Source organism: Acidiphilium sp. PA, from assembly GCF_026191915.1.
Lineage (GTDB): Bacteria > Pseudomonadota > Alphaproteobacteria > Acetobacterales > Acetobacteraceae > Acidiphilium.
On sequence record NZ_JAIMBY010000011.1, the window covers coordinates 1 to 111639 of the forward strand.

119 protein-coding genes, 1 tRNA gene, 1 other RNA gene, 4 pseudogenes and 1 riboswitch (1 of these 126 only partly in view) are annotated in these 111639 nt (G+C 62.1%); of the genes and pseudogenes, 46 read left to right on the forward strand and 79 right to left on the reverse strand.

The annotated features are described in order from the left end of the window. Window positions 1-138: 138 nt before the first annotated feature. Window positions 139-663 (reverse strand): annotated as a pseudogene (locus AruPA_RS13300) (IS5 family transposase); the annotation flags it as partial. 167 nt (window positions 664-830) lie between these two features. Here AruPA_RS13300 and AruPA_RS13305 point away from each other — a divergent pair. Beyond that, a pseudogene (locus AruPA_RS13305) lies at window positions 831-1394 on the forward strand (ISAs1 family transposase); the annotation flags it as partial. Here the strand turns inward: AruPA_RS13305 and AruPA_RS13310 are convergent. Further along, entirely contained in the window at window positions 1314-2096 is a 783-nt protein-coding gene (locus AruPA_RS13310) for a cation diffusion facilitator family transporter (protein ID WP_265637205.1), read from the reverse strand. The pseudogene AruPA_RS13305 and the gene AruPA_RS13310 sit on opposite strands and share 81 nt — an antisense overlap. An 82-nt stretch (window positions 2097-2178) precedes the next feature. On the opposite strand from AruPA_RS13310, the gene AruPA_RS13315 reads away from it, so the two are divergent. Together AruPA_RS13315 and AruPA_RS13320 are read left to right on the forward strand one after the other, a co-directional pair. Beyond that, window positions 2179-2526 carry a helix-turn-helix transcriptional regulator gene (locus AruPA_RS13315; protein WP_265637206.1) on the forward strand — a complete coding sequence of 116 codons (348 nt, stop codon included), beginning with the start codon at window positions 2179-2181 and terminating at the stop codon, window positions 2524-2526. 1 nt (window position 2527) lies between these two features. Beyond that, window positions 2528-3259 (forward strand): cation transporter, encoded by a 732-nt coding sequence (locus AruPA_RS13320; protein WP_265637207.1) that lies wholly within the window; start codon window positions 2528-2530, stop codon window positions 3257-3259. Window positions 3260-3392: 133 nt separating this feature from the next. Here the strand turns inward: AruPA_RS13320 and AruPA_RS13325 are convergent, their stop codons facing one another. After that, entirely contained in the window at window positions 3393-4202 is an 810-nt protein-coding gene (locus AruPA_RS13325; protein ID WP_265637338.1) for a transposase, read from the reverse strand. Next, on the reverse strand, window positions 4094-4834 hold the full coding sequence (locus AruPA_RS13330) for a transposase (protein ID WP_265637208.1): 741 nt from the start codon (window positions 4832-4834) through the stop codon (window positions 4094-4096). The genes AruPA_RS13325 and AruPA_RS13330 overlap by 109 nt, the downstream gene beginning before the upstream one ends. 1152 nt (window positions 4835-5986) lie before the next feature. Here AruPA_RS13330 and AruPA_RS21815 point away from each other — a divergent pair. After that, window positions 5987-6640: pseudogene (locus tag AruPA_RS21815) on the forward strand (transposase); the annotation flags it as partial. Between the two features lie 84 nt (window positions 6641-6724). On the opposite strand, the gene AruPA_RS13345 reads toward AruPA_RS21815, so the two are convergent. The 3 genes from AruPA_RS13345 to AruPA_RS13355 form a co-directional block, all read right to left on the reverse strand. Beyond that, window positions 6725-8794 carry a recombinase family protein gene (locus tag AruPA_RS13345; RefSeq protein ID WP_265637211.1) on the reverse strand — a complete coding sequence of 690 codons (2070 nt, stop codon included), beginning with the start codon at window positions 8792-8794 and terminating at the stop codon, window positions 6725-6727. Beyond that, entirely contained in the window at window positions 8781-8966 is a 186-nt protein-coding gene (locus tag AruPA_RS13350) for a hypothetical protein (protein ID WP_265637212.1), read from the reverse strand. The genes AruPA_RS13345 and AruPA_RS13350 overlap by 14 nt, the downstream gene beginning before the upstream one ends. A gap of 521 nt (window positions 8967-9487) precedes the next feature. Further along, a complete protein-coding gene (locus tag AruPA_RS13355; RefSeq protein WP_265637213.1) occupies window positions 9488-9892 on the reverse strand; it encodes a helix-turn-helix domain-containing protein in 405 nt (134 codons plus the stop codon). 135 nt (window positions 9893-10027) lie between these two features. Here AruPA_RS13355 and AruPA_RS13360 point away from each other — a divergent pair, with 135 nt between their 5' ends. Next, the gene (locus AruPA_RS13360) at window positions 10028-12415 is read left to right on the forward strand and encodes a TonB-dependent receptor (RefSeq protein ID WP_265637214.1); all 2388 of its coding nucleotides are present in this window, start codon (window positions 10028-10030) and stop codon (window positions 12413-12415) included. A gap of 56 nt (window positions 12416-12471) precedes the next feature. On the opposite strand, the pseudogene AruPA_RS13365 reads toward AruPA_RS13360, so the two are convergent. Beyond that, window positions 12472-13457 (reverse strand): annotated as a pseudogene (locus AruPA_RS13365) (cysteine synthase A). Between the two features lie 400 nt (window positions 13458-13857). Between AruPA_RS13365 and lgt the strand changes: the two are divergent. The 4 genes from lgt (at window position 13858) to AruPA_RS13385 (ending at window position 16768) form a co-directional block, all read left to right on the forward strand. After that, entirely contained in the window at window positions 13858-14685 is an 828-nt protein-coding gene (gene lgt / locus AruPA_RS13370; RefSeq protein WP_265637215.1) for a prolipoprotein diacylglyceryl transferase, read from the forward strand. A gap of 312 nt (window positions 14686-14997) precedes the next feature. Beyond that, window positions 14998-15465 (forward strand): Cu(I)-responsive transcriptional regulator, encoded by a 468-nt coding sequence (cueR, locus tag AruPA_RS13375; RefSeq protein ID WP_265637216.1) that lies wholly within the window; start codon window positions 14998-15000, stop codon window positions 15463-15465. 121 nt (window positions 15466-15586) lie between these two features. Beyond that, window positions 15587-16120, forward strand: a complete 534-nt coding sequence (locus AruPA_RS13380; protein ID WP_408858650.1) for a DsbE family thiol:disulfide interchange protein — start codon at window positions 15587-15589, stop codon at window positions 16118-16120. 87 nt (window positions 16121-16207) lie between these two features. Then, window positions 16208-16768 (forward strand): TlpA disulfide reductase family protein, encoded by a 561-nt coding sequence (locus AruPA_RS13385; RefSeq protein ID WP_265637218.1) that lies wholly within the window; start codon window positions 16208-16210, stop codon window positions 16766-16768. A 43-nt stretch (window positions 16769-16811) separates the two neighbouring features. Here AruPA_RS13385 and AruPA_RS13390 read toward each other — a convergent pair whose 3' ends face one another. The 20 genes from AruPA_RS13390 to merA all read right to left on the reverse strand — a co-directional run bounded on the left by AruPA_RS13390 (window position 16812) and on the right by merA (window position 32379). Beyond that, window positions 16812-17096: a hypothetical protein gene (locus tag AruPA_RS13390; protein WP_265637219.1), complete on the reverse strand. Its 285-nt coding sequence runs from the start codon at window positions 17094-17096 to the stop codon at window positions 16812-16814. Next, on the reverse strand, window positions 17096-18097 hold the full coding sequence (locus tag AruPA_RS13395) for a cytochrome c oxidase assembly protein (RefSeq protein ID WP_265637220.1): 1002 nt from the start codon (window positions 18095-18097) through the stop codon (window positions 17096-17098). Before AruPA_RS13395 ends, AruPA_RS13390 begins: the two co-directional genes overlap by 1 nt. Continuing rightward, window positions 18094-18684: an ISAs1 family transposase gene (locus AruPA_RS13400; RefSeq protein WP_322784404.1), complete on the reverse strand. Its 591-nt coding sequence runs from the start codon at window positions 18682-18684 to the stop codon at window positions 18094-18096. Before AruPA_RS13400 ends, AruPA_RS13395 begins: the two co-directional genes overlap by 4 nt. Next, on the reverse strand, window positions 18636-19265 hold the full coding sequence (locus tag AruPA_RS13405) for an ISAs1 family transposase (RefSeq protein WP_265637221.1): 630 nt from the start codon (window positions 19263-19265) through the stop codon (window positions 18636-18638). Before AruPA_RS13405 ends, AruPA_RS13400 begins: the two co-directional genes overlap by 49 nt. A 314-nt stretch (window positions 19266-19579) precedes the next feature. Further along, window positions 19580-20515, reverse strand: a complete 936-nt coding sequence (locus AruPA_RS13410; protein WP_265637222.1) for a copper resistance D family protein — start codon at window positions 20513-20515, stop codon at window positions 19580-19582. Continuing rightward, window positions 20512-20880: a copper resistance protein CopC gene (locus AruPA_RS13415; RefSeq protein WP_265637223.1), complete on the reverse strand. Its 369-nt coding sequence runs from the start codon at window positions 20878-20880 to the stop codon at window positions 20512-20514. Before AruPA_RS13415 ends, AruPA_RS13410 begins: the two co-directional genes overlap by 4 nt. Before the next feature lie 75 nt (window positions 20881-20955). Beyond that, window positions 20956-21603 (reverse strand): peroxiredoxin, encoded by a 648-nt coding sequence (locus AruPA_RS13420; protein ID WP_265637224.1) that lies wholly within the window; start codon window positions 21601-21603, stop codon window positions 20956-20958. A gap of 42 nt (window positions 21604-21645) precedes the next feature. Next, a complete protein-coding gene (locus AruPA_RS13425) occupies window positions 21646-22002 on the reverse strand; it encodes a hypothetical protein (RefSeq protein ID WP_265637225.1) in 357 nt (118 codons plus the stop codon). An 18-nt stretch (window positions 22003-22020) separates the two neighbouring features. Beyond that, window positions 22021-22617 (reverse strand): TlpA disulfide reductase family protein, encoded by a 597-nt coding sequence (locus AruPA_RS13430; protein ID WP_265637226.1) that lies wholly within the window; start codon window positions 22615-22617, stop codon window positions 22021-22023. A 22-nt stretch (window positions 22618-22639) separates the two neighbouring features. After that, complete coding sequence (locus AruPA_RS13435; RefSeq protein ID WP_265637227.1) at window positions 22640-23194, reverse strand: thioredoxin family protein; 555 nt, start codon at window positions 23192-23194, stop codon at window positions 22640-22642. Beyond that, window positions 23191-23883 (reverse strand): SCO family protein, encoded by a 693-nt coding sequence (locus AruPA_RS13440; protein ID WP_265637228.1) that lies wholly within the window; start codon window positions 23881-23883, stop codon window positions 23191-23193. Before AruPA_RS13440 ends, AruPA_RS13435 begins: the two co-directional genes overlap by 4 nt. Next, the gene (locus AruPA_RS13445; protein WP_265637229.1) at window positions 23880-26033 is read right to left on the reverse strand and encodes a protein-disulfide reductase DsbD; all 2154 of its coding nucleotides are present in this window, start codon (window positions 26031-26033) and stop codon (window positions 23880-23882) included. Before AruPA_RS13445 ends, AruPA_RS13440 begins: the two co-directional genes overlap by 4 nt. After that, window positions 26030-26533 (reverse strand): hypothetical protein, encoded by a 504-nt coding sequence (locus tag AruPA_RS13450; RefSeq protein ID WP_265637230.1) that lies wholly within the window; start codon window positions 26531-26533, stop codon window positions 26030-26032. Before AruPA_RS13450 ends, AruPA_RS13445 begins: the two co-directional genes overlap by 4 nt. Before the next feature lie 61 nt (window positions 26534-26594). Continuing rightward, the gene (locus AruPA_RS13455; RefSeq protein WP_265637231.1) at window positions 26595-26963 is read right to left on the reverse strand and encodes a hypothetical protein; all 369 of its coding nucleotides are present in this window, start codon (window positions 26961-26963) and stop codon (window positions 26595-26597) included. Then, window positions 26960-27409: a DUF411 domain-containing protein gene (locus AruPA_RS13460; protein WP_265637232.1), complete on the reverse strand. Its 450-nt coding sequence runs from the start codon at window positions 27407-27409 to the stop codon at window positions 26960-26962. Before AruPA_RS13460 ends, AruPA_RS13455 begins: the two co-directional genes overlap by 4 nt. 29 nt (window positions 27410-27438) lie before the next feature. Beyond that, window positions 27439-28854: a multicopper oxidase family protein gene (locus tag AruPA_RS13465; RefSeq protein WP_265637233.1), complete on the reverse strand. Its 1416-nt coding sequence runs from the start codon at window positions 28852-28854 to the stop codon at window positions 27439-27441. Between the two features lie 561 nt (window positions 28855-29415). Beyond that, complete coding sequence (locus tag AruPA_RS13470) at window positions 29416-29814, reverse strand: hypothetical protein (RefSeq protein ID WP_265637234.1); 399 nt, start codon at window positions 29812-29814, stop codon at window positions 29416-29418. Next, complete coding sequence (locus AruPA_RS13475) at window positions 29811-30338, reverse strand: hypothetical protein (protein WP_265637235.1); 528 nt, start codon at window positions 30336-30338, stop codon at window positions 29811-29813. Before AruPA_RS13475 ends, AruPA_RS13470 begins: the two co-directional genes overlap by 4 nt. Before the next feature lie 8 nt (window positions 30339-30346). Further along, on the reverse strand, window positions 30347-30910 hold the full coding sequence (locus AruPA_RS13480; RefSeq protein WP_265637236.1) for a redoxin family protein: 564 nt from the start codon (window positions 30908-30910) through the stop codon (window positions 30347-30349). Between the two features lie 29 nt (window positions 30911-30939). Next, complete coding sequence (gene merA / locus AruPA_RS13485) at window positions 30940-32379, reverse strand: mercury(II) reductase (RefSeq protein WP_265637237.1); 1440 nt, start codon at window positions 32377-32379, stop codon at window positions 30940-30942. Window positions 32380-32504: 125 nt separating this feature from the next. On the opposite strand from merA, the gene AruPA_RS13490 reads away from it, so the two are divergent. Then, window positions 32505-32906: a helix-turn-helix domain-containing protein gene (locus AruPA_RS13490; protein ID WP_265637238.1), complete on the forward strand. Its 402-nt coding sequence runs from the start codon at window positions 32505-32507 to the stop codon at window positions 32904-32906. A gap of 19 nt (window positions 32907-32925) precedes the next feature. On the opposite strand, the gene AruPA_RS13495 is transcribed toward AruPA_RS13490, so the two are convergent. The 8 genes from AruPA_RS13495 to AruPA_RS13525 all read right to left on the reverse strand — a co-directional run bounded on the left by AruPA_RS13495 (window position 32926) and on the right by AruPA_RS13525 (window position 39935). After that, window positions 32926-34722 (reverse strand): DUF3363 domain-containing protein, encoded by a 1797-nt coding sequence (locus tag AruPA_RS13495; RefSeq protein ID WP_265637239.1) that lies wholly within the window; start codon window positions 34720-34722, stop codon window positions 32926-32928. A 659-nt stretch (window positions 34723-35381) separates the two neighbouring features. Further along, on the reverse strand, window positions 35382-36026 hold the full coding sequence (locus AruPA_RS13500; protein WP_265637340.1) for a lytic transglycosylase domain-containing protein: 645 nt from the start codon (window positions 36024-36026) through the stop codon (window positions 35382-35384). A 274-nt stretch (window positions 36027-36300) separates the two neighbouring features. Then, window positions 36301-36840, reverse strand: a complete 540-nt coding sequence (locus AruPA_RS13505) for a S26 family signal peptidase (RefSeq protein ID WP_265637240.1) — start codon at window positions 36838-36840, stop codon at window positions 36301-36303. A 493-nt stretch (window positions 36841-37333) separates the two neighbouring features. Then, window positions 37334-38152, reverse strand: a complete 819-nt coding sequence (locus tag AruPA_RS13510; protein WP_265637241.1) for a replication initiator protein A — start codon at window positions 38150-38152, stop codon at window positions 37334-37336. Window positions 38153-38175: 23 nt separating this feature from the next. After that, window positions 38176-38442: an AlpA family transcriptional regulator gene (locus AruPA_RS13515; RefSeq protein WP_265637341.1), complete on the reverse strand. Its 267-nt coding sequence runs from the start codon at window positions 38440-38442 to the stop codon at window positions 38176-38178. Window positions 38443-38697: 255 nt separating this feature from the next. Then, entirely contained in the window at window positions 38698-39264 is a 567-nt protein-coding gene (locus AruPA_RS13520; RefSeq protein ID WP_265637242.1) for a DNA -binding domain-containing protein, read from the reverse strand. Between the two features lie 7 nt (window positions 39265-39271). Next, window positions 39272-39493 (reverse strand): transcriptional regulator domain-containing protein, encoded by a 222-nt coding sequence (locus tag AruPA_RS21820; protein ID WP_408858659.1) that lies wholly within the window; start codon window positions 39491-39493, stop codon window positions 39272-39274. A 154-nt stretch (window positions 39494-39647) separates the two neighbouring features. Further along, window positions 39648-39935: a DUF2285 domain-containing protein gene (locus AruPA_RS13525; RefSeq protein WP_265637243.1), complete on the reverse strand. Its 288-nt coding sequence runs from the start codon at window positions 39933-39935 to the stop codon at window positions 39648-39650. Between the two features lie 137 nt (window positions 39936-40072). Between AruPA_RS13525 and AruPA_RS13530 the strand changes: the two genes are divergently transcribed. Further along, window positions 40073-40399 (forward strand): helix-turn-helix domain-containing protein, encoded by a 327-nt coding sequence (locus AruPA_RS13530; protein ID WP_265637244.1) that lies wholly within the window; start codon window positions 40073-40075, stop codon window positions 40397-40399. A 52-nt stretch (window positions 40400-40451) separates the two neighbouring features. Here the strand turns inward: AruPA_RS13530 and AruPA_RS13535 are convergent, their stop codons facing one another. Further along, window positions 40452-40754 (reverse strand): DUF736 domain-containing protein, encoded by a 303-nt coding sequence (locus AruPA_RS13535; RefSeq protein WP_265637245.1) that lies wholly within the window; start codon window positions 40752-40754, stop codon window positions 40452-40454. Between the two features lie 616 nt (window positions 40755-41370). Here AruPA_RS13535 and AruPA_RS13540 point away from each other — a divergent pair. The 8 genes from AruPA_RS13540 to AruPA_RS13575 all read left to right on the forward strand — a co-directional run bounded on the left by AruPA_RS13540 (window position 41371) and on the right by AruPA_RS13575 (window position 47362). Further along, a complete protein-coding gene (locus AruPA_RS13540) occupies window positions 41371-41769 on the forward strand; it encodes an efflux RND transporter permease subunit (RefSeq protein WP_265637246.1) in 399 nt (132 codons plus the stop codon). Between the two features lie 50 nt (window positions 41770-41819). Next, window positions 41820-41987 (forward strand): hypothetical protein, encoded by a 168-nt coding sequence (locus AruPA_RS13545; protein WP_265637247.1) that lies wholly within the window; start codon window positions 41820-41822, stop codon window positions 41985-41987. A gap of 272 nt (window positions 41988-42259) precedes the next feature. After that, window positions 42260-42745 (forward strand): MerR family DNA-binding protein, encoded by a 486-nt coding sequence (locus tag AruPA_RS13550; RefSeq protein ID WP_265637248.1) that lies wholly within the window; start codon window positions 42260-42262, stop codon window positions 42743-42745. Then, on the forward strand, window positions 42742-42957 hold the full coding sequence (locus AruPA_RS13555; protein ID WP_265637249.1) for a heavy-metal-associated domain-containing protein: 216 nt from the start codon (window positions 42742-42744) through the stop codon (window positions 42955-42957). Before AruPA_RS13550 ends, AruPA_RS13555 begins: the two co-directional genes overlap by 4 nt. Continuing rightward, on the forward strand, window positions 42954-43643 hold the full coding sequence (locus AruPA_RS13560) for a cytochrome c biogenesis CcdA family protein (RefSeq protein WP_265637251.1): 690 nt from the start codon (window positions 42954-42956) through the stop codon (window positions 43641-43643). The genes AruPA_RS13555 and AruPA_RS13560 overlap by 4 nt, the downstream gene beginning before the upstream one ends. A 23-nt stretch (window positions 43644-43666) precedes the next feature. Next, window positions 43667-46117, forward strand: coding sequence for a cation-translocating P-type ATPase (locus AruPA_RS13565; RefSeq protein ID WP_265637252.1), 2451 nt, complete (start codon window positions 43667-43669; stop codon window positions 46115-46117). Window positions 46118-46127: 10 nt separating this feature from the next. Continuing rightward, on the forward strand, window positions 46128-47045 hold the full coding sequence (locus tag AruPA_RS13570; RefSeq protein WP_265637253.1) for an MFS transporter: 918 nt from the start codon (window positions 46128-46130) through the stop codon (window positions 47043-47045). A gap of 68 nt (window positions 47046-47113) precedes the next feature. Continuing rightward, window positions 47114-47362: a hypothetical protein gene (locus tag AruPA_RS13575; RefSeq protein WP_265637254.1), complete on the forward strand. Its 249-nt coding sequence runs from the start codon at window positions 47114-47116 to the stop codon at window positions 47360-47362. Between the two features lie 488 nt (window positions 47363-47850). Here the strand turns inward: AruPA_RS13575 and AruPA_RS13580 are convergent, their stop codons facing one another. Further along, window positions 47851-50436 (reverse strand): arsenate reductase (azurin) large subunit, encoded by a 2586-nt coding sequence (locus tag AruPA_RS13580; RefSeq protein ID WP_265637255.1) that lies wholly within the window; start codon window positions 50434-50436, stop codon window positions 47851-47853. 34 nt (window positions 50437-50470) lie between these two features. Continuing rightward, window positions 50471-50959 carry an arsenate reductase (azurin) small subunit gene (locus tag AruPA_RS13585; protein ID WP_408858663.1) on the reverse strand — a complete coding sequence of 163 codons (489 nt, stop codon included), beginning with the start codon at window positions 50957-50959 and terminating at the stop codon, window positions 50471-50473. A 144-nt stretch (window positions 50960-51103) separates the two neighbouring features. Between AruPA_RS13585 and AruPA_RS13590 the strand changes: the two genes are divergently transcribed. The 5 genes from AruPA_RS13590 to arsH are packed head-to-tail and all read left to right on the forward strand — an operon-like array spanning window position 51104 to window position 54475. After that, window positions 51104-51496 (forward strand): helix-turn-helix transcriptional regulator, encoded by a 393-nt coding sequence (locus AruPA_RS13590; protein ID WP_035231894.1) that lies wholly within the window; start codon window positions 51104-51106, stop codon window positions 51494-51496. After that, a complete protein-coding gene (locus AruPA_RS13595; protein ID WP_265637257.1) occupies window positions 51493-52017 on the forward strand; it encodes an arsenate reductase ArsC in 525 nt (174 codons plus the stop codon). Before AruPA_RS13590 ends, AruPA_RS13595 begins: the two co-directional genes overlap by 4 nt. Further along, entirely contained in the window at window positions 52014-52436 is a 423-nt protein-coding gene (arsC, locus tag AruPA_RS13600; RefSeq protein WP_265637259.1) for an arsenate reductase (glutaredoxin), read from the forward strand. Before AruPA_RS13595 ends, arsC begins: the two co-directional genes overlap by 4 nt. A gap of 22 nt (window positions 52437-52458) precedes the next feature. Further along, the gene (locus AruPA_RS13605) at window positions 52459-53778 is read left to right on the forward strand and encodes an arsenic transporter (protein WP_265637260.1); all 1320 of its coding nucleotides are present in this window, start codon (window positions 52459-52461) and stop codon (window positions 53776-53778) included. After that, window positions 53771-54475 (forward strand): arsenical resistance protein ArsH, encoded by a 705-nt coding sequence (arsH, locus tag AruPA_RS13610; protein WP_265637261.1) that lies wholly within the window; start codon window positions 53771-53773, stop codon window positions 54473-54475. Before AruPA_RS13605 ends, arsH begins: the two co-directional genes overlap by 8 nt. Before the next feature lie 116 nt (window positions 54476-54591). Here arsH and AruPA_RS13615 read toward each other — a convergent pair whose 3' ends face one another. From AruPA_RS13615 to AruPA_RS13630, 4 genes are all read right to left on the reverse strand, one after another. Further along, entirely contained in the window at window positions 54592-55539 is a 948-nt protein-coding gene (locus AruPA_RS13615) for a DUF2493 domain-containing protein (RefSeq protein WP_265637262.1), read from the reverse strand. Between the two features lie 335 nt (window positions 55540-55874). Next, window positions 55875-56942 carry a toprim domain-containing protein gene (locus tag AruPA_RS13620; RefSeq protein WP_265637263.1) on the reverse strand — a complete coding sequence of 356 codons (1068 nt, stop codon included), beginning with the start codon at window positions 56940-56942 and terminating at the stop codon, window positions 55875-55877. A 70-nt stretch (window positions 56943-57012) separates the two neighbouring features. Then, the gene (locus AruPA_RS13625) at window positions 57013-59202 is read right to left on the reverse strand and encodes a ParB/RepB/Spo0J family partition protein (protein WP_265637343.1); all 2190 of its coding nucleotides are present in this window, start codon (window positions 59200-59202) and stop codon (window positions 57013-57015) included. A gap of 107 nt (window positions 59203-59309) precedes the next feature. After that, entirely contained in the window at window positions 59310-59699 is a 390-nt protein-coding gene (locus tag AruPA_RS13630; protein WP_265637264.1) for a hypothetical protein, read from the reverse strand. Between the two features lie 133 nt (window positions 59700-59832). On the opposite strand from AruPA_RS13630, the gene AruPA_RS13635 reads away from it, so the two are divergent. Both AruPA_RS13635 and AruPA_RS13640 read left to right on the forward strand, forming a co-directional pair. Further along, a complete protein-coding gene (locus tag AruPA_RS13635) occupies window positions 59833-60231 on the forward strand; it encodes an AbrB/MazE/SpoVT family DNA-binding domain-containing protein (RefSeq protein WP_265637265.1) in 399 nt (132 codons plus the stop codon). After that, the gene (locus tag AruPA_RS13640; RefSeq protein ID WP_265637266.1) at window positions 60228-60641 is read left to right on the forward strand and encodes a type II toxin-antitoxin system VapC family toxin; all 414 of its coding nucleotides are present in this window, start codon (window positions 60228-60230) and stop codon (window positions 60639-60641) included. Before AruPA_RS13635 ends, AruPA_RS13640 begins: the two co-directional genes overlap by 4 nt. 79 nt (window positions 60642-60720) lie before the next feature. Here the strand turns inward: AruPA_RS13640 and AruPA_RS13645 are convergent, their stop codons facing one another. From AruPA_RS13645 to thyX, 4 genes are all read right to left on the reverse strand, one after another. After that, on the reverse strand, window positions 60721-61965 hold the full coding sequence (locus AruPA_RS13645) for a DUF932 domain-containing protein (RefSeq protein ID WP_265637267.1): 1245 nt from the start codon (window positions 61963-61965) through the stop codon (window positions 60721-60723). A gap of 406 nt (window positions 61966-62371) precedes the next feature. Then, a tRNA-Thr gene (locus AruPA_RS13650) sits at window positions 62372-62446 on the reverse strand. A 47-nt stretch (window positions 62447-62493) separates the two neighbouring features. Then, window positions 62494-63720 carry a 5-aminolevulinate synthase gene (gene hemA, locus AruPA_RS13655; RefSeq protein WP_265637268.1) on the reverse strand — a complete coding sequence of 409 codons (1227 nt, stop codon included), beginning with the start codon at window positions 63718-63720 and terminating at the stop codon, window positions 62494-62496. 167 nt (window positions 63721-63887) lie between these two features. Further along, complete coding sequence (thyX, locus tag AruPA_RS13660) at window positions 63888-64808, reverse strand: FAD-dependent thymidylate synthase (RefSeq protein ID WP_265637269.1); 921 nt, start codon at window positions 64806-64808, stop codon at window positions 63888-63890. 5 nt (window positions 64809-64813) lie between these two features. On the opposite strand from thyX, the gene ssrA reads away from it, so the two are divergent. After that, window positions 64814-65144: a transfer-messenger RNA gene (ssrA, locus tag AruPA_RS13665) on the forward strand. Window positions 65145-65438: 294 nt separating this feature from the next. Here the strand turns inward: ssrA and AruPA_RS13670 are convergent. Together AruPA_RS13670 and AruPA_RS13675 are read right to left on the reverse strand one after the other, a co-directional pair. Then, the gene (locus AruPA_RS13670) at window positions 65439-65855 is read right to left on the reverse strand and encodes a hypothetical protein (RefSeq protein WP_265637270.1); all 417 of its coding nucleotides are present in this window, start codon (window positions 65853-65855) and stop codon (window positions 65439-65441) included. Next, window positions 65852-66490, reverse strand: coding sequence for a ParA family protein (locus tag AruPA_RS13675; RefSeq protein ID WP_265637271.1), 639 nt, complete (start codon window positions 66488-66490; stop codon window positions 65852-65854). The genes AruPA_RS13670 and AruPA_RS13675 overlap by 4 nt, the downstream gene beginning before the upstream one ends. A 44-nt stretch (window positions 66491-66534) precedes the next feature. On the opposite strand from AruPA_RS13675, the gene AruPA_RS13680 reads away from it, so the two are divergent. From AruPA_RS13680 to gcvP, 5 genes are all read left to right on the forward strand, one after another. After that, window positions 66535-67959, forward strand: coding sequence for an NAD(P)H-hydrate dehydratase (locus AruPA_RS13680; protein WP_265637272.1), 1425 nt, complete (start codon window positions 66535-66537; stop codon window positions 67957-67959). A gap of 62 nt (window positions 67960-68021) precedes the next feature. Then, a complete protein-coding gene (locus AruPA_RS13685) occupies window positions 68022-68204 on the forward strand; it encodes a hypothetical protein (RefSeq protein WP_265637273.1) in 183 nt (60 codons plus the stop codon). A gap of 209 nt (window positions 68205-68413) precedes the next feature. Further along, a riboswitch (glycine riboswitch) is annotated at window positions 68414-68526 on the forward strand. A 150-nt stretch (window positions 68527-68676) separates the two neighbouring features. Further along, window positions 68677-69777 (forward strand): glycine cleavage system aminomethyltransferase GcvT, encoded by a 1101-nt coding sequence (gcvT, locus tag AruPA_RS13690; RefSeq protein ID WP_265637274.1) that lies wholly within the window; start codon window positions 68677-68679, stop codon window positions 69775-69777. Between the two features lie 11 nt (window positions 69778-69788). Further along, window positions 69789-70163, forward strand: a complete 375-nt coding sequence (gene gcvH, locus AruPA_RS13695) for a glycine cleavage system protein GcvH (protein ID WP_265637344.1) — start codon at window positions 69789-69791, stop codon at window positions 70161-70163. 13 nt (window positions 70164-70176) lie between these two features. Next, window positions 70177-73047 carry an aminomethyl-transferring glycine dehydrogenase gene (gene gcvP / locus AruPA_RS13700; protein WP_265637275.1) on the forward strand — a complete coding sequence of 957 codons (2871 nt, stop codon included), beginning with the start codon at window positions 70177-70179 and terminating at the stop codon, window positions 73045-73047. 93 nt (window positions 73048-73140) lie between these two features. Here the strand turns inward: gcvP and AruPA_RS13705 are convergent, their stop codons facing one another. The 8 genes from AruPA_RS13705 to AruPA_RS13740 all read right to left on the reverse strand — a co-directional run bounded on the left by AruPA_RS13705 (window position 73141) and on the right by AruPA_RS13740 (window position 77884). Further along, window positions 73141-73467 (reverse strand): hypothetical protein, encoded by a 327-nt coding sequence (locus AruPA_RS13705; RefSeq protein ID WP_265637276.1) that lies wholly within the window; start codon window positions 73465-73467, stop codon window positions 73141-73143. Window positions 73468-73554: 87 nt separating this feature from the next. Beyond that, the gene (locus AruPA_RS13710) at window positions 73555-73878 is read right to left on the reverse strand and encodes a hypothetical protein (RefSeq protein WP_265637277.1); all 324 of its coding nucleotides are present in this window, start codon (window positions 73876-73878) and stop codon (window positions 73555-73557) included. Between the two features lie 166 nt (window positions 73879-74044). Continuing rightward, window positions 74045-74659 (reverse strand): class I SAM-dependent methyltransferase, encoded by a 615-nt coding sequence (locus AruPA_RS13715; RefSeq protein WP_265637278.1) that lies wholly within the window; start codon window positions 74657-74659, stop codon window positions 74045-74047. After that, window positions 74656-75171, reverse strand: a complete 516-nt coding sequence (locus AruPA_RS13720; RefSeq protein ID WP_265637279.1) for a GNAT family N-acetyltransferase — start codon at window positions 75169-75171, stop codon at window positions 74656-74658. Before AruPA_RS13720 ends, AruPA_RS13715 begins: the two co-directional genes overlap by 4 nt. Further along, complete coding sequence (locus tag AruPA_RS13725) at window positions 75168-76493, reverse strand: ATP-binding protein (RefSeq protein ID WP_265637280.1); 1326 nt, start codon at window positions 76491-76493, stop codon at window positions 75168-75170. The genes AruPA_RS13720 and AruPA_RS13725 overlap by 4 nt, the downstream gene beginning before the upstream one ends. Further along, complete coding sequence (locus AruPA_RS13730; RefSeq protein WP_265637281.1) at window positions 76490-76660, reverse strand: hypothetical protein; 171 nt, start codon at window positions 76658-76660, stop codon at window positions 76490-76492. Before AruPA_RS13730 ends, AruPA_RS13725 begins: the two co-directional genes overlap by 4 nt. Further along, complete coding sequence (locus AruPA_RS13735) at window positions 76657-77352, reverse strand: response regulator (RefSeq protein ID WP_265637282.1); 696 nt, start codon at window positions 77350-77352, stop codon at window positions 76657-76659. Before AruPA_RS13735 ends, AruPA_RS13730 begins: the two co-directional genes overlap by 4 nt. 13 nt (window positions 77353-77365) lie before the next feature. Next, window positions 77366-77884 (reverse strand): MarR family winged helix-turn-helix transcriptional regulator, encoded by a 519-nt coding sequence (locus AruPA_RS13740; RefSeq protein WP_265637283.1) that lies wholly within the window; start codon window positions 77882-77884, stop codon window positions 77366-77368. Window positions 77885-78100: 216 nt separating this feature from the next. Between AruPA_RS13740 and AruPA_RS13745 the strand changes: the two genes are divergently transcribed. Both AruPA_RS13745 and AruPA_RS13750 read left to right on the forward strand, forming a co-directional pair. After that, on the forward strand, window positions 78101-79000 hold the full coding sequence (locus AruPA_RS13745; RefSeq protein ID WP_265637284.1) for a branched-chain amino acid aminotransferase: 900 nt from the start codon (window positions 78101-78103) through the stop codon (window positions 78998-79000). Continuing rightward, the gene (locus AruPA_RS13750; protein WP_265637285.1) at window positions 78997-79386 is read left to right on the forward strand and encodes a YidH family protein; all 390 of its coding nucleotides are present in this window, start codon (window positions 78997-78999) and stop codon (window positions 79384-79386) included. Before AruPA_RS13745 ends, AruPA_RS13750 begins: the two co-directional genes overlap by 4 nt. A 618-nt stretch (window positions 79387-80004) precedes the next feature. Here the strand turns inward: AruPA_RS13750 and AruPA_RS13755 are convergent. Together AruPA_RS13755 and AruPA_RS13760 are read right to left on the reverse strand one after the other, a co-directional pair. Then, window positions 80005-81021, reverse strand: coding sequence for a DUF2806 domain-containing protein (locus tag AruPA_RS13755; RefSeq protein WP_265637286.1), 1017 nt, complete (start codon window positions 81019-81021; stop codon window positions 80005-80007). An 802-nt stretch (window positions 81022-81823) separates the two neighbouring features. After that, window positions 81824-82693, reverse strand: a complete 870-nt coding sequence (locus tag AruPA_RS13760) for an aldo/keto reductase family oxidoreductase (RefSeq protein ID WP_265637287.1) — start codon at window positions 82691-82693, stop codon at window positions 81824-81826. A gap of 91 nt (window positions 82694-82784) precedes the next feature. Here AruPA_RS13760 and AruPA_RS13765 point away from each other — a divergent pair, with 91 nt between their 5' ends. Further along, complete coding sequence (locus AruPA_RS13765; protein WP_265637288.1) at window positions 82785-83690, forward strand: LysR substrate-binding domain-containing protein; 906 nt, start codon at window positions 82785-82787, stop codon at window positions 83688-83690. A gap of 52 nt (window positions 83691-83742) precedes the next feature. Here AruPA_RS13765 and AruPA_RS13770 read toward each other — a convergent pair whose 3' ends face one another. Then, a complete protein-coding gene (locus AruPA_RS13770; protein ID WP_265637289.1) occupies window positions 83743-84633 on the reverse strand; it encodes an SDR family oxidoreductase in 891 nt (296 codons plus the stop codon). A 119-nt stretch (window positions 84634-84752) separates the two neighbouring features. On the opposite strand from AruPA_RS13770, the gene AruPA_RS13775 reads away from it, so the two are divergent. Both AruPA_RS13775 and AruPA_RS13780 read left to right on the forward strand, forming a co-directional pair. After that, window positions 84753-85778 carry an AraC family transcriptional regulator gene (locus AruPA_RS13775; protein WP_265637290.1) on the forward strand — a complete coding sequence of 342 codons (1026 nt, stop codon included), beginning with the start codon at window positions 84753-84755 and terminating at the stop codon, window positions 85776-85778. A 45-nt stretch (window positions 85779-85823) separates the two neighbouring features. After that, window positions 85824-86555, forward strand: a complete 732-nt coding sequence (locus AruPA_RS13780; protein WP_265637291.1) for a hypothetical protein — start codon at window positions 85824-85826, stop codon at window positions 86553-86555. Between the two features lie 29 nt (window positions 86556-86584). Here the strand turns inward: AruPA_RS13780 and AruPA_RS13785 are convergent, their stop codons facing one another. The 8 genes from AruPA_RS13785 to phaR form a co-directional block, all read right to left on the reverse strand. Then, window positions 86585-86764 carry a hypothetical protein gene (locus AruPA_RS13785; protein WP_265637292.1) on the reverse strand — a complete coding sequence of 60 codons (180 nt, stop codon included), beginning with the start codon at window positions 86762-86764 and terminating at the stop codon, window positions 86585-86587. A gap of 29 nt (window positions 86765-86793) precedes the next feature. Continuing rightward, the gene (locus AruPA_RS13790; RefSeq protein WP_265637293.1) at window positions 86794-87480 is read right to left on the reverse strand and encodes a glutathione S-transferase family protein; all 687 of its coding nucleotides are present in this window, start codon (window positions 87478-87480) and stop codon (window positions 86794-86796) included. 236 nt (window positions 87481-87716) lie between these two features. Then, window positions 87717-88172 (reverse strand): MarR family winged helix-turn-helix transcriptional regulator, encoded by a 456-nt coding sequence (locus AruPA_RS13795; protein ID WP_408858676.1) that lies wholly within the window; start codon window positions 88170-88172, stop codon window positions 87717-87719. 197 nt (window positions 88173-88369) lie between these two features. Next, window positions 88370-88861 (reverse strand): 30S ribosomal protein S9, encoded by a 492-nt coding sequence (gene rpsI, locus AruPA_RS13800; RefSeq protein WP_265637295.1) that lies wholly within the window; start codon window positions 88859-88861, stop codon window positions 88370-88372. Between the two features lie 2 nt (window positions 88862-88863). Next, window positions 88864-89328 carry a 50S ribosomal protein L13 gene (gene rplM, locus AruPA_RS13805; RefSeq protein WP_265637296.1) on the reverse strand — a complete coding sequence of 155 codons (465 nt, stop codon included), beginning with the start codon at window positions 89326-89328 and terminating at the stop codon, window positions 88864-88866. Between the two features lie 73 nt (window positions 89329-89401). Then, a complete protein-coding gene (locus tag AruPA_RS13810; protein WP_265637297.1) occupies window positions 89402-90352 on the reverse strand; it encodes an NAD-dependent epimerase/dehydratase family protein in 951 nt (316 codons plus the stop codon). 14 nt (window positions 90353-90366) lie between these two features. Further along, a complete protein-coding gene (locus tag AruPA_RS13815) occupies window positions 90367-92754 on the reverse strand; it encodes a glucan 1,4-alpha-glucosidase (protein ID WP_265637298.1) in 2388 nt (795 codons plus the stop codon). Continuing rightward, window positions 92751-93347 (reverse strand): polyhydroxyalkanoate synthesis repressor PhaR, encoded by a 597-nt coding sequence (phaR, locus tag AruPA_RS13820; protein ID WP_265637299.1) that lies wholly within the window; start codon window positions 93345-93347, stop codon window positions 92751-92753. The genes AruPA_RS13815 and phaR overlap by 4 nt, the downstream gene beginning before the upstream one ends. Before the next feature lie 292 nt (window positions 93348-93639). Between phaR and AruPA_RS13825 the strand changes: the two genes are divergently transcribed. Genes AruPA_RS13825 through gabT form a run of 4 tightly spaced genes read left to right on the forward strand, consistent with a single transcriptional unit; the run spans window position 93640 to window position 97487 of the window. After that, a complete protein-coding gene (locus AruPA_RS13825) occupies window positions 93640-94812 on the forward strand; it encodes an acetyl-CoA C-acetyltransferase (protein ID WP_265637301.1) in 1173 nt (390 codons plus the stop codon). A 4-nt stretch (window positions 94813-94816) separates the two neighbouring features. Continuing rightward, complete coding sequence (locus tag AruPA_RS13830; protein WP_265637302.1) at window positions 94817-95518, forward strand: CoA transferase subunit A; 702 nt, start codon at window positions 94817-94819, stop codon at window positions 95516-95518. Between the two features lie 11 nt (window positions 95519-95529). Next, entirely contained in the window at window positions 95530-96195 is a 666-nt protein-coding gene (locus tag AruPA_RS13835) for a CoA transferase subunit B (RefSeq protein WP_265637303.1), read from the forward strand. An 11-nt stretch (window positions 96196-96206) separates the two neighbouring features. Beyond that, entirely contained in the window at window positions 96207-97487 is a 1281-nt protein-coding gene (gene gabT, locus AruPA_RS13840; protein WP_265637304.1) for a 4-aminobutyrate--2-oxoglutarate transaminase, read from the forward strand. A 7-nt stretch (window positions 97488-97494) separates the two neighbouring features. Here gabT and AruPA_RS13845 read toward each other — a convergent pair whose 3' ends face one another. Continuing rightward, window positions 97495-99489 (reverse strand): hypothetical protein, encoded by a 1995-nt coding sequence (locus tag AruPA_RS13845; protein WP_265637305.1) that lies wholly within the window; start codon window positions 99487-99489, stop codon window positions 97495-97497. Window positions 99490-99604: 115 nt separating this feature from the next. Further along, window positions 99605-100009: a YraN family protein gene (locus AruPA_RS13850; protein WP_265637306.1), complete on the reverse strand. Its 405-nt coding sequence runs from the start codon at window positions 100007-100009 to the stop codon at window positions 99605-99607. A gap of 289 nt (window positions 100010-100298) precedes the next feature. Between AruPA_RS13850 and AruPA_RS13855 the strand changes: the two genes are divergently transcribed. The 4 genes from AruPA_RS13855 to hisI all read left to right on the forward strand — a co-directional run bounded on the left by AruPA_RS13855 (window position 100299) and on the right by hisI (window position 103681). Further along, the gene (locus AruPA_RS13855) at window positions 100299-101174 is read left to right on the forward strand and encodes a helix-turn-helix domain-containing protein (protein ID WP_265637345.1); all 876 of its coding nucleotides are present in this window, start codon (window positions 100299-100301) and stop codon (window positions 101172-101174) included. A 64-nt stretch (window positions 101175-101238) separates the two neighbouring features. After that, complete coding sequence (locus AruPA_RS13860) at window positions 101239-102081, forward strand: sulfurtransferase (protein WP_265637307.1); 843 nt, start codon at window positions 101239-101241, stop codon at window positions 102079-102081. After that, on the forward strand, window positions 102078-103328 hold the full coding sequence (gene metC, locus AruPA_RS13865) for a cystathionine beta-lyase (protein ID WP_265637308.1): 1251 nt from the start codon (window positions 102078-102080) through the stop codon (window positions 103326-103328). Before AruPA_RS13860 ends, metC begins: the two co-directional genes overlap by 4 nt. A 2-nt stretch (window positions 103329-103330) precedes the next feature. Beyond that, on the forward strand, window positions 103331-103681 hold the full coding sequence (gene hisI / locus AruPA_RS13870) for a phosphoribosyl-AMP cyclohydrolase (RefSeq protein ID WP_265637310.1): 351 nt from the start codon (window positions 103331-103333) through the stop codon (window positions 103679-103681). On the opposite strand, the gene AruPA_RS13875 is transcribed toward hisI, so the two are convergent. From AruPA_RS13875 to AruPA_RS13915, 9 genes are all read right to left on the reverse strand, one after another. Further along, the gene (locus AruPA_RS13875) at window positions 103672-104040 is read right to left on the reverse strand and encodes an iron-sulfur cluster assembly accessory protein (protein WP_265637311.1); all 369 of its coding nucleotides are present in this window, start codon (window positions 104038-104040) and stop codon (window positions 103672-103674) included. The two genes, hisI and AruPA_RS13875, sit on opposite strands and share 10 nt — an antisense overlap. Before the next feature lie 12 nt (window positions 104041-104052). After that, window positions 104053-104418, reverse strand: coding sequence for an SUF system Fe-S cluster assembly protein (locus tag AruPA_RS13880; RefSeq protein ID WP_265637312.1), 366 nt, complete (start codon window positions 104416-104418; stop codon window positions 104053-104055). Next, window positions 104411-104854 (reverse strand): Fe-S cluster assembly sulfur transfer protein SufU, encoded by a 444-nt coding sequence (sufU, locus tag AruPA_RS13885; protein WP_265637313.1) that lies wholly within the window; start codon window positions 104852-104854, stop codon window positions 104411-104413. The genes AruPA_RS13880 and sufU overlap by 8 nt, the downstream gene beginning before the upstream one ends. Further along, window positions 104851-106095, reverse strand: a complete 1245-nt coding sequence (locus tag AruPA_RS13890) for an aminotransferase class V-fold PLP-dependent enzyme (RefSeq protein ID WP_265637314.1) — start codon at window positions 106093-106095, stop codon at window positions 104851-104853. The genes sufU and AruPA_RS13890 overlap by 4 nt, the downstream gene beginning before the upstream one ends. Next, the gene (gene sufD, locus AruPA_RS13895) at window positions 106092-107306 is read right to left on the reverse strand and encodes a Fe-S cluster assembly protein SufD (RefSeq protein ID WP_265637315.1); all 1215 of its coding nucleotides are present in this window, start codon (window positions 107304-107306) and stop codon (window positions 106092-106094) included. Before sufD ends, AruPA_RS13890 begins: the two co-directional genes overlap by 4 nt. Next, window positions 107303-108046, reverse strand: coding sequence for a Fe-S cluster assembly ATPase SufC (gene sufC, locus AruPA_RS13900; protein ID WP_265637316.1), 744 nt, complete (start codon window positions 108044-108046; stop codon window positions 107303-107305). The genes sufD and sufC overlap by 4 nt, the downstream gene beginning before the upstream one ends. A 10-nt stretch (window positions 108047-108056) precedes the next feature. Then, window positions 108057-109508 (reverse strand): Fe-S cluster assembly protein SufB, encoded by a 1452-nt coding sequence (sufB, locus tag AruPA_RS13905; protein WP_265637317.1) that lies wholly within the window; start codon window positions 109506-109508, stop codon window positions 108057-108059. 8 nt (window positions 109509-109516) lie between these two features. Beyond that, window positions 109517-109987, reverse strand: a complete 471-nt coding sequence (locus tag AruPA_RS13910; RefSeq protein WP_265637318.1) for an SUF system Fe-S cluster assembly regulator — start codon at window positions 109985-109987, stop codon at window positions 109517-109519. A 512-nt stretch (window positions 109988-110499) separates the two neighbouring features. After that, the gene (locus AruPA_RS13915) at window positions 110500-111147 is read right to left on the reverse strand and encodes an HAD family hydrolase (protein ID WP_265637319.1); all 648 of its coding nucleotides are present in this window, start codon (window positions 111145-111147) and stop codon (window positions 110500-110502) included. Window positions 111148-111225: 78 nt separating this feature from the next. On the opposite strand from AruPA_RS13915, the gene glmU reads away from it, so the two are divergent. Then, a protein-coding gene (glmU, locus tag AruPA_RS13920; RefSeq protein ID WP_408858684.1) for a bifunctional UDP-N-acetylglucosamine diphosphorylase/glucosamine-1-phosphate N-acetyltransferase GlmU crosses the window boundary here: on the forward strand, window positions 111226-111639 show its beginning. The gene runs 900 nt beyond the window's last position; 414 of the gene's 1314 nt are visible here — the first part of the coding sequence; the start codon lies at window positions 111226-111228; the stop codon falls past the right edge of the window.

The window sequence follows — 111639 nt, forward strand, 5'->3', positions numbered from 1 at the left end:
GCCTGGCCCTCAATCTCGCCAAGCTCGAAGGCTCCAAAGGATCGATGAAAGGCAAACTCAAAAAGGCCGGTTGGAACGATGCCTTCCTGACCAAACTGCTCGCCGCATTCAGTTCAACCCAAATGCGATAGCCCTGCATTCCAGCAGGGCCGGCGCACCGTCGCGATCCTGAACATCCGCGGTGTGGACGATCATCCCAACCGGCAGACCGACGGTGTCGGTGAGGATATGCCGCTTGCGTCCCTTGACCTTCTTGCCGGCGTCATAGCCACGCGGCCCCCCGGATTCGGTCGTTTTGACGGACTGACTGTCGATCACGCCGGCGGTCGGGCTGGCCGCGCGCCCGGCGGCCTCGCGGAGGGCCATTAGCAGAACATGATTGATGGTCTGCCACAGTCCAGTGTCCCGCCATGCGTAGAAATACCGCTGCACCGTCGTGTAGGGGGGGAAATCCTTGGGCAGAAGGCGCCACTGGCAGCCGGTTTGAGCGATGTAAAAAATAGCATCGACGACATCCCGCAGCTTGGTCTTGCGCGTCCGCCCGTAACGCGCTGGCGGCGGTAGATGGGGTTCGATCACCGCCCACTCAGCGTCGGCGGTGTCGCTTGCATAGCGCAGCCCGTTGCGCTCATATTTCAGCCGCGTGATTTCAGTCCAGGTCATGATGTCACTCCTCGTTGTCGTCGCAAACACGAGGGAATCGCAACCGCTGAAATCACGCAACCCCAACCTGCAACTGCGGCCGTAAGCCAGACCAGCAGTTCCACCATAACTCCGGCAACTTACTGAATAAGAACAAATTGTCCTTTCGGATACGTTCCGGGTCAGCCTCTCAGCAAATCGTCGATCAAGGCGGGGACTATGTTATGGCACTCAAGGGCAACCAGGTTACGTTGCATGATGACGTCCGCACGTTTCTCGATGATCCGGCATACAAGACGACAGCAAGTGCGCAGACCATCGATGCCGATCACGGACGCATCGAAACCCGCACGGCCACACTGTCGACAGATATCGGCTGGTTGCAGGCCGATCACCACTGGCCCGGCCTCGCTGCCATCGGCAAGGTGGTCCGCGTACGCGAAATCGGCACCAAAACCAGCACCGAAACGGCGTATTATCTGCTGAGCACCGCTTTGTCGGCAGAGCGCTTCAACGAAGTTGCCCGCGCTCATTGGGGGGTCGAGAACGCACTGCATTGGCGACTCGATGTCGTAATGAACGAGGATCACGACCGGACCAGGAAGGGACATGGGCCGAACAACCTCGCCATTCTGCGCCACATGGCACTCAACGTCCTGCAGAAGGACGGCTCAAAAGACTCCATGCGCGGAAAATTCCAGCGCGCCGGATGGGATAACGAATACCTCTCCAGATTGCTCGGCATGTTTTGAAATGCGATTGCCCTGGGTGCCGATCACAATCACCGCGACGAGAACCAGGCTGGTCGCAGGGTCGATCCAGCGCAGGTGGGTGAGCGTAATGAGCAGCCCTGCAACGACCACGCCAACTGACACCACCGCATCGGAAGCCATGTGCATAAACGCCGCCCTGACGTTCAGATCGCCCTTGCGACCGCTCATGAACATGAGCGCTGTCATCCCGTTGATCACGATGCCGGTCGCCGCGACCCACATGATGGTGATGCCTCCGATCGGTTGCGGTGCTGCGAACCGGCGCAACGCCTCGATCGTGATGGCACCACACCCCAGGAGCAGCACGACCGCATTGATCGGAGCCGCCATGATGGTCCCACGGCCCCAACCGTAGGTTCGCAACGCGGTCGGCCGCCGCCGCGCAAGCAAAACCGAGCCCCAGGCGATCAGAAGACCGAAAACGTCACCGAGGTTATGCACGGCATCGGCCAGTAGTGCTGCCGAATGAACGGCGATTCCGAAGAAAATTCCCAATGCAACGAAACCAGCGTTGAGTGCGGTGCCGAGCGCGAAAGCGCTGCCGTACGAACCCGGGGCATGGTGATGGCCCCCCGGTCCGTGCGCGTGATCATGGCCATGGGCGCGGCCATCATCGTCGTGCCCCTCATGGGCAGGGTGCCGATCCCCGTGATGATGGGCGCCATGATCGGGGGCGGACATGCCGTTGTCTCCGTGTCGGTGTGACTTGCTCGATATCCTGTATCGTCATATGAACAGATCTTCAACTATGAGATATTCTGTGATGTCTGTTTCTCCCTCGATCACGGACGACCAGGCAATCGAACTGGCGGACATGTTTCGACTGCTCGGCGATCCGAGTCGGTTACGGGTGGTGCTGACCTGTCTCGGCGCCCCGATCTGCGTGTCCGATATCGCGACCTTGACGCGACTGTCGCCCTCGCTGGTTAGTCACCATCTCCGTCTGTTGCGTGCGGCCCGCATTCTTCGCGCCGAGCGGCTTGGCAAGCAGGTTTTTTATACTTTGGCCGATCACCATGTCCGCTGCACTATCACCGACATGGTGGCGCATGTCGCTGAACCGGCCGAGACGATTGATACCGATGCGGCTGATGTAAACGTGGCTGCCTGAAATGGCGGAGACGTATTGCGGCAACGAGTCGGCCGCGCCCATTTCGGTGGTCGGCGGGTGCGGCGCGCTGCCGGTGAATCCTGAAGGGTCGATCGAGCGCGCTGATTTGATCGGTAGGGCTTTCCGCCTGGAGTGGTTGACCGTGGCCTGGATGGTCGTGGAGGGCACGGTTGCGATCGGCGCCGCGGTGGATGCCGGCAGCCTAACTCTGGCAGCATTCGGCTTCGACAGCTTGATCGAACTGGCGTCGGCCGGTGTGCTGATCTGGCGCCTGACCGTCGAATTGCGTCACGGACAGATTGTCTTCGAAGCAGCCGAGCGCCGCGCCAGCCGGGTCGGCGGGGTTCTGTTGTATGTCCTCGCATTGTTCATCATTGGTGGCGTGGCGTGGTCATTCTGGACGCATCATGGCGAGGCGTTCTCGATCGCCGGCTTTGTGGTGGCCCTGCTCGCGATGCCGGTCATGTTCATGCTTGCTCGTCGCAAGATCGCGCTTGCCACGTCATTGGGTAGCCGCGCCATGCGGGCAGACGCTGTGGAAAGCATCACCTGCGGCTGGTTGTCCCTCGTGGTGGTGATCGGGCTTGTCGCGGACCTGACGATCGGTGCCTGGTGGATCGATCCTGTAACGTCTCTTGCCATCGTTTGGTTTGTAGTCCGCGAGGCACGCGAGGCGTGGTCTGGCGAAGAAAGCACGGCCTGCTCAACGGAAGATTCTGGTATATTGCGATAAAAATTCTCTTTTGCCGGCATTGGGAATTCTACAAGGTCTGTACGGGTAAATGATCTGGAGACCGATCACCCATTCAGCCACGACGCCCTTGCGTCGCCAATCACCTCATCGCCTCAGCTCGACTTTCCGCAAATTAAGCGGCCATAGATAGAGTCTGGAAGAGTCGATTTACCAACTTGGTTGATATTGTGATGGTTTCGCCCGGTTGCCGGGACGTGGATAAATTCGGCAGTGCCCACAATACGCGACGGACGGCGGCAATGGCATCGCTGAATGTCGGCTCGCGTTTGCAGTACCAGGCGGCAGCGTTTGGCCGCACGGCAGTGTTCGTTGTGCGCGCCAATTCGTCCGCCCACACGGTGATCAGCGAGAACAGGCCGAGCAATGCTGGCGTGGTGCGCAGGATCGCCAGATCGGACCACTGACGCTGCGTCTCGACGCCAAGATGCGTGCGAACCTCTTGAAAAGTGGTCTCCACCCGCCAGCGTGAGACGAACCAGCCAAGGATCGCAGCTGGGGTCGCGTCCAGGTCGGTGCTGAGAAAAGCCGATGGTTCATGGGCGCCGGACGGGTCGCGGACCAGCACCCAGCGGATCGGCACCGGCGGCTGCCCGGCATGGTACCAAACCGCGGTGCCGGTAGCGACCAGCAGCGTGCGCTGCTGGGCATTATACCATTGGGACACAACCAGACTGGTCCAGGTAGTCTTTTTGCTCTTCAACACCTTACCCAATTTGGGTAAGGCAGCACCCTTCATGGGGGGCCGGCCACGCTGGGCCGGCCGGCGCCGGGGTGCGGGCCGGAATAGATTGGCATCCAGCCGCAGCCGGGTGATCATACAGACATGGCGCCGAACACCTGACAGCAGGTCGAGTGCGGCAAAACCGCTGTCGGCGACAACAACAATGCGGCGTTCGGGCAGCCAGCGTCTGGTTTGCAGGATCGCCTGACGCCCCTCCGCTGGCATTCCAATGGCTTCGCCAATGGAACCTTTGCCAGCTTCGCCCAGGTGGTCAGCGTCTTATGGCGTTTGGCATGCGTCTGGCTCCACCGCGCGGAGGGCGCAAGGATGGTCAGGAACGGTAGCGCCCAAGTCCGGCCGGCCCAGGGTATCGGCACCGCCACCATCAAAGAAAGCCAGCGCAGGCCGCTGGTTTTGACAAAGTGCCCCTTGGAGGATCGCACCGGATCACGATAAATCCCGCGCGCCTTGATTTGTGCGCCCCAGCGGCGTTCGATGGTATCGTCGATGCCGATCACCACCTCACCCGCGGGCAATAGCCGCTCGATGATATAAAGCAGCAGCCTGCGCGCTATGGCGCGTGCATCCCATCGTGCCCGGCTGAGAACTTCGTGGTAGCGGCGGAAATGTTGGTCATCCGCGAGCCCCATCACGCGCAGCACCTGGGTGACGGTTCGCTGGCCTGGCGCCAGCACCGCACCTGCCACCAGAACGAGAACGCGGTTCCAGACCGGGGCGGTAAAGCAGGAGCGAAAGACGGAGAGCCAGGCCGCCAGGATCGGCGGAACCAACTGTGGGTCGGGCGCGGCGGTGCCGGGATGATGCGATTCCATTACAGGTGTAGAATCGACAACCAGCCGAGTCGCAAGAGTCTTGAACGGCCGCTACATCAGACCGCAGGTGCTTATCATGCCCCAAATGGCCGATCCCGTCATCGCTCGTATCGAAAGCTTTCAGTGTCGCCGCGGCCGTCTACACGCCGAACGCCGCAACCGGGGCTACACGCTCTATCGCGCCGGCTCTGGCGCGCTGGTGGCGCGACTTCGGCTAACCAGCCGTGATGGTCGTCTCGAGGTGCTCTATTGGTCGCTATGGAAAGAACGTTGGTCCAGCGCAGGACCGTTCGGCCGAACCACGCTCCCCCTCGAAGACGCCCTACAGTTCATCGCTTCAGAAGATATATTTTGGGCTATCCGATAGCATCAGCCGCCCAAAAATGCGGAAAGTCGAGCTCAGCTACTGCTGAGGGTAACCGTTCACACCCCCCTGTCTTGCCTGGAACAGCGCGTTAGCGGGTGATCGATAGGACGGCGCAATAGGGGCTTGCGTTTCTATCCGAATCGGATTCCAGGATTCTGATGCTGCGTCAGAGAATCCCCGGCCTGAAAGACATCAAACGGACTGATTTGTCCGCGATGTCGCGCGCCGAGCTTGAAGAACTGACCTGGGATTTGCACGAATTGGCGCGAACTCTGGCAAACCGTGCCGGCAAAGATTCAACAACCAGTTCCCGTCCGCCTTCCAGCGATAATCCCTACCGGCGTGACGGCAAGCGCGAGCAAAGTGCAGACCAGTCCGACCGGGACGATGACGCCGGTGGGGGTGGTTCTGCGCCGGGCGGCAACACGTCCAGGGGTAACCCTGGACCAAAGCCGGCTGGCAAACGACCTGGAACGAAAGGGTTCTGGCGCCGGTTGCCGATTATGGTCAGCGGTGAAGTCCTGCACGCACCGAAGGCGTGCGACGCATGCCATGCAGTCTTTGGATCCACTGTCGCGCAAAGCCGCCACGTCAGCGCCCATCTGAACTTTGAGCTCACCCGCGGCGATATGAACCTTCATGTCGCAGCTACAAAACATTCCTATCTGGCGATACGCTGCGACTACGGTCACGAGACGATCGCACGTCCTGCGAGCGGACTGTGCTCGCACGTCGAGGGGCGACGGCGCGATCTGCAGATGAGCGAACGATGCCTTGTCGGCCCGATGCTCGCCACGTTCATTGCGGCGCTGTCGCTGCGTTTCCGGCTCTCGCGCGTCAAGATCGCCGAATTCCTGGTTGATTGGCTGGGCGTTGAGCTCGGTGTTGCCACCATCGAACGCTGCATCCACGAATTCGGTCTGGCAAGCGAACCCGTGGTCGAGCAACTGATCGAAGAGGTGCGTGCGGCCGAAATTGTGCATCTCGACGAAACGCCGTGGTATCAGAAGGCAACCCTATTGTGGCTCTGGGTTGCAGTGACGGCGACCACCATCGTCTATCGGATCGGCAGCCGCAAGCATTGCGAACTCGCAGCACTGGTCGGCGATGCCTTCCTGGGTTGGCTGGTCACCGACGGGTATGGCGCCTATCGCGATCATCCGCGCCGCCAGCGTTGCCCGGCGCACTTGATCCGCAAGGCCCGCGCGCTGGCAGTGGGGCATTACGGCGCGGGATCGGGCTTCGGCCGCGATCTGGTGCGCGATCTACGCCGCTTGATCGAGCGCGTGCATGACGGGGATGACCCCGCAGCCATCAAGCGACTGATCGCGGGTATCAAATGGAACTGTCAATGTAACCGCCATGAGGTCGATACCAAGGTGCGCGGGCTGGCCGGCGAAATCCTCAATGACTGGGACGCCGTGATCGCCTTCGTCGCCGATCCGGACCTGCCGCCCACCAACAATGATGCCGAACGCGCGCTCCGCCACGCGGTCACGACCGATTCATACTGCACCTCATCTTCAAATGGCGGAAAACAGCGACATTTGCCCATCGTCCTTGATGCGACACGGGCCCCTGTCACGCGGGAAGCTTGTTACCTGTGCGCTTTCCAGATCGGCTGCCCTGATTTGATGCGGAGCATCGGGCATGACCTGTTCGGTAGGGAGGACGCCTGCCTTGATCAGCCGACGAATACGATGTGGGGAGACCCCGAGCTTCTTCGCCGCTTCGGTCAGTGTAAGCCATTCCCCGCTTTTCTCGGCAGACCGATAGCCTTGGATTTTGTGGACGGTGCGCAACGACCCGACGCGGCGTGCCGTCCACGTTTTACCATGCCCGGTTTGCATACCCATGCGGTTGAGAGTGGCGGCAATGTCGGCGTCGGACCATCGGGTGGCCATAGATCGCATAACGGCGAGAGCGGCTTCCGGAGTGCTTTGACCGTGCTCTCCGGGTTTGGGTCTACGGACACGCAGCTGCGAGTGCTGACCGCCTTTCCAGTGGATGGTCAGAATAACCTCGCGCTGTGCTTCGTCGACGTCAGCGATGATGTCAGTGATGAGCGCACGCAGCAGTTGCTGACGACAGCGCATGTCGACCTTGGGCGCCCGCCATGCGGCTTCGAGGTCGGCTGCGATGCCGACAAAATCAGGAACCGGTGCAGCGAGGTTGAGTTGTCGCGCTTCGACCAGACGTGCCTCGCAGTCGGCCACCCGCCTGAGGGCTCCTTCCCAGCTCTTCTCAAGTTGCGCGGCAATCAGCCTGTTGTCGGGGTCGCAGGCGGCGTAGCGACGCTCGGCAAGAGATGCTTCGTAGCGAGCCTGTTGCAGGTCGAGATCGACCATGCGGCGTCGCTCGTCGCAGTTATTTTTATGCATCCGCTCAGCTTCCATGGCGGCCTCGATCGCCATTGGTGTGACCGCCCTCATTATCTCGCGGCCAATGGCTGGATCGATGCGGGAGGCGCCGAAGGTCATGCATCGCGGTTTAGCCAACATCTGGTTGATGCGTTCACAGCGATAGTAAGGATGTCCTGGTGTTCGCCCAGAATAGACGACGCCCAATCGCCGTCCGCACCGCCCACACGTGAGAAGGCCCGCAAGCAACGCCCGCCCACCGCGGCCCGATTTGACGCCGCCCTTCTGCCCGAAAGCATTGACGGCGATGTGCGCCTGGTTCTTCTCGAACTCGTCCCACTCAATATAGCCTGCATGGTGATCCTTCAGCAGCACATCCCATTTCCCGAAAGGCTTGCTGTGGCCGTAACTCTTGCGAGCCCGGCCATCAACAATCTCTGTTCGCTTCTCGCTTTTACCATAGACGTAAACACCCGCGTAGAACGGGTTCTTGAGGATCGAAATGACGTTGCGATAGCGGACTGGCACCCAATCGAACGAGACAGTCTGGCGCCCGTCGGACGGGCGCGGAAAATCGAAATGTTCCGCAGTCAGCGAGATCAGCACCCGACGCGCACTGCCAAGCTCGCGGAAGCGAGTAAAAATGAGACGGATCGCCTCCTGGACCCGAAGGTCAGGGTCGAGCCCCAAGCCATAATCCCGGTGCCAGACGTAGCCGATCGGAACGCTCAACCGCAATTCGCCACGTCCGGCCTTGGCGCGGGCAGCGTCGAGCATACGGCTCCGCAAAATGCCCAGTTCGAACTCGCTGATACTACCCTTCATGCCCAACAACAGGCGATCGTTGGGTCTGCAGGGGTCGTACACGCCGTCAAGGTCGATGACGCGGGCCTCGACCAGCCCGCACAGCTCCAGAAGATGGTGCCAGTCCCGGCCGTTGCGAGAAAGCCTGGACGCGTCGCAGCAGATGACTGCCCCGAACTTGCCGGTGCACAAATCACCTACCAATCGCTCAAAACCCGGGCGCTCCATCGTACCGCTTGCGGTTCGACCAAGATCATCGTCGATTACTTCAACGTCGCTGAACCCCCAGCGACGAGCTACGTCGACGAGTTCATATTGCCTCCGCTTGCTTTCGAGGTTGTTTTGGACCTGCGCCTGGGTCGATTGGCGAACATACACCACGGCTTTGCGCTTCAGCACCGCGACCGGCAGCAGTTCACTGCTCGTCATCGCTGGTCTCCTCGGTTACGACGCCGGCGGCCGCCATCAGGAGCGTCGCTAGTCGGGCGACCGCGAAACCCCGCTCCGTCAGGCTTAGTCCCCGCAGCTCGGGCATGTCGAGCGACATGCTCAACTGACGGGGCTGCATCATCTGCTTCAAAGGTAGTCGTAGGGCTTTCATCGTGCGCCTCCTGGATGGAATCGAGTCCATCCATGGTAGTTTGCCTGAAACCGAACTGGGTCAGCAGCCTGTGAAGCTCTAAAAGACCCGAAACTGCTACCAGCGGTTCGCCCATCTCCATATTCGCGCAAAGCACTCGGTCCAGCATCCACGCCGGAACCTGGATGACCTCGCCGAGCTTGATCTCGACCCGGACGATCGTCCCATTGGCTCGCTCTTCGTGCCCCTCATGCCGGAATCGCCCACCATAATAGGGGTGCCACCGGTAATGAAACTCTACGAGCTGCCCGACATGGGTAGAATGACCCTGCGATTGCGATCTCCAGGCGCATCAGCTTCGGCACGCGATCCGATGAAGGAAGCCGGTTCTATGCGGCTGCGCTCAGCGTCATTGACACCTGCCGCAAGCGCCGCACGGATCCATGGGCCTATGCCTACGCCCTCATCACCGCCGCTCGCTCTAACAATCTGCTGCCCACCATCCCTGCCCAGGTAGCGATCTGACAGGGGGGTGTGAACGGTTACTGCTGAGGTGAAAATGACGACAGTATTCGGCAACAGCTCACTCGGCCTCCGGCGCAGTCATTAATAACAGCAGCGAGATCTTGTCGCAGCGCCATCAGAGTGGCAATTCTATTGTCGAGTTCGATTAGGCGGACATTTGCAATTGTCGCAACATCGGCGCAATCCTCCCCATCTTTTGCTGCGAGATCCGCTAAATTCCGCACAACTTCGAGGCTGAACCCCAAATCGCGGCAGCGTCGGATGAAACGAAGCCTTGCCAGATGATCGTCACCATAAAGGCGATAATTGTCAGCACTGCGGTTAGGCGCTGGCAGCAAGCCGATTTGTTCATACCAGCGGATAGTCTGGCGGGTTGCGCCAGTCAGCCGCGCCAAGGCGCCAACGGTTAAGAGAGCTTCCATGGCTTGACCTTACAGCAACTATAAAGTGCATCAAGGCTTAGACGTCTAGCGGGTGAGAGCAACAACGGATTAATCCGTTCGCTCAGGCGGCGCGGCGCGGTCAAGACTACTATGAAGAAACTGAGGAAACGCCTAATGACGACAAACTTGCGCCAAGCCGGCTATAGAGCAGGCTGGCTTACCGTGAAGCTCGGCGCTGTCTGCCTGCCAGCCTATGCGCAGTCTGTGACTACTGTCTCGGCACCACCGATCATCATGCCGATCGCGCCCAGTTCGGCCGAATCGCCGTACGCAGTTCACATCAAGAAAATCATCGTCCAGACCTCGCCGCTGAGCAGTTCCGGCATCAACATCGCCAAGGCCGCGCAGGCGGTGCAGATCATCTCCAAGCGCGAGATCTCGCAGAACGGCGCGCCCGATGCCCTGCGTGCCCTTCAACGCAGCGCCACCGGCGTCAATCTCGATAACGCCGCCGGCAATCCCTACCAGCCCAGCCTGTTCTATCACGGATTCGAAATCTCGCCGTTGCAGGGCACCTCACAGGGGCTTGCGGTCTATGTCGATGGCGTGCGCTTCAACGAGGCGTTCGGTGACACGGTGAATTGGGATTTGCTGCCAGAGCCCGCGATCCGCCGCCTGACGGTCGAGGATGCGAACCCGGTGTTCGGTCTGAATGCGCTGGGCGGTGCCGTCGATGTCCAGCTCAAGGATGGTTTTTCCTATCACGGCGGCGAGATCGAAGCCCTGGGCGGTTCGTTCGGTCGCGCCGAACTCGATGCGCAATATGGCGTGCAGAAGGGGGACATATCGGCCTATTTCGCCGCCTCGGAACGCCATGAAGGCGGCTGGCGGCAGGACCAGTCGAGCAATATCCAGAATTTCTACGGCAATCTCGGCTGGCGCGGCGCCCATGCGCAACTGAATATGAGCCTCACCCTGGCACGCTCGGCGCTGAACGGCCCCGGCACCACCCCGGTGCAACTGCTCGCCGTGGGACCCAACGCGCAATACACCTCACCCAACTTTCTGGGCAATCACTACGCCAAGTTCGCCACCGATTTCAGCGACCGGATCAACCGGACCAACGCCATCCAGGCGGTGATCTACTACGATTATTTTCTCCAGAAAGTCTCCAACGGGAACGGCCCTAACGACTTGCCGTGCTTTTCCGGCTCGCCCTATCTGTGCACCAGCCCCGGCGTGCTCAGCACCACGCGCGGCCTGGTGCCGATTCCCAACTTCCTGAACAGCAATTTCTATTCCGAGCTCGACCAGGAGAGCACCAACACCAACGGCTATGGCGGCTCGCTGCAATGGACCAACACCACGCCGATCGCCGGTCATCACAACCACCTGGTCGCCGGCGTCAGTTTCGACGGCTCACAGACCGAATTCGACGCCAACGGACTGCTCGGTGGCATCACTCCGCTCACCCGCGCCTATTATGGGCCGGGTATCGTGATCGACGAACCGGGCATCAACATCCCGGTGCGCGCCGCGTTCCAGAGTGCCTATGAGGGCGTCTATGGCTCCGATACGTTCGATGCCACCAAGAAACTATCGATCACCGCCTCGGCACGGATCAATGCCGCCAACCTCAACGCGTTCGACCAGGGCGGCAATGCCGGCCTGACCGGCCAGCATTTCTACAGCCACCTGAACCCGGCGATCGGCGCGGCATATCAACTCACCCCGCTGGTGACCCTGTATGGCGGCTATTCCGAGGCCAACCGCAACCCGACGCCCGCCGAGCTTTCCTGCGCCGGGCCACAGAATGCGTGCAGCCTCGCCAATTTTTTTGTCAACGACCCCAACCTCAAGCAGGTCACCGCCCGCACCTGGGAGGCCGGCGTCAGAGGTGCGGCGCTGACCGGTGCGCACGGCACGCTGACTTATCAAGCCGATTATTATCATACGGTCCTCAACGACGACATCGGCTTCATCAACGCACCGACCATCGGACGCGCCTATTTCAACAATATCGGTAACGTGCTGCGCACCGGTATCGATTTCGGGCTGCATTATACCAGCGGTCCGTGGCGGGCCTATTTCGATTATAGTTTCACCCGTGCGGTCTATCAGACCGCCTTCGTCGAATCCGGCGGCGGCAATCCGGCGGCGAATGCCAGCGGCACCCTCACCATCGTGCCTGGCGATCATTTCCCCGGCATTCCGGCCAGCCAGATCAAGTTCGGCGCGGGCTACCGGATCACCCCGCAATGGAGTGTCGGCGCCTCGGCCGTCGCCGTCACATCGAGCTATCTGTTCGGCGATGCCGCCAATCTGAACAAGCCGCTGCCCGGCTACATGATCACCGACCTCACGTCGCGGTATCACCTGACCCCGAAACTCGAATTGTTCGCGACCCTGGAAAATGTCCTGAATGCCACCGCCTACAGCTATGGCGGCTTTTCCTCCCTCGGTAATGTGTACGTCGCGCAGGTACCGAACCTGACGAACCCGCGCGCCTACAGCCCAGTGGCACCGGTCGGTGCCTATGGTGGGTTCAAGGTGAAGTTCTGATCATATGCCTCGGAAACCAAGGCAGCCGGGGAGTCCCTCAAGCAGCGGATGGCGAATCAAAGCCAGGCTGGGACGGGCAGATTTCTGCCGCGCAGAAATGCAGGGTTGAACAATTTGGTGTGATAGCGTGCGCCGCTATCACACAGGATAGTCACCACCGTATGTCCGGGACCGAGACCAAGTGCGATGCGGATCGCTGCGGCGACGTTGATCCCCGCCGACCCACCGACTGAAATTCCTTCATGGATCATCAGGTCGAACACCTGTTCCAGCGCCTCTGCGTCAGGTATTCGTAACGCATCGTCGATCGGCGCACCGGCCAGATTTGCGGTGACTCGCGACTGGCCAATTCCCTCAGTAATCGATGATCCACTTGGCGTCAGATTGCCAACCCACCCGTATAGGCCACTGCCCTCCGGGTCGGCCAGCACGATTTGCACTTTGGAGTGCTGCGCTTTCAATGCCAGACCAACGCCGGCCAAGGTTCCACCGGTCCCGCAGGCGCAGGTGAACGCATCGACACAACCGGCGGTTTGCGCCCAGATTTCTGCACCTGTGGTCAGACGGTGGCCCTCCCGGTTCGCAGTGTTGTCGAACTGATTTGCCCAGAAACCCCCAGTATCATCGGCGATCCGCTGGGAGACACGAACGTAATTGTCCGGATCGCGGTAGGGTTTTGCTGGTACCAGCCTGAGATCGGCACCGATCATCCGCAGAAAGTCGATTTTTTCGCGGCTTTGGGTCTCCGCATCACGACCACCGAGCGGTAGCCACGCGCGTTAGCAACGAGAGTCAGTCCAATTCCGGTGTTGCCGGCAGTCCCCTCGACGATGGTACTGCCCGGCTTCAACGCACCCGTCCGCTCCGCGTCCTCGATGATGGCGATGGCGGTACGGTCCTTTACCGACCCGCCGGGATTCATGAACTCCGCCTTGCCGAGGATCTCGCAGCGGGTCGCTGCTGAGGCTCGCTTCAGTCTGATCAGCCGCGTGTTGCCGATCGCGCCGACCAGCCCGTCGGCGATTGTGGTATCGTTTTCCATATCACTGCATTCCTGGTGTTTCGTTAGATTATTTTGATTTGCCATATTGCCAGCATGTTGGGGCGGAGGTTCCAATACGCCAGCTTACGACGTGCTTGAAAATGTGCTTACTGATACTTGTTGGGCTTCCAATGCAGGAAGGGTCAAGACCCCCCTGTTTTCACCCGATGAACCCAGAATTCTAAAAGCCTACCTATGCAGAGCCTCAGGCTTGACATTCCTAGGATGGGAACCTGTAAAGGTATTGTTAGATAAAGAGAAGTAATGCGTAACACAAAAATGGAGAAACCCTTGCTTCACGAAGAACGCAACCCTGTAGCTGTCTCGGTCGCCCGTTGGACATGATTCGTAGATCGAAGCCTCTACCCGATGTTGGCTGGGATACTCCCCGGAGTTATCGATGAGTCACGTGTATCTCTGGCCACATTTCGACCCCATTTTGGTGAAATTTGGCCCGTTCGCCATTCATTATTATGCCCTAGCCTATATCTCAGCGCTGGTAATCGGCTGGCAGTTGATGCGCCGGCTGGTGCGGAAACCCCCGGTGGTGGCGACTCATGAGCAGGTCGATGACTTTCTGTCATGGGCAACGCTGGGCGTCGTTCTTGGCGGCCGGATCGGCTATATTCTGTTCTATCAGCCGGTCTATTTTCTTAACCATCTCGATCGCACCTACGCCGTGTGGGACGGTGGGATGAGTTTTCACGGCGGCTTGATCGGCGTTGCGGTCGCGATCCTGATCTACTGCCACCGGCGTGGTCTAGACCCGTGGCAGTTCGCCGATCGGGTCGCCGTGCCGGTACCGATCGGGCTATTTCTGGGCCGGATCGCCAATTTCATCAATGGAGAGTTGTGGGGCCGCCCGGCACCCGTCTGGTTTCCGTTTCGCATGATCTATCCACAATCGGGTTCGGACGTGCCGCGCTATCCATCGGAGTTGATTGAGGCGACGCTTGAAGGATTGGTCCTGTTTGTCGTGCTCTACACGGTATCGCGCAGCGAGCGGATACGCAGCCAGCCCGGGTATCTCGCGGGATTGTTCGTGCTTGGCTACGGGATTGCACGGACCACGGCTGAGTTTTTCCGCCAGCCGGACTGGTTCCTGGGTTATCTGATGTTTGGCTTGACAATGGGCCAGTTGCTATCGATTCCGATGATCGCGATCGGTGCTGGTATGATCTGGCGGGCGCGCCGCGTCGCGCGAACTCACGCCGCCTTTGCGGCGTGATTGGGTTTCGGGGTTTCGCTCGGCTTCAATGCCCGCGTCCTCGATGATGGCGATGGCGTGCAGTCCTTCAATTAGCCGCCAGGATCCATGAATACGGCCTTGCCGCGAATGTTACAGCCCCTGCCTTCTGCTAAAGGAACCTGGGTTTCCGCAGCGGCCTGAGAGGGTAGTTTTAGGCTTGACATTCCCACCATGGGAGCTTGGTAATATGCCGGTCGATAGGTACCAAACCCGTTGTCGGGTTCCACGAATTATAGAGGCCCCGGCACTACCACGATGCCGTTTGATCGAGAACGAAGCTGAATGACTTCCATGACGATTGGTGAGGCCGCAAAAACCTCCGGTGTTCCAGCCAAGATGATCCGTTACTACGAAAGCATCGGTCTCATTCCGAAGGCGGTCCGTAATGACAGTGGCTATCGCTTCTACGGGGTTGCCGACATCCATGCACTTCGCTTTATTCGCCGTGGCCGCGATCTCGGTTTTTCAATCGACGCGATCATGCAGTTGCTGGCTCTGTGGCGGGACCAGAACCGTGCGAGCGCCGACGTCAAGCGTATCGCGCTAAAACACGCAGCAGAGTTGCGAAGCAAGATCGCTGATCTTCAGGCGATGCTCGGTCCGATCGAACACCTGGCCGATCATTGCCAGGGTGATGATCGGCCAGATTGTCCGATCATGGATGACCTCGCGGATCAGGCCGCGCGCGTCGAGCACGATGTGCGGGAACCGGCCCGCCGCCGCTCCAAGACCACACGGCGCCACAGCCTTACCACGTGATAGTTTCAATCATTCCTGGAGGATTGCGATGGTCAACCTGTTATTCCAACGGACTACAATAGACAGTTTCGCGCACGTCTGAGGCACTTTCATGGCAACATCGCACATCTCTCGCCGAATGATGCTCGGTATTCCGCTCGCCACCGTGGCGGTGGGTGGGATCGGGTCATACGCGCTCTTGGAACGGATGCGCACCGGCGCTTACAACCCGCAGGCATTCAACAATCCGCTGGTAGGCCAAAAGGTTCCCGATTTCACTCTGCCGGGAGAGGATGGCCACAATGGGTTCGATCAGGCGGCCCTGGTTGCACAGAAACGGCCGATCCTGATCAACTTTTTTGCGTCCTGGTGCGTCCCCTGTAAGGTGGAGGCGCCTTATCTCGCGGACATTGCGAAATCAGGACTTGATATCTGGGGTATCGCTTACCAGGACAAGCCCCGACCACTCGCACTCTATCTCGCGGAATTTGGCAATCCGTATCGGCGGATTGCGTCCGATCTGAGCGGGCGGGTGGCGATCAACTGGGGGGTTTATGGGGTGCCGGAAAGTTTCCTGATCGCGCCCGGCGGTATGGTGCGCTGGCATACCGCCGGGCCTTTGTTCCCCGAAATCATCGAAAATCAGCTCAGACCCGCCTTGCGCCTCTTGTCGTAAGTGCCGCTCCATGATGGGAAATGCCATGAACAAAACGGCTCAGCCCTGAAGCCGGTCTCGCGACGATCATTATTCGGCTCCGTCGTGATGCCGGCCGTGATCTGGATGACCCCAAACGCACGGGCCGCTCGGCGTGGGCGACCTCCGGCGTTCTACAGCTACGATGGTCAGTACACCCAGATTGTCCCGCAGCGGCCCGTTCCGATCAAGCCGATCGTGACCGACGGCGGCAGCATCATCGATTTTCAGCGGCTGCGCGGCGAGGTCGTTCTGATCAATTTCTGGGCGACCTGGTGTGTCCCCTGCGTCTATGAGATGCCTCTGCTGGATCGGCTGCAAGCGAAACTGAAGGGGACGAAGGCCACGATCCTGCCGATTGCAGTCGATGACGGCAACAAGGCAAATGTGGAAGCCTTCTATAAGAAGCACGACCTGACTCATCTCAAGGTGATCGTGGACCCCGACCAACAGGTCGGCTATTTCAATGCTGCCAATCCGGGACGTGGGATTTTCCCGCTCTATGCTTTGCCGATCACTTATGTCATCAACCCAAATGGTTTGATCGTCGGGTATGTACCGGGGGCGGCACGTTGGGACTCGCCGCGTGCAATGACGTTGATTTCCTATGTGGCATCTCACCAAATCTAGTCACGGTATTGTTGGGCCGATGGACGGTACAAAGCCGTTGGCCTCATTTGCCATATTCAGGCCCAAGGAGAAGCCACAGCCCCGCCAGGAAGCCCAGGACATAAGCGCTGACGCCCGCGATGCCAAAGTTCCAGCGGGGGGCCAAGATCACGATATCCATCGAGATCGCCATAAGAACCAAACCTGATCCGGCGCGACGGCCACGCGCAAGCGGGATGATACCGATCAATCCGCCGACGCCAAGCACAAGGACCAATAGGTGGGTCAGAAGGCCGGCCACTTGGAACGAATTCAACATTTGTCGGGGAACATTTTCGATGGCCCACATCAAGGCTTATCGGACGGGGGTAGTTTGGACGCCAAACTGACGGTTGGAGCGGACGGACCATTCGGCGTCCTTGCTCTCACCTGAATGAAAGCTGCGGTGTCGACTTGGGGGTTTGTCATGTGATCGTACACGACGGCAGCGATTACAGTGCCAATCAACATGAAACCGACAAATCCGATCAGTCCGAACGCAAGGTTGCGATTTTCTCGTCGTTTCCCGAAACTGTATTGGCTGTCGCGCAATGGCGGGGCACTGGCAAGAGCGATCCTGCGATTGGCAATCCGCTCTTCATGGCTCGCAAGACGATGCAGCGCGATCAGGGCGCCGAGTGTGATCATTGTCGAACCGTCGATCCACATGGTCAGACCACCGAAGCGCTCGTCGCTCAGCGCGGAAATATGCCAGAAAGGTGCCATACGCCCGTAGGCATTGTAGAGGACGATAGATTTGGCGCTGAGGTAGAAGCCGAACAGGATGAAGTTCATCTCCGCTGAAAAACACATCAATATGCGAGCGAGCAGCGGGGCGCCGAGTGGGGCTGGGCGCGGATCGAGAAGACGAAAGAAGAAAATCAGGCCGCTGGCAAAGAGAGTGACATGCCAGACATCGTGGATCAACGGGATGCGCAACGACGCATCGTGGACCCGCGGGATCATCCAGAAGTCACTGGTTCCGATGAATAAAAAACTCGCCGGAATCGGCTGGCTGACCACCGCGAAGCTACGATGGAGCGCGCCGTTACCCACGATGCCGGGGACGAGTTTATGGCGCAGCCACGCCGGCATGCCGCGCAGCAGAGGCGCCTGGGGGGCTGCGAGCATCAACAGCAGTGGCGCGATCATATCGAGCGTCATGTGCTCGACTTGATGGATCGTAAGGAACTGATCGGAAAAACCTTCGATCGGTGACTGTAGAACGAGGAACAACAGCAATATTGCCGCTGTGAAGAATGCGTCCCGCGTCCAGGCTGCCTGCCTCCCCCGGCGCCCAGGGCTGTTCAACGCTTTGGCATAGTAATGAGAGAGAACAAGTTGTCGATCCCTGCGAGAGCAGCGCGATAACGATCCTGGCTGAGCGTGCTGGTCTTGTTGGCCTTGAGGATGTTGAAGGCAAAGCTGCGCAGGCGAGCGAAAATGCCGGGATTCGTGCGGATGCGCGAGAGGTCTTCTCCCATGGTTACGTCGCGGGTGTAATGGGAGGTGTTCTCGACCTTCCAGTGCGCGCGGATGGCTTTTGCCGCGCGCGTGGCGGTGACCGGCGCGTTTGAGACGTAGAAGGCGATTTCGGTGGAATGGCGCAGCAGTCCGGTTGTGGCGCTGCGGATGAAGACATTGCGCTCGACGCGGATGATGGTGGCGACGTAAGGCTGCCAGTCGGTGCCGCTCAGCTTGCCGGCGGGATCGAAGACGGTGACGGTGCGGCTTTCGTCGCGGTTGCGGCCGCGATCGTGGCTGTGGTCAGAGGTGAGCGGCACCACGGCCGCAGAAATTTCTTGGATCTGCTGGCGTAGGGTTGGCTGGTTGTCTTTGACCTGGACGATCAGGGCGATGCTGGCTGCTGCTGCGACCTCAAAATGTTTTTTTGACAGTGCAGCGCATCAAGCGTGACGATGGCGCCGCTGGCAACGCCGAGTTCAGCCAGCAACGTCTGCGCCGCCGGTATCTCGTTGGACTTCTCGGCGATATCGACATGTGCGAGCACGAGCGCAGTGTCGGTGGCGAAGGCGCTGAGTACCTGCGCGGCGGCACGATCATTGAAGTTGTCGAAGCTGCCGCGTAATGTCTTGCCGTCGAGTGCGATGCTGCCCTGTTCAGGCGCCCCACCCGCAGCCTGCAGCAAGGCGGCATGACGGCGGAAGGCTGTCTCCACCGTCGCCGGATCGAGCCCCTGAAGGATGTAGCGGATGGCGGTATGCGCCGGCGCCCGGCGCCATTTCAGCGAGAAGGCGGCGTTCAACCTGTCCCGATGGACGTCGATGAAGGTGACGATACCGCGATACGAGTTGCAGCCGCTGACGATGGCGAGGATCGAAAACAGTAGCACATATGGCAACTTGTAGAGCTTACCCTCCGCCCGCCGCGGATCAGGAACATCCGCCAGTATGTCCAGCAACGGTGAAAATGCAGCCACGGCAACCTCCAATCCAGTTGCCGTCCAAGATTCAGACATCTGCCGGGTTGGGAATCCCTATGCCCATCAGCCGCCTCAAGTCGCCCCGCAGGTGTGGCAGATCAGACTCAGTTCAGCCGATCCGAAGCGTTGAACAGCCCTGCCCCGGCGCCGACCGCGCACGTACCAGACCACGACACAGATCATAGGAATGATAATGATCGGCGTGAACTGCCAGACGAGCCATGGCGTTGCTGCGAGCGCTGCTGGTCCGTTCGCCAAGTGGGAATCGAGGACGTCCAATGCTGTCCAGCCGAGCAGGGTAACGGCCAGCCAGATGAAACCTTCCGATTGTGGGCGATTCAAAGTCACAGCTAACCCGCCATACCTATTTTCGCCATGTCCATCGCCGGTGGGAGTTCCATCAGAATACCCGCAAGCACGACCACCGCGAGGCCGACGGCGGTCTCGATCGCGATGGATCGGTATAGAAAATCCTTGGCATGCTGGCCGTCTGGCGTCACGAGGCGGGATGTCTGGTGTCGGTTCGTGGCTGCAATGGCGATCAGTGATGCAAACAGAACGAGTTTTCCTGCCGCGACCAATCCGTATTCCGTGCCGGTGAATGCCGCGATGGTGCCAATCAGATACCAGGCCTGAATCGCCGCCGTCACCGCAATGGTAACGACGCAGATAATGCCCAGGCGGGAAAACCGAGTTGCCGCCCGAAAGGCGGCGTCCGGCGGGACGGCCTTGATCACGATGAGAAGCGAAACCAGGCCACCGAGCCACAGGCCGGCGGCGAGCAGATGCAGAATCAGGGTTACGAGCAGCAGGTGCCCTTCGGTCCCACCCATCGCAGCACCGTGCCCGAGCCCCGCCTGCAACGCGACCGCGATTGCCGCAAGACAAGCGGCTAGCAGCACCCACCGGTCATTCTGGCCGTGGCCGAACGCCCAGACGGCACCGGCCATCACGATCAGCCGGATGATGAGAAGGTGACCGAAGGTGGTGTCGCGCAGCAACGGCGCAATGGCCATGAAACCGGCGCCGATCTGGCGTGTTCCCGTGGCGTAGATGGCTTCGCAAAGGAGCCAAATCAAACCAGCGACGACGGCCACGGCGAAACTGCCGCGCAAAAACCTGACGATCGCATTGCGGACGTTGCCTGAGGCCGGTGTGTCGTCATGTCGCAAGCCGGCCTGGGCGAACAGGCGATAACCGGCCGTGGTGCCGAGAATGGCGAGCGACGCCGCGACATGAATGCCGCGGGCGACGCCGCGGACGAGCAGGTCGGCCGAGATGCTCACCGCGCGAGTTCGAAGCCGTAGCTGCCGTGCGTCCGGTGACCGTCGGATGCGAGTGCATGCCAGAGCACGGTATAGCGCCCGGTGCGATGCGATTTTCGCAGATGCACGATCAAAGTTTTGGCGTTGCCCGGCGCCAACATTGCCGCGCCAAAGCTGACTTGTCTGCCATTCGGCCCCTTGACCACGATGCCGCTGAAATGCCGGTTGATGGTCTCGGTGAACGCGATCGAAAGCGCGGCGGGAAGCTGTTTCAGCACAGCACCCGAGGGCGGGTTCTCATTCGCGGGGTAAGCATGGGCCAGCGCCGATAGCGGCAGCGCCAGCAAAGCGACCAGACCGAGCGCCGACGTCAGGACTATTTTCATCTTAACCTCAACTCACACGGCAACCGGACAGCCGGGCGACGCGTCTTGCGATGGATCGGGGGAACGTATGCTCGATCACTGCCGATGTGGCAGCTTTGGCTGGGCCACCATCCGAAGATACGGCCGCAAGGTTCTCCAACCTTTCGGAAAGCGCTGCTTGGCATCGTCGTCCGAGAGGCTCGGAACAATGATCACCTCATCGCCATCGTTCCAGTTCACCGGGGTTGCCACCTTGTGTGCGTCGGTGAGCTGTAGGCTGTCGATCACCCGGATGATCTCGTCGAAGTTCCGCCCGGTGCTGGGCGGATAGGTGATCGTGAGCCGAACCTTCTTGTTCGGATCGATGACGAACACGCTGCGCACGGTCAGCGCAGGGTCGGCTTGCGGATGGATCATGCCGTAGAGGGTGGAGACTTTGCGATCGGCGTCGGCCAGCAATGGGAAATTGAGGGTCTGGCCCTGAGTTTCCCGGATGTCGTCTTCCCAGCCCTGGTGGCTGTCGGCCGGATCGACCGAAAGCCCGATCGGCTTGGCGTGCCGTTTGTCCCATTCGGGCTTCAGTCGCGCGACTTCGGCGAGTTCGGTGGTGCAAACCGGGGTGTAATCCTTCGGGTGGCTGAACAGCACCCCCCAGGACGAGCCGAGCCATTCGTGGAATTTGATAGTCCCCTGGGTGCTGATCTGCTCGAAGTCGGGGGCGATCTGGCCGAGTTGGATGCTCATGAGTAGATTCCTTTGCTTGGGATCGAATCAACGACGCTGGTTTCAGGTAACGTTCTGGGGTTGCGGTTGGGCAATCGAAGCGACTGACGACGGCATCGAGTCCCCGCGGCGGATCGTGCCGTCGCCGTTCTGGATGGCGGCGTCGAGCGCCGGCGCGGCGGTGGTTTTCGATTTGTTCATGCCCATCATGCACATCCCCAGGCCGCACATGATAAGACAGGGCGCCAGCGACAGGATGATCGGCGCCAGGCCTGCTGCGACCAACCAACCCCAGCCGCCAAGCGCAAGACCGCCGCCCGCGATGACAACGAGCCCGACGATGATCCCGATGCGCGGGGTGACAAAGCGCCACCAGCCGGATCGGCGGGTGGTGCCGGTAGTATCGCAACATGTATTCATGATTGAAAAATCCTTGGTTCAGGTGGGTGATTTCGTGGACATCACATGGGTCAGGAATTCGACCATGCGTGGGCTATCCCAGACGGCCACGCCGGATTTAAGTCCGATCGCCTTACCATTAGGGTCGATCAGGAACGCCGCGGGGATCGTCTGGAGATTAAGCGTCTGCAAGGCACTGCCGTCGGGATCGAGATAGATGCCGAGATGCTTGATCTTGAAACGGTTGTAGAAATCACGGACAGGAACCAGGCCCCCAGTATCGATCGACACCGGAACGATCTGGAAATGCGGACCGCCGACTTTGACTTGCAAGCGATCCAGCGTGGCCATCTCTTTCTGGCAGGGGACATACCAGGTCGCCCAGATGCTGAGCAGCACGAACTTGCCATGAAACGACGCGAGCGAGAGGTGCCGACCGGCTGCATCCAGAAATTTCAATTCTGGAAACGGTTTTGGTGCGAACATCCGGAGTGGTGGATCGGCGGCCACCGCCGTGGATGCTGCTCGTACTGCCACGGTCGAACCACCAGCGACCAGCACGGACAGGCGGAGCACGCCACGGCGCGACACATGATGTCGATCCTTGATAACACCCTCTTTTCGACTGGCGACCATTGAATGCGTCCTATCGTCGTTCTCAGGTACGCCCGGAGGTCTGCTGCTTTAGAAATCTGACCACCGAGGGCGTGTCCCATACGGCGCCACCGGTTTCGCGACCGATTTGTTTGCCATTCGGGTCGATCAGAAAACTGGTCGGAATACCTTCAAGGCTGAGTGTCTGCATGGCGCTGCCGCTTGGATCGAGAAAGATGCCGAGATGGGCGATTTTGATCTCAGCGTAGAATTTCTTGACCGCCGGGAGACCGGCGGTATCGATCGAAACCGGCACCACCTCGAAATGCGTGCTACTAAGCTTAGTCTGCAACCGATCCAAGGTTGGCATTTCCTTGCGGCAGGGGATGCACCAGGTTGCCCAGATGTTCAGCAGCACGTATTTGCCGTGAAAGCTGGTGAGCGTGAGGGGGTGATCCGAGGCGTCGAAGAATTTGAATACCGGCAGCGGTTTTGGTTCGGTGATGTAGAGCGGCGGTGCGTTCCGAATGGCGGCGGCCGCGGATCGCGGCACGCCGAGTGACGCGCCCGCCGCCGCCAGCGTGAGAAAGTTCCGGCGCGAGGCTGCTGGTAGAGTCATTGTGCGATCATCTTTCTCATGACGTGGACGAGTTGCGGCACGGTGATCGAGACCGGGAACAGATTCTGGAATTTTCCGTTGGGCGCCATCAAGTAAATGTAGGTCGAATGGCCGATGAGGCTTTTCCCGGAGGCTTCGTGATCAGTCGCGGTGAAATAGGCGTCGTATTCCTTCGCCACCTTGGCAATCTCCGGCAGCGGACCAGTCAGGCCGATGATTTTGTTGCTGAACTTGGGCAGATAAGCCCTGAGGACGGCAGGCGTATCGTGGGTGGGATCGACGGTGATAAATAGCGGGGCGACATGTTCGGCCAGCTTCCCGAGCGCGGTCATCATGATCGCCAGCTTTTCGAGCGTGAGAGGGCAGTCGTCCGGGCAGCGTGAGTAACCGAAATACACCAGCATCCAACGCCCCTGGAAACTTGCCGGCGTCATCGTCTGGCCGAACTGGTTGGTCAGGGTGAACGGACCGCCGATCGGCGCACCGGGCGGAATCGCCGAATCGGTCGTGGTTGCCAACTTGCCGTGGTGGTTCCAGCCGAGCAGGCGCGCCAGGGCATCAAGGGCACCGTGCGACGTGACGCCCATGGCGCCGGGGTCCACCGCAACGAAGGCGATCGCCGCCCCAAGCCCGACCGCGCCGCCGAGCGCGATTCGCCGCCCGATCCGGTTGCCGCTCGGGACGGTCATCGCGCTGCCTCCGTATCCTGCGCGGGCCTGCTCGCGCGCAGGAATGCCTGCATGACAACGCCCGGCGTCAGCAAAGACGGCAGCATGATGCCGGATGGCGCGCCGGGACCATACACCACGTCGAGCGGCACGCCCTCGCGCCCGAAACTGCGCAGATAGGCGGTGATCGGCGCGCTCGGCCGGGTCCAGTCGGCGCGCATCGCAATCACGCCCGGCGCGCCCAATCGTCGCGCGACCGGGTTACGATCGAGCACCGCGAGCGCGTTCACCTTGCAGATCAGGCACCAGGCAGCGGTGACATCGACGAAAACGACCTTGTTCCGGCGGACCAGCCTGACGATGCGCGCCTGATCGAAAGTCTGCCACACTGCATTGGCATCGCGTTGCCCGGTCGATGGCAGGCTCGCCGGGAGCACCGACGGTTCGATCACCGCGAGAACGGCAGCGGCGATTACTGCCAAGGCGCCGATACGACGCCAACGGTCGTGGTGGCTGTCGAGACGATGGCGCCAGAACAGAAGTGCAAGCATCGTAACGAGCGTGGCACTGGCGATGAGCGCAGCGGTGGGCGACACCACTGCGGCGATGATCCAGACCAGCCAGATCGCGGTGCCCAGCATCGCGAAACCGAGAATGACACGGAGCACGACCATCCAGCGTCCGGGCTTGGGCATCCGGCGCACCAGACCAGGAAAAACCGCCACCAGCAGGTAAGGCAACGCCATACCGACACCTAGGGCCGCGAAGATCTCCAGTACGACCAGTGGATCGCGGGCGAGCGCGAAACCGACCGCAACGCCGATGAAGTGCGCCGAACAGGAAGTCGCGAGCAGCGTTGCAAAAACGCCGGTGAGGTATGCTGCGGTGATGGCGTTGCTGTCGCGTCCCATGGTCGCGGTGCTCGCCGCGAGCCCAGGGAGGGGAATTGGTAACCAATCCCACAGACTTGCGGCAAATAGCGTAGTGATCGCCGCCATTGCGCCCAGGAACCAGGGTTGCTGAAACTGGATGCCCCAGCCGATGGTGGCGCCCACCGCCTTCAAGGCGATCACCACGCCGGCCAGGATCAGGTACGAGCTAACGATGCCGATCGCGGTTGCCAAAATGGTAATCCGCAGATCGCGCCGTCCGCCGCCCGTCGCGCCGGCGAAGCTCATGAGCTTGAGCGACAGGACCGGAAGCGTGCAGGGCATCACGTTCAGGACCACACCACCGAGCAGCGCAATCGCGAGGATCAGCGTGAGGCTCACATCGGCGCTGTGCGGCGGGATCGGGCCGATCACCGGGGTTGCCGAAAACACGGAGGCCGTCGATCCATTTTCCAGTGTGAAGCGGAGCGTTCTGCCGGCAATGTCGGCGATTTTTTCATGCCTGAGGGTAACGCTCAACACGCCGCGCCGGTGCGCGGTATCGAGCGAGACTTTCGGCGCGCCCGCGGTGGCATGGGTAAAATGGTTCTGGATGAACACGTCGGGATGCAACAGGCGCGCGCCGTTGGCATCGATGACGAGGGAAAGGATCGCCGTGTTCTTGTGCGAGACCGATCGGGACACCACCACCCGCGACAGGCGCAGCCCGGCCTGGACCAGCGTGCCCGGCACATGCGTCCATGCTTTTGTGATCAACGATGCCTGCGGCCCAGGTACGGCCAAGCCGGCCGGCAGGGGTAGCAATAGCTTGGCAGTATAGGGGATGCAGATCGTCTTGCACGCCGAATAATGCACCAGCGCGTGCAGCACCATCGGCGCGCCTGGGTGTTTGGCTACAATCGATAGCGGCAAGATGACGCCGCGCTCGTAACCCTGCGTCACCAGGCCGTACAGCATATAGCGGTGCGGCGCCGGCCAATACATGTGAACCGATTTGACATTTTTCGAGCCGGTCCAGCCGATGGATGGCGGAATACCCGCCGCACCCGGATTGCGCCAATAGGCGTGCCAGCCGCGCTCGAGCCTGATCTGCAAGCCGGCGTCGATCTGCGCGGTGTTGCCGGTCGCCTCGGTCGCGGTGATCAGGCGTGCTGCGGCATGTTTGTTGCCGACCCATGGCGTGCTCGCGGCCAAGACCGCCGTCATCGAAGCCAGCGCGAACATGAACGTCAGGATCAGCGTCCGGCCCGCCTCAACACTTGAACGCCGCCAGAGGCTCATCGTGATGTTCCGACCGCCGAACGGACCGGGCGATACGCGAACAGCAAAGCGAAGCCTGGAACCACCACCCATTGCAGCAGAGGTGAGACACCGGTGCCGATCACTGGTAAGACCGGCATCGCGCTCCTGTAGCCCCAGGTGCCACGCACCACGACGTTGAGCCACTCACTAAAAATTGTGTAAGCGACACCGCTCGCGAGTGTCACAAGTATCGCGCGTCTGACATGGGCGAACGGCCATGACGATCCGGCAGTTCCAGATCCGATAAGCATTGTGATCATGCCGATCACCAGATCGCCGATCCAGCAATGCAGCACGGCAAACACACGATAGCCCACGCTTCCGGTCCTTGAGATCGTGTAGAGCGGCAACTGCGCGGTTTCCCAAACCAGGTTGCCGACCGCCATTATGGCCAGATAGCGGCGCAACACGGCGCACCCTACGGGGTTGATCGGCCGTTCAGGTAAGCGTGAGATCGAGTGAGGGCGCTGCGTCAGCATGTTTGCTCCAGCGTGCCGCGATCCGGTAACGCGCCGAAGCGCGCCACCGGCCGCTGCGATGTTAAGACTTGGTCGTGGTGGAGGTGGAGGGCTTGCCCATCATGGAGCCGTGGTGAGCACCCATTTTGCCATGACCCATGTTGTCGGCCATTTTGTTCATCACGCGGGTGCAGGCTGTCATCATCGCCATCATGCCCATCATGCCTTTCATGCCGCCGCCCCCCATACCGGCCTTGCCTTTGCCGGTCATTTTGCCGCCCGACATCATGCCGCCGCCGTCCATCGATTTGGCCTGCGGCGCCGGCGTGGTTGCGGCATTGGCGATGACTGGTGCGGACAGAACGGCAACCGACAACGTTGCCGCAATGTATGCTGTTTTAGACTTCGACATTTGGATTTCCTTTGGGTGATTGACGAGCGGAATGCTCAATTGACGACCGCGAAAACGGTCGGTTTCGGTGTGCCGACCAGATAGACCGCGACCGGCGACGCTGCCATTCCGGCCATGGCGGGCATCCCCGGCAGGCCGACCGGCATTCCTGGAATCGCCAGTCCTTTTGCGGACGACGGTTCGGCTAGGAATTTCTTGATGAGTGGTGCTGGAATGTGCCCTTCGAACACATGGTCGCCGATCCGGGTCAGATGGCAACCGACCAAAGACTGTGGGATGCCTGATGCCAACGTGATCTGCTCAAGGTTTGGCGACGGAACGACCTTTACCTTGTAGCCGTTCTTATCAAGATACTTTGCGTAGGCTTCGCAGCACGAGCACGACGGATCCTTGTAGAGGGTCGCCTCAATCGGTGCGGCGAAAGCCGTGACGGGTGCCAGCACGGCAAGAGCGATGCCGGTATTAAGCAAGGTGCGTCTTTTCATCGGTCGATCTCCTTGGTTCGGGTTTGGCGTCAAGCGACGTTGATCACGGTCATCAGCCCGTTAGCCTGGTGCTCGATGACGTGGCAGTGAAACATCCAGTTGCCGGGGTTGTTCGCGACGAACGCGATATCGACCATGTCTTTCGGGCGCACGATCACGGTGTCGCGCAGGTGCGGATAGGGCTCCCTGACACCATTGCGCGACAGAACCTGGTAGCTGTAGCCGTGCAGATGCATCGGGTGCCAGAACGAGGTGTGGTTCTCCAGCGTCAGCAGTGCGGTGCGGCCGAACGGAATGCTGAAGATCGGCGCCATGCCGTCGTTCGTCCTGCGCCCGTCCTTGATACCCCAGACCGGCGCTTGTTTGCCGTCGGCAAGCATACCCATGCTCATCATACCGCCGGTGATCGTCAGGTGATGGCGCACCGGATTGGTCAGATTCGGTTTCGGCACGGGATTCGGCGGCAGGCCGAGGGGTGCCGCAGGCAAAGACCGGTGATGGGGCGATTGCCGCGTGTAGGCCAGGGTCGCCAGACGATAGGTAGCGCGGCGGCCATAGAAATCATCGACGACCGGGTAGTCCCGACCCGGCTCGCCGATCGCGTCGAGTTGCAGATCGACCCGCTGGGCCGGGGCGATGATCACGCTGCCGGCCGGCGGCGCGAACGGCTGGCAAGGCTGGCCGTCGAGTGCGATGATCGTTACCCGATGGCCGGGAAAGCGAAGCGCCATGAAGCGCGCGAGACAGGCATTGACCAGCCGGACCCGCAGCCGTTCCCCGGCGCGCACCTTAATCGGTTCGGGCACGATGCCGTTGATGGTGACGACACTGCCGATCCGCCCGCTCATCGCGGCTTCCATCGGCGTGTCGAAGCCGGGTACGAACTGATCGTTCGGCTGAAACGCCCAGTCCTGCAACACCCAGAGCAGGTCTCGATCGAACGGCGGTGGTTCCGCTTCCCGGACGATCAGGGCGCCCGCCATGCCCCGGCCCATCTGGTGCGCGGTATGGTCGTGCGGGTGATACCAGAAGGTGCCGGCATCGGGCGGGGTAAACGCATACTGGAAGGCGGCGCCGGGCCTGATCGGCGGCTGGGTAAGGTCAGGCACGCCGTCCATCGCGTTCGGCAGGCGGATACCGTGCCAGTGGACCGTGGTGTTCTGGTCGATGCCATTGACGACGCGGGACCTGAACGGAACGCCCTGGTGCATCGTGACCACCGGGCCGGATACGGTGCCGTTATAGGCAAGAACCGCGGTTTTTGCCTTGTCCGCGCCAAGAATTGCAGCTTGCGCCGGGATCGGCCGCAAGTTGGTGATGACAGTTTGGCCGGCGACCGCCCGGGCCGGTGACACAAAGGGCAGCACGGCCGCCGCGGCGACACCGGTGCGCCCGATTTTCAGCAGGCTTCGCCTCGGCAAAGCCGACGTATGTTCGATTGTCATTAAATCTGGTCCCTCGCAGGCCGTGGATCTGCTATTTCGCAAACCGGATCACGGTCAGATCTGGCGCGTCAGCGCCCGGACAAAGCAGTCTTACCGCCCGTCCGGGGAAACCCGACGGCGGTCAGCTCAGCGAGAGGGATCGAGGTGGCGGCGCATCCGGTATCGGGCGCAAACCGAGATTCAATGACGCGACCGGCGGATGATATGTCGTCGGTACGTCGATAAATGCTACGATGTCTGGGCCGGTGATTGGTAATGCCACGGTACTGGTGCAGGCCGGGGCGATACAACGCGCACTCTTGGGACGATGTTGCGAATCGCCCGGCGAATGATGGTTTGAACACGCATGAGAGGGACAGACCGACGCTGCTGCCGGTGCGGGTTGCGCCATCGGCATCGCCCGCGCGAACACAGGAACACTCGTGGTGATCACGAGAACAAGGGCCATCAGAAAGCGTATCATTAGTCTAAACACCACTGAATAATATGTCCCGCCTCCAACTCTGGCAAGGGGCGCCCCTGCGAAACGAGGGTAGCAGGCGAGGTTCTGGCAGTCCGTGTTCAAAGAAAGTCGGACAAGCTTGCGTGTTCGATCCTCAGGGTGCCAGCAAGAAGGACCGCACCCAGCAACAGGATCAGCGGTGTGACGCCATACGCAATGACCGGAACGCGCTGACCGCTGCCTTTGGCAAGATTCTGTATCTCACGCCCCCAGAAAACCGCACTTAAGGCCATCAGAATGATCGACCCCCACAACCACCAGCGCTCGTAAGGGCCAACCAGCAACTGCAGGCGCAGCGTCCAGGCACCGGCGAGAGCGGACCCGGCCAGGATGATCGGCAACGCGCAACAGGCCGCACAGCCGAACGACGAGATCACACCGCCAAGGCCGAACCTTGCGGACCATCGATGATGCGGCGCTTTCCTGGCATCATCATCGAAATTGGTTGGGCGGGTCATCGGATCGTCGCGCAGTTGCAATACAGCGCACGTTTTGCATTGCCCTGAAGCCCCCATGCCATCAGCGCGATGGCCGCGAGATAGAATCCGAGTTCGTGGGTAGCGATGAAGCCTTGCAGCGGCGTGGCCGCGGCACCCAATGCCGGGAGGCTTGCTGCGATCGCTGCGATGGCAATGGGCAAAACGGGCGAGCAACACAGTAACGGCGCGATCAGCGCGACGAGCGAACCCGAGGCACTGCGGACGACACCCCCACCCGATCCCATCCGCCAGCCATACACGCCGAGCGGCAGGGTCACGGCAAGCAGACCGGCCATCACGATCGCCAGAATCACGTCCTGGGCGGTCAGAAACGGCAATGCGATCAAGCCGACCGCGCCACCGGTTTCGCTCGCCGGCAGCAGCATGAGGTAGAAGGCAAGCAGAACGAGGAAACTCACCACCGCCAGAGTCCGATAACTTGGCCGTTCGAACACCAGGCGCACCGCCTGCGGGACGATCATGAATTGAGCACCGATAGGCATCGTCGCACTCATTTCGAATTTGACGCCATGAAATGTTCGATCTTTCCAAACGTGACGGACGGCGCCGCGGACGTCGTGACGATCTGGTTCCGAGCGTCGATCAGCTGGTAGATGTCCACATAATGGTGAGGATCGTACGCGGTGGCCAACTCCCGGGTGGCATCGCCAAACACGAAATGCGGGTCCTTGAGGAGTGTTGGCGCTACTTGGGCTGCAAATTTTTCGATCGTGATGCCAGGATAACCGCCGTTCTTGTAGTCGCGGAGCACAATGACTTTCAGATGCGACTTGTCGATCAGCGCCTGGTGATGCGCGAGCGCCTTCAGCCCCGCCTTGCAACTGCCGCACCAGGTCGCGACTTCCCAGATCATCAGCTTGTGGCCTGGATAAGTGGCGAGTTCCACCAGATGCCCCTGCGAGCGGAACGCCGCATCCGGTGCTGTCCTGGCCGACGAAGCCGGCGGATTTTCCGGCCCCATGGTGCCGGAGGGTGCGGCCAGCCCATAGCCCGGGATCAGGACGGCTGCGGCGATGCCGGCCAGTTTCGGCGTGAAGTTGCAGGATCGTTTCATAGCGTTGGTTGCTTTCATGGTGAAGATGGTCATCCGGCGCAGCAGGACAGTTTGGCGACGTCCTTCTGAAACCCGAGCGATGCGAGTTTCAGCCCTTCGACCGTCGTCAGATACGGGAACAGCGTGTCCGCCAGATCGGTGACGGTGAGGTTATGCCTGATCGCGAGCGCCGCCGTCTGGATGCTGTCCGCACCTTCGGGTGCCAGAATATGCGCGCCGAGCAGGCGCAGGTTCCCGGCTTGCGCGACCAGCTTGATCAATCCGCGCGTGTCGCGGGCGGCGAGCGCGCGGGGCAGCAAGGCAAGATCGAGTCGAACCGTGCGCACCTCGTTACCCTGGCGCTTGGCTTCGGCCTCGGTCATGCCGACGCTGGCCATCTGCGGATCGGTGAATACCACCTCGGGCATAGCGCGCGCATCATAGCGCCTGACATTGCCGTTGAGGGCGTTTTCCGCCGCCAGTTTGGCGCCGTAGGCCGCCATGTAAACATACTGATCGCGTCCGGTGACATCGCCGGCCGCATAGGTGCCAGGCCGCCGTGTCGCGAGATACTCGTCGGTTAGGATCGATCCGTTGCGGTCGAGCGCGATGCCTGCCGCCTCGAACCCCATGTCATCGGTATTGGCGCGCCTCCCAGTCGCAACCAGGACACGCGCGGCCTCGATGGTCTCGGTGCGATCCTCGATCATGACATCGAGGGCAATACCGGTCTCGCTGCGCCGGATGGCGTGATATCGGGCGCCATCCCGGATGGTGATGCCCTCATCGCGCAGATATCCGGCAAGGGCGTCGCTGATCTCCGGCTCGCTGCCCGGCAACAACCGGGTGCGGCAGACGATGGTGACCGCGACACCGAACCGCGCAAACATCTGGCCGAGTTCGCAGCCGATAACGCCGCCGCCGATGATCAGCAGGGATGCGGGCAGAGCCTCCAGTGCGAGGGCGGCGGTGCTGGTCAGGTAGGGAACCCCATCCATTCCAGGTATTGTCGGCACGGCGGCCGAAGCACCGGTCGCGATCAACACCCGATCGGCCGGAAACATCGTCCCGGCTGCCTCGATACCAGCCGGGGTGAACCGCGCGCGGCCCGGAAGATACCGTATTGTCTCATATTCCGGCAGCAACGCCTGATACTTTGCGGCGCGGAGATCGGCCACTAGCCGGTCTTTCTGCGCGATCAGGGCCGACCAATCGTCAAGCCTGCCGCCGCCTGAAATGCCGGCGAAGCGCTGGGCCGAATTCGCCCGATGCAGCGCCTCGGCCGCACGGATTAGGGTTTTCGACGGCACGCAGCCAACATTGACGCAGGTGCCCCCGATCGTACCATCACCGATCAGCGCCACCGTCGCACCGAGTTCGCTCGCCCGGATCGCTGCGGAAAATCCCGCCGAGCCGGCGCCGATCACCACCAGATCGGGGGTCGACGATGTTCTGGTTGCGCGGCTATCAAGCCTTGTCACGGCGTCCATGCGTTTGGTCCTTGTCGTTCGTGCCGGGTCGGTCTAGGCGACAAGGTATGGGATCTGTAGTAAGTCCAGATACAAGCGGAAAAGCTTCTCCTGCGTTCACGAAGGCGCGAGACAAGGCGGGACCGATGATCCCGATCGGCGCGTTGGCCCGCCAAGCGCGCTGCAACATCGAGACCATCCGGTTTTACGAAAAAATCGGCGTCCTTGCCAAACCCGGCCGTAGCGCCGGCGGCCACCGGATGTACCGTCCCGCCCACGTCGAACGGTTGAACTTCATCCGCCGCGCCCGGGAACTCGGCTTCACCCTCGATCAGGTGCGTGCCCTGCTGCGCCTCTCAGACGAGCGCGACCGCCCGTGCGCAGAGGTGAAATCCGTTGCGCAGATACATCTCACTGAAGTGCATGCCAAAATCGACGATCTTCTTTCGATGCAAGGAGCGCTCACCGATCTGATAAGCCAATGCGACACCGGTGATGGAACCGACTGCGCGCTCCTCGAAGCCTTGTCGCGTCATCAAGCGCCATAGCGTGAACGCGATCATCTGCTCAAACGCCCAGCCCACGGCCTCGTCCAAGCTGCCATGAAATCCCGTCGTCGGTAACCATTCCAACAACCTCCCGGCCAAGATTGCGCTCGATGACCGGGCGCCAGGGCACGAGGGTGAATTCCCGGGCATTCTCAATCAGCGCGTAGCGACCGGAAGCAAGCTGCACCGTCTCGCGATGGGTGCCGCGGATCGTCTCGCCTCGCGTCGCCAGACGGAATGGCAGGTCCCTGGTTGTAGCGATGTGTTGCCCCACGCGGGTCAGCTCTCGGCGTTCGAGCGTCGCCAACAAATCGCGCCGATAGAGCACACGCCCCATCCCGTCCCGGCTCGCATCACCCTGCCCGATATGGTGCTGACGCCGCTGCTCCAAGGCCGCTTGGATCTCTGTACCGAAGCCGGCCGATGCGATCGGCATGCGATCCCTGCCGATGAGCTGCCGGTCAAGCCAGGTGGCGCCGTCACTGGCGATCTGCGTCTCGAGGTCAAGTGTTGTCAGCACGCTCAGGGTGGCCGGGGGTGTTTGCCTGGCATCATGCTGGGCAGCACGTTGTTCAAACCCAGTTGGAACGCGCCATTGATCTGCATCCAGCCGCTCGACAACTCCCGTGCGTCGTAAGGTTTCGAGCCGACGAATATGCGCCTCGACGTAGGCATCCGGATCAGCGATCCCTTGATCGGCACGCGCCATTATCAGGTGATCTGCGGTCCGATATAGTCCGTCGTGCTCTGCCGCAATGTGTGCGATGTTTCGATCGGCGGCACGTGGTTGCCGACCTGCCGCGCCAATCTCGATGATGGCGCCCATCGATGTCGTTTCGATGTTCGCGATTTGGGTTGGAAGCTCGATGTAATGGGCGCGACCGTCGATGCCATCGACCACCAGATGAACGCGGTCACCCAGTTCGTCGGCACCAAGCCCGCGGCCAAGCAGCCGGCCGATAATGGGAGCTGCTATCGCTTCGTCCTTGCCATGAATGACAATTTGTTCGGCACCCCGTTCTATCCGGTGGCTCGCCATCGCGCGGTGCATGGTTTTGATGATGTCACCCTGCTCGCCGAGTTGGCGGAGGGTCTGCTCCATTTGTGGTTTCAGCGACCAGCGTCCGGTATCGATCTCCTGGGCAACATCAAGCCGCTGCAGCGTTTGCAGTCGCCCTATCCGGAGATGTCGATCGAAATCGCCATGACGCGCCTGTGGGGTGACTCGCGTGTCGATGATATCGGTGGCCGTTTCTCCTGCTTCTCGCAGCAGAGCGCGGTCGATCCGGGTCAGTCTTTCCTGATCGACTTCGCGAGACAGTTTTTGCTGACGCTCGAGGACGGTTTGCGGGCCGAGCTCGATCGTCGCGAGTTCCGACGCGCGTTCACGGATACCGTGCGCAAGGTAAGCGCCGGCGATCACGAGATTCTCGCCCCGTTCATCGACGCCGCGGATCACGATGTGCGTATGAGGATGGCCAGTGTTGAAGTGATCGACAGCAACCCAATCAAGCTTCGTCGCCAGATCCTGCTCGACTTGCCGCATCAGGTCACGCGTGAAGGACGGTAAATCCGAGAGCTGCGGTCCATCCTCGGGCGCGACGATCAACCTGAACTGGCGTGGATCGCCATTTGCGCGATCCAGAAATTCGGAACCATCAGCGCGATCCGATGTCGCCGAATAGAGTTGTCCGGGAGCACCATCGCGGGTCACGCCATCACGCTGGAGATAGCGCAGATGGACGGCGGCGGCGCGGCTACCGGTCCGCATCAGGGTGTAGCGCGCCTTGACCACAACCCTTCGGGCGCCGGGCATGGTATTCGACCATCCACGGGGTGATGCGGCCCTACCGCGCGCGAAGGTGGCGCCACGTCCTCGCTTGGCGGGAAGGCTGGCAATATGACGACCGGCGTCCGTTGTTGGGGATGCAACTGATCGGCCGAGTGCCCCTGCACGAGATATCGCGCGCTTGATTTGCGCCGATGCCAGAGCCGGGCGGTCACCGCCGGTCCGCTTCCGTCCAAGCTGGGGACGGAGGGGCAGATCATCTTGATTGTGAGCCATCGCCCGATCATGCCGATGACCGCTGAAATCGAGAAGGTGCTTTGGTGGCACTGCAAGATTTGAAGCGAAGACGCGCATCTTGGTAGAATGGACGTGCGTCTCGGCAAGTTCTTGGCACGGTGCATGGCCTCGCTAACCCAATGTGCAGACACGAAAATCACGGCGGTCGGGGCCGTGTGGTGCCATGCACCTTTATCTTGCCCTCCCTCAAAAGCGAAATCTTCAATGGCCTTCATGCAATTTTGTCAGCCGCCAGTTGTCGCCGTCTGCCGCTTTTGATACGCCTCGCTACCGTTTTGCTCGCTACGACGCGAAACATCGCTACGCTTTTGTCACAGCGCGGTTGGCGCGCGAATTCATGACAAGAGCACACACATTTTTCGACCTGAACCGCAGGCAGTCCGGACGTTTCATGGAGCCGGATCGGTTGGCAGTTGCGATTTGGTTGACTCAGATCTTGCCAGGAATAGATCATTTTCGGTGCTTGCCGAAGGACGCATAGTCTTCCGCAGATCAGTCGCAGCTCGATAGGCGAACATCGAAACGGGCGCCCGACTTGCGATGACCCGCGGGGTTTCGATCAGTTCGTTGATCCTGGGGATGACCGCCGCAAGATAGCGTTCCGTTTGCGCTGGAAGTGCGCGACCGGTGCGAAGAGTTTGTTCAACCCGGGCAGGACCGGCGTTGTAGGCTGCCAGAAACCATGGCACGCCAAATCGATCGAACATTTCGTGCAGGTATGCAGCACCGGCCATGATGTTGTCGCGCGGTGCATCCGGATTTGCCCCGAGATTGTAGCGGATGCGCAGTTCGGCATAGGTCCGCGGCATTACCTGCATCAGGCCTATTGCGCCGGCCGCTGATCGGATCGGTTGCCCGTTCAGTGTCAGATGGCCGCCGCTCTCGACGCGCATCACGGCCTTGATCCAACGTTCTGGCACGCCGAAGCGACGCGAAGCTGCTGCGATGTCGGGCTGCCAGATGGCTATGCGGGTTCTGCCGTTGTGCGCAAACGTTGCGGGGTTGCGGCAGAGAGGTGACCCATGAAGCGGCACGAACAACGCTGCTTTGGCAGCAAGACCGCACGTTGTGGCCAAGGTTACGAGGGCCACGAATTGCAGCTTCTGGCGGTGAATATGTCCAATAACGCCACAAGACGAAGCGCCGCGAGCATACTCGCTTCAGTCGACGGCAGAGCGTGCCAGACCGCGCCGGTTGAGCCGCCTTTGACGTTCGCTGCGCGCGCCATCGGTTCGATGATCGGCAAGGGCGGCAGTATTGCCCTCCCTGGGCGGAACAACAGGATGGTCCGGGGAGGATGATGGCGGGTCATGGCACGTGACTTCCGGGGATCCAAAGCGGTGTAACCCGACCGATGACGCTGCTGATCGGCGTCGGCCCGAAATACCGTCCGTCGAGCGATGTCGGCACGTTGGGGATCAGCACGAAGATGAACCCGGAAGGGAGGCGGCCGCAGCCGGCCCAAGCAATCAGCCTGCGTCCACGCCCGTCGCGCATGAGCGCATTCGCGACAGGACGCCCGTCAATCGATACCTGTCCGTGCTGCTCGCAAACGGTGCGCCCGGCGATGGCGGCGACGCGCTTGAGTAGCGGCACACCAAGCGGCAGGTAATCCCGCTTCGAGAACAGCGTCGCGCTGCGCCGGGCCGGCCAGAACAGCACGAAGTCCCCGACGCGCAGGTGATCCCGGCTCGATTTTGGCAGAACACGCCATAGACCGATGGGTGTGCTGGCGGTGGAATTCCACACGATTATCGGTCGCGCGTGCAGTGCGGATGCCGCCATCAAGATCAAGCCAGCGATACCGCCGAACAGCACCCTGCGCGTCGGATGATGGAGGTGCATCATGACGCGGCAATGCTGTCGGCTTGCAGCCAGACGTGACCAAAGCGCAGCCAGTGTTCGGGAAGATGACCGCCGCATGTCAGCATCGGGCTGGTCAGAGACTCGCGTTGCCTCATTGCTATTGCCTTCCGCCGGCCGGTGGAAGGCAGGATCTGCAACCGCCCAGCGACAGTAGGGACGCTCGCAAGAAGGCAATGCCCTTCCCAAAGTCCGCTCCTCAATGCCGCTTGCTTTGGATGCGCACGACGACTGGATGGTCGGGTTGAACGGGTTGAACAATCCCGGTCAATCGGGTCGATCCGAGCGCCGATTTTTTGCCCTCGGCCGCCTACTATAACAAGGTAAGACTCAGTACTAGATTCAGTAAGAAAGTAGGGGCGCCGAAATGCCGCGCAATCGATTGAATCGTATCGGGAAAATTTTCCGGCGTCCGTTTGATAGACCGCACAAATACGGGTGATAGGCCGTGAGCCGTCGGGTGATAGGCCGTGGTCGTTCACAGCCGGTCCTCCCGGTTTGGGGACAAAAACCCCGGGTTATCCCCAGGCACCAATGCGGCACTGTGGATGGGCACGGCATATCGACCGATCCGCACCCCCTCCTTTCCACGGTGCCAGACCGGATCGAGCCGATATGTCAGCAGCCGCCCGGAGCGCGACAACCTTCGCAAGGCCGCGACGAAGTCGCAGTGCCGTGCGGCACTTCCGGAACGGGCGTACAGCAGGTCGAATGAAACGATCCAGCCTGTGGATTGTTGGGCGGCATGCTTGCGCGCCAGCAGCCAGAGCCAACGCTCGATGCCGCCCGTCAAGCCGAAATGGTCGGGATCGACGGACAGAACTCGGCGTTGTCGTACCGACGTGAGCAACCAATCCGGAAGTGTCAGCAAGACGCCCGCCGGCGTGGCTTCCCAGGCTTCGATCCAGCGGAACCGGATCGGCGCGTCGGCCGTGGCACCGAGTGTGGTCTCGACGACGGTGCCCGCCAGACGATCGATGGCGGCGGTGAGCCGGACATACTGGCTGCGGCCGGTACCACGCCCCAGGAAGCCCAGAATGCGGCTTGCCGGGGCAATTAGCCGGCGGGAGATTGGTAGCCGCTCATCCTGCGCCTGAACGAGCTGTGCGGTGGCCCAGATCAGGATGTCGGCGTCCCAGATCGTCGCGATGCCTGGGGCACCCGCCACCGGCGCGATGTGAACGGAATGCTTCTTCCCCTGATAACGGATCGGTGCCGTGCGCGGGGTCTTGGCCAAGCTGAACCAGGGCCAGTTCATTAGATCGACCGGTGCGCGCGGACGGGCGTGCTCGAGCATTGCCGGCAAGGGGTGATCGGCGTTCATTGCGAAACACGTCGAGCCGGACGTCCCGGGCCACGGGCAGCGCTGGTGCCGGGATCAGAGGTGGAATGCCGAGCACCGGATTCAGCCCAGTCCTGTAGGTCAACTAGCCGATAGACAACCCGGCCGCCGATCTTGCGATAGGCGGGACCACTGCCGAAGCAGCGATGTTTCTCCAGCGTTCGACCTGACAAGCCAAGGAATCGTGCTGCTTCCGGTGTTCGCAGATAGCGTGGTGGCAGATTAGGGAGTGTGTCCTGTTGCATGACGGCGATTTCCATCGGGCGGCCGGTCATCGGCGCGCATCGCCACGCAGGATCGGCGTTTGGCTAGAGGTTGCTCAGGGCCGTTTCCAGGAGAGTGCCAAAATCGGCCAGGGCACGACCCGCCTGACCGACCCGCGTCGCTGATCGACAGCGTAAACTTTGGCAAAAACCTTGGACGCACGTCCCGGACCTGAATCTGACCACGGCCTTCTCACGTCGGGGACAGCTGTGCTGTTGCGCAATGGCAAGGGGAAATCAGATGGGTCGCAGCGGTTTCAGCAATTTGAAAGCGGCGCCATCGCGCCAGCGGCGCGCGGTGGCAACGAGGGTGCGAACGCGACTGCGAGCGCCGCTGTCCTCCCAGGCCGCCGGCGGCTCGCCGAGCAGGGCGCGGTGGGTGTCGCGTTCGCTCGCGCCAGTACCGGCGAGGTCGAGTGCCCAGGCCATATAGGCAATTTTCAACCCGCGCGGATGTGGTTTCGGCCTCGGGAGGCTGGAAGGGAGCCGAACCCGCGGATGGGCCGCAAACCTCCAGAATGCTTGCGCGGCTTCCAGTCGCTCAGGATGCCAGGCATCCCAGAGAACCACCGGCGTCAGCGGTGCGCTCACGGGCGGTGGGTCACGCGATTGGAATATCAGGTGATGGCGAACGCTGGATGACGGCGCGACGACGAGATGATAGCCATCCGCCGTCGGACGGCCAGCGTAATGCGCGCCCCACTTGTCGGGATCGAACCGCACGAGGGAGTTGCCGATCGATTCGTCGTGGCCGACACGAACATGAACGGCACGCGCGATAGCCTCGGCCGTCCAGAAAAGCATGGCATTGTCACCGGTCGTATCGGGACTTTCCAGGAATTCGTAACCTCCATCGAGCGCAGAGCGACAGTGGCGCTTCTGGCTGCGCCTCGTGCGCGCATTCGACCGCCGCCGCGTAATCCTCGCGGTACGCGGCACTGCGTCTAACCAACTCCCAGACCAGACCGTCCGGCGATAGGCTTTCGATATACCGATACCGGGCGGCCAGCCGCTCTCGCGTGAATGGCCGCATCTCGTGTCTCCAACGCGACAGCGCTCCTGCCTCGTTATCTGAATCGACTTCGGATCGCCCGGCGACTTGACAACGCCACCCGCGACCTAACCACGCATCAACTTTCCGTTACCGTCTCGACATGATCCGGCTTTTGACGCGAATAGCCGAAAACTTAGGGGCTGCGCTGAATGCCGTTGGTCTGAAGTAACTGCCGCCAGCCGGAATTTGCCATCCATCGGGCTCGTGCGAGATGGGTGTCATAAGCCCGGCGCGCACGGTCACGCTCTTTTGCCGGATCGATCAGGAGCGCCTCGCGCGCGACCTCGTCCCACGGCACGTGCTCACGCTCGGCGTCGAGCAGGATCACGTAATGGATCACATGGATTTCGTCATACGGTGTCAGTTGATCGGAGATTGGCGCCTCATCGGCGATTGGCGCATCGAAACTGGGTTTGCGCATCTCGGGGTCCTTCTCGGCGATATTTTCTCGCCATGCCAAGGTTTTCACAATCAGATAAATTGCGGCGGCCACGATCAAGCGCAATGCGGCGCGTCTTGCAACTCGCGTATTATAATACGTAGCGCGGAAATACGCGATTGCGCTCCATCCTCTGGATGGACATTCGGCGACTCTTTGGAGCGAATCTACGGCGCGCGCGACTGGAGGCGAAGCTCAGTCAGGAGGCGGTGGCACTGTTGATGGGTGTCGATCGTGCCCACGTCAGCAGCATGGAGCTGGGCAAACAGAACGTGACACTGCTTACGCTCTGGGCCGTTTGCGACGGGTTGAAGATATCGCCAGCCAGCCTGTTCGATGAAACCGTGGCGGCAATCGCCGAGCAACCCGAGTCGCTGCCGTCGAAACCACTTGCAGCGGCCCCCCGGAAACGACGGCGTCTTGGTCGCAACCCGTCAGATCGCTGATCGCCGACGAAACGCCCCGTTCCCTGCGGGCGGGGCGTCGTGTCGGCTGGCCTCAGCGGGACCAGATCAGATTGTAGCTGCCTTCCGGCTCGACCTCGACCAGGCTGGCGTAGATCGGTTGCGGGAAGCTGGGGTCGTCGAGCTTGACCGAAAGGTATTCACGCCCGGTCTCCTTGGCCTTACGGCGCCAGGCGGCTCCCAGTTCGACATTGCCGGCGGCGAAAACCCTGAAATCAGGGGCTTTGTCGGTGCCGTTTTCGGCGGGAACCAGTCGCGCCTTGGCGTTGATGCTGAGGGTCCGGACGGTGCCGTTGTAGCCGTTCGCGTCCTTGGTGAAGTTGCCGATGATCGCCATGATCGTTCTCCTTCGCTTGGTTGTCGGGCCACCCCGCGCGGCCTCGATGGCGGTCCTGGAGCCGAGAGGCGATCGACCCGCACCGCTTGCGGCCGTAGCGCAGCGGAGGATGGCGCTGCGAGAGTTTCTTGCCTCGCGAGGAATGCCGCCCTTGGGCGGCAGGGGAAGAAAGTCGCGGCAGCACCGTTGCGGGCAGGCGATCGCCTTTCGGCTAGATCCGCCCATGACGAGGCCGAACGGGTGGTCACGCGCCAAGCCTCAAGGACAACGTGGCGAATCTGTCCCGCAACGATCAAGGTGTCACGATGGCACGGCACCGGTCGGTGAGTTGCACCAATTCAGACAGACTGTCTCCCGCTGGGCGACGGTCAAGCCAATGCAGAAGGTTTAGCGATGTGCAGATCGACGTCTTGGCTGGATGCGAGGAAACGGGGCCGAGGTATATGAGCGAGTGCGTCATTCCGGCGGCGGCTGACAGCAGTTTCGTACGTGCGTCGTAATGAACTAGCGCTGCGAGTAGAATGCAGAACGGTTTGGTCTCGCGTAGCCGGCCATCGATTACCGGCCCGTCAAATGTTTGCCAGAACGGCACGGTCGTTGCTGACATGGGGTGGATATGGGTCGAAAGCAGTGGCAGCGCGGCGGCTTGACCAGTTTGCCGCGCCGCAGGCTCGCTCTGTTCGGCACGTTCGACCAGCCCTTCACGGTGCAGAACGGCCTCGCCAACGTATCGGGCGGCGCCATGGTCGGTTTTGTCATCCTGTTCGGCATCGCGCTGCGCAACAGCCTGATGCTGATGATCCATTACGGCCGCCTGGTGCGCGACCACGGCCAGCGCTGGGATGCCACCACGGTGCGCCAGGGCCCGATGGACCGGCTGCCCGCGATCCTGATCACCGCGATCGTCACCGGCCTCGGTCTGCTGCCCCTGGCCCTCAGCGCCGGCACCTCCCTCGTCACTGATTTGTACGAGCGTTGGATGCTGCAGTCGAGCGTGAACAAGTCCCAACTCTGATAGGCACAAAAGCCTTCCAGAGAGCGGTGCGCGATCGCAAGTAGATCGAGATGCTGTTCGACCATTTGAAGCGCAATCTCGGGCTACGCCACCTGCGGCTACGTGGATTGACGGGCGCCTCGGACGAATTCCTGCTCGCCGCGACGATCCAGGACCTGAAGACGCTCGTCCGCCTCTGCGCTCACGGGCCGCCGAGTGAGCTGGCACAGCCCGCATGACCCATCATCAACCCGCGGATCAAACAGCCGGCGACGGAGAAACGACCCCGACCATCGGCAACCATCGCTGGTCACCGCACCATACAAGCCCAATCTCATCGACCTTTTTTTCAACGGTATCCATAATTTTCGATCCATTGATGTAACTTCGCGCGACTTTATCGGCGAGTGTGCTCAATCGGGGAGGTTCAATTTCAAATTTGCTTTCACATTGTCTCTGCCTCTTGACTCCGTACCACTGTACGGACGCCATATTGGCCGGGAGGTGGAAGATGAGAGCAAGCCTGACTATAGGAAACGCCGCACGTGAGGCGGGCGTGGGAGTCGAGACGATCCGGTTCTACGAGCGGCAGCATCTTGTTCGACAACCGCCGAAGCCGGCTGGTTTAGGGATGCGGCACTATCCTGCAGAGACGATCGAACGCATCCGGTTTATCAAGGAAGCCCAAGAGCTCGGGTTTTCGCTACGAGAGATCCACGAACTTCTGGCGTTGCGAGCTGATCCCGACACCGATTGCGCCGAAGTCCAGAAGCAGGCCACCACGAAGCTCGCCGAAGTGCAGCGGAAAATCCAGCGGCTCCATGACATCGGCGCTGCGTTGGAGCGTCTGATTGCGGCTTGCCCTGGGCAGGGTGGTTTGCAGGGGTGCTCGATCATGGACGCGCTGACACCGCCTTGCTGTGGCGGTCGTTCGGAGAAAGAGGTGTCAGCCGACACCAACAGAACCGCCCTCAACAAGGAAAGAAAAGACCAATGAAAAACACGATTTTCAAGATCGAGGGGCTGCGCTGCGACGGCTGCGCCAGCACCGTCAAAGCCCTGATGGAAAAGGAGCCGGGCGTGAAGGCCGCTGCCGCCTCGTTCAAGGATGGCGAAGCGCGGATTCTGTATGATCCGGAGACTGTTACGGAAGATCGGCTTGCGGCGGTCATGGAACGCCCCGGTTACCGAGTAACTGCACGGCTATGAGCCCTGATTTCGTCACCGCGACGATTCTGCTGCCGATCGGTCTCGGGCTGTTTGGCTTTATCGAGCCCTGCACGCTGGGCACCACGCTGGTCTTCATCGGATTTCTGGAAAACAAGAGTCCCAGAAACAAGCTTGTCCAAACGGTCGGGTTTGCCTTGTCGCGCGCCGTGACGATCGGCTTGTTCGGCCTGCTTGCAGCGTTCCTGGGAAGTCTGTTCCTGGGAGTGCAAAAGGACATCTGGATTGCCCTGGGCAGCCTTTATGCCATCCTCGGCTTGCTTGTTCTAACCGGCTACGCCGGCCGTCTGATGGTCTCAGTCGGTCCCAGCTTCTCCCGTCTGTCCAACATGCGCGGATCGGCTGGTCTGGGCGTACTGTTCGGTTTCAATATCCCTGCCTGCGCCGCCCCTCTTATCCTGGCGCTTCTGGGTACCGCCGCAGCGAGCAGTGCGGACGGCAGACCGCTTGTCAAAGGATTTCTCTCGCTCGCGCTATTTGGTGTCGCGCTGTCGCTACCGCTCGTCCTTGCGGTCCTGTTTGCGCCGGCGCGCCGGGCGATCGACTGGCTTGGCCGTTTTTCGCGCCGGATGCCGACGATCGCGGGGTTGGTGCTGATTGCCCTTGGCCTCTGGTCGATCCGTTACGGTTTGTTCGTCTCGATCCGCCAACCGATGCCGGGCATGTGAATGCCGGAATGAAAGGATAGACCATGTCCGAAACAATTGCCGCTGAAGCGTTCTGGACGGAAGAACCGTCCAACCGGCCGGATCGGCGCAAAATCCGCGCCCGCATCGGTGGACTGCATTGTTCGCTCTGCACCGGCACTATCGAGAAGGCGCTTGGGCGACAGCCGGGCGTCGATAAGGTCGCGGTCAGCCTGACCCACGAGCAGGCCCTCATCGAATATGATCCGAGTGTAGCCCGGCCCGGACAACTGCTCCAGATATTGCGCGACATCGGCTACACGATTTCGGACCCGCGCAAATTGCGTCCGTTCGATGAAGAGGAGCGCGATCTGGTTCGCGAAAGCCGGCGTTTCGTGATCGCGGTGGCCTTGAGCGTGGCCGCGATCCCGATCATCGCGAATCCCGCAAGTGGTTGGCTCGGCGCGCTCCCCGCTCTGGTCTGCCTCAGTCTTGGCGGCCTCGTCTTCCTCGTCCTACGATCCAGCGGCCTATGGGCAGCGATCGGCGGAGCCGGTGGCCTCGCTATCATGGCGCTGACTTTGCTTTATCTCAATCTGGAAGGCTATCTCACGCGAGCCGCACCATGGATCGTCGGCGCCCTGGCTTTGATCCTGGTGTTCGGTGTCGCACGGCACATCCTCCTAATGGCCTTCCAGGCATTGCGGCGCGGCATTCTCAATCAGCATGTCCTACTCGAAATCGGCGCCTTTGCGGGCATGGCCGGGGGCGTCATCGGCATGGTCCTGAACCGGCCCGGTTATCCCACAGCGCAGTTTTTCGCCGTGGCGGTGATGGTCACGACCTACCATATTTTCTCCGAGTGGCTATCGCTCATCGTCAAGACGCGTAGTTCGCAGGCGGTGAAGAAGCTGCTCAACCTCCAGCCCGAAACGGCCCGCATCCTGCGCGGCGAGATCGAAATGGACGTTCCACTCGCGGACGTGAAGGTTGGTGACCGAGTCAGGATCCGACCTGGCGAGCGCCTGCCGGTGGACGGTGTCGTCGTGAGCGGCCGTTCCGGGGTTGACCAGTCTCTCGTGACCGGCGAGGCGATCCCTGTCGAGATGACAGAAGGTGCCACCGTCATCGGCGGTTCGGTAAACGGCACCGGCACGTTGCTGGTTTCGGTCACGGCGGTCGGCGAAGGCAGCTTCCTGCAACGGATCGTCCGTGAGGTAGAAGACGCGCGCGCGCTGAAACCCGGTATCCTCCATCTGGTTGACCGGGTCCTGCGCATCTACACGCCGACCGTGCTGCTGATCGCCACGCTCGCCGTTATTTTCTGGCTGGTTGGCTCATGGCTCGCCACCGGGCAGGTCGATATCGAGCGTGCGGTGTTCGCGGGTCTCAGCGTGCTGGTGATGGGGTATCCGTGCGCGCTCGGTATTTCGGCACCGCTCTCCATTGTTCGTGGAGCCGGGGACGCTGCCGGACGGGGCATTCTGATGCGCACCGGCGAAGCGTTCCAGGGTTATCGGCTGGCGACCAAAATCGTGCTCGACAAGACCGGTACTCTCACGGCAGGTCGTCCGGTCCTGCGGGAGGTCGAAGTAATCGAAGAGCGAGAGGATAGCCTGCTTGCCCTGGCCGCGGCGGCCGAAGCGTCATCCGAGCATCCGCTTGCCCAAGCCGTGGTGAACGCAGCGTTCGAGTATGGCGCCCTCCCGCCCGAGGTTGAATCTTTCGAGGCGATCCCCGGCAAGGGCGTGATCGCGCGGATCAAAGGCGATCACGTTCTGGTGGGCAGCCCGCGCTTTCTGAGCGAGCGCGGCGTTGATCTGTCCCGTCTCGCCGAACGGATCGACGCCCTGGAAGCGGTAGGGCGAACCGTGATCGCGGTGAGCCGGAACGGCCGCGCGCTGGGGGCGCTGGCCTTGGGTGACACACTGCGGCCCGATGCGGCCCGCGCGGTCGCTTCCTTGCGCAAGGCGGGGATGGTGCCCGTCATGGTCACCGGCGATAATGAACGCGCGGCACGCCACGTCGCCCAGGAGGTTGGGATCGACGAGGTGCGCGCCGGTGTCCTACCTGATGAAAAGGCGGGAATTGTGCGCCGCCTACAAGCCGATGGCAGCCGGGTTGCGATGGTCGGGGACGGCATCAACGACGCGCCTGCCCTGATGCAAGCCGACATCGGCATCGCGATGGGCGGGGGCACTGATATCGCAATCGAGTCCGCCGACATTATCATCCTGTCGAACCGCTTGGACGCACTTCCAATGGCTCGGAAAATCAGCCGCAACAGCTATGGCAAACTGCTACAGAATGTAGCCCTTGCGTTCATCTTCAACGGAGCCGGCATCCTCCTGGCCGCGACTGGCTTGGTACAGCCGGTGTGGGCAATGGTCGCGATGGCGGTGAGCGTGACCGCGATCTTCATCAACTCGCTCGGAGGAAACCCAAGGTTGTTCTTCGACGCGATTGCGAGCATCGGACATTCCACGGAAACAGCCGTCATGCCGGGCGGGGCGTGAGCAGGACAGGATGAACAGAATACCCCCAGCCGCGGTGTCCGATGTCCGTTCGGGCGCACAGATCGAGCGTGAGCACCTCCTGCGAGTGCTCGCGCTGGCAACCTTCGTTATCTTCTTCCAGGCGTTCATGGTGGCGCCGATCATTCCGCAGCTTGGCCTTGCTTTCGGCGCATCTGCCAGAACCGTCGGCTTGATCGTGCCCGCCTACTTGATCCCCTATGGAATTGCGACGCTGACCTACGGCCTGCTCGCAGACCGGCTTGGTATCCGCCCCATCATGTTCGCGTCGCTCGCCGCTTTCGTCGTGCTCACGGTTCTGAGCGCGACCGCGCACTCCGTTGCGACGCTGGCGACATGGCGCGTGCTGACCGGTCTCGGTGCGAGCGGGGTTGTGCCACTCGCACTCGTTCTCGTGGGTGGCATGTTTCCCTATGAACAACGAGGTCGGCTCCTTGGCTGGCTCTTCGGCGCCATGGCGGGGGGCATGGCCTTCGGTTCGACTTTTGGCGCGGTGCTGGAGCCATATGTCGGATGGCGGGGGTTGTTTCTCCTCGTCGCTGTCGCCGGCGTCGGCGTCCTGCTCCTGCTGCTGCCCTACCGCGGTTTCATCGGAGCGCACCCACGTCAGGCGCCCGCGACCGTGGGCAATCTGTTCCGAGGCTACCGTGATCTGCTCGGCACCCAACGAGGCCGACGCACCTATGGCTATGTCCTGCTCAACTCAGTATTCCAGTCCGGCGTGTTCACCTGGCTCGGGGTGTACTTCGAACGCCGTTACCACCTCGGCGCGATCGGCATTGGTCTGGCACTGCTAGGCTACGGCGTTCCGGGCTTCCTGTTCGGCCCGGTGATCGGGCGCTTGCAGACCGGCTGGGCCGTGGCCGCCTCATCCCGATCGGATTCGCGCTTGGTGCCCTCGCAACGGTAGCGCTAATCCTCGACCTGCCCCTCCTTGCCGCCGCGATTGCGGTCACGATCCTGTCGCTTGGCTACGATATGACGCAGCCGCTGTTTGCTGGCATCGTCACGTCGCTCTGCGGCAAACGTCCGGGTCAGGCGATGGGCCTCAACGTGTTCTTTTTGTTCACTGGCTTTGGCCTTGGCAGCCTCATTTTTGGCGAAGTGCTCCGCCTCGGATTCGGGCACGCGCTGGGGGCTTTTGCCGCGGTAGAGGCGGCCGCAGCCTGGGCATCGATTGCGCTCTTCAGAGCAGAGATTCCGTCCGATTCGGTCGGAATTTCGTAACAAAGCCAGCATACGGGGGGCAGCGCGCTTAATGCTGGCATCTCTTAATTTGAGCACCGTCACCTGATGTCGAGCATAACTCGTTTAGTACAAGCATAGAACCACATAATCCGAGTACGACGTTCGATAGCCTCTCCGCGATTGCCTAATTTAGGCAGGAAGCCGCGATGAAATCGAGCACGGGCGCCGATGAATGCGAGCAGCTACACGTAGGTTGCCGGCGCAGAATTAGGTGCCGCTACCCTTTCCCCGCCGGCACCGTGATCTGGCAATCCTGCGCCTCGTGAAATTCGCCGCCTTGGACTTGTTTGTCGCGATCGCCTTGGCATTAGGACCGTTCGACAACAATCGAACCGAGTTGCGGCGTCGAACGGGCCCTAAGCCTTTGTTTTAAGCGGCAGCTTTGTCGGGGTGCTGACGCACTCATTGGCTGACGCTGCCTTAGTCTCGTTGTCGGTGAGAAGGGTCCAATCGGCGGCCCACGTTTATCAGGCAAAATTGTTGGTCGGCCGGAAACTGGTGGTCGCCAAAACGCTCTCAAAACCTCCGGACAATTTTCGAATTCCGACGCGGGTTCCTTTATACCAAGGGTTTGTGCTCATCGGGTCAGTGTAGGGCGAGGTGAGGCTGTTGGATGTGCCCAGCCAGTGGTACATCAGCGCAAACACCGTCCCTGCCGGCACCGCATCGGTCTCATAGACCGCAAAAGTCTCGTTGCCCTGATCGTTGTGGATCATCACGATGTCACCGTCGCTGACACCGAGTTTTTTCACGTCCGCGGGATTGATCTGCACGAACGGCAATGGCGTCGTTTCGGTTTTTTCCGGCAAATGGCGCATATGGTAGCTGGACTGCCAGAGCGGCTGACTGCGGCCCATGGTGAACCAGAACGGATATTTGGTCCGGTCCGATTTCAGGTAGCCCGCAACCACCGTGGCGGAGGCGTGATCATCCCAGGGACGGGTGCCGTACCAACTGAACTTGCCGTCCTTGGTCATGAAATAGAAGGTCGAATAAAGCCGCTTGGTGCCAACCAACTCGCCAGTGTTCGGGTCGATGCGAACCGGGGTTTGGATACCCTTCTGGCCGACCTTGCGTAGGTAGCCATAGTCAACACCCTTGAAGCTTTCAGGATCGAGCGTGCTGGCCCGCGAGGCCGGAACCTTCGTGTTCATTCCGGCATAAAGGTCGTCCTGGATCGATCTGACGACATCCGCGCCATGTTTCCAATCCATGCCGGCAAACCGCTTGGCGATGTCGGCCTTGCCGTCGGCCTTGTAGAGCGCTTCAAGTTTCTGGCCGACCAAGCCGTGGATTTCCCAATCCGGCTTGGCGTCGCCCGGCGGGTCCATGAACCGGTCATCGAGCCGCATCAGGCGGTCACCGCAATTGAGCGAGATGTTCTCCGCCTCACCCCATTGCGCCGCCGGCAGGATCAGATGCGCGTCACGGGTACTCTCTACCATATAGATGTTCTGCACGGTGACGAACAAACCGTTGGTCTTGTCGAGCCCTTCCAGAATGCGCGCGGCAAGGTGCTCCATCGAAACCGGCTCGCCATCGCCCTGCTTCTGCGCCGACAGGTAGTCGGTCAGCGCCTGCGCCCGCTCGCCGACCCGCTTGCGGAAATAAGCATTGTTCTGAGCCGCCAGATACGGGTTGCAGCCGGTCAACCAGAAGGTTTTGCCCCTGCCGTCCTGAACGTATTTATCGACATCCGGCGGTGGTTTCGGGCCGGGATAATCCGGACGCGCATAGCCCTCCTGATGCCCACCGACCCGCCCGGTGCCGGTGCCGGGCCGGCCGATATTGAAGGTGAGCGCGCCGATCTGGGCGATTGCCGCGACCGCGTCATATTGCCGGTAGTTCCAGATCACACCCTTCTCATAGAGGATCAGGCTGCGCCGCCAATGGCCGCCCGGCTTGGGCTGGGCTATCCAGGCAGCCGCCTGCTCGATCTGCGCCACCGGCACGCCGGAAATCTTCTGCGCGCGGGCCATGAAGTCCTTGTAGGGCATGTGCAGTTCGAGGGATTTCTTTTTGTAGTCCTCGAAACTCGTCATGTCGGTGTGCTGGTTCAGGAAGTCCTTGTTGTAGTATTTTTTCTCCCACACGGCTCTCGCCACCGCGTTCATCAACATGTAGTCGGTGCCGAGATTGGGCCGCAGATGAAGCACCTTCGCGCCGGTTTCCCGCGCCACATTGACCGTCGCGGAAATCCGCGGATCGACGATGACCATGCGCGCGGGAGCGATCGCCTCGCCATTGGCGTAGTGCGCCTTCTTCTCGTCCTTGGTCGCACCTTGCAGGTTGGGCATCATGTGCGCGACGAAAAACACCGTCGCGGTTTCGTAAGCGTTGGAGCCCCACAGCATGATGGTATCGGCGAGGCGCGCGTCATCGTAGCAATAATTCAGTTCATGCACCCCGCGATCACGGGTGCCCCAGGTTTCCGAGCTGTAGCCGGGCCGGTTATGGATGCCGACATGCTTCATCTGCAGGCCGGTGAATAGCAAGCGCCCCGTGCCATAGGTGTTCTCCATACCCCCACCACCACCGCCATGGTCGTAGATTTTGGAACAAAGCTCGTCGGCACCGTATTTGTCGGCGACACCCTTGATCACCCGTGCCTGCAACTCGATCGCGGCGTCCCATGGGATCGCGTTGAACTCCGTGCCGACGCGCAACAGCGGATAGTGCAACCGCGCCTGAGTCGGTCGGCTGTCGGACCAAGTCGTTTTGGCGTTGACCGCGCCGCGGCTCGAATGGTTACCCATCGGGTTGATCGGCGAATCATGCGCCGGCACGATCGCGACGTGATAGGTTCCGCCATCTCGCTTGCGGATCGTTGAATGCATCGACTCAGTGTAGGAAAATCCGACGATCGGTGGCTGTGGGCTGGAGAAATCGACGCCGAACGCGTTGTCGCCAGCTTTTAGGCCGCCAGCAAGCCCGTCCGGCCAGACATAAACCTTGTAGCCGCAGCCGACCGTGCAATACTGGCAGACGGTATTATAGGCTTCCGCATTGCTGGGCGGCAGCGGGACGGATTCTTCACGGCGGTACAAAGCCATTGTCGTTTCCCTCGGATTTTTGTGGTTTTCCCGCTCAGGCGGCGTCGCTGGTGCGGCCCCAGATCAGGCCGGACATGCGCTCGGCATGGATGTCGCCTGCACTGTCGATCCTGAGTTCGATTTGCGGCAGATAATCCGACGCCAATCCCTGATAAGGGACACCGTTCCGTGCCGGATCGAACATCGATAAATGGCACGGGCAGACGAACCGGCCGTCCTTGAATGCTACAGGGCAGCCCATATGCGTGCAGATGCCCGAGAAGGCGACGATATCGCCCGATGAACCCGCACCTTGATACGCCGGCTCCGCAAGCTTCAGCAGCCAGGCGGGTGACGTTGCATCAGGGTATTGAAAGGAAACCGGCATGCCTGCGCTGAGCTGATTGACGTTGCCCACCTTGACCGAAGGCCAGGGTTTGCCATCCGTCATAACCATGTCTGCCGTGGCGAGCATGGGGGTGGCGACAGCGCCTGCCACCGCGGATGTCCGTATGAAGGTTCGACGTGAGACTTTCATTGGCATTTCTCCCCACTCTTTTGATATTACGACTCTTATAGAATCGTAATCTACAAACCGTCAAGAAACTTTCATATTTCAGTCCGCACGATTTGCTTGACGCAATCGGCGTGTCGGCTTTAGGACGATGACCTTACGATAAATGTGGAAATGACGATGCCTCGGACTTCAAAAACAGATCCTGCCTGGATGGTTACTGCGCTAGCTGCTCTCGCTCATGAGCATCGGTTGGCGGCCTATCGGCTCCTTGTCGAGGCCGGTCCTTCGGGTATCGCGGCCGGAAACATCGCTGAAAAACTTGGCCTGGTCCCGTCCTCGCTCACCTTCCATGTTCAGGCACTCCGCAATGCGGGGCTGATCAGCCAGCGGCGGGCGAGCCGGCACGTCATCTATGCTGCGGACTTCACGGCGATGAACACGCTGGTGGGATTTCTCGTCGAGAACTGCTGTGGGCAGGGAATCTCCATCTGCGGCCCGGCCTGCGATCCTGCACTGCCCTCAGCGAAGCAGAAAACGATGCGCGCGAAGGCAAAATCGGCATGAGCGACCAGCCGCTCAACGTGCTGTTTCTCTGCACCGGTAATTCCGCCCGCAGCATCCTGGCCGAAAAGTTGGTCGAACGCTGGGGCGATGGCAAGTTTCGCGGCTTTTCGGCGGGCAGCCATCCGCAACATGGGGTGCATCCGCGCGCGCTTGCGGTCCTGGATGAGGCCGGGCTCCCGACCGCCGGACTACGCTCGAAATCATGGGACGAATTCGCGACACCCAGCGCTCCGGTAATGGATTTCGTGTTCACCGTGTGTGATGATGCCGCGGGTGAGGTCTGCCCAATCTGGCCGGGGCAACCCATGACGGCGCATTGGGGCGTGCCAGATCCGGCGTCCGTTACCGGAAGCGACCTCGAACGCACCGTGGCATTTCGGGCCGCGTTTCGGATGCTCGAAACCCGTATCAAATTGTTCGCCAGCCTGCCTTTCGCCAAGCTGGAAAAGGCGTCGCTCAGGCGCCGCGTGCAAGAGATCGGTCGGATCGGGTCGAGCGCTGATGAGGGTTCGGCGGCATGACCATTACGATCTACCACAATCCCGATTGCGGCACGTCGCGCAACGTGCTCGCTCTGATCCGCAACTCCGGAATCGAACCTACGATTGTCGAATATTTGAAAACCCCGCCATCGCGCGAGACCCTGATCGATCTGATCACCCGGATGGATGTGCCGGTGCGCAGCGTGTTGCGCGAAAAAGACACCCCCTACGCCCCGCTCGGCCTTGCCGACCCAACCTTGTCCGACGCCGCGTTGCTCGACGCCATGATGGCACACCCGATCCTGATCAATCGCCCGATCGTAGTGACGCCGCTTGGCGTCAAACTCTGCCGGCCTTCTGAAACCGTGCTCGACATCCTGCCGACACCGCAACGCGCTGCCTTTGCCAAAGAAGACGGTGAGGCCGTGATCGATGCCGCCGGTCGGCGCGTCCCCTAAACTTTCCAGTCCGAGGCTCTTCATGCTCGCTCTTGCGGTGTTCATCGCAACCCTTGTGTTCGTCATCTGGCAACCACGCGGCCTCGGCATCGGCTGGAGTGCGATGGCCGGCGCGATCGTCGATCTTGCCATTGGGGTGATCCACTGGCGCAATATCCCGACGGTCTGGCACATCGTCTGGAACGCGACCTTCACCTTCGTGGCGCTGATCATTATCTCGCTCCTGCTCGACGAAGCCGGTCTGTTTCGTTGGGCGGCCCTGCATGTCGCGCGCTGGGGCCGCGGCCGGGGCCGGGTGCTCCTGCCGCTGATCGTGCTGCTCGGCGCCGCTATCGCCGCGGTATTTGCCAATGACGGCGCGGCGCTGCTGCTCACCCCGATCGTGATGGCCATTCTGGTCGGTCTCGAATTTCCAGCCGCCGTGGCGCTCGCTTTCGTCATCGCGACCGGCTTCGTTGCCGACACCACCAGCCTGCCGCTGGTGATTTCCAACCTGGTCAACATCGTCAGCGCCAATTATTTCAAGATCGGCTTCGATCGCTACGCGGCCGTCATGGTGCCGATCGATATCGTCGCACTGATTGCGACCCTCGCCGTTCTGGGCATGATGTACGGCCGCACCGCCAACCGAACCTACGCCATCGCAGCACTGGATATCCCCGCATCCGCGATCCGCGATCCTCTGGTGTTTCGGGCCGCCTGGCCGGTTCTGCTGCTGTTGCTGGCCGCCTATTTCATCACTGCTCCGCTCGGTGTGCCGGTATCCTTTGTCACCATCATCGGCGCGCTCGTGCTGCTGGCCCTAGCCGGCCGCATGTTCGGCCGCGGCGCCCCGATCATCGAAATCCGCCGCGTGCTCCGCTCGGCACCCTGGCAGGTGGTGGTGTTCAGCCTCGGGATGTATCTGGTGGTCTATGGCCTGCGCAACGCGGGTCTGACCAACTACATCGCGCAGGCCCTCAGGGTATTTGCCGCCCATGGCATCTGGGCCGCCTCGCTCGGCACCGGCATCCTGGCGGCCGTGCTCTCCTCGATCATGAACAACATGCCGAGCGTTCTGGTAGGCGCGCTGGCGATCGGCCAGCTTGGCCACGTCGCCCCCCGCATTCATGACGCCATGGTCTATGCCAACATCATCGGCTGCGATCTCGGCCCGAAATTCACCCCGATCGGCAGCCTCGCGACCCTGCTCTGGCTGCACGTCCTGGCGCAGAAGGGTACCCGAATTACCTGGGGCCAGTACATGCGTATCGGCCTGATCGTCACACCGCCCGTGCTGCTCGCCTCACTTGCCGCACTTGCGCTATGGCTTCCCGCCGTGGGAGCAATCGGCAATGGATGATCCCGTGGAATTCCCTGCGCTGCGCCCCGGCTTGCTGGCACCACCCGACTTTTCCCGGCTAGAACCGGCGTCACGCGCCACCCACAAACCCCGCGTCCTGCTGCTCTACGGTTCGTTGCGCGAGCGGTCTTATTCGCGGTTGTTGACCCTCGAGGCCGCCCGCCTGCTCGATCTGATGGGTGCCGAAACCCGGATCTACGACCCGCGCGAATTGCCGGTTACCAACACGGTGCCACCCGATCACCTGAAAGTACAGGAGTTGCGCGCGCTATCGATCTGGTCCGAGGCACAGGTCTGGTGCAGCCCGGAACAGCACGGCGCGGTGACCGGGGTGATGAAGAATCAGATCGACTGGATCCCGCTGGCAGTCGGCGCGGTGCGTCCCACCCAAGGCCGGGTGCTGGCGGTGATGCAGGTTTCGGGCGGTTCGCAGAGCTTCAATGCGGTCAACACGCTGCGCCTGCTGGGCCGGTGGATGCGCATGGTGGTGATCCCCAATCAATCCAGTGTCGCCCGCGCCTATGAGCAGTTCGACGAAGCCGGCCGCATGCTGCCTTCCGCTTATTACAACCGCGTGGTGGACGTGATGGAGGAATTACTGCGGTTCACCTGTCTTCTCCGTGATCGCAGCGCCTATCTGGTCGATCGCTACAGCGAACGGGTCTCCGCGTCGCCACACGATATCGACCGGCTGTAAATTCGAGGGTCGGCAAACTGCATCTTCCGGTGATGGCCGAACTCCTGTCGGCCGCGATCTCAGGACATGTATCGTATTGAGAGAGTGCGGCTCTTCACCTATTTCGCAGGAGGACCTCAGCCGCCTCCGCTCTCTCCGAACCGCCACACGGGGATGCCGAGGACACGAGCCTTGTCGGCGAGGTTCTCGCAAATGCCGGAGCCTGGGAAGACGATCACACCGACAGGCATGGTCGCCAGCATCCGGTCGTTGCGCTTGAATGGAGCGGCCTTGTTGTGCCGGGCCCATTCGGGTTTGAAGGCGATCTGGGTGACCTTGCGGTGATCGGCCCAACAGGCGGCGATGCGTTCGGCGCCCCGTGGGCTGCCGCCATGGAGCAGGACCATGTCGGCGTGCTTGCGATGCACCCGGTCGAGCGCTGTCCAGATCCGGTCGTGATCGTTACAATCGATCCCGCCGGTGAAGGCGATGCGGGGGCCGGCGGGGAGCAGAATTTCGGTCTCGGCGCGGCGTTTGGCGGCGATGAAATCCCGGCTGTCGATCATTGCGGCGGTCAGGGTGCGGTGGTTGACCATCGATCCGGCACGCGGGCGCCAGGTTGATCCGGTGTGACGCTCGAAGAGGTCGGCCGCGGCATCGCGGAGGAGTTCGAAGGCGTTGCGTCGTTCGATCAGCGTCAGCCCTTCAGCGAGCAGGCGTTCCAGCTCGACCGAGCGGATTTCCGAGCCATCCTGATTTTGCTGGCTGCGCCGCTGGTGGTCCTCATTGGTGTCGAGCGCGCGTTGCACCCGGTCGGCCGCGCGGTGGAACAAATTGACCTGCGACCAGAGGAGATCGGCAAGATCGGGTTCGAGGCGCGTGTCGGTAAAACTGGCAACCAAGGCGTCGAAAATATCGGCGAGTGCGCCTTCGAGGCGGGTGGCTTCGGGTAGTGGCCGTGGGTCCGGTTCGTCCTGGAAGGGTCGATGGCCATAGAGTTGCAGTTCATCGAGCAAACGGGCGGTCGGGGATGCGGCGTGGGCGGGTTCGTCGTCGTCGTGCCGAGGAAGTGGATAGGTTGCCATGGTCGGTGTCCTTGTTCGGGTGGCCGCGCCCATCGCGGCCTTCACGGCGATGCTTTGGCCGGGGCCGGGCCGGGGCTGCACCGCCTGCGGCCGAAGCGCAGCGAAGGACGGCGGGCGGCGGCTATTTTGTCTCGCGATGCAAAGCGGCTGATGAGAGATGCTACGTTTCGTTCGCGCTGATGCCCGGCCGCGGCGGAAAATAGTTGCCGCCCGCCGTTGCTGCCCCGGCCCGGCTCTGGCCCGATCGCCGCTCTCAGAAGGCCGAGGGCACGGCCCACTCCCGGACGCAGGATCGGCGACCCTGGTGGCCCATTCTTCGCAGGAACGCCGATTGATCAGCCCGGTAACGCTGAAGCCCCGTTTCCGGGTTCATTAGATGCAAAGCGCGCGGCATCCTCGGGGGCGAGTTGGACCCGCAATCGCGCCCGCATGGCCTCCGCACCGAACCGGCGCAGATCAGCGTTGAAGTCGTTGATCACCGGCCAGAGTATCCGAACGTCGATCCCGGCTAATGTGATCCGCTCGCGCAGGCGACTCGTCGCATGACGGCCGGCCTTGTCATTGTCGCGCACGATATAGAGACGACGAGCGCTGGATGGCAGAACCAGGGCGGCGAGATGATTGGCCGACAGGCACGCCACCATCGGCAGTATGGGCAGAACTGATCTGAGCGACAGCATTGTCTCGACGCCTTCACCGGCTGCCAGCACGTCGTTCGTCACACCGAACCTGACGCCATGACCGAGAAGATAGCCCATCGCGCGCCGTGGTGTCACGATAGGCGCCTTGGCGCATCCGGTGGGGTCGAGCCACGTTCGGTGCGCGCCGGTGATCGTGCCGTCGAGGTCGGTGACGGCCGCGATCATCGCCGGCCAAATCTCGGTCGGTGCCTCGTCGTGCGGCCGGTAGTAGCATCGGGGATGAAAGCGGAGGGCGCCGGTATCGTGGAACGTGGTGATACCGCGCCGGCGCAGATATGTCTCTGCGATAGTACCGGCAATCGGCTGGGCCATGCCAAACAAACGCCGTGCCGCTTCGGCTGATCCTTGCATTGCCGGAGATCGTCTGTGCCGAAAGGTCGGTTCCGCGCTGTCACGCGGAAGGCTCAGAAACGATCGCGCCTCGGCGAGCACGTCACCGAACCGGTTGAGGCCACGATTCAGGCCGATCAGATCAAGCAGATCACCATGCTGCGATGTGGCTCCGTCGGTCCATTTGCCCGCAGCACCTTTGCCGCTTTCAGGTCCGGTCATGCGGACGAACAAGCTGCGGCCCGGTGTGTTGGCGACATCGCCGACGAACCAGTAGCGGCCTTCACGATGGCCATTGGAGAGATAGTGGCGGCACACCGCCTCGGCGTTGCGCGCAAGACGGCGCGCCAGTTCGGATGCTGACATCGACATGGCATTGCCATTCAAAAGGAAAGGAACCCGTCACGATCGACGGGTCCCTTTGTGGCTGTCGGTCGTGAGCTTATTCGGCAGCGATCGCGTGATCGTCCGCCGAGGTCATCGCGGCATCGGATTCGCTCTCCACCGGATCGATGGCAATCTCACCGTCCCGAACCACCGAATCTTCTACTGCCATCGTGGTGGCGGCAGCCACTTCGGTGGGTTCGGAATTTTGCGCCGCGATCATGGCGGGCATCTGCCAGCCTGACGTGCGCAGCGGCTCCGGCAGCCAGCCCGTGACGGCCAGAAGCTGTTCCGCCCGAACCGCCATCTCACCCTTCTTCAGGTGATCGATCGACTGCGCAATGGCATCGCCTTTCGCCTCCCGCACAGCTTCCAGGATGCGCGCTTTGGTCACCCGGCCAAGGAAGTTATCGGCGGTGGGTTGCCACCCTCCCGTCGCGACCATGTCGAGCGACACTGCGTCCGCCAGACGATCGGCGTGCGCGATCGCTTTAGGCCGCCGGTTCCACGCCTCATGAACCGCATTGACGGTCAGCGACACGCAATGGGCGAACAGCGCCTCTCGGCTATCGGTATCAAAGTCCAGCAGCGCGTCCCACAGCGTGCCGGCGTCTTCGGGCAGTTGCTCGGCCCAGCCGCGATGCCGCGCGTCGACCCGCGCCGCCAGAGGCGTGTCAACAAGTCCTGGCGCCTGATTGCCGAACATCACGCTCTTGGGCTCGATCTCCAGGCACGAATCCGAGCTGTAGCGGTAGAACAGCTTGAGACAGAGGACGTGCAGCACGGCGAGGAACGCGATTTCCGGATCGGCGCCGATCGTTTCGCGTAACGCAAGCGTGCGATAGGCGGTGAGCTCGGTCAGCAGTCTGTCCGGGATGGGACGGATCCCTTCGTCTTCCTCCGGCGCTTCGGGTTGTGCTGTCGGATCGTCGCCCATTGGCGCCGTATGCGCCGCATCGGAAGACGGTCCATGTTGAGGGCCTGCCACATCATCGTCATCGGCCTCACGCTGGGAGTCGCCAGATGATCCGCTATCACCATCGGGATCGGACAGCTCCGGCTCGGCGACCGGCGGTTCGTCCTCGGCCCGGACATAGCCGCGTTCGACGCGCAGTCGCCCAGACCCGTCGATGCTGACAAAGGCACCAGCCCGCGCGATATCGGCGGTGTCGTAGATCACCGGTCGGCTCTCGATCGCGGTCAGCGCAGCCTCGATTTCGCCCAGGCGCTGCTCGATCGCGTCGGGCAGTTCATCTTCGTGCGCATGGATTTCCTCGAGTTGCTCGGCTTCGGCCCGTAACGCTTCGACGGCTGCGCTCTCCACCTCGGTCAAAGGCGGCTGCTCGCCGGCGATCAGCCGCAGCCCATAGGTGTGGCCATACGAGAAGTCGATTGCCGCCTCGACCCACTTCCAGCCTTCGGCACGGATCACTGCCGCGTCGTGTTCCAGCGCCTCGCAGACCACGCGCTGCAGCAAGCCAGCATCCTGCAGCCAGCCGCCATCGTCCGGCTGGAACAGATCGCGCATGACCGCACCCCCCGCGGCGACGTAGGCGGCCCCGGCATACTGCGCCCGCTTGTCGGAACTGCGCACGGCACCCTCGGTGAGCAGCCGGCGGATCTGATACGGCTCCTTGTTGTAGGATCGCAGGGTCGCCTCCCAGACCTGCTCCTGGCGCTCGTGGTCGGGGCTGACGGTGAAGGCCATCAACTGGTCGAGCGTCATGCCATCCTCGGCATAGACATCGAGCAGCTTGGGCGAGACGGCGGCAAGCCGAAGCCGCTGCTTCACCACGGAAACTGCGACGAAGAACGCCGCAGCGATTTCCTCCTCAGTGAACCCTTTCTCCCGCAGGGTGAGAAACGCGCGGAACTGGTCGAGCGGATGCAGCGGCGCGCGCTGCACGTTCTCGGCGAGACTGTCCTCCTCGGCGATGCCCTCGGTGCGCACCACGCAAGGGATCGGTGCGGTGCGGCCGAGCCGTTTCTGCTTGACCAGCAGTTCCAGCGCCCGGAAGCGGCGCCCGCCGGCAGGGATTTCAAACATTCCGGTCTCGGCGCCATCGGCGTCGAGCACAGCCCGTACTGTCAGGCTTTGCAGCAGGCTGCGCCGGGCGATATCCAAAGCCAGCTCCTCGATCGAAACACCGGCCTTGATCCGCCGGACATTGGCCTGGCTGAGCACCAGCTGGTTGAAGGGGATGTCGCGCGAGGCGCTGAGGGTGATCTTCTGAACGGTTTTAGCCATGTCGGTAACTCCGCGACGGGCGGCCGAAAGCCTCTCTCTCGGCCTGCAACCCATCACGAAATCCCGCGCAGCCCTCTCACTCTCGATGCCGGCCTCAAACCCGGCGATCACCGATCCTCCGCCGGTCCATCCGGACAATTGAACACTTCGGCACCGGCGGCACGATAGGCGGCGGCCACAACGACCAAAGGCGCGTAGCTGAATGGACCATACGGCACCGGATCGGGCGGCATGCCGACAGCGATCATCGGTCCCTGCAACGCCAGCCGCACCACGGCGGCAAAATCGAGACCGCGGCTATCGATCACCAACAGCCCCGCTCCGATGCACGCGGCCTTGATCGTGTCGGCATCAGAGCCCGAGAGCCTGGCGCCATCGTCGTACCAGAGGATAAACCCGCCCCGACCGATCGAGAGATGACCACCCGTGGTCCTCAGTGCCCGGGCGATCAGATCGTCGTAGCGATGATCGTCAGATTTGTTTGATCCGGCTTGCATAATCTGTCTCCATGACCGACCCGCCGGGAGCCACCCTCCCAAATCCATCGATCCGTCACGGAACGCCGGCGGCCCTCTGGCTCTCCGGGCGGCGGGTAAGAGAGCCGGCCGGGCGATCCCGACTGACTGAGGTTTGATCGCACTCACCTTCCCAGTCCGTCTTCCCGTCTTCCCGTCCTATCGCATTATGGCCGAGATCAAGCCGATCAAGTCGTTGCATCCCGACCAGGGATATGAAAGACTATCCCTATCAGGAGAATCGACAATGTCGCACACAGTCGTTGGAAAATGGGGAAAGAACCTTGCCATTCGCGTCCCCGTGGACGTCGCGCGCACGGCCGGTCTGACAGACGGCGAAAAGGTCGAGATTGAAACACAGGACGGCGATATTGTCGTCCGGCGGCGGGCGGCCCACGCTCAAGCGCGCCAGGACGCGGAGGTGGCGGCCGAGGAAATCATCGCCGAGAGCCGCCGCTATTCCCTTGGCACCGTTTCCATCCGAGACTTGCTCGACGATGGACGGCGGGGATGAGCCTCGTGCTCGACGCATCCATGACTGTTGCGTGGCTGTTCGACGATGAGCGGACGCCTGCCGCTCACGCCGTGATGCGCCGTGTGGTCGTCGAAGGCGCGATCGTGCCCTCGCTGTGGCGACTTGAGGTTGCCAACGTGTTGCGCAATGCGGTCCGACGCGGCCGTTGCGATGAAGCCTTTGCCGACCGGTCCCTGACGCGGCTTGGACGCCTCACGATCAAGAGCGACCAGGAAACCGACGACCGTGCGTGGGGTGCAACGCGAACCCTGTCGCGCGAGGAAAATCTGACACTTTACGACGCCGCCTATCTTGAATTGGCGGTCCGCAAAGACGCGCCGCTGGCATCCTGCGATGCCGCATTGCTGGCGGCGGCGGCACGCCGGAAGGTTGAAATCCTCCCGGCCTGATGCTTGCGCCGCCCGCGTGCGGCTATCGATTACGCATCGCCCGACAACTCGCCGTTGTTGACGGATGCGGCTTCCAGTTTCACGTCAGTTGGGCAGCACGCTGCAGCAAGATCCTGGCCTTGCTCTCGAGCTCCAGCCTGGTGTCCTGATGCGGCTTGGCGCGGGCGAGCGCAGTGATGCCCTGCACGAAGTCAAACACGCTCTCGGGAGGGCGCCCTTCCTCGTCAAGAACCGTGGCGATGACCTTCGCCGTTTCGGTCTTGTTAAAACCGAATTTGCGAAGAAAGGCGTCTCGATCCTCGTCTTTGCGGGCGACGATCACCTCGCGTGCCGCCCTGATCCCGGCGACGAAGGGAGCCGGTGACGAGGTGGCGAAGCGCTCCAGCGCAGGCGCGGCCTGATGAGCGAAGCGGTGCGCGGCAAATTTACTGTGCCGGATGCTGATCTCCTCAAAGCCTTCGGCGCCCCAGATATTGCGGTTCATGCAGACTGCCCGGAGATAGAACGACGCGATGCCGAGCGTCTTCGAGCCGACCTCGCTGTTCCAACAATAGAAGCCACGAAAGTAGAGGTCGGGCTCGCCGTTCGGCAATCTCCCAGCCTCGATTGGGTTGGTGTCGTCCACCAGAAACAGGAACACGTCGCGGTCGCTGGCATACAGGGTGGTCGTGTCCTTGGTGACCTCGACATAGGGATTGTGGGTCATGCTCGACCAATCGAGCAGGCCCGGCACCTTCCAACGGGTGTCACCGATCCCGTCGCCAGCGATCCGCATAACGGCCCCAACCAGTTCGTGATCCCAGATGCGGCCGTAATCCGGGCCGGTCAGCGCGCGCAGCTCGATGCGGCCGTCATCGGCCTCCAGTGTCTTCACCAACTCGCCCCGGTGCGACAGCAAACCGTGCTGCATGTTGATGCCGGCCAGTGGCGCCGGCAACTGGCGCAGATACCCGGCGGGTGCGCCGACCAAGCTGCACATCTGGCCGAACGACCAATGGGTGGGCGCCACCGGCTCATCGCGACCGGGCACGATCAGGCACATTCGCTCCGGATTCTCCCGGCTCGCCTCGATGCGCAGGTGTCGGGTCTCGACGGTCCGCGCGGTAGCACGATCTGCCCGCGCGCGAACGGACTCATATAGCGAACCGAGCGAAAGGTACCGCTCATCGTCCGGCCGGGAAAACCATTCGGAGGATACTCGGCCGATGCGCTCGCCCCGATAGATATCGACTTTGAAGGCACCCGTCACGTCCGCGGGGTTAGCCTTATCGGTAATCTGCCCGGGGACGCTAGCGCGGCTCTGGAAACCAATGCTCTGGACCATGGAAATTCTCCGCGACGGGCCAGCCAAGAGCCTCTCTCTCAGCTTACAGGCCCGTCGTAGAAAACCCTCGGGACTTTTCCTCTCAAAAACCGGTAATGGCTATGGTCTTCGCGACTTGCTGTCGTTGCGCCAGAACTCTACTCGATACTGTCGCTCGTGGCGTTGACCAAAACCGCCTCTCAGCACAGGCACTTACCTCTCATCCTCAAGTTGTTGCCTGGCAGAAGCAAACCTAATTGCGAGGCCGGTTACCGGCAGCGTATTTGCATCGCTCATCCCTCGCGGAACGTCCTCTTCTCGGATCAACCCCACTCATTGAAACCGCCTAATTCAAAAAACTCCCCAGCATAAAACCCGTCATAATTTCTGATTAATACGGGGTTTAGAAGCTAACCTATTGAAAATATGGTGCCGACACGCGGGATTGAACCGCGGACCTACTGATTACGAATCAGTTGCTCTACCGCTGAGCTATGTCGGCCACGCGCCCGCTATAGCGATGCCGGGACGCCGTCGCAAGCCGCGTCGTCAGGCCGCCGCAACCGCGCCCTCGCCGGACAGGATCTGTTTCAATGCCGCCACCAGATCATCCATCATCGCCTCGGTATGTTTCGGCCCGGGCGTGAAGCGCAGGCGCTCGGTGCCCGCCGCAACGGTCGGGTAGTTGATCGGCGTGGCATACATGCCGAACTCGCGGATCAGCCGCATCGAAACCTCGGTCGCCCGTGCGGCATTGCCGATCATCAGCGGCACGATATGGCTCTCCGAATGCAGGCGCGGCAGCCCCGCAGCATCGAACTTCGCCTTCAGCAGCGCCGCCCGCGCAAACAGCGTGTCACGGCGGGGCTGGTCGATTTTCAACCGGCGGATCGAGGCCAGCGCCGCCGCCACGGTCGGTGGCGGCAGTGCGGTCGTGAAAATGAACCCCGCTGCGGTCGAGCGGATGAAATCGATCACGCTGGCATCTCCCGCCACATAGCCGCCGTGGCAGCCGTAGGCCTTGGCCAGCGTGCCCTCGATAATGGTCAGCCGGTGCGCGACACCATCCCGCTCGGATACGCCGCCACCATGCGGCCCATACATGCCAACCGCATGCACCTCATCGAGGTAGGTGATCGCATTATATCTGTCGGCCAGATCGCAGATCGCCCCGATCGGCGCGATGTCGCCATCCATCGAATAGACGCTCTCGAACGCGATCATCTTCGGCGCGTCGGCCGGTGCGGCCGCCAGCAGACGCTCCAGATCGGCCAGATCGTTGTGCTTGAATACATGCACGGTCGAGCTTTTGCCGCCCTTGATGCCGACGATCATCGAATTATGATTCTGCGCGTCGGAAAACACATGCCAGTCGGGCAGCGCGTTCAGCACGGCCCCCAGCGTCGCCTGATTCGACACATAGCCCGAGGTGAACAGCAGGGCGGCGTCCTTGCCGTGCAACGCGGCAAGCTCGGCCTCGAGCGCCACATGGATCGGCGACGACCCGGCGATGTTGCGCGTCCCGCCCGCGCCGGCGCCCATGGTCCGCGCCGCCTCGATCGAGGCCTCGATCACCTCGGGGTCGGTGCCCATCGCCAGATAATCGTTCGACGACCAGACCAGAATATCCTGCGTCCGGCCCTCCATCGTCACCCGATAGTACGGAAACCGATCCGCCAGCTTCTCCAGCGCGACAAATCGCCGGTAACGCCCCGCCGCGCGGATCTCAGCGAGCGCCTTGTCGCAATGCGCGATAAACTTATGGTCGCGGTTCATTCCCTGCTCCTGGCCGCCCCGAAATACCGGTGCGGATCGATGTGATACTCTTCAGCCCGAGACGGCATGACGATACTGCGCGGATTCCAGCCGGTGTCGTCAAGCAAATATATTCCAGTCTTCCATTTTTTTACCGCCTTGCCGATCACATCGGAGCCATGCGCGGCTCAAGGGTGCAACACGCTCATCATTTCGCTCCACTCGCGCTTCGACAGGCCAGACCCCGCCTGATCGACCGCCTCGCCGGCCAGCATCCGCCGCAGGATCGCCAGCATCGTCGCTGAAAAACTCACCGCCCCCAGCCGGTACTCCTCGAACGCGCGGCAACTCGCCGGTACCCAGGCGCGCGTCATCGCCAGCATCGCATCGGCATAGACCCGGATTTCATACTGCGCATGCGCGTCCGCCCGCAGCGACAGAAAATGAAACAGATTATGCAGATCAGTCTTCCAATACCACTGCGTATAGGCGTTCAGCGTCAGGTTCATCCGCGCCAGCTCGCGCGCCAGGCCCCGCCGGCCGGGGTCCGCCTCGGCCTCGTTCAACATGAACTCGTAATGCGCATAATTGCGGTCGGCATCCTCGCGCAGCAATGCCAGCACCGCCGCCGCCTCATCGCCCTCCAGCACATCGCCCCGCCCCTGGCGGTTGCTGGCCGATTGCGCCGCCAGATGCTCCGGCGCCGGGATATAAAACTCCCGGTCCATCACGGAATACCGGGCGGAATACTCGTTCACATTCGCGGTCCGATGCCGAATCCACTGCCGCGCCACGAAAATCGGCAGCTTCACATGAAACTTGATCTCGCACATCTCGAACGGCGTCGAATGCCGGTGGCGCATCAGATAGCGGATCAACCCCTCATCCTCGCTCACCTTGCGGGTACCCCGCCCGTACGAGACCCGCGCGGCCTGCACCACGGCCGCATCGTCGCCCATGTAATCGATCACGCGGACAAAGCCATGATCCAGCACCGGCACGGGCGTGAACAGCAGCGCCTCCAGCGCGGGCACGGTGGCGCGCCGGGTCTGAGCGGTGTGGTCGCGCGCCGCGTCAATCTCGGCCTGGTCGGATACGGTAATGTTCATCGGGGTCCCTTTCGCAGGGCGCTCATATCGCCTATATCAGGGGAGCCGGGCAACCGGCTATGGCGATAAACGGTGCGTGGAATAAGTGTTGTGGACCCGGGGGCAGTACCCGGCGCCTCCACCAAACTCTGACCGGAGGCAGCATAGGGCTTCCGGCACAGATCATGGGGGCGAAACAGGCTCGACACGCACGGTAAAGACCCATCTTTCGCTCGGCATTGTACCGCCGTTATCGGGCTATATCACAAGTGCCAACGATAATTTCGAGGCATTCGCTGTCGCTGCATAAGCGATAAGCGCGGTTCGGGGGGCACCGGGCAACAGAAGCCCCCCACTTCCCCCATCGCGCCGTCTCAATCCGCCCCCCCGACCGCGCACGAAAAAAAGGCCGGTCGTTGACCGGCCGGCATCATTCTGATGCAATATAGAGGCTCCCTAAACTTGGCGGCTGGCACCGCAGGGAATTTTGCGGGTCTGTTTCGACCTGCCGAATTCCCGTAAGCGCCACACCCGATAAATGGCGGATTTTTGACAACTGAGCAAGACCCTTTCGTGTCGTACCGGGGGTATTGAAAGAAAAAATGTATTACAAACGAACAGGGCCGCACTAATTTATGATACATCCGCGGTTTACCCGAACCGGCCGAGCACCGCGAACCCCAGAATCAGCACCCCGAGCAGCAGATCGACCGCGGCTAACCGCCTCAACCGCCGCGCCGCACCCGCGATCGCCGGCGGATCACCGGCCGACTCGGCATCGCGCACCAACAGCACGCCGCCGAACCATGCGATCAGCAGCACGATCGCCATGGCCAGCCCCGCTGTCTGCATCGCATTGATCGCCCAGGGCCACGCCGCCGGCCCGCCATATTGCACCCACGCCAACCCCCAGCCCGAGACCAGCGACACCGGCATGATCACCAGGCACCACCGCAACAGCCGCAACGCCGCCGCGCCGATCAGCAGATACCCGGCCAGAAACCCGGTCCACCCGGCAAACGCGAGCAAATGCACCGCGAGCACCGCCGAAACTGTATAAAAACTCACCCGGCCGCACCCAACAGCGCCAGAACCCGCACCGCCAGCGCGGCGATCTCGATCCCCGCAACGCTCGCCGGCGCCGATTCCGCCACGCCCAGCCCCTCGGCGAACGCATTGGCATACCCGGCCCGATTGCCCAGCGCCTCCTCGATCAGCACCAGCTGCCGCGCCGCGATCTCCGCCTCCAGCCGCCGCCGCAGCTTCGATGCCGCGGCCGCCCGGTTGAACACCAGCGCCACCGGCCGCCGCTCCTCGGCCGCCAGTTTCAGCGTCCCCTCCGCCGCCCATAAATCGGGCGGCGTCGGGTTCATCGGGATCAGCACCAGATCCGCCCCCCGGATAGCCCGCCGCGCATCGGAATCGAGCACCGGCGGCGTATCGATCAGCACGATGTCGTGATCGCGCTTCAACCCATCGAGCGCCGCCGCCAGCCGCCAGCCTGAAACGGTCTCGATCGTCACGGCCGCCGCCGCCTTCGGGTTCGCCGCCCGCAGCCGGCCCCAGGCGGTCAGCGAGGCCTGCGGATCGATATCGAGCACCGCCACCCGCCGCCCCGGCGCCAAGGCCACCGCCAGCTGGGCCGCCAGCATGGTCTTGCCCGCGCCGCCCTTTTGCTGCGCCACCGCGATCACTTTCACCATCAGAGCCTCCGCTTTCCCATGATGCCTAGCAAATTCGCCCCCGAATGTCCCACATAACCGCCATGGAACCTCTGTTCACCCCCGCCGAAACGGCCCGGATCGACCAGGCCGCCCCCGCCCACGGCGCGACGCTGCCCGCCCTGATGGAACACGCCGGCCGCGCCGTCGCAGACGCCATCCACCGCCGCTACCGGCCCTGCCGCGTTCTCGTTCTGGCCGGCCCCGGCAACAACGGCGGCGATGGCTACGTCGCCGCCCGCCACCTCGCCGCGCGCGGCTGGCCTGTCATGGTCGCGCCGGTCGGCACGCCCCGCCCGGGCTCGCCGGCGGCCGACGCCGCAGCGCAATGGCGCTTTCCCCTCGTCGACGCCACGACCGCCCGCGTTTCCGCCGCCGATCTGGTCATCGATGCCATCTTCGGCGCCGGCCTTGCACGCGACCTCGCGCCCGATTGCGCGGCCCTGCTCGCCGCCGCCCGCACCCTCGTTGCAATCGACATGCCCAGCGGCGTCGATGGCGCCACCGGCGCCTTGCGCGGCCAGGCCGCCCGCGCCGCCCTCACCATCACGTTCGTCGCCCGCAAACCCGGCCATCTGCTGCTGCCCGGCAAGGCGCAGTGCGGCACCGTTCTCTGCGCCGATATCGCCATGCCGCCGGGCGCGATTGCCACCATCACGCCCAGCGTATGGCGCAACACGCCCGCACTCTGGCAACTCCCCGTCCTCGCCGCCGCCGGCCATAAATTCGATCGCGGCCACCTCACCATCCTCGCGGGCGCAATGTCCGGCGCCGCCATCCTCGCCGCCAACGCCGCCCGCCGCGCCGGCGTCGGCCTGCTCACACTCGCCACCGATACCCCGCTCACCGGCGCCGCCCCCGGCATCATGATCCGCACCGATCCCCTCGCGACCCTGCTCACCGATCCCCGCCGCCAGGTCTGGCTCTGCGGCCCCGGCCTCGGCATCGACCGGGCGGGCCCTCTGCTCGCCACCCTGATCGCGGCCAACCGTACCATCCTCGCCGACGCCGATGCGCTGACCGCCTGCGCCGATCACCCGGAACGCCTGCACGGTGTCGGCGTGATCACCCCGCACGAGGGCGAATTCAGCCGGGTCTTCCCCGACCTTGCCGGCGATAAACTCTCCCGCGCCCGTGCCGCCGCCACCATCACCGGCGCGGTCGTCGTCCTGAAAGGCGAGGATACCGTCATCGCCGCCCCGGATGGCCGCGCCGCGATCAACGACAACGCGCCCCCCAGCCTCGCCACCGCCGGCTCGGGCGACACGCTGTCCGGCATCATCGCCGGCCTGCTCACCCAGGGCATGCCGGCATTCGAAGCCGCCTGCGCCGGCGTCTGGCTGCACGGTGCGGCCGCGCACACCCACGGACCCGGTCTGATCGCCGAAGACCTCGCGGAAGCCCTGCCCGCGGTGCTGGCAACCCTGCAAGCCACGAGGAATACGACTTAAGATCGATGGCGTGATGCGATCTGTTAACTTATTCTTAGGAAATGGTGATTATACTCATGCTCATGATCGCAGCAGCATCCTTCTCGGCCTTCGCCGCCCCGATCGGGTCGTCGAGCCTCAGCACCCCGCCGATGCGCATGGCACCGGTCAACCCCACGCCGCAATCCAGCGCGCCGCAACCCGCCCCCGCGCCGGTCGGCCCCGGCCCGATGCCCCGCGGCTCCCTGCTCAATATGTCGGTCTGATCCGCGTTAATCGAAGGGCGAACGAGCGTCTTCTTTTTATGACCAAAAACGAAGCAAATAGGTCCGCCCACCGAATCCCATGCCGGTAAAGCCGCCCACAGCCCCGGGTCAAAAAGTTTTTTGCTTCTTTTTTACAAAAAAGAAGCCTTTCCTCCCCCCGACATCCCGCTTGCATTTACCCGTCATCTCCGTCATCACCATGTCATTCGAACTCCCACGCGGGAGAGTGTGATGCCAGGGTAACCAACACCCGCCCGGTATCACCGCCGAAGGCGCAACCGGCCCCCGGAAACGCTCAGGCATCAGGGACCGCGCGGAAAAACGAATCTCTGGAAAGCCGGCGCCCTGCGCCGCACCGACGGCGTAAGGACCGGGTCAACCCCGATCCGAATCTCTCAGGTTCCGCGACAGAGGGGGGTCAGTCTGGACGGTTCTGCACCCGTCCGCTGCACACGCGGGAGACACTCGACCTTTGGCTGACCACGAACCCCAAACCGTGCCGCTCGATGCCTGGCACCGCGCCCACGGTGCCCGCATGGTCGATTTCGCCGGCTATCTGATGCCCGTGCAATACGACGGCATCATCACCGAGCATCTCCACTGCCGCAGCAGCGCCGCGCTGTTCGATGTCTCGCACATGGGCCAGGCCACACTCGCCGGTCCCGCCGCCGCCGCCGCCCTCGAACGCGTCGTCACCGGCGATATCGCTGGCCTCAAACCCGGCCGCCAGCGCTACACGCTGCTGATGAACGAGGCAGGCGGCATCGTCGACGATCTGATGGTCGCCAATCTCGGCCACCATCTCCTCCTCGTCCTCAACGCCGGCCGCAAATATGCGGATGTCGCACATATCACCACCCATCTCCCCGCCGGCGTCACCCTCACCCCGGCGTTCGACCGCGCCCTCCTCGCCCTGCAGGGCCCGCAGGCCGCCGCCGTCCTGGCCGAACTCATCCCCGCCACCACCGCCATGCGCTTCATGGACGCGATCGAAACCACCGCCCTCGGCACCGACCTCACCATCACCCGCTCCGGCTACACCGGCGAGGATGGTTTCGAGATCGGCATGCCCGCCGCCCATGCCGCGGATGTCGCCACCGCCCTGCTGGCCGACCCCCGCGTCAAACCCGCCGGTCTCGGCGCCCGCGACTCGCTCCGGCTCGAAGCCGGCCTGCCGCTTTATGGCAACGATATCGATGAATCCCGTACCCCGATCGCCGCCAACCTCGGCTTCGCCATCGGCAAACGCCGCAAAATGACCTGGGATTTCCTCGGCGGCGCCGCTGTCCGTGCCGCGCACGACAACGGTGCCGCCGAACGCCTGGTCGGCCTGCGCGCCGAAGGCCGCGCCCCGGTCCGCGCCGGAGCCACGCTGCACGATGCCGCCGGCGCCGCCGCCGGCCAGATCACCTCCGGCACCTTCGCCCCCAGCCTCGATGCCCCGATCGCGCTGGGCTACGTCCGCGCCGATCTGGCAACCGACGGCACCGCCCTCACCGCCACGCTGCGCGGCCGCGCCATTGCGCTCCACGTCACCCCGCTTCCCTTCGTCCCCCACCGCTACGCCCGATGAAAGGCCCGATCATGACCGAGATCCGCTTCACCAAAGACCATGAATGGGTCAGCCTCGATGGCGACATCGCCACCATCGGCATCACCGATCACGCCCAATCCGCCCTCGGCGACGTCGTCTTCGTCGAACTGCCCGAGCCCGGCCGCACCGTCGCCGAGGCCGAGGCCTGCGCCGTGGTCGAAAGCGTCAAGGCCGCGTCGGACGTCTACGCCCCGCTCGCCGGCACCGTCACCGAACACAACGCCGCCCTCGCGGACGAACCCGGTCTGGTCAACAAGGAGCCCGAAGCCGGCGCCTGGTTCTTCAAACTCCGCCTCGCCGACCCCGCCGCATTCGAGGCGCTGCTCACCGCCGATGCCTATCAGGCCTTCGTCCAATCGCTCTGATCGGAGCCCCGCCATGCCCCATGATTTCGCCGCCTTCGATACCATCCTCGCCGCCGACCGCTTCGCCGATCGCCACATCGGCCCCGGCACCGCCGAGCGCGCGGCCATGCTGCGCGCCCTCGGCGATGCCTCGATCGAGTCGCTGATCACCCGCACCGTCCCCGGCGCCATCCTCACGCAAAACCCGCTCGACCTCGCACCCGCCCTGACCGAAGGCGAAATCCTCGACGATCTCCGCCAGTTCGCCGCGCAGAACCAGGTCAAGCGCAGCCTGATCGGCCTCGGCTATCACGGCACGGTCACGCCGCTGGTCGTCCTGCGCAACGTGCTGGAAAATCCCGGCTGGTACACCGCCTACACCCCGTATCAGGCCGAAATCGCCCAGGGCCGGCTCGAAGCGCTGCTGAATTTCCAGACCATGACGGCCGAACTCGCCGGCATGGCGATCGCCAACGCCTCCCTGCTCGATGAAGCCACCGCCGCCGCCGAGGGCGTCGCCCTCGCCCACGCCGTCCATAAGGGCAAATCCACCACCATCGCCGTCGCGACCGACCTGCACCCGCAGACCCGCGCCGTCATCGCCACCCGCGCCGCCCCGCTCGGCTGGACCCTGAGCGACATCGACCCCGGCGATACCGCGGCAATCGAACGCGCCGCCCCGTTCGCCCTGGTGCTGCAATACCCCGGCACCACCGGCGGCGTGCGCGATCTCACGGCCGAAATCACCGCCGCGCACACCGCGGGCGCCCTCGCCGTCGTCGCGGCCGACCCGCTCTCCCTCGCCCTGCTGAAACCGCCCGGCGAAATGGGGGCCGATATCGTGGTCGGCTCGACCCAGCGCTTCGGCGTGCCGATGGGCTTCGGCGGCCCGCACGCCGCCTATTTCGCCACCCGCGACAGTCTGAAACGCCACATGGCCGGCCGCCTGGTCGGCGTCTCGATCGATGCCGCCGGCGCCCCCGCGCTGCGCCTCGCGCTGCAAACCCGCGAGCAGCACATCCGCCGCGAAAAAGCCACCTCGAACATCTGCACCGCCCAGGTGCTGCTCGCCGTCATCGCCGGCTTCTACGGCGTCTGGCACGGGCCGGACGGTCTCGCGCGCATCGCCACCCGCATCCATCTCGCCACCCGCATCCTCGCCGGCGCCGCGACCGCCGCCGGCTTCACCCTGCGCCATGCGACCTTCTTCGACACGATCGCGATCGAAACCGGCCCGCAGACCGAGGCGCTGATGGCCCGCGCCCTCGCCGCCGGCTTCAACCTGCGCCGGATCGATGCCACCACCATCGGCATCACGCTCGATGAAGCCATCACCCACGCCGAGCTCAAATCCCTCACCACCCTGTTCGCCACCGGCGCCGAAGCCCTCGCCTCGCCGCTCGCCCCGCTCACCCGCCGCAGCGCCTTCATGACCGCGCCGGTGTTCCACGCCCATCGCTCGGAACATGCCATGCTGCGCTACCTCAAACACCTCGAGGACAAGGACGTCGCGCTGAACCGCAGCATGATCCCGCTCGGCTCCTGCACCATGAAACTCAACGCGACCGCCGAAATGATCCCGATCACCTGGCGCGCCTTCGCCGACATCCACCCCTTCGCCCCGGCCGACCAGACCAAAGGCTACCGTGCCCTGATCGCCAGACTCAGCGCCGATCTCGCGCGCATCACCGGCTTCGCCGCCGTCTCCCTGCAACCCAATTCCGGGGCCCAGGGCGAATACGCCGGCCTGCTCAGCATCCGCGCCTACCACGCCGCCCGCGGGGAGGCCGCGCGCGACATCTGCCTGATCCCCTCATCCGCCCACGGCACCAACCCCGCCTCCGCCACCATGGCCGGCTACCGTGTGGTGGTGATCGGCTGCGACAAGGCCGGCAACATCGACCTCGCCGATCTCGATGCGAAAATCAGCCAGCACGCCGAACGCCTCGCCGCGCTCATGATCACCTACCCCTCGACCCACGGCGTGTTCGAATCCACCATCCGCACCATCTGCGAGCGCGTTCACGCCGCCGGCGGCCAGGTCTATATGGATGGCGCGAACATGAACGCCCAGGTCGGCCTGACCAGCCCCGCCGCGATCGGCGCGGATGTCTGCCACCTCAATCTGCACAAAACCTTCTGCATCCCCCACGGCGGCGGCGGCCCCGGCGTCGGCCCGATCGGCGTCGCCGCCCATCTCGCGCCGCATCTGCCCAATCACCCGATGCGCGCGGACGCCGGCCCCGCCACCGGCTACGGCCCGATCGCCGCCGCCCCGTTCGGCAGCGCCTCGATCCTGCCGATCCCCTACGCCTATATCCGCATGATGGGGCCGGAGGGTCTGCGCGAAGCCACCGCCATCGCCATCCTCAACGCCAATTACATCGCCCACCGCCTCGCGCCGCACTACCCCATCCTCTACACCGGCGCCGGCGGCACCGTCGCCCATGAATGCATCATCGACTGCCGGGGCTTTCAGGCCACCAGCGGCATTCAGGTCGAAGACATCGCCAAACGCCTGCAGGACTACGGGTTTCACGCCCCCACCATGTCCTGGCCGGTTCCCGGCACGCTCATGATCGAACCGACCGAAAGCGAATCCAAAGCCGAAATCGACCGGTTCTGCGATGCGATGATCGCGATCAGCGCCGAAATCGCCAGCATCGCCGCCGGCACCTTGCCGCGCGACGACAATCCGCTGAAAAACGCGCCCCACACCGCCGCCGAGCTCACCGCAACCACCTGGAGCCACAGCTACACCCGCGAACAGGCCGCCTTCCCGCTGCCCTACCTCGCCGCCACCAAATACTGGCCACCGGTCAAACGCGTCGATAACGTCTACGGCGACCGCAACCTGGTCTGTTCCTGCGCCCCCATGACCGACTACGCCGCCGCCGCCGAATAATCCCCGGCACGGTTACCCGAAATCGACCAAGCCGCGATCCGTCCCACCAGATGCGGCTGGCGCAGCAGCGCCAGCCGCAAACGGTCAGACGCCTTACTGACCGCCCAGCGATGACGGATAGGCCGAAGCCGACGGCGTGCCGGTCCACATCTCCTGCATCTCCATCATGGCCTTCGCCATTTCCATATTGGCCTTCGCCATATGGCTCATCGCCATCATTTCCATTTTCGGGCCGATGGCGAATTGCGTGCCGTATGATTTATCGATCTCGTTGATCAATTGCTGGGCCTGGCTGAGCTTGGCATGCATCGCCGTCATCTGCGCGGGCGACAAAGCGGGCGCTGGCGCAGCATCGGCACGTGCCAGAAACGATCCGGCCATGACCAGGCCGAGCGCAAGAGCGAAACGTGAGAGTTTCATGATAAGGTCCTTGATGAGGTCAGACACGGCCACAAAACCGGGCCAGACCATGATTTGAATTCTGATGGTATCGAACGCCGCTCCGCCTCAGGCGCCCGGCGTGCAGGTCAGCACGACCATGCCCCGATGGTGCGGCACCGGCTGCATGGTGCACGCGATCTTGGTGGTGCCCGCCACGCTCGGATGCATCATCATATCGGTATGGATCACCTTCATCGCCGGCATGGACATCTGCATCTCCAGCCGAAACGGCTGCGCCGGCGCCATCGGCCCCGGTGAATAGATATGCGTCCCCACCGTGTCAGGAAACGCCGCCCCGCCCTCGGGACCGCCGGCATAGCCAAGCCCCGGCACACCGATAACAGCCGCCAGCAAGCCTGCGGCCATCAATGATTTCAAAGTATTCGTCATGGTATCCTCCTGAGTTTGTCTGTCATATTTCGTCGAATAACAAGTATTGATCCGTGTCAGGTCTATCAACTGACAGGCTTTACATGTATCCAGTAACCGACAAAGTCGAGGTATCAATTCGATGCCCAAACGGCATCACCGCCACCCGCCGTGGCCGCAGATGGCACTATCCGACCCGCGCGCGGCCCAGATAAAGATAATTATGGGTCCGTGGTCCGGGCATCCGATCATGCGCCAGATGCTCGATCCGGAATCCGGCATCGCCGATCAACGCATCGATCCGCCGATTGATATGGCAGCCCCCGGCCACCAGCCCCCACGGCCGATCCAGCCGGTCCTGCCAGCGCGCCACGCCGAGTTCGGGCGCGCGACCGTGTTCGACGAACAGCAGCACCCCGTCCGGTTTCAGCACCCGTCGCGCCTCACGCAGCGCGCGCGCCGCATCGGGAATCGTGCACAGGGTCCAGGTGGTCACCACAGTATCGATACTGACATCAGCAACCGGCAAAGCCTCGGCCGATGCCTCGATCAATTCAACCGGCACGATCGCCGAGGCTGCCCGTTCCCGCGCCATGCGCAGCAGCGCGGCCGAGGGATCGCACCCGGTCACCGCGCTCACCGCCGGCCCATACAGCGCCAGATTCAACCCCGACCCGATCCCGAGTTCCAGCACTGTCCCCCGCGCATCAGAGATCACCCGGCGGCGAAACGGCAGCAAAACCTCCTGGCGCATCGCAAAATTCAGCACCCGCGGCAGCACCACCCGCTCATACCAGTTCATCGCGCGGGCACCACGGCCGAAACCTGCTCGAGCAAGATCGCCCACCGCTCATGATCACGCCACGCACCATCGATGTAGAGATAGGCCGGCGAATACCCTTCGAGCCGAAACCCCAGCCGCTCCACCAGCGCCCGCGAGCGCAGATTGCCCGGCTGGATATTCGCCTCCACCCGGTGCAACCCCACCGCCTCGCGCATATGGATCAACCCGGCCCGCAGGCACAGGCTCATCAACCCCCGCCCGGCGAACGCCGCCATGCCGTAATACCCGAGGTAGCACGACAGAAAATTACCCCGCACGATCTCGCTGAAGTTCAGCACGCCGATCACCGCACCATCCGGCATCGCGCCGAGCATCGACACGGTCCGCCCCGCCGCCACGCTGGCGAACCACCGATCGAACGACGCCCGATCGACCGGCGGCTGCACCCAGGGCGCGTGATAGGCCCGGTTCGCCAGATTGGCCTCGATCACCGCCGCCGCATCGCTCTCGACCATCGGACGCAAGATCATACCGGCAGCACCACCACCACCCGCAGCCCGCCGAGCGGGCTGTCATCGAGCCTGATATCCCCCCCATGTGCCGCGATGATATCCCGCGCAATCGCCAACCCCAACCCGGTGCCCGCCGCGCTGCCGCTCTCGAACGGGCGGAACACCTGCTCGCGCCGCTCGGCCGGAACGCCCGGTCCATCGTCATCGATCAGCACGCGCACACTGCGCTCGCCCTCCGGCGCCGCCGTGAACTCGATCCGCCGCGCATGCCGCGCCGCATTGTCGAGCAGATTGGCCAGCGCCCGCCGCATCGCCTCAGGCCGCAGCGTGATGCCCGGCAGCGGCGCGACATGCAGCGCAATCACCGCCCCGCCGCGCGCCGCCCGCGCCGTGATCTCCTCGATCAGCACGGCAAGATCGGTCAGCTGCGGCTGCTCCGTCCCCTCGCCCCGCGCGAACGCCAGATACAGCCCGATCAACCGCTCCATCTCATCGATGTCGCTGGTCATGCCATCGATATCCGATGTATCGCCCGGCAGCATCGCAATCGCCAGCCGCAACCGCGTCAGCGGCGTGCGCAGATCATGCGAAACCCCAGCCAGCATGGCGGTGCGCTGCGCCAGAAACCGGCGCACCCGGTCCTGCATCCGGTTGAATGCCGCCCCAGCGCGCCGCACCTCGGTCGCCCCTTCCGGCCGGATCGGCCCGGTATCGCGCCCCATGCCGAACGCCTCGGCCGCCAGCGCCAGCCGGCGGATCCCCCGCACCTGGTTGCGCAGAAACAGGATCGCCAGGCTCAGCAGGATCAACGTGACACCGCCCAGCCAGGCGAAGAAAATATAGAGCTCGCCAATATATAACCGCTTGCGCGGCACATCGATCGTCAGCACCCCGTCCGACACCTGGATATCCACCCGCACCATCCCCGGCGGTCCATGCCACACCAGCACGAACGGCCGCCCCAGCCCGACCGCCAGCGCCGATGCCAGATCGGCATCCACCGGCCCGAACGCATGCGGCAGGCCCCGCGGCGTCAGTTTCCGCCCGGGATGAAAATGAAACGCGAACTCGAACCGGTACGCCGCATTGGCAAAAATCTGCGACCGCGCATCGGGAAACGCATCCGCCTGATCCAGCACGAACGCAATCTCCCCCGCCACACTCCCCGCCAGCCGGCGCGACAGCGTATCGAGATGACTGCCATAAAAAATCTGCAGCGCCACCCCCTCCAGCAGGATCAGCGGCAGCACCACGATCAGCAAGGTCCGGCCGAACAGGCTGCGCGGCAGAATCTTGCGCAGCGCGCGGTCGGGTTCCAGACCGCGCGGGACCAGTCTCATGCAATAAAACTCAGCAAAGAAAGCACTTCTTTTTTGTAAAAAAGAAGCAAAAAACTTTCTGTAATTTGGTGCACGGGCGTTTTCGCAGCCGAAGCTCCAGCGAATAAAAGTTTTTTTGCTTCTTTTTTTACAAAAAAAGAAGACCTTCCCTCACCCCGCCCCGTCATGGCCCCGGCTTTAAAATATAACCCCGCCCCCGCACCGTCTGCAAATACCGCGGCTCGCGCGGGTCCGCCTCGATCTTGCGCCGCAACCGCGTCACCTGCACATCGATCGCGCGTTCCCCCGCCTCATCCATGCCCAAAATCTGCGCCAACCCCTCGCGGGACAACACCTCGTTCGCCCGCGACGCGAGCACACCCAGCAGGCTCGCCTCACCCCCGGTCAGCCGGATCGGCCCGCGCTCGGTGATCAACTCCCCCCGATCCGGATCGAAACGCGCCCGCCCCAACTGCACCGGGCCGGACGATGCCACCGGCGTGGTCGTCCGCCGCAGCATCGCGCGGATTCGCAGCAGCAACTCCCGTGGATCGAACGGCTTGCCCAGATAATCATCTGCCCCCGCCTCGAACCCGGCAATCCGGTCCTCCGGCGCCCCCCGCGCCGTCAACAACAGAATAGGCAAGGTCGGCGCCCGCTCCGCCCGCAGCGATTCCGTCAGCGCCAAGCCGGATTCCTCCGGCATCATCACATCCAGCACCAGCATGTCCGGGTCGACAATCCGCAACGTCTCCCGTGCCGCCGCCGCACTCTCCGCCGTCGTCACCCGAAACCCGTGCTCGATCAGATAGCGCGACATCAACCCCCGCAGCCGCGCATCGTCATCGACCAGCAGGATATGCGCCGCCGTGCCGTTCACCGCCGCGTCCCGCTCACCGCTTCGGCGCGCGCGCCGCCTCGGCCCGATCGAGCCACTGCCGTGCCTCCTCCTTCATCATGCCCCGCAACACCTTGCGAAACCCCTCCACCGCCGGCCCGCCGGCCTCGCGAAACGCCGTCGTCAGCCGCTCATGCTGCAATTCGAACAACCGCCGCTCCAGCGCTTCCCCCGTCGGCGTCAACGACAACAGCCGCTGCCGCCGATCCGTCCGCCCCGGCGTCTGGCGCACATATCCCTGCCGGATCAACGGCCCCAGCACCCGTGCGAGGCTCTGCTTGGCAATCCCCAGAATATGCAGCAGCTCCCCCACCGGCAATCCGGGATTCCGCCCGATGAAATGCAGCGTCCGATGATGCGCCCGCCCGAACCCCATCTCCGCCAGCATCGCATCCGCCGTCGCCACCAGATCGCGGTTGGCGAAAAAAATCATGTCCTGCGCCAGACGGATCTCGTCCTCGCGCAAAAACAAAAGCCCGGCGGTCGGCCCGGTCTGGTTCGGTTTGTCATGCATGGCGGGCTCAGCAATACTGGTATGGGTGCTATGTGATAAGACAGGAGCACTTCCTATTTATATTTCGAATGTGGCGCAACCATGACTTTCCCGCCCGCCCCCGCGCCGCCGCCCGCCCGCGCCCCCTTGGCTGCCACGCGCCACCTCTCTAAAGATAAGCCCCAACATCCAGCCAGCCCCAGCCGGCTGCATCCGACCATAGGGGGAACCTGACCAATGAGCCTGATACCATTCGACGACCGGGACGGCATGATCTGGTGGGACGGCGCCCTGCGCCCCTGGCGCGAAGCCAATCTCCACGTCCTCTCCCACGGCCTGCACTACGCCTCCGCCGTGTTCGAGGGCGAACGCGCCTACGCCGGCAACATCTTCCGCCTGCGCGACCACACCAACCGCCTGATCCAGTCCGGCAAACTGCTCGGCTTCGACATCCCCTACACCGCCGATGAAATCGACGCCGCCTGCAACCAGGTCCTCGCAGTCAACGGCTTCACCGATGCCTACATCCGCCCCCTCGCCTGGCGCGGCTCCGAACAACTCTCGGTCTCCGCCCAGCAGACCAAAATCCACCTCGCCATCGCCGCCTGGGCCTGGCCCAACCTGTTCGGCGCCGATCGCATGAAAGGCGTCACCCTCGGCATGGCGAAATGGCGCCGCCCGGACCCGCGCACCGCCCCCACTGCCTCCAAAGCCGCCGGCCTCTACATGATCGGCACCCTCTCCAAACACGCCGCCGAAGCCGAAGGCTTCAACGACGCCCTGATGCTCACCCTCGATGGCAACGTCGCCGAAGCCACCGGCGCCAATATCTTCTTCGCGATCGACGGCGCCCTGCACACCCCCACCCCCGACAGTTTCCTCGACGGCATCACCCGCCGCACCGTCATGGCCCTCGCCCGCGCCCGCCAGATCCCCGTGCACGAACGCCACATCAAACCCGAGGAAATGCCCCGCGCAACCGAAGTCTTCCTCGCCGGCACCGCCGCCGAAGTCACCCCCGTCCGCCAGATCGGCGAGCTGCACTTCACCCCCGGCGCACTCACCCGCACCCTGATCGACGATTACGACGCCCTGGTCCGCATGTCCCCGGCCGAGGTCGCCAAGCGCGCCGCGTGAGCGTCCCGCGCTTCTCCGATCACGCGGCAAACGAACGGACCTTCCTCGCCTGGGTCCGCACCGCCATCGCCGTCATGGCGTTCGGCTTCCTGGTCGAACGCTTCGACATCTTCCTGAAAATCGCCGGCAAATCCCTCGGCAAAACCTTCACCATGTCAGGCCAGGTCGCCGGCAGCCTCGTCGGCCTCGCCCTCATCATCGCCGGCGCCGCCATGGTCGCCGCCTCGATGCTCCGCTTCGTCAAAAACCGCGCCGATATCATCGACGAACAAACCCACCCCGCCGAAAACGACCGCCTCGACCTCATCCTCGCCGGCCTCATCGTCATCCTCGGCATCGGCCTCGCGATCTATCTCGGCATCACCATGCTGCAAGGAAGCAAGTAGCGCTTTTTTGAAAAAAAGCGCGCAAAAAACTTTCCGACTCCGGATGAGCCCACGGTGGGGCGCTCTTCCGCACCCCACCACCTTCACCACCCATCACCCCCGAACCAGCCCAATCGCCCGGATAATCCCCGCGTGCCACAGGCCGCCGAAACGATGAGAACGGCCAATCCCAGGCATTCCCGACCAACCCATGCATCGATCATGAACGGATAAAGCGCGCGCACCCGTGAAACAGACGCGCGCAACGCGGCGACCTCCTTCACCAAGATATCGCCGCGCCGATCCATCAAGGCAACAGTGAAGAAATACGTCCCGCCGCCGACGTAATTTCACCGATATTGTGGCATCTATTTACCAGCTGATTTCACCGTCGCCATTATCGCGCCGAAAGGATGGCGTACGAAAGAGCTTCTCACCCCGCGTGTGCTGGTCCCGAAATTGTTGAACAACAGGTGGTGGACTGCTTACGGCGGACGAACACGGATATTGGACCTTCGCTATATGGCAAAAGTTGGCCGGGAGCGGACTGACGGGTCTGGATGCTCAACCGGCAAATGCGGACACGCGCCAGAAGGTAGGACGCAAGGCAGTTGGGCATTCCGCCTCGACTTGCTAAGATTACGAGTTAATGTCTTCGGGCCATTTTTTTAAAGGGATGCCCGCGTAACGAATGCCGGCCGCTAACCTTGACATTATCAAATGTATAGAGAACGATTTGATATCGCGACGAGGGATGGCGTTGTACATAAAATTCAATCTATCGCCGTGAGTGCCGGTGCGATCCACGATCGTCAAAAGTTCTCTTCCGGCTTTCGTTAAAACGATGCATGGCACCTCAATAGGAGTCGTAGAGTGTGACTCAATCCTCAAAAAAAACTGATCATCGGACCACTCTCCTATATTACTATCCGATACCGGGATTTTTACACATAAGTTCGCCTCAACTCCCGCCAGCAGACCAGCTTGTTCCAATTCCAAGAATTCACTGAACCGTTTGTCTTTTTCTTTCGCGGCAATAAAAATCGCAGAATCAGAGACAAGGGGGGTGATTTTGATAAATAGTCTCGCTATATTCTGATCAATCTCGGAAAGGCACCTTAATGTACTCAGGCCAAAGCTTCCGGGACGCCTAACTTGTCCTGAAAGAATGCGACCCCACAGCTGACGAGTGCGCTCGGAACTAGCCTTCTCAGCGTAAGACGAAAACAGGTTTAGCCAGTCCTCGTCGAGCAGGTCGTCATTAACAGCGTAGTCTTGAGATTTGGCCGCTACATCCTTTAAGCATTCTTCAGCTACCGCATCTTTGTTCTCCTGATTGCGATAAGCCTCACCCATTGTTTCAATCAATGCCCGCTCCAGGCGGTCTGGATCACACGATATCTTCTTTGCGAAATCGGGTACTAATAGCTGCAATACCGCTTCTTGAGCATCTGTCTTATTACTTTTTCGCTTGGCATCATCCGCAAGCCCGGCGTTCTCTTTTTGGTCTGCAACATCCCACTTTCGGGTAAGTCTGCCGGTAAGGCGGTCGTATCCTTGGGCGACTCTCGATTTTACCCCCGAAGGAACGGCGTGCCAAGCCGCTATGGCACCAGTGGTACCGCTGAATGATTGGATTAAAGCATTGAGGTCCATTGTGAAGTTCTTATTTGGTTTCAGCGATCATCGTTGGATTTGTCCTGATTGGCAAGCCGAGCGCACACTATCCAAAGGTGTCAGTCAAGCAAGCCGTAGGGTGGGGTGCTCTTTCGCACCCCACCACTTTAACCACGCATCACCTCTACGGTCTTGCACCAATCCCGCCACCCGTCTCCTCCACGCCACCCCAATCGACCGGACAACCCTACGGCGCGCCATAATAATAAGAACGCGTAGCTTGGGCTGCTCTCCCGCACCCAACCGCTCGCATCCCCTCACCGCAGAAACGCACCCAACTCCACCTCATGGGGCCGCATACAGGCAATGGCCCAATAGCCTATAAAATCGGCCACGAAGCGCAAAGCGGCCGGCTGTGCCGCTGCAAATGATGTTTCAGGTCCAGGAACTCATATTTTTCGGCAGAAAGCCGTAGGGCGGGTTGCCCTTCCGCACCCCACCACCCTCACCACCCATCACCCCTCAGCAAGCCGTAGGGTGGGGTGCTCTTCCGCACCCCACCATTTTCACCACCCATCACCCCTCAGTTCCGTCCCCCCCCCCACTTACCACCCCCGTCCCCCACCCCAATCGCCCGGATAACCCCCGCGCGCCAAAGCCCGCCGGAACGATAAGAACGGCCAGTCCCAAGCCGTCCCAACCAACCCGTACTTCACCGGCTTGAAATGAGACATAACCGACATGACGCCTGAAATCGGCCTCATGCCGGATCGTGCCTCCCCAAAACCCGCGCACCCTCCCGATCGCCCTAAACCACCCCCCCGCCAGCACCCTATCCCCGTCACCCCACCCCGATCCGGTCCAGCGCCGCCCAATCGTCATCCGCCAACTGCACCGCCCCCGCCGCCAGATTTTCCCGCAAATGCGCCACCGAAGACGTCCCCGGGATCAGCAGAATATTCGGCGCCCGCCGCAGCAGCCAGGCCAGTGCCACCTGCATCGGCGTCGCTCCCACCCGCTCGGCCACCGCCGACAGCGTCGCCGATTGCAGCGGGCTGAAGCCACCCAGCGGAAAAAACGGAACATAGGCAATCCCGTCCGCCGCCAGCGCGTCGATCAGCGCGTCGTCCTCCCGATGCACAATATTGTAGCGGTTCTGCACGCAGACGATCTCGGCGATCCCGCGCCCCTCCCGCACCTGCGCCGCCGTCACATTGCTGAGCCCGATGTGACGCACCAGCCCCCGGCGCTGCAGATCGGCAAGCGTCTCGAGCGGTGCCGCGATCGATCCTTCCGCCGGCCCATGCACGTCGAACATGATCCGCAGATTGACCACGTCGAGCGCCTCCAGGCCAAGATGGCGCAGATTGTCATGCACGGCGCGCGTCAGGTCATCCGCGCTGAACGCCGGCCGCCACGATGCGTCCTCGCCCCGCCGCGCCCCAATCTTGGTGACGATGACGAGATCATCGGGATACGGCGAAAGTGCCGCGCGGATGATCTGGTTGGTAACATGCGGCCCATAAAAATCGCTGGTGTCGATATGGTTCACCCCCGCTGCCACCGCCGCGCGCAGAACCGCCACCGCCGCCTCACGGTCGCGCGGCGGCCCGAACACGCCGGGGCCGGCCAGTTGCATCGCGCCATAGCCGAGCCGGTTGACCGTCCGGTCACCCAGCCTGAAACTCTGTGTCTGATCGTTGGTCGGCATCGCTGTCTCCTCTGTCTGCCGCTGAACTAATCCTTGCCTCACGCCGCGATAATCCGTCATGATCGGGACGGGTTGTGCGGATTGGCGAACAATGAAAACGGACCTTGGTGATCTGAATGCCTTTCTCGCGGTCGCAAAATCCCGCGGGTTTCGCGACGCCGCCCGGTCCAGCGGCGCCAGTGCCTCGGCCTTGAGCGAGGCGGTGCGCCGCCTGGAAACCCGGCTCGGCGTGCGACTGCTGCACCGCACCACCCGCAGCGTCGCACCGACCGAGGCGGGCATGCGTCTGCTCGACCGGCTCGGCCCCGCCCTCGGCGAAGTCGCGGCGGCGCTCGAAACATTGAATGGGTTCCGCGATCGTCCGGCAGGCACCCTGCGCCTGAATGTCCCGGTCAGCGCCGCCCGGCTCGTGCTGCCCGCAATCGTGCCGGGTTTCCTCGCCGCCTTCCCCGAGGTCGAACTGGAAATCATCGCCGAAGACAGTTTCGTCGACATGCTCGCATCCGGCTGCGATGCCGGCATCCGTTACGACGACCGGCTGGAGCAGGACATGATCGCGGTGCCCATCGGCCCGCGAACCCAACGCTTCGCCACCGCCGCCTCGCCGCAGTATCTCAACCGTCACGGCCGGCCCGGCCATCCGCGCGATCTGCTGGCCCATGCCTGCATGCGGGGGCGTTTCGCCAGCGGCGCCTCGACCAGCCCGTGGGAGTTCGAGCGCGCGGGCGAGGTCGTGCGCATCGAACCACGGGGCCCCCTGCTGGTCCGCGCCGGTGCCGCGACCGACCTTGCGGTCGCTGCCGCGGTGGCCGGCAGCGGCATCATCCATCTGTTCGAGGATTGGCTGCGTCCGCACCTGAACAGCGGCGCGCTCGAACCGGTGCTCGAAGACTGGTGGCAGACATTTTCAGGCCCGTTCCTCTATTATTCCGGCCGCCGGCTGGTCCCCCCGCCGCTCCGCGCGTTTCTCGATTTCATCAGGACGAGCCAGTCCTGACCGGCCCCCTCTTGACCGATCCCGATCACGCGCAGAACCCCCGCCCCGCGCCTCAGCCGGCCGCGTAATCCATCGCGTCCAGATCGGCGATCAGCCCGGGCCCCACCGGCTCCCAACCCAGCTTCGCGCGCGTGATCGCGCTGGACGATGGCATATCGAGACCCGCGAACGGGCTGAGCCAGCCGAATTGCGCTTGCGACTGTTCGGGCGCGATGCTGATCACCGGCACCTTCAGCCCACGGCCCAGCGCCTCGGCGATCGCCTTCATCGGCACGCCCTCCTCGCCCACCGCGTGATAGATCGCGCCGGCCTCGGCCTTTTCGAATGCCAGCCGATACAACCGCGCCGTGTCGGAAACATGCGCCGCCGGCCAGCGATGGCCGCCATCGCCGATATAGGCCGAAACGCCCGTCTGCCGTGCCACCGCCGTGAAATAGGGCACCAGCCCCTGCCTGCGCGGGTCATGAATTTGCGCCAGCCGCACGATCGAGGCATTCAAACCCCGCTCCGTGAAGGCTTTGATCGTCGTCTCCAGCCCCGCGCGCGGATTCCACGCGGCCGTCGGGCTCTCCTCCGTCGATGGCCTGCCATCGATATTCGCTGCAATCGCCGTGCCCGAGGTCACCACGAGCGGCCGATCCGAACCCAGCAACACCTCGCCCAACGCCGTCACCGCCGCCCGTTCATCCGCCGCGTTTTTCTCGAACCGGGAAAAATCGTGATTGAACGCAAGATGGATGACCCCATCCACCTCGGCCGCCCCCGCCCGCAGACTGTCGAGATCCTCGATATTGCCATGATGAACCGCGGCACCCGCCGCCCGCAGTGCCGCGGCCCCGGCCTCCGAACGGGTCAGGCCAAGCACCTGATGCCCGGCGCTTATCAACGCCGGCACAAGCGCCGAACCAATGAACCCGGTCGCACCGGTCACAAAAATGCGCATGATGGTCTCTCCTCGCTAAAACAATGGTGCGGTTGCCTTGCACCGCCACATGAGGAGATAGACGGTGCATGAAGGACGATCTATAATCGAAAATCCGTATAATTGGTCCAATCGTCCCAATGACCCAGAATATCCCGCCTCACCCGGCCCACACCCAACCCACCCCGCCGGCATTCGGCGCGAGTACGCACATCGACCCGCTTTCGGAGGTCCTCGCCGTGCTGAAACCGCAGAGCCTGGCCTCGGGCGGCTTCATGATCCCCGATGGTCTGGCCTTCCATTTCCCGCGGTATCAGGGCATCAAATGCTACGCCATGCTGGCCGGACAATGCTGGCTCGTCGTCGAAGGCGTCGCCGAGCCCGTCAGCCTCGAAGCGGGCGATTGTTTCATCCTGCCGCACGGCTTGCCGTTTCACCTGACCACGGACCTCGCGCTCGAGCCCATCCATTACACGCTCGCGTGGGATCGCGTTCGAAACATCACCGCCGGGCAGGAGGCGGCGGACGGCGAACGCTACATGGCCGGCGGGTTCTTCGCCTTCACCGGCAGCCATGCCGCGATGCTGCTGCACGCCTTGCCGCCCATCGTGCATATCCAGCGCGAGGCCGATAAAGCCGCCATGCGCTGGTCGCTGGAACGCCTGCGGGAAGAGCTGCGCGACAGGCGGCCCGGCGGCGCGCTGATCGCCCAGCAGCTCGCCTACACCATGCTGATCCAGGCGCTTCGGCTGCACCTGGCGGATGCCGCAACCGCCGGTCGCGGCTGGCTGTCGGCCTTGTCGGATCGGCATATGAGCATCGCCATCGCCAGCATGCATGAACACCCCGAATACGCCTGGACGCTGCAAACCCTCGCCGAACGCGTCGGCATGTCCCGCTCGGTCTTCGCCCTGCGCTTTCGTGAGATCGTCGGCACCACACCCATGGAATACCTCACCCGATGGCGCATGCTGCTCGCCGCCGACCGCCTTGCAAACTCAAGGGAAACCCTCGGCACCATCGCGCGGTCGCTGGGCTATGAATCCGAAAGCGCGTTCGGCAAGGCCTTCCGTCGCGTGACCGGAAGCGCCCCAAGACAATCCGTCCGCCGGCGTCGCGCCACCCCCGCCACACCCCACCACCAAAAATCTAACAAAACCCCCTAACAAACCCCTTTCTCACCCCCCACCGATCATGGTTTACACTTACCCATGATCGCGAACGCGCCGTTCATGCCTGCCGATCCGACCGAGCGCTTCACGGTGATCTTCCGTGCCCTGCAGCGCTCGGTCGCAGACAACGGCTACCGCCTCAAAATCCACGGCCCGCTCATCGTCCTGATCTGGAACTACCTCGCCCGCCAGATCGCCCGCTTCGCCCGCATCGCATCCCGCCCACCCCAATCCCCGCGCACCCGCACCCGCGCTCCCGGACCGGTCGAGCGCGAACCCGCCATCCCCAAACCCAAACCACCCCTCACCCTGCCGCGCGGCTTCGCCTGGCTGATCCGCCTGCTGCCCAACGGCCCCGCCACCGTCGTCGCCGGTGCTGCCGCCCGCGCCGATCTCCAGTGCTTCATGGAAGACCCCATCGTGCTGGACCTGCTGGCCACCCACCCCAGCCTCGGCCGCATCCTCCGCCCCCTCCACACCATGCTCGGCCTGCGTCCCCCCCAGATCATCAAACGCCCCAGAAAACCCCGGAGCGAACCCACAGGCGAACCCACAAACCCCGCCACCCCCCGCCCCAAACGCCCCCGCCCCAGGCGCCAGCCCGACTTCATGGCCCAATACAAAGTCAACCCCGACGGCAGCATCGACTTCACCCCCGAACAACTCCGCGACATCCTCGGCCCACCCCCACCACCCGTCCCGCCCTGGCACCACCCCTTCGTGCCCTCCTTCGATGCCAAAAAAATGTGGCGCAAAGGCCCGCGGGGCTGATGCACGCCCAATTCGTTACGATATCGAAATTAAATACATAAAGAGCCGGGTCGCGTGGCGCTGTTCATGGGGTGATCCACGGTGGGATTTTGCGCGAGCATGGTGAAGCCGCGCGCAACCTCATCGGCCATCCGGGCGATCCGGCACAGATACTTGGCGTAAAACACCGCGACGGACGGCACGGCGGCAGCGCAATCCGTCGCAGGCACGAGTCAGAACGCCCGCAGGCCCGCCGAATTCAGGCGGCCGGGACGGTATGGCGGAACATGACTTTTCGCGCGGTCTCGTCCATCTCGGTCTTGAACGCATGCCGATCCTTGATCGCGACCGCCCGCACCGCCGCAGGGCGCGCGCTGATCTCATCGAGCAGGCGTTTGACGTTGGTGAACCGCGTCCAGATCGCGTCATCACCGGTCACGAACGGTACCATCCGCGCCCAGCCCCAAACCGCCATATCAACGATCGTGTACGTCTCGCCGAGCATATATGGCCGGTCCGCCAGACGCGCATCGACGATGCCCCAATGCCGGTCGGCCTCGAAAGCGTAGCGCGTGACCGCGTAGTCTTTCGGCTCCGGCGCGAAATGCCGGAAGTGCACCGCCTGTCCCGAATACGGGCCGATCCCCGTCGCGACGAACATCAGCCACGACAGCAAGGCACCTCGCGCCTGGGGCGACGTGTCCGGCAGGAACAGGCCGGTCTTCTCGGCGAGGTATAACAGGATCGCGTTGCTGTCGAACACGACGGCATCGCCATCGACGATGCAGGGCACCTTGTTGTTGGGGTTGAGCGCGGCGAATGCGGCGTCGAACTGCTCGCCCTTGCGGGTATCGACCGGTATCGCCTCATAGGGCAATTCTGCCTCCTCGAGGAACAGGGCCACCTTCATCGGATTGGGGGCAAGGCTGTAGTAGAATTTTATCATCGGACATGCTTTCGTGGTAGGGCAACCGTGCGGGATGCCAAGGTCTGCAACAAAAGGTCCGACCCGGCCGCAGTCGCGCGGGAGGTCGTTCCATGCAGCGACCATACGGGCTTTCCGGCACGTTCGCCACAGAAGTGCCGTCGTTGAAAATCAGCAATACATCATGCCGCATCCGTGCCAGCGAGTCCGATGCCCGAACGCCGACAGGCAATCGAACCGCGATGCTGAACCAAATCTCAAAACGCGCCGGAGCAATCTGTGGCGAGCGTTGCCGTCAACTGGTCGAGTGTCTCACGTAGTTTGGTGAATGCATCACCGTCGAGTCCGGTTCGGCAACGCACCGTGTTTTGAATTTCAGCGAGGCGCGCCTCGAGTGCCCGTCCTTGAGGCGTCAATCGCACCACGACCACACGCTCGTCCGCGCGGTTGCGTTCACGTGTGATCCACCCCGCGTCCGCCAGCCGCTTCAACAACGGCGTAACGGTCGCCGCATCCAATTTAAGGGCGTCGGCAATGCCATTCACGGTAGATTCCGTGCGCTCGAGGAGCACGAGGAGCACAATATACTGCGGATAGGTGATGTTGAAATGCGCCAGCATCGGTCGATAGATGCGCGTTATAGCATGGGTCGCCGCGTATAGTGCGAAACAGAGTTGCTCATCCAGTCGCAAACTGTCGGATCTATCGCCCACGCATCACCCGGTTTAAATACGTCTCTGTTTTTTATACGCTTTAATGTAGTGCGTTCAACCCCGCGCAAATTTTGCGCAAATCTCATGCCATTCTTACGGTCATATTCAATGCGCAGCAATAACAAAACGTCGCGATATCTCAAATAACGCCACTCCCGGGTGAACCGAGAGTGGCGGCGGTATCGACGGTGGTGCGCTCAGCGCTTGCTGAACTGGAAGCTACGACGCGCTTTCGCCTTGCCGTATTTCTTGCGCTCCACGGTACGCGGGTCACGGGTCAGGAAACCGGCAATTTTGAGGATGCCGCGCAGATCGGGCTCGTAATATGTCAATGCTCTGGAGATGCCGTGACGGACGGCACCGGCCTGGCCGGACAGACCGCCGCCGGTTACGGTTGCGAAGACGTCGAACTGATTGTAGCGATCGGCCACCAGGAACGGCTGCGTGATCAGCATTCGCAAAACCGGCCGCGCGAAATATTGGGCTGCCTTGCGTCCGTTGATCACGATTTCGCCCTTGCCAGGCTTGATCCAGACCCGTGCGACGGCGTCCTTGCGCCGGCCGGTCGCGTAGGAACGGCCCAACGCATCACGCTTCGGTTCGCGCTTCGGTGTCGCTTCGGTCGCAGCCAGGATCGATCCAGGGGTGACGACAGATTTCAAATCGGCGAGCGTTCCGGTTCCAGACATGCTCAGGCCCTCACATTCTTGCGGTTCATGGCAGCAACATCAAGCGGTTTGGGCTGCTGCCCATCGTGCGGATGGGTCGTCCCCGCATAGATATGCAGGTTTTTCATCTGCTGGCGCTGCAAAGGGCCACGCGTGATCATGCGCTCCACCGCCTTTTCCAGCACGCGCTCCGGGTGCTTGCTTTCGAGCCGTTGACGCAACGTGCGCCCCTTGATGCCGCCCGCAAAGCCCGTGTGATAGTAAAACACGCTCTGGTCGAGCTTGTTGCCCGTGACCTTCACTTTCTCTGCATTGACGACGACGATATGATCGCCGCAATCGACATGCGGTGTGAATTGAGGCTTGTGCTTGCCCCTCAGCCGGGTGGCGATCAGTGCAGCCAGACGGCCGAGCACCAGACCATCGGCATCGATCAACACCCAGTCTCTCTGCACGTCCGCCGGCTTCAGCGAAACGGTCGTTTTCATCATCAAAATCCTTGCGACTACAGGCTTATGTCCGGCCGCCTTATGCAAGACCATGTAGTTAAGGTCAAGCGGATCACTCGGTGGTATTATTATACCGTGTTGCGGCCGCGGTTCTTTGAAGTGCATTTTCCACCGATGTCGAGGCGCGGTATCCCAGGGTTCGCGCGGCCAGCGAAACATCCGCCTGGAACGACCCCGCGAAACTCTGCCAAAGCGACGCCTTGCCGGCGGCCATGGCGCCAGCCCTCAGCATCCCGCCCGGGACCGGCAGCAGGGCACGCCGCCGGTTCAGTCCGCGCATCAGGGCACGGATGAGGTCCGGGGTGGAAATCGGTTGCTCGTGGGCGGCGATCAGAATATCGGGGATGTCCGCCGCCTTGATGGTGCACCCGATCAGCGCTGCTAGGTCATCGACGTCAATGAAACTACGCTGGTTTCGGATACGCCCGAACGGCAGCGGCCAGCGCGATTCGATCAACCGGATCAGGCGGGGAATATTGCCGGCGCAACCCGGCCCGATCACCGCGCAGGGGCGGACGACAAGCAAACCGGTTGCGCTGCCGGCCAAAGCGTCCCGCACCGCCTGTTCTCCCGCCAGCTTGCTGCGGGCATACGGATCATCCGGCCCGGTTGCGCTCGCTTCGGAAAACGGCCCTGCCCGTGACTTCCCATACACCGCCGCCGAGGAGACCAGCACGAATCGGGGCACCCCGCGTGACGCGGCGATCTCAGCGACACGCCGCGCCGCCACGACATTGGCCGAAGCCATCGCCGATGGGTCGACACCGGTACGGTGCGCCAGTCCCGCGGCGTGAACCACCGCGGCGACGCCGCGCATGGCGTTGGCAAGGGCTGGTTCGGGTGCGGCGAGGTCCCCGGCATCGATCTGCCGGCTGGCGCCGGGGATATCGCGCGGACGGCGCAGTGCGACGACGACCTCGTATCCGTTTGCAGCGAGATGGAGCGTCAGTGCACGTCCGATGAATCCCGCCGCGCCGCTGACCAGAACCGATGGTACGCTCACGGCTCAGTGCTTACTCAAACGATGGCGACCGTAAAATTCCGGCCGCGCCAACCGCCTTCGGTCAGGTTCCACGTGAAAATCAGCGAGCGCCCGGCGCCGAGCGCGGCCGACGGTAATTCCGCCGCGTGGAGTCCGAGACCCACGTCGGTCGTCGGCGCTTCGTGGATGGTTGCCCAGTCATCATCGGTCCAGTGAATGACGCCCGGGCCCGAGAGTTCGACGCGGAGGTTCTGACCTGCGGGGATCTTGCTCCGCCGCCAGGCTTCGCGCCAATCACGGCAGCGTGGCGCGACTGCCTCGACCTGGTAGCGTCGGACGGTTTGCGGCGGCAGATCGAACACCGCTCCATCGCGCAAGGAACGCAACAGTTTAACATATTCAGCATGGGCCCATACCAGGGGCATCGCCGATCCGCTGGGGCGGCCGCGGAACAATTCATGCTCGGGCAGATCATCGGCATCCCACACCTGTTCGGGCAACAGGCCGCCTTCGCTGGCGCAGCGCTCCATCGTGATCCGCAGCGCGTCGGCCCCGGCCGGATCATCGGCCGCGATCGCGTAATGGGCGCGTTCACCAGTCAGCAATGGCCAGGCCCTGCCATGGCCCGTACCATCGAACGGTCGCCCGTCGTTGTGCTCGCCATAGCCATCGTTGGTATAGCGATGCCACACTGGCCCCTGTGGCAGATCGACCTTGGTCAGATGATCGATCACGGTGATCGTATCGCGAATCCGAGGATCGTGCGCGGCCCGTAGCCCGAACCGGACCAGCGCGAGCGCGTCCGCACCGACCAACTCGTCGGTTGGGACGCACGCTTCATCCGCCGGGCGGTTCCGCACAGCGATCCGCCCGTGCAGCGCCGCTCCGGCGAGATCGTGATCGCCATCGGCGACGATGCGCAGATAATAGCCGGCCACGCCGCAGCGGAGGGCCAGATCGGTCCCGCTGACATAGATCCAGCTTTCGATGTCGGCATTCCATGCATCGGCGGTATCACGCATGAAAGCCGCTTCCGCCGTTCGACCCAGGCGGTCGGCCAGATCGGCGCCCGCCAGCAGACCGGCGATTTCGACGGCGAGCGTCGCCGGCGTGTAGCCTGCGTTCTCCTCCCAGCGGTCCTGACCGGTGGCCGGCCCGTTCGCGATGATGTAGGCGCAGGCGCTGCGGACCATCGGCCAGTATTCGCCAAGCTCGGTTTCGGCGACAGCACCATGGCGAAATGCCAGATCAAGAAGCAGGATTGGAAACGCCGTCTCATCCAATTGCAATCCGCTCCAATAGGCGGAACCGTCCAGCCACACGTTCTGAGGCCAGTGGCCGTCCGCTTCCTGGATCAGGCGCAGGTAGTCGAGCGTGCGGCGGGCATCGGCATTCGCGCCACAGGCGAGAAAGGCGCCCGCGGTTTCCGCCAGATCGCGCGGCCAGACCAGATGATAACCGCCCAGATCGTCATCACCCTTGCTGGCACCCCATGGGATCGACAGGCTGGCAATTGAGCCACCGGGAAACCGTGGACTTTCGTGGCACCGCATGACCGCCGTGCTGACCCGGTAGAAATTGTGCGGACCGGTCGATTGGGGGGGATCCAGCGGCTCAAGCCCGCGCTGCCAATGGCGCCAGTTGGCGACATATTCATCCTCGGCACGTTGATAGCCGCCGGCAAGACTTGCCGCGGCCTGAAACGCCGCTTCTTCAGGTTTGCGCCCGAAGCCGATGGCAATGAGTGCGGGGGCGGTCGCATCGAATTCGGCGACCAAAGCGATGTTTCCGTCTTCGGCGCGGTCGAACCGTTCCTGCAAGCTGCCTTGACGCTGCAGGATCTGCCATCCGTCGGAGGCGCCGACATAGCCGACGCTTGTTGCCAGAAACCCTGAGGCGCAGGCCATGGCGAGACAGGTGCCATCGCCAGAGGCGAATACCATGGACCGGCCTTTGTAGGCGCCCACCCATCCGGTATTGTGGGATCCGCCGTTGACGAGATGGGGCGCCAGCAGGACAAACAATCGCAAGCCGGTGACACCGGGGTTCGTCGTCAGCGTGATATGCTGCAACACACAGTCAAAATGCGGATCGGCAACGATTTTTTTGTCGATCCTGAAGCCATGCCGTTCACACGTGTTGGTGATGGTGAACAGCGGGACGCCGTCGGCAAGGCGCCGCGTGCGGCTCACCGTGCCTCGCTTTTCCTCGACGAACAGGCCGCCGGGTTTCCCATCGGTCACGATCAGCCCGCAATCGCGCGTGCACGCCTGGTCGACCCGGGGGTAATAGATTTCATCAAGGATGCCGTGGCTGTGGGTAAACCAGACAGCACTGCGGGGCGATAGCGCTGTTCCCACACCGTCCTTGGCGCTTGACGTCCACCGTGGCGCCAGGCCGGGCGCGCCTGGAGCCGTAGTCACGGTTTCTTGCCCTTGCTCGACTTCATAGCGGCGAGTTCGGCCTGTAGCCGATCGATCTCGCCGCGCAGCGTATCGATCTCTTCGGGAATCGCCTCGGGCGTGACATCCGACTTGGTCTCGGCGCGAGAGGCGAAGGGTGCGAACAGGCTCATCGCGCGCTCCATCATGGCGATATTCTGACGGCCGATTTCTTCCATGCCGGGCGGCAGAAAACTGCCCATCGTCTGCTGCATCGCCGCGCGCATCTGCGCCTGCTGGCGGCCGAACTGCGCCATGGCTGATTCGAGATAACGCGGCACCATGCCTTGCATATTGTCACCATAAAGTCCGATCAGCTGCCGTAGGAAGGTGGTCGGCAACATCGACTGACCGACTTTGCTCTCTTCCTCGACGATGATCTGGGTCAGAACAGACCTGGTGATGTCTTCGGATGTTTTCGCATCGTAGACGACAAAATCCCGGCCGGCCCGGACCATCTCGGACAAGGTTTCAAGAGTGATATAAGAGGAAGACTCAGTGTTGTATAAGCGACGATTTGCGTATTTTTTGATGACAACTTGCGTTGCCGCCGTTTCATCCGGTGTTTGAGCCATCAGTCTCGCCCTTCCTGTTCACCCGAAACGAACTTCGCAGATCCATGACGAAGTCGTGGTGCGCTGCGGCAGAATGGCAGAGAAAGGCACTGAATGCTAGCACGGCCAGGCGCCGGGCACAGGGCGTGAGCATCTCGGGCCACCACGGCACGGAACGCCGTGCCGGCTGCGTGGGTGCATGACCGGGTGAACGGATGCACGACGACGCCGGTTCGTCTCACCAGGCCAGTAGCGGCGACGGCGCAACGGGTTTATGCTGGGCGCGGCCAGGACATAAGTGGAGGAAAAATTCGTGGAAGACATCGTGATTGTTGCGGGCGCGCGGACACCGGTCGGGAGTTTCAATGGCGCGTTCGCGAACACGCCGGCTCATCGTCTCGGGGAGGTTGCGATCAAGGCGGTCATCGATCGATCGGGGATCGATGCCGGCGAAATCGACGAGGTGATTCTCGGACAGGTCCTGACTGCAGGCGAAGGCCAGAACCCCGCCCGTCAGGCCGCTCGCAATGCCGGGATACCCGATGCAAAGACGGCATTCGGCATCAATCAGGTCTGCGGCTCGGGCCTCCGGGCCGTTGCCATCGCGGCGCAGCAGATCATGTCCGGCCAGAGCGATATCGTGCTTGCGGGCGGCCAGGAGAGCATGTCGATGAGCCCGCATTGCGCCCACATGCGCACCGGCACCAAAATGGGTGACATGAAATTGGTCGATACGATGATCAAGGATGGTCTGTGGGACGCGTTCAACGGGTATCATATGGGGACGACCGCGGAGAACGTCGCGCGGGCCTATCAGATCAGCCGGGATGATCAGGATGCCCTGGCCCTGGCGTCTCAGCAAAAGGCGTCTGCCGCGCAGAAATCGGGTCGGTTCAAGGACGAGATCGCGCCCGTGACGCTGTCGGGGCGGAAAGGCGATGTCGTCGTGTCCGATGATGAATATATCCGCCATGACTCCTCGGCGGAAGGCATGGCGCGCCTCAAACCAGCGTTCGCGAAGGATGGTACGGTCACGGCCGGCAACGCCTCAGGCCTGAACGATGGGGCCGCGGTGATGATGGTCATGTCGGCGAAGGAGGCTGCACGGCGCGGCATAACCCCGCTCGCCCGCATTGCCAGTTTTGCCACGGCCGGCGTCGATCCGGCGCTGATGGGAACCGGGCCGATCCCGTCATCGCAAAAGGCGCTGGATCGGGCTGGTTGGAAGGCTGCAGACCTTGATCTGATCGAAGCCAATGAGGCGTTTGCCGCCCAGGCTTGCGCGGTGAACAAGGGCCTCAACCTCGATCCCGCGAAGGTCAACGTCAACGGTGGCGCGATCGCGATTGGCCATCCGATCGGGGCCTCCGGGGCGCGCGTGTTGATCACGTTGTTGCACGAGATGCAGAAGCGAAGCGTCCATAAAGGTCTTGCCACGCTCTGTATCGGTGGTGGCATGGGTGTTGCCATGTGCGTCGAGCGCTAGACGAATGCGCAAGGTCTATCAAACGGCTACCGAGGCGCTCGCCGGACTGCTGCGGGATGGCATGACGATCCTGTCCGGTGGGTTTGGCCTCTGCGGCGTGCCGATGGCGCTCATCGAAGCGATTCGGGAAAGCGGCGTCGGCAATCTGACGATCGTTTCCAACAATGCCGGGATCGACGGCGTGGGGCTTGGGATCCTGCTGGAGTCACGGCAGATCCGGAAAATGATTTCCTCCTACGTCGGGGAGAACGCGACCTTCGCCCGTCAGTACCTGGCGGGGGAACTGGAGATTGAGTTCAACCCGCAGGGGACGCTGGCCGAACGCATCCGCGCGGGTGGGGCGGGGATTCCCGCTTTTTTTACCGCGACAGGGTACGGGACCGCCGTGGCCGAGGGCAAGGAGACGCGGGAGTTCGATGGTCGGCATTATATCATGGAACGTGGTATCGTCGGCGATCTTGCGATTATACACGCCTGGAAAGGCGATACGGAAGGTAATCTCGTCTATCGGAAGACGGCGCGGAACTTCAATCCGATCGTGGCGACTGCCGCGAAGACCACGGTCGCCGAAGTTGAGCATCTGGTCGAGACTGGTCGTCTCGATGGTGACAGCATCGTAACGCCTGGAATTTTCGTGAAGCGGATCGTTCAGCTCGATCGAGTGGACAAGCGTATCGAACAGCGCACCGTGCGCAAGCGGGGTTAGGGAGAGCGGAGATGGCATGGACACGAGATCAAATGGCCGCGCGCGCCGCCCAGGAATTGCAGGACGGTTTCTACGTCAATCTTGGCATCGGCATTCCCACCCTGGTCGCCAACCATATACCGGAGGGGATTTCGGTGCAGCTCCATTCTGAAAATGGGATGCTGGGCATCGGACCTTTCCCTTTCGAAGGCGAGGAGGATGCCGACCTGATCAACGCGGGTAAACAGACTGTGACGGCGCTTCCGACCACGAGTTATTTCGACAGTGCCGCATCGTTCGGCATGGTGCGTGGCGGACACATTGATATCTCAATCCTCGGTGCGCTCCAGGTTGCGGAAAACGGCGATCTGGCCAATTGGATGATCCCGGGAAAGATGGTCAAAGGAATGGGCGGCGCGATGGATCTCGTCGCCGGCGTGCCGCGCGTGGTGGTGTTGATGGAGCATACCGCAAAAGGGGCCCCGAAAATCCTGAAATCATGCGATTTGCCGCTGACCGGCAAGGGTGTCGTCAGCATGATCGTGACGGATCTGGCGGTTTTCGAAGTCGATGCCCATAAATCGCCTGCGCTGACCTTGATCGATAAGCCGGACGATGTGACGATTGAACAGATCAGAGCCGCAACCGAGCCCGACTTTGCCATCGCGGGCGCCCTGCATGGCACCGCCGCGGATTGAGGAGAGATCGCATGAACGCAAGCAACGCCAGTCTGCAGGCACGGCGTGAAGCCGCCGTACCCCGTGGCGTCGGTGTCGCCCATCCGGTCTACGCCGCGCGTGCTGAAAATGCCGAGTTGTGGGATGAAGAGGGACGCCGCTACGTCGACTTCGCCGGCGGTATTGCGGTTCTCAATACCGGACACCGGCACCCCAAGGTTATTGCTGCGGTCGAGGCGCAACTGGCACGCTTTACCCATACGTGTTTTCAGGTCACGCCGTACGAGCCGTATATCGAACTGGCTGAACGGCTGAACGCGATCGCACCGATCGAAGGTCCAGCCAAGACGATTTTCCTGACCACCGGCGCTGAAGCCGTTGAAAATGCGATAAAAATCGCCCGCGCCGCCACAGGTCGATCCGGCATCATCACCTTCGCCGGCGGCTATCATGGCCGTACGCTGCTGACCATGGGGATGACTGGCAAAGTTCTGCCCTACAAGCGGCTGTTCGCGCCGATGCCGGCCGAGATCTATCACGCGCCGTTCCCGTTCGAACCGTTCGGCGTGACGGTGTCGGACACGTTACGTGCGATCGAGATGCTGTTCCGGGCCGACATCGAGCCCTCCCGGGTGGCGGCAATCGTGATCGAGCCTGTCCAGGGTGAAGGCGGCTTCATACCCGCGCCGGCCGAACTGCTGCAGGCCTTGCGCAAACTTTGCGACGAGCACGGTATTCTTTTGATCGCCGACGAAGTGCAGACCGGCTTCGGTCGTACTGGACGCATGTTCGGCATCGAGCATTCCGGGATCAGACCGGATATGCTGACCGTTGCGAAATCGCTGGCGGGCGGGTTTCCCCTGTCCGGGGTGATCGGACGTGCCGCAATCATGGATGCGCCGGAACCGGGCGGTCTCGGCGGCACCTATGCCGGTAATCCGATCGCCTGCGCGGCCGCTCTCGCGGTTCTCGACGTCATCGAGACTGAAGACCTGGTCGAGCGCGCGAACGTAATCGGTGCGACGATCAAGGCGGCGCTGCATCGTATCGCATCGCGCAATGACGTCGTGCCGATCGCCGCAATCCGCGGCCCCGGTGCGATGATTGCCTTTGATGTGGTCAAGGACCGCGGCGGATATGAAGCCGCGCCGGACCAAACAAAGCGCGTGTTGGCCCGGGCGCGTGAACACGGGCTTATTCTGCTGTCATGTGGCGTCAATGCGAACGCCATTCGTCTGCTGGTACCTTTGACCGTCAGCGACACAGTGTTGAATGAAGGGCTGGCCGCGTTGGAACTAGCCCTGGCGGCATGACGGTGGGCTAGCGATACCGCGCCACAGGGTCGGCCGCCTTCACGCGGTGCCAGTTGGCATGCAGCAGGGCGATCTTGTCGAACACGACAGTCAGATCGGCCATCTCACGCGCCAGCCGGCCGTCAACCGGCAAGCCGCGGTGGGACGGCTCGCCTGAAATAAGGCGGGCACCGGCTGAGACCCGCAGCCATCCGGTTTGACCACTTTCCGGGTTTGGCAGAGCAACCGGTTGACCGATATGGCAGATCCGCGCGGCCAACGAGCGCTCGCTGGGCGCTGCGAATAGAGCTGAACAATCGGCATTGAGCCAACGATAGAGCTGACGCATCGCTCCGGGGTCGAGCAATCGGTCTGGTTTCCCGGGTTCGCGGACGGCGAATGCGAATATGGTCCGTTGGTTGTCCCACGATGCGCCCTCGCGCTGCAGTGCCGGGACCGGCTGCAGGACGAAAATATCGTGGGTTTTGATTGCCCGAAGGACCGTCTCCTCAAATTGTTGAATGATCGATATTGTCCGGGGACCTCCGACAGCGGCGAACGATTGGAACTCCGCCAGCGCGGCACGCCAGCGCAGCAGCAGTCCATAGTTCGTGCCGGCCGGCAGTCGCTGAGCCGCCGTTGCGCCACGCGGCCATTCGCCTTGGCTGAAATAGGCGTCGAGACCTGCCGGCAGCACACCCTTCGTCAATCGGGCGGCCACTGCCGGTGCCAGCAGGGCCGCGCCCGCGAATGGCGGCCCGGTCAGGAACTTTGATCCGGTGACTTGGACGACAGCGTCCAGAGCGAGATAGTCGCGGATCCGCTGGGGTGCCAACCGAAGCTGACAGGCGTCAACAACGATATCGAGCGTGGCGGCAAAGCGGCTCCGCAAGGTGCGCAGCAGCGCCATGGAGGGTGCCAGCAGGCCAGTCTTCGACACGTCCAGCGCGTGAAGGATGACGCGATGTCCGGCGTCGGCCGCCGAGGTGACCGCAAGGGTAATGTCCGCTTCGACAGAGGCTGCCGGCCTGACCCGCCCTTCTGCGTCGCGCAGAGGGATCGCGACCAACGACGTGTCCGAGCGGAAGCCTTCGATCGGTTCGGAACGGGAAACGTCGTGGCCTTTTGCTGTATCAACCGCGAAATGCCGACCAATCGCTGCCATCGGCACGCCGCTACCGGTCTCCTCAGGTGCTAACAATATCGTTGTGATACGCTGGTCCGCTTGCGGCAGGTGGCTGAGCGCCAGCGCCAGGAGTTCGCTGTCGGTTCCCGATGCCGCCAGCACGACAGCACTGCCTGGCGGAACCCGAAACGCTCTTCCGATCGCCCGCCGAATCGCCAACGCTTCACCGAGAAGTGCCGACCGGTCACCGGATCGGAGCATGTCCGCAGTCAGACGGAGCCGCGCACGGTCGGCCGCCTCGTACCCGCGCTCCGAGGCGGAGGAGGCCGTAGACGAGGCGAAGGTGACTGCCCAGGGTCGGGGGCGATGACTGCACCCGTACCCGTTCAAGTCGGTCTGCGGATCGCGCAGAAGACGAATATCGCCTCCGGTTTCCATGATCGTTTCACATGTTCCGATGAGTGGCCAGAGGTTTATGATTCTGGCGGCCTCGTCGGCCATAAACGTGGGGGAAGCGCCGGTCCAATGGATCGCCAACGAGCGCATGACATCCTGTAAACGCCCCGGTGTGGGCGGCCGGTCATCGGCCATCGCATCGATCCAAGCTAAACTCTGCCCGGTCGCAAGATGCTCTGACTTGGCAAACTGAGCCGCTGCGCGTGCGGCGGCCCAGCACGCCAGGGTGATAGAAAGACCCGTTTTGACGAGAAAAATCCATTCACCGGCGAGCCGTGCGAGGATCAGGATTACATGCGGGTCGCCATTGTTGCCCAAAGCCACCCGCCCTTGTGGATCGACCGCGAGCTCATTCGAAGTGGTCGCGAAACCGACGGGAATTGTCCGCAGCGGCCAGAAGGCGTGATCATTGCTGATCCGCGACTCAATCCATGAGTTCATCTCTATCAAGCGCAGTCTTCCAACCTCGAAATCATGTTGCTCATCGGAGTTCTTGCACGGGAGGTCGTAAATCCGCCACCCCCACCGGGATATTCCAGGCGAAAACAAGAACGCATCACGATCCTGCCACATCCGCCCTGAACGCATCCGCAATTGTAACGACGGCGCCCGCTACGACCAAGACGACATCAAAGCGTGTCATTTCCCGGCTCCATTCAGGATGTTGGGCAAGAAGAACCTCGGCGGCCGCAACCAGGCGTGATTGTTGCCGTCGCGTCACCGCGTCTGCTGCGGCACGCTCGTCAGCGCGTGCCTTTACTTCGACGAAAATGATCGTGTCCGCATTCGCCATGACCAGGTCAATTTCACCGAGGGCCGTTCGGGCGCGCTGTGCCAGCAATTCGAACCCCATTCGCTCGTACCAGTCAGCCGCAAGTCGCTCTGCCGCTCGTCCGGACGCCTCGGCTCGGGATCGTTTTGCATCGCGCTTTTGGCATTTTGACAATCTTTTATTAATCATCTGTGAAATGATTCGTCATTGCATTAAACTCGTCTCACGATTATGTCAGCTCACGAGCAATAGGTACCTGCGGTTGCATATCGAGCAGTGTTTTCTGTTTTTTGGATTTCTCGAAAAAATCTATTGCTCCCGTCGCAGTTAATGAGTATATGTTTAGCCTACTCACTATTTTAAGAACTCTACCTGATTTGAGATACGAACCTTCTATTTAAAACGTCTTGTCGATTCGCCTGCAGCCAGAAACAATACCGGGGTACGGCCCGGTTTACGAGTGGGGGTTAACACTATGATGCACTTCAACGAAATCGGCCAACAATTGCGCGCGTATCGCATGGAATCGGGGCTGAAAGCCGAGGAAATCGCCGCGCGGTTGGGCGTGTCGCGCGCAGCGCTTTATCGTTACGAGAAAGGCGAGGTTATCAAGCTTGATACTGTGAAGCGGCTGGCAGAGTTGCTGAAAATCTCGCCGCTGACCTTACTTGGTATCGGGGTCGAATATTATAGCCGCCCGATCGGGTACCTTGAACGAATTCGGCAGCTTGAGGAGACGGCGGATCAGATACTCCAGCTGTATGGACCCATCTGCTACCTGACGACGTCTGATGAGTACGACTCGATATTAGCAGCGATCTTCGAGGAACATGCGGAACAGATCGGTCTTGATCGCGGCCTGGCAAGAACCGCATCCGAACAGGTCCTGAGTGCGCTCGCGGCGCGCAAGCGAATGTTCGTCGCTCGTCGCCCGTCTGTAATCGCGATCTTTACGGCTGCGGCTGTCCAGAAATTTATTGATGACGGTGTGGCCGGGATTTTGCCGCTATCTGATCGTCTACGTGCTCAAAGCCGGCAAGTCGCGCGCCATGAAGTGGAGCGCATGACGGATTTGATGGAAAGTGAACCGATTGGCTTGCAATTCGGTTTGATTTCCGGAACCGAGCTGAACGGGCCGTTCATGCTGCTTCGGACGCGGGAGCGTGCCTCGCTCGCCATCAATCCATTTCCAACTGATTCGGCCCCGAACGCTCAGTCGGGCGTTGCCATGATCACAAGCGCTGAAGATGCGGTCATGACGCATCAAAGGATCGCCGAGGCGACCTGGCGCGATGCAATCAAGGGTCAGGCAGCGGCGAAGCAAATGCGGGCGCTGTTACAACCGAAGGCTTAGAGGCCACTGCGATATTTGGAGTGCGCGGGCAGACAAGCGTCTGTTCGCGCGCTAAACTTCGGACATGAACACGCTCATTTCAACGGATGAACTCGACGCTCGTCGTAGCGAAGCTGATTTTATCATTTTTGATGCTTCCTATTATCTACCGACCGAGACATTCGATGCTTCGGCCCTGTTTTTAGAGGGCCATATTCCGGGTGCCACGTTCCTCGATCTTGACGTCGTATCCGATCGCTCAAATCCGCTTCCCCATATGGTGCCCTCCGCAGACCAATTCGCCAGAACAATTGCGCAATTTGGTGTCGGAAATCAGAGTGCGGTCATTGTGTACGACCAGCGCGGGATCTTCTCGGCGGCACGCGTCTGGTGGCTCTTCAAATTGTTTGGTCATGATCGCGTCTGGGTTCTCGATGGCGGCCTGCCGAAGTGGCGGACCGAGGGCCGGGCGCTGGAAACGGGAACCGCAAAGCCGAAGCCGGCGCGATCTTTTCGAACGGGTTTCCAGAGAGCCATGGTTCGCCATCGCGTCGACATCGAACGCAACCTGCAAACCAAGGATGAGATTGTTCTGGACGCCCGGTCGAACGCACGATTTACCGGTGAGGCCGCCGAGCCACGCCAGGGTATGCGTGGCGGGCATGTCCCAGGCGCGATCTCATTGCCGTTCAGCGACGTGCTTCGGCCCGACCAGACGATGCATGACCCCGCAACACTGCGGACATTGTTCGAAGCCCGAGGGGTGGGATCGAACGCAAAACCCGTGACGATGTGTGGTTCCGGTGTCACGGGCGCCGTTCTGACACTTGCCCTGGCGCGGGCAGGCCTGCCGATTGGTGCTCTCTACGACGGTTCCTGGGCCGAATGGGGTGGATCAACAGATACGCCGGTAGAGAGGACAGCATGAGCGACGACCGATTTGAGACAAGACTGACACTGGCGTCGCGGCGCCCGGTAAAATCGCATGGCTATGTCAACCCGAAATTGGTCCGGGGTTCGACCGTCCTGTATCCCAGTTGCGCCGACCGGCGCGAGATTGGCAAGCGACGCCTCGAGCAAGAGGAGATCTACGGATTATACGGCAGTGAGACGCATTTTGCCCTGGAATCCATGATCGCCGAAATCGAGGGCGGCACCCATTGCCAGATCGTATCATCCGGCCTGGCTGCAATCACCATTCCTTTGCTCGCATGCCTCAAATCGCACGATCACGTCTTGATGCCCGACTCAGTTTACGGACCGACACGACGTTTCTGCGACAGCGTGCTGCATCGTTATGGCGTGAGGGTGACGTACTACGATCCCATGGCGAGCGAGTGTGACCTGCGCGGTTTGATCGAACCCGGCACCAAGGTTGTGTTTTCCGAAAGCCCGGGAAGTCACACGTTTGAAGTCCAGGATGTGCCCATGTTGGCGCGCGTCGTGCATGAGCACGGCGCCAAGCTGTTTATGGACAACACCTGGGGGATCCATACGTTCAAACCGTTCAACCACGGTGTTGACGTGTCGATCCAGGCTCTGACGAAATATATCGGCGGTCATTCGGATATCATCCTGGGTGCCATCACGGTCGCGTCCGAGTCCGATTGGGCGTGGCTTCGAACGGGCGCGCTCGATCTGGGGCAGTACGCATCACCTGATGATTGCTGGCTCGCCTTGCGCGGCGCGCGGACCCTCAAAGTTCGGCTGGATCAGCAGGCCGCCAGCGCCCTGACCATCGCAAAATGGCTCGCCGACCGGCCCGAGGTTCAGCGTGTGTTGCATCCAGCCTTGCCCTCTTGCCCGGGCCATATGTTCTGGAAACGTGACTTCTCGGGGGCGTGTGGATTGTTCGGCATCGTCTTCGAGCCTCGGTTCGACTACGAGGCCGTCTGTGCCATGGTCGATTCCCTGCGCCTATTCGGCATCGGCGCGTCATGGGGCGGCTATGAAAGCCTGGCGCTGCCCACGAGTTTCACGATCACGCGTAGCGAGGGAACCGGCGTGTTCGGTGGCGAGATGCTGCGGTTACAGATTGGTTTGGAGCATGTGGACGACCTCATCAACGATCTGGAGGCGGGGTTGACCGTGTTGCGTGGGCAGCAGCGGACGTCCTGCGCTTCGTCTCCCTGCCTTGCCGATGAAATGCAGCGTATCGGTGAGGCGAACGGCTGACCATGAAGCACGACATTCTGACCGCCGTGCGCTTCAACGACGCGGGGCTGATCCCGGCGATTGCCCAGCAACACGATACCCATGACGTGTTGATGCTGGCCTGGATGAATGCCGAGTCAATTCTCGAAACGCTAAAAACCGGCGAAGTTTGCTACTACAGTCGCAGTCGCGCCGCTCTCTGGCGTAAGGGCGAAACCTCGGGCAACACGCAGACGCTGGTTGAGATGCGCCTCGATTGTGACGGCGATACCATTCTCCTGCTGGTCGATCAGACCGGTCCTGCCTGTCATACAGGTGAACCCAATTGCTTTTTCCGGACCGTCAGTGCGGACGGCGAACTCGCTCAGATATGAAAGCTTTCGCCGCAACCGCACCGTCCTTTCTCGTTCGGATTTTCGAAGGTAAAGCCTGAGGTAAACCTGTCTTCTTTATAATCCATCACGGTACCGATCAGAAACAAAGTCGCTTTTCGATCAATTAAAATCGTGACGTCCTTATCGGTGATGGCTTCATCGGTCGGTAATTTTTCCTCTACCCAGTCCATTTGGTACGACATGCCGGAACACCCTTTGGTGTTGATGCCGATACGGAGCAGTTTATTGGCCTCACCCCGGCTATACAACTGCCTCAACCGGTTTGCCGCACCATCGGTCAATTGCATCAGCGGAGGCAGGCTCCGCCGTTTCGGGGTTTCAGTCATGTTTGCGCTCATTACAATCACCGTTCAAAACATGTTCAATGCCAAACGAGCTTCATCGCTCATGCGCGATTGATCCCATGGCGGGTCCCATACGGTCTCGACGTCAACCTCCGTCACACCCGGTATGGTTCCAACCGCAAGGCGAACCGATTCGGGCAATTCCTGGGCGCTCGGGCAAGCGGGAGCGGTTAAAGTCATTTCGACCTTCACGTGTCCGCCCTCAATCTCGACAGCGTAGATCAGGCCCAGTTCAAAGATATTGATGGGAATTTCCGGATCATAGACGGTTGCGATGGCCGCGATGACCGCGTCCTCGGTGACGGCTGACGCGGTCTCGCCGTCGGGCGTCCATGTCGTCAAGGGTTCCGATTGCGCCGTATGATCATCCATTCTGATACTCCATCGCTTTACCCAGAGCCGCTCTCAATGCCTGCCAAGGCAATATCGCGCACCGGTGACGGGACCGATACGCATGAATGCCCGCCAATGCGCGCAAATCGGCGAATTCCGAACGATCTGGAATGCGGCCGTCGATCACCATTGCATCGAATGCCTCGGCGAGCTCCGCGATCTCTGGTCCGGACTTTCCGATGACTGCATCGCCCATCAAATCAGCGGACGAGACACAAATCGCGCACCCGCGCGTCTCATGCTGGAACCTGCTGATCAGTTCATGATCGTAGGCCACCCTGATCCGGACCCGATCGCCGCACATCGGGTTGTCGCCTTCGGCCTCCGCATCGAACGGGTCCAACGCACCCGTATGATGCGGGCTGCGCGCCCGTTCCATGATCAGCGCCTGATAGAGATCGTCGGTTTCGCTCATCGGCTGAAAACCTGTTGCACCCTGCGCAATCCGGCGGCCAGGCTGTCGATTTCCGCATGTGTGGTATAAATGCCGAACGACGCCCGCGCCGTACTTTCGAGCCCAAGACGATGGGTCAACGGTTCCGCGCAGTGATGCCCCGCCCGCACGGCGATACCCTGTTTATCAAGCAGCGTCGCGACGTCATGGGCATGCACGCCATCCACCGTAAACGCGACGACACCCCCCCGATCTTGCGCATGACCCAGCGTGTGGACACCTTCGATCGATGCCAGGCTCGCCATGGCGTGATCGGTCAGGCTGCGCTCATGGGCAGCGATGGACTCGAACCCGATCGCCTGGACATAGTCGATTGCCGCCCCAAGCCCGACCGCCTCGACGATCGCCGGCGTTCCCGCCTCGAACCGATACGGCGGCTCCGCCCAGGTCGAGGCTGCATAAGTCACGCTGCGGATCATATCGCCACCGCCGAGAAACGGCGGCATCGCATCGAGGAGTGCGCGCTTGCCGTACAGTACACCTATGCCGGTCGGCCCATATAGCTTGTGTCCCGAGAATACATAGAAATCGGCATCGATCGCGCGCAGATCCACTGCGCGATGCACCACGGCCTGTGCACCATCCAGCAAAATCCTGGCCCCACGGTCGTGCGCGAACTTGGCGAGCCGCTCGACCGGCGTATAGGTACCAAGAACGTTCGACATATGGGTGACAGCGAGCAGACGGACCCGCCCATCGGCGAATTGGCGCTCCAGGTCGTCCCAATCGATCTCGCCGGCATCCGTGATCTTGACGATCCGCAACTCGACGCCCTGCTGGTCACGCAACATCTGCCAGGGCACCAGATTGGCGTGATGCTCCATCTCGCTCACAACGACCGCATCGCCGGGCTTGAGGCTGGTACGACCGAAGGTCTGGGCGACCAGGTTGATCCCTTCGGTCGCATTGCGAACGAATACGATCTCCTCGCGCGCGACGTTCAGGAATGCGGCCACCTTGTCGCGGGCATTTTCGTAGTCGTCAGAACACCGCTCGCTCATCCAATGCAAACCGCGGTGCACATTCGCATACCGCGTCTCCATGGTGCGAACCATTGCGTCGATTACCGCACGCGGCTTCTGCGCCGAAGCGGCGCTGTCGAGAAACACCAGTTTTTTGCCGTGAACCAACTCCGACAGGATCGGAAAATCCGACCGGATCCGTTCGACATCAAAACCGACAGATTTCACCGCGGCGCTCATAGCACACCCTTTTGCCACCAGACGTCGATTGCAGCCTCGAAGATCGATCGCGCCTCCTCATCCGTCACCGGTTCGAGCGCTTCGTCGAGGAACGCCCTGATCAACATGGCGCGCGCGTCGGCCTCAGGGATGCCGCGGCTGCGCAGGTAGAACATCTGTTCCGGATCAATGGCGCCAATCGTCGCGCCATGGCTGCATTTCACGTCGTCCGCAAAGATTTCCAACTCCGGCTTGGTATCGATTTCGGCGTCGGGCGACAGCAGCAAAGCCTGGTTCATCTGGTAGCCATCGGTTTTCTGCGCTTGCTGTGCGACCTCGATCCGTCCCTGAAACACGCCACGCGCAGAGCCTGCCAAGACCGATTTCACGGTCTGCCGCGAAGCACAATGCGGGGCACGATGGGCGACAACCGTGGTGATGTCCCCATGTTGCGTGCCGGCCAACAACTGCGCGGCATTCAAATGCACATCGGCATTCGGACCGGACAGCGTGACATGCGCTTCGTAACGGCTGAGCTTCGCGCCGCAGTTCAGGGTGAAAGCCTCATATCGCGCGCCTTCACGAAGATCGACCAGCGCCGTCGTGACGTTCACGGCATCGATCGATTCGTCCTGCAGCCGATAATGGCGAAGCACGGCACCCTCTGCCAAGGCAATCTCGACCACCACGTTATGCATGTAACGCCCGGCGCCACGAATGACTTCGATCAGCGTCAATGATCCGCCCGCACCGACGGCAATGCGATGGAACGGCGCGAGCATGTCCTGGCTCGGTGTGTCGGTACCCGAGATGAGGAACAAGGTTCCAGCGTCCGTTCCACCAGATACATCGATCTGAATGCCATCGTTTGCGACGGCGGCATTCAGGCTGACCAACGGCAGCGCACGATCGGCACGAGCTGCCGCACGATGGTCGAAACGCCGGACGAAGTGCGGCAGCGCCGACAAGGATTCATCAAAGCGGCCGTTTACGAAAATCACCTTCGGCGTCGCCGTGCGCGGGATCATCCCTCCGATGTCCGGCGCGTCATGCGTGGGCAGAGTGAGATCAAACGACCGCAGCGACGCTCTCAAATCGGTGTAGTGCCAGGCCTCGTCGGCACGCGTCGGCCAGCCGTGGGCGCGAAACACCTCCGCCGCCCTGCCCCGGTTCGGATCCTCCCCGGTACGCGCGGCAAAATCGACCCTGTCGAGAAATGCGGTTTCGCTCATGCTGCTTCCAAACCGGCATAGCCATTCGCTTCGAGTTCCAAGGCCAGCTCAGGGCCGCCCGAGCGCACGATTCGCCCGGAGGCCAGCACATGCACCCGATCCGGCACAATGTGGTCCAGCAACCTTTGGTAATGGGTGATGACAAGCGCGGAGAAGCGGGGGCCACGCAGCGCGTTGACACCATCGGCGACGATTTTCAGCGCGTCGATGTCGAGGCCGGAATCCGTTTCGTCGAGCAGCGCCAGTGCAGGCTTGAGAAGCGCCATCTGCAGGATCTCGTTGCGCTTCTTCTCTCCGCCGGAAAAGCCCACATTCACGTTCCGCTTGAGCATGTCATCAGGCATTTTCAACGCCTTGATGGCGGAGCGGGCTTCTTTGAGGAACGCCACAGCGTCGAGTTCAGGTTCGCCGCGTGCGCGCCGGACCGCGTTCAACGCCGTGCGAATGAAGTTGGCGTTGCCGACACCAGGCAGTTCGACCGGATATTGAAAGGCCAGGAATACCCCGGCCGCGGCACGTTCCTCAGGTTCGATCGCCAGCAGATCGCGGCCATTGAACAGCACGGAACCACCCGTTACCTCATAGCCCTCACGGCCCGAGAGAACATAGGACAACGTCGATTTGCCGGCGCCATTTGGCCCCATGATGGCGTGGACTTCACCATCAGGAACGGTCAGATCGATCCCCCGCAGAATCTCCTTGTCATCGATCTTCGCTGTAAGTCCCTTGATTTCAAGCATATTCAGTCCCTCAACCCACTGAGCCTTCGAGCGACACGGCAAGCAACTTCTGTGCTTCGACCGCAAACTCCATCGGCAATTCCTTCAAGACGTCGCGACAGAAGCCATTGACCAGTAATCCGACGGCATCTTCCTCGGACAGCCCGCGTGACCGGCAGTAAAATAGCTGATCGTCGGCGATTTTTGACGTCGTGGCCTCGTGCTCGACCTTCGCACTCTGATTTCGGCTCTCGATATAGGGCACGGTATGCGCACCGCACTGATCACCGATCAACAGCGAGTCGCACTGGGTGAAGTTGCGCGCGCCATGAGCCTTCGGCATGATGCGCACCAAGCCCCGATACGTGTTGTTGGAATGCCCCGCGGATATCCCTTTTGAAATGATCGTGCTGGTCGTGTTGGGCGCCAAGTGTATCATTTTCGTTCCGGTATCGGCCTGCTGATAGTTATTGGTCAGCGCAACCGAATAAAACTCACCGGATGATCCTTCGCCCTGCAGGATGCAGGACGGATATTTCCAGGTGATCGCAGAGCCTGTCTCGACCTGGGTCCACGAAATTTTGGACTTCCGGCCTCGGCACGCGCCACGCTTGGTCACAAAATTATAGATCCCACCGCGCCCCTGGGCGTCACCTGGATACCAATTTTGGACCGTGGAATATTTGATCGAAGCCTCATCGAGCGCAACGAGTTCAACCACTGCCGCATGCAACTGGTTTTCATCGCGCATCGGCGCGGTGCAGCCCTCGAGGTAGGAAACACTCGCACCTTCCTCGGCGATGATCAGGGTACGCTCGAACTGACCCGTGTTGCGCGCGTTGATCCTGAAGTATGTGGAAAGCTCCATGGGGCATCGAACGCCGCGCGGAATATACACAAAGCTTCCATCGGAAAAGACCGCGCTGTTGAGAGCCGAGAAATAATTGTCACCGGGCGACACCACACTGCCCAGATATTTCCGGACCAGTTCAGGGTGCTCCCGGACCGCCTCACTGATCGATCCAAAAATGACACCGACCTTGGCAAGACTTTCACGGAACGTCGTCGCCACCGAAACGCTGTCGAAAACGGCATCGACCGCTACGCCTGCCAAGGCCGCCCGTTCATTCAACGGAATGCCGAGTTTGTCGTACATGCTGATCAATTCCGGATCGACGTCAGCAAGCGATTTCGGCGCCTCCCGCTTGGGCGCGGCATAATAATACAGGTCCTGATAGTCGATCCTGGGATGCCGAACACGCGCCCAATTCGGTTCCTGCATCGTCAGCCACGCGCGATAGGATTTCAACCGCCATTCGAGCAGCCATTCGGGTTCGTCTTTCTTGGCCGAAATCAGGCGTACGATATCCTCGCTCAGCCCTTTCGGCGCGAACTCCATTTCGATGTTCGTCTCGAAACCATATTTGTAGCCACCATCGGTCAGGCGATCGATGGTTTCAATTGTCTCAGTAACCGCGGGCATGAAATCCTCTATTCTACGATGGATGGCGCGAACCTGCCGGCTTCAACCGGCAGATCGAGACGTAACGACTTCGGCACGGCCGCACTCTGCATGTCGGCAAGGGTAATGGAGGTCAGGGCTTCACTGATCGCGTCGTTGACGACACCCCATCGGCCAGCCATCGGGCAGAGCGACTGACTTTCGCAGCTTCCAACCGACCCCTCGACACACGCGGTCAGCGCGATCGGACCATCGATTGCGACGATCACGTCGGCAACCGGAATTGCCGCAAGCGGACGGCCCAACCGGTAGCCACCATGTGCGCCACGCTGGGATGTGACCAAATCGGCCTGCGCCAGCCCTTTCAGCACCTTCGAAACGGTCGGTTCCGGAATTCCCGTCGCGGCCGCGATACTCGGTGCAGTCTCGACGCCAATAGCGCTCGAGAGCCTGACCAGGACGACGACGGCGTAATCTGTCAAACGCGACAATCTGAGCATGGACCACCTTATTACGGACAACAACGGTCCTGATTACTCAAATGGTCCAAGGAGGCTCAGCCGTCAAGACCAGCCTTCGGCCGATAAACCGGCCCTGCGGGGTTTGGTGGCTGCGATCAGGTCTCTGGCAAGCCACCCCTTGCCCGGCGCCCCTTGATGTCCAGACACCTCCACCTATGCGGTTATCTCGGGGCTCAACATAATGCCCCGCTTCGCGATACCCGTATAGCGTGCCGACGCGACGGTGCCGATCGAGACGCCTGGACATGACCCTGATACCGCCGGCAGTGTCGGTGCGGTCAGGGCATTGTTGCCGCGTACGTGAACCACCGATGTACCTTAACTGAACTGTCCATCACCATAGCACGGGGCGCACCGGCGGCCACACAACGCGCCGGTTCTGCCCACGATCGTGATTTTGCCTGATGTCACGCCGCCCACCGCAGCCGCGCCGACACTATCTTGCATAACGCCATGCCGGCCCCTCGCAAGGATTAACCCCGAAGCCGCGATCAATCGTTTACGAATATACTGTGAACCGCGGGCACCAGCTCGGCAGGATTTTGGATGGTGATCGTGCCCTCTGCCCGGCCGTAGCCCCAGTCGACAAAAATCGTCGCGACACCAAGCCCGGCAGCGGTCGCCATGTCGTTGGCGTGATCACCGATCATGATCGCCCGATCGGTCTGGATCGCCATGGCCGCAAGGACCGCGGCGAGATGACGCGGATCGGGCTTGCGGTAGGGTGTCGCATCGCCGCCGATCACCACCGGAAAAAACCGATCGAGGTCAAGTGCCGCAAGCACCTTGCGCGCAGACACTTCCGGCTTGTTGGTGCAGAGGCCCAGCTGATACCCTTGCGCGGTCAAACGCGCCAAAGCCTCGGGTATGCCGGCATAGGGCTCCGTCAGGTCGGTGACATGCGCTTCGTAATCGGCGAGGAAAATCGCCTCGTCCTCCGCTGTCGGCTTGCTCCCCCGGGCAGCATAGCCCTTCTGCAGCAGGACCTTGGCGCCGTCACCCACCATCGGGCCGACATCGGATCTCGAAAGCGGCGGATAATCGTAGCGCGACAACGACCGGTTCAGCGCAGCCGCCAGATCGGGCAGACTATCGATCAGCGTACCATCCAGATCGAACACGACCGCTTTTGCATCCATGGTACTGACATACTCCGAAACCCGATGTGACACCTAACCCTTTGACATAAACCGCTTGGCAAGGCTACCGCTGCGCTCATGGATAAAGTCGTGATCATCCTCGCCGCAGGCCTCGGCACACGCATGAAGTCGGCGATCCCAAAGGTATTGCACCCGCTCGCCGGCGCACCAATGCTCAGTCATCTCGTTGCCGCCTGCAAACCCGTGTTCGACCGTATCGTTGTGGTCACCGGGCCCGATATGCCCAACGTCGCGGCTGCTGCCGCGCCGCATCCGGTGGTCGTACAGCATGAGCGCCGCGGCACGGCCGATGCGGCCCTGGCCGCGGCGGCGCAGTTTGGGACCGGCATTGTCACCATCATCTACGGCGACAACCCTCTTCTGACGTCCGACACACTCGCCCGGCTCGGCGAACTTCTGTCGCCCGGGACCACCGGGATGTCTTTGCTCGCCACGAGGCCGACCGATCCGGGCACGTTCGGGCGCATCGTC

Bases quoted from the DNA above. Each gene is read 5' to 3' on its own strand.
- AruPA_RS13310 (WP_265637205.1), bottom strand. From the start codon at position 2,096: ATGTCCGCCCCCGATCATGGCGCCCATCATCACGGGGATCGGCACCCT.
- AruPA_RS13315 (WP_265637206.1), top strand. From the start codon at position 2,179: ATGTCTGTTTCTCCCTCGATCACGGACGACCAGGCAATCGAACTGGCG.
- AruPA_RS13320 (WP_265637207.1), top strand. From the start codon at position 2,528: ATGGCGGAGACGTATTGCGGCAACGAGTCGGCCGCGCCCATTTCGGTG.
- AruPA_RS13330 (WP_265637208.1), bottom strand. From the start codon at position 4,834: ATGGAATCGCATCATCCCGGCACCGCCGCGCCCGACCCACAGTTGGTT.
- AruPA_RS13345 (WP_265637211.1), bottom strand. From the start codon at position 8,794: ATGACGAGCAGTGAACTGCTGCCGGTCGCGGTGCTGAAGCGCAAAGCC.
- AruPA_RS13350 (WP_265637212.1), bottom strand. From the start codon at position 8,966: ATGAAAGCCCTACGACTACCTTTGAAGCAGATGATGCAGCCCCGTCAG.
- AruPA_RS13355 (WP_265637213.1), bottom strand. From the start codon at position 9,892: ATGGAAGCTCTCTTAACCGTTGGCGCCTTGGCGCGGCTGACTGGCGCA.
- AruPA_RS13360 (WP_265637214.1), top strand. From the start codon at position 10,028: ATGACGACAAACTTGCGCCAAGCCGGCTATAGAGCAGGCTGGCTTACC.
- lgt (WP_265637215.1), top strand. From the start codon at position 13,858: ATGAGTCACGTGTATCTCTGGCCACATTTCGACCCCATTTTGGTGAAA.
- cueR (WP_265637216.1), top strand. From the start codon at position 14,998: ATGACGATTGGTGAGGCCGCAAAAACCTCCGGTGTTCCAGCCAAGATG.
- AruPA_RS13380 (WP_408858650.1), top strand. From the start codon at position 15,587: ATGCTCGGTATTCCGCTCGCCACCGTGGCGGTGGGTGGGATCGGGTCA.
- AruPA_RS13385 (WP_265637218.1), top strand. From the start codon at position 16,208: ATGCCGGCCGTGATCTGGATGACCCCAAACGCACGGGCCGCTCGGCGT.
- AruPA_RS13390 (WP_265637219.1), bottom strand. From the start codon at position 17,096: ATGTGGGCCATCGAAAATGTTCCCCGACAAATGTTGAATTCGTTCCAA.
- AruPA_RS13405 (WP_265637221.1), bottom strand. From the start codon at position 19,265: ATGTCTGAATCTTGGACGGCAACTGGATTGGAGGTTGCCGTGGCTGCA.
- AruPA_RS13415 (WP_265637223.1), bottom strand. From the start codon at position 20,880: ATGAAAATAGTCCTGACGTCGGCGCTCGGTCTGGTCGCTTTGCTGGCG.
- AruPA_RS13420 (WP_265637224.1), bottom strand. From the start codon at position 21,603: ATGAGCATCCAACTCGGCCAGATCGCCCCCGACTTCGAGCAGATCAGC.
- AruPA_RS13425 (WP_265637225.1), bottom strand. From the start codon at position 22,002: ATGAATACATGTTGCGATACTACCGGCACCACCCGCCGATCCGGCTGG.
- AruPA_RS13430 (WP_265637226.1), bottom strand. From the start codon at position 22,617: ATGGTCGCCAGTCGAAAAGAGGGTGTTATCAAGGATCGACATCATGTG.
- AruPA_RS13435 (WP_265637227.1), bottom strand. From the start codon at position 23,194: ATGACTCTACCAGCAGCCTCGCGCCGGAACTTTCTCACGCTGGCGGCG.
- AruPA_RS13440 (WP_265637228.1), bottom strand. From the start codon at position 23,883: ATGACCGTCCCGAGCGGCAACCGGATCGGGCGGCGAATCGCGCTCGGC.
- AruPA_RS13445 (WP_265637229.1), bottom strand. From the start codon at position 26,033: ATGAGCCTCTGGCGGCGTTCAAGTGTTGAGGCGGGCCGGACGCTGATC.
- AruPA_RS13450 (WP_265637230.1), bottom strand. From the start codon at position 26,533: ATGCTGACGCAGCGCCCTCACTCGATCTCACGCTTACCTGAACGGCCG.
- AruPA_RS13460 (WP_265637232.1), bottom strand. From the start codon at position 27,409: ATGAAAAGACGCACCTTGCTTAATACCGGCATCGCTCTTGCCGTGCTG.
- AruPA_RS13465 (WP_265637233.1), bottom strand. From the start codon at position 28,854: ATGACAATCGAACATACGTCGGCTTTGCCGAGGCGAAGCCTGCTGAAA.
- AruPA_RS13470 (WP_265637234.1), bottom strand. From the start codon at position 29,814: ATGACCCGCCCAACCAATTTCGATGATGATGCCAGGAAAGCGCCGCAT.
- AruPA_RS13475 (WP_265637235.1), bottom strand. From the start codon at position 30,338: ATGCCTATCGGTGCTCAATTCATGATCGTCCCGCAGGCGGTGCGCCTG.
- AruPA_RS13480 (WP_265637236.1), bottom strand. From the start codon at position 30,910: ATGAAACGATCCTGCAACTTCACGCCGAAACTGGCCGGCATCGCCGCA.
- merA (WP_265637237.1), bottom strand. From the start codon at position 32,379: ATGGACGCCGTGACAAGGCTTGATAGCCGCGCAACCAGAACATCGTCG.
- AruPA_RS13490 (WP_265637238.1), top strand. From the start codon at position 32,505: ATGATCCCGATCGGCGCGTTGGCCCGCCAAGCGCGCTGCAACATCGAG.
- AruPA_RS13495 (WP_265637239.1), bottom strand. From the start codon at position 34,722: ATGCCCGGCGCCCGAAGGGTTGTGGTCAAGGCGCGCTACACCCTGATG.
- AruPA_RS13505 (WP_265637240.1), bottom strand. From the start codon at position 36,840: ATGATGCACCTCCATCATCCGACGCGCAGGGTGCTGTTCGGCGGTATC.
- AruPA_RS13510 (WP_265637241.1), bottom strand. From the start codon at position 38,152: ATGCTCGAGCACGCCCGTCCGCGCGCACCGGTCGATCTAATGAACTGG.
- AruPA_RS13515 (WP_265637341.1), bottom strand. From the start codon at position 38,442: ATGCAACAGGACACACTCCCTAATCTGCCACCACGCTATCTGCGAACA.
- AruPA_RS13520 (WP_265637242.1), bottom strand. From the start codon at position 39,264: ATGCTTTTCTGGACGGCCGAGGCTATCGCGCGTGCCGTTCATGTTCGT.
- AruPA_RS21820 (WP_408858659.1), bottom strand. From the start codon at position 39,493: ATGCGGCCATTCACGCGAGAGCGGCTGGCCGCCCGGTATCGGTATATC.
- AruPA_RS13525 (WP_265637243.1), bottom strand. From the start codon at position 39,935: ATGCGCAAACCCAGTTTCGATGCGCCAATCGCCGATGAGGCGCCAATC.
- AruPA_RS13535 (WP_265637245.1), bottom strand. From the start codon at position 40,754: ATGGCGATCATCGGCAACTTCACCAAGGACGCGAACGGCTACAACGGC.
- AruPA_RS13540 (WP_265637246.1), top strand. From the start codon at position 41,371: ATGGGTCGAAAGCAGTGGCAGCGCGGCGGCTTGACCAGTTTGCCGCGC.
- AruPA_RS13545 (WP_265637247.1), top strand. From the start codon at position 41,820: ATGCTGTTCGACCATTTGAAGCGCAATCTCGGGCTACGCCACCTGCGG.
- AruPA_RS13550 (WP_265637248.1), top strand. From the start codon at position 42,260: ATGAGAGCAAGCCTGACTATAGGAAACGCCGCACGTGAGGCGGGCGTG.
- AruPA_RS13555 (WP_265637249.1), top strand. From the start codon at position 42,742: ATGAAAAACACGATTTTCAAGATCGAGGGGCTGCGCTGCGACGGCTGC.
- AruPA_RS13560 (WP_265637251.1), top strand. From the start codon at position 42,954: ATGAGCCCTGATTTCGTCACCGCGACGATTCTGCTGCCGATCGGTCTC.
- AruPA_RS13565 (WP_265637252.1), top strand. From the start codon at position 43,667: ATGTCCGAAACAATTGCCGCTGAAGCGTTCTGGACGGAAGAACCGTCC.
- AruPA_RS13570 (WP_265637253.1), top strand. From the start codon at position 46,128: ATGAACAGAATACCCCCAGCCGCGGTGTCCGATGTCCGTTCGGGCGCA.
- AruPA_RS13575 (WP_265637254.1), top strand. From the start codon at position 47,114: ATGACGCAGCCGCTGTTTGCTGGCATCGTCACGTCGCTCTGCGGCAAA.
- AruPA_RS13580 (WP_265637255.1), bottom strand. From the start codon at position 50,436: ATGGCTTTGTACCGCCGTGAAGAATCCGTCCCGCTGCCGCCCAGCAAT.
- AruPA_RS13585 (WP_408858663.1), bottom strand. From the start codon at position 50,959: ATGCCAATGAAAGTCTCACGTCGAACCTTCATACGGACATCCGCGGTG.
- AruPA_RS13590 (WP_035231894.1), top strand. From the start codon at position 51,104: ATGACGATGCCTCGGACTTCAAAAACAGATCCTGCCTGGATGGTTACT.
- AruPA_RS13595 (WP_265637257.1), top strand. From the start codon at position 51,493: ATGAGCGACCAGCCGCTCAACGTGCTGTTTCTCTGCACCGGTAATTCC.
- arsC (WP_265637259.1), top strand. From the start codon at position 52,014: ATGACCATTACGATCTACCACAATCCCGATTGCGGCACGTCGCGCAAC.
- AruPA_RS13605 (WP_265637260.1), top strand. From the start codon at position 52,459: ATGCTCGCTCTTGCGGTGTTCATCGCAACCCTTGTGTTCGTCATCTGG.
- arsH (WP_265637261.1), top strand. From the start codon at position 53,771: ATGGATGATCCCGTGGAATTCCCTGCGCTGCGCCCCGGCTTGCTGGCA.
- AruPA_RS13615 (WP_265637262.1), bottom strand. From the start codon at position 55,539: ATGGCAACCTATCCACTTCCTCGGCACGACGACGACGAACCCGCCCAC.
- AruPA_RS13620 (WP_265637263.1), bottom strand. From the start codon at position 56,942: ATGTCGATGTCAGCATCCGAACTGGCGCGCCGTCTTGCGCGCAACGCC.
- AruPA_RS13625 (WP_265637343.1), bottom strand. From the start codon at position 59,202: ATGGCTAAAACCGTTCAGAAGATCACCCTCAGCGCCTCGCGCGACATC.
- AruPA_RS13630 (WP_265637264.1), bottom strand. From the start codon at position 59,699: ATGCAAGCCGGATCAAACAAATCTGACGATCATCGCTACGACGATCTG.
- AruPA_RS13640 (WP_265637266.1), top strand. From the start codon at position 60,228: ATGAGCCTCGTGCTCGACGCATCCATGACTGTTGCGTGGCTGTTCGAC.
- AruPA_RS13645 (WP_265637267.1), bottom strand. From the start codon at position 61,965: ATGGTCCAGAGCATTGGTTTCCAGAGCCGCGCTAGCGTCCCCGGGCAG.
- hemA (WP_265637268.1), bottom strand. From the start codon at position 63,720: ATGAACCGCGACCATAAGTTTATCGCGCATTGCGACAAGGCGCTCGCT.
- thyX (WP_265637269.1), bottom strand. From the start codon at position 64,808: ATGAACATTACCGTATCCGACCAGGCCGAGATTGACGCGGCGCGCGAC.
- AruPA_RS13675 (WP_265637271.1), bottom strand. From the start codon at position 66,490: ATGGTGAAAGTGATCGCGGTGGCGCAGCAAAAGGGCGGCGCGGGCAAG.
- AruPA_RS13680 (WP_265637272.1), top strand. From the start codon at position 66,535: ATGTCCCACATAACCGCCATGGAACCTCTGTTCACCCCCGCCGAAACG.
- AruPA_RS13685 (WP_265637273.1), top strand. From the start codon at position 68,022: ATGATCGCAGCAGCATCCTTCTCGGCCTTCGCCGCCCCGATCGGGTCG.
- gcvH (WP_265637344.1), top strand. From the start codon at position 69,789: ATGACCGAGATCCGCTTCACCAAAGACCATGAATGGGTCAGCCTCGAT.
- gcvP (WP_265637275.1), top strand. From the start codon at position 70,177: ATGCCCCATGATTTCGCCGCCTTCGATACCATCCTCGCCGCCGACCGC.
- AruPA_RS13705 (WP_265637276.1), bottom strand. From the start codon at position 73,467: ATGAAACTCTCACGTTTCGCTCTTGCGCTCGGCCTGGTCATGGCCGGA.
- AruPA_RS13710 (WP_265637277.1), bottom strand. From the start codon at position 73,878: ATGACGAATACTTTGAAATCATTGATGGCCGCAGGCTTGCTGGCGGCT.
- AruPA_RS13715 (WP_265637278.1), bottom strand. From the start codon at position 74,659: ATGAACTGGTATGAGCGGGTGGTGCTGCCGCGGGTGCTGAATTTTGCG.
- AruPA_RS13720 (WP_265637279.1), bottom strand. From the start codon at position 75,171: ATGATCTTGCGTCCGATGGTCGAGAGCGATGCGGCGGCGGTGATCGAG.
- AruPA_RS13725 (WP_265637280.1), bottom strand. From the start codon at position 76,493: ATGAGACTGGTCCCGCGCGGTCTGGAACCCGACCGCGCGCTGCGCAAG.
- AruPA_RS13730 (WP_265637281.1), bottom strand. From the start codon at position 76,660: ATGACGGGGCGGGGTGAGGGAAGGTCTTCTTTTTTTGTAAAAAAAGAA.
- AruPA_RS13740 (WP_265637283.1), bottom strand. From the start codon at position 77,884: ATGCATGACAAACCGAACCAGACCGGGCCGACCGCCGGGCTTTTGTTT.
- AruPA_RS13745 (WP_265637284.1), top strand. From the start codon at position 78,101: ATGAGCCTGATACCATTCGACGACCGGGACGGCATGATCTGGTGGGAC.
- AruPA_RS13755 (WP_265637286.1), bottom strand. From the start codon at position 81,021: ATGGACCTCAATGCTTTAATCCAATCATTCAGCGGTACCACTGGTGCC.
- AruPA_RS13760 (WP_265637287.1), bottom strand. From the start codon at position 82,693: ATGCCGACCAACGATCAGACACAGAGTTTCAGGCTGGGTGACCGGACG.
- AruPA_RS13765 (WP_265637288.1), top strand. From the start codon at position 82,785: ATGAAAACGGACCTTGGTGATCTGAATGCCTTTCTCGCGGTCGCAAAA.
- AruPA_RS13770 (WP_265637289.1), bottom strand. From the start codon at position 84,633: ATGCGCATTTTTGTGACCGGTGCGACCGGGTTCATTGGTTCGGCGCTT.
- AruPA_RS13775 (WP_265637290.1), top strand. From the start codon at position 84,753: ATGACCCAGAATATCCCGCCTCACCCGGCCCACACCCAACCCACCCCG.
- AruPA_RS13780 (WP_265637291.1), top strand. From the start codon at position 85,824: ATGATCGCGAACGCGCCGTTCATGCCTGCCGATCCGACCGAGCGCTTC.
- AruPA_RS13790 (WP_265637293.1), bottom strand. From the start codon at position 87,480: ATGATAAAATTCTACTACAGCCTTGCCCCCAATCCGATGAAGGTGGCC.
- rpsI (WP_265637295.1), bottom strand. From the start codon at position 88,861: ATGTCTGGAACCGGAACGCTCGCCGATTTGAAATCTGTCGTCACCCCT.
- rplM (WP_265637296.1), bottom strand. From the start codon at position 89,328: ATGAAAACGACCGTTTCGCTGAAGCCGGCGGACGTGCAGAGAGACTGG.
- phaR (WP_265637299.1), bottom strand. From the start codon at position 93,347: ATGGCTCAAACACCGGATGAAACGGCGGCAACGCAAGTTGTCATCAAA.
- AruPA_RS13830 (WP_265637302.1), top strand. From the start codon at position 94,817: ATGCGCAAGGTCTATCAAACGGCTACCGAGGCGCTCGCCGGACTGCTG.
- AruPA_RS13835 (WP_265637303.1), top strand. From the start codon at position 95,530: ATGGCATGGACACGAGATCAAATGGCCGCGCGCGCCGCCCAGGAATTG.
- gabT (WP_265637304.1), top strand. From the start codon at position 96,207: ATGAACGCAAGCAACGCCAGTCTGCAGGCACGGCGTGAAGCCGCCGTA.
- AruPA_RS13845 (WP_265637305.1), bottom strand. From the start codon at position 99,489: ATGAACTCATGGATTGAGTCGCGGATCAGCAATGATCACGCCTTCTGG.
- AruPA_RS13850 (WP_265637306.1), bottom strand. From the start codon at position 100,009: ATGATTAATAAAAGATTGTCAAAATGCCAAAAGCGCGATGCAAAACGA.
- AruPA_RS13855 (WP_265637345.1), top strand. From the start codon at position 100,299: ATGCACTTCAACGAAATCGGCCAACAATTGCGCGCGTATCGCATGGAA.
- AruPA_RS13860 (WP_265637307.1), top strand. From the start codon at position 101,239: ATGAACACGCTCATTTCAACGGATGAACTCGACGCTCGTCGTAGCGAA.
- metC (WP_265637308.1), top strand. From the start codon at position 102,078: ATGAGCGACGACCGATTTGAGACAAGACTGACACTGGCGTCGCGGCGC.
- hisI (WP_265637310.1), top strand. From the start codon at position 103,331: ATGAAGCACGACATTCTGACCGCCGTGCGCTTCAACGACGCGGGGCTG.
- AruPA_RS13875 (WP_265637311.1), bottom strand. From the start codon at position 104,040: ATGAGCGCAAACATGACTGAAACCCCGAAACGGCGGAGCCTGCCTCCG.
- AruPA_RS13880 (WP_265637312.1), bottom strand. From the start codon at position 104,418: ATGGATGATCATACGGCGCAATCGGAACCCTTGACGACATGGACGCCC.
- sufU (WP_265637313.1), bottom strand. From the start codon at position 104,854: ATGAGCGAAACCGACGATCTCTATCAGGCGCTGATCATGGAACGGGCG.
- AruPA_RS13890 (WP_265637314.1), bottom strand. From the start codon at position 106,095: ATGAGCGCCGCGGTGAAATCTGTCGGTTTTGATGTCGAACGGATCCGG.
- sufD (WP_265637315.1), bottom strand. From the start codon at position 107,306: ATGAGCGAAACCGCATTTCTCGACAGGGTCGATTTTGCCGCGCGTACC.
- sufC (WP_265637316.1), bottom strand. From the start codon at position 108,046: ATGCTTGAAATCAAGGGACTTACAGCGAAGATCGATGACAAGGAGATT.
- sufB (WP_265637317.1), bottom strand. From the start codon at position 109,508: ATGCCCGCGGTTACTGAGACAATTGAAACCATCGATCGCCTGACCGAT.
- AruPA_RS13910 (WP_265637318.1), bottom strand. From the start codon at position 109,987: ATGCTCAGATTGTCGCGTTTGACAGATTACGCCGTCGTCGTCCTGGTC.
- AruPA_RS13915 (WP_265637319.1), bottom strand. From the start codon at position 111,147: ATGGATGCAAAAGCGGTCGTGTTCGATCTGGATGGTACGCTGATCGAT.